This is a genomic window from Nitrospira sp. BLG_1, assembly GCF_047338595.1.
In the GTDB taxonomy this organism is placed as follows: Bacteria; Nitrospirota; Nitrospiria; order Nitrospirales; family Nitrospiraceae; genus Nitrospira_D.
The window spans coordinates 1-115343 of sequence record NZ_JBLFBO010000007.1 but is presented as its reverse complement, the minus strand read 5'-3'; the positions used below and the strand labels follow the sequence as shown (position 1 = coordinate 115343).

Below are 115343 nucleotides of genomic sequence, written 5' to 3'. Positions count from 1 at the left end.
TTGGAGAAATGAAAGGCTGCCGCGCGAGAGCGCGATACAACGAACTCGCTGGTGCGCTGCGCATGATAAACACACAAGCCCCCCTGCAAGCGGAGAAAACTGAGGTTCACCTGCAAAATGTGCTTTCCCACATGCGGCACAATGGTCGGTCTGTGGGCGAAATCCTGTGACACCCAGCAACCTAATTTGGAAAAGGAGAGCCGTAAAAGCTGGGTCTTCACTCTCGTGAAGCGAGGCAAGCCCCTGCTCGAGCGTATCAAACAAGAGCGAATCCGGATCGCCATCCGGAGTGATCGCGGCCACCACGTTGACCATCCGTGCCGCCGAATCTATCAGACTGAGAGATTCCCGCAACTTCTGGGAAGACCTGACAAGATCAACTTGCGAAACCCGCAAGAGTGAATCACCGGCCTTTTCAAAAAGGTTCAACCGGCACAGACTGAACGGCTCGAGTGCAGCACCAAAACGGCTTTTGGGTCGACGCGCACCACGAGCCACACCTCCGATCTTGCCCTTCTCCTTCGAGTAAAATGTGACGATTCGATCGGCATCTCCCCACTTACGACTCCGTAAAACGATCGCCGTCGCCTTTATGAGCGGCACATATCCCTTTCACCCCTGACACAACCATATCCTGACGACCTGCTGAATTGTGTCATCGGAGATACTCCAAGAATAGCGTGGCCAACGTCAAATAGATCGAAATCCCCGTGATATCATTCGCCGTCGTCACAAAGGGGCCGGCCGCGACGGCAGGATCTACCCCCATGCGCTTCAGGATAATCGGCATAATCGTCGCCATACTGGTCGAGACAAAAAAGGCGATGATCAGAGAAACGCCCACGACCATCCCCAGAAACCCTTGATGCAAGACCCACGCAACCAGCGTTAACGTCACTCCGCACGCCAGCCCCATGACTAGCCCGACCTTCGCCTCACGAAAAAACACCGGCCAGACATGGCTAAGCTCAACGGAACCGGTGGCCAATCCACGAATAATCAATGTTGATGATTGCAAGCCGACATTACCACCCATCGCCGCAATGACGGGAATAAAACTCACAATAGCCACAACTTCTTGAACGGTATAACGGAAATACCAAAGGATTGCGCCGGACAGCAGGCTCCCCACAAGGTTAGTAAATAGCCACGGCAATCGGAGCCTGGCTGACGCGATGCTCGATGACTTTGAAGTCGTATCTTCTTCAATGGCGCCGGCCATCTTCAACATATCCTCTGTCGCTTCTTCACGGATGACATCGACCACGTCATCAACCGTGATAATCCCGACAAGCTTCCCGTCTCGCTCCACGACCGGAATCGCCAACAAGTTATAATTGGCCACCTGCCTCGCCACCTCTTCCTGATCCATATCAATGCTGACGCTCATAGCCTCCCGCGTCATGATGTTCTTCAGCGGAGTGGTGGGAGGCACCGTGAGAAGCTGCCGAAGCGAAAGAACACCGACTAGTCGATCATCCTTGTCCGTCACATAGATATAAAACACCATTTCCGCGTCAGTTGCCTGTTGCAACCGGCGTATGGCTTCCTGGGCCGTGGCATCCTCAGGCAGGGAAAAGAATTCCGTGGTCATGATGGCGCCAGCTGTATCTTTGGGGTATCGGAGAATGTCGGCCACCTCGGTCGAATCCTCTGTCTTCATCAGGGCCAACACTTCCTTACTGCGTTCCTCCGGGAGAAACCCGAGAATATGGGCAACGTCGTCAGGACCAAGTTCCTTCAAGAGCCAGGCAATATCGGAATGAAGCAGATCCGCGAGTACCTGTTGGATGCTCTCCCCGTCCAGCTCGCTGAGCACCTGCCCGCGCTTCCCCCCGCGAACCAACTCGAAAATTTCCCGTTTCTCCTTCGGAGAGGAGAGATGCGTCACGGCTTTGGCAATATCCGCCGGGTGCATACGCCCCAACATTTTTGACAAGTTCGCGATCGCCCCCCGACGCAGCAACTTCTGAACCGATTGAATGACAATGTCCGACTTGGTCTGCCCCCGCTCGGTCTGATCACGAAGGACTTCGCGCAAAATATCACGATCCGCTGGACGAGAACGTTGTTCCGGAAAGCGTGGTTCCGTTGGTCGGTCGGTTGGCTGCATGATCGTTGTGCGGGATCTTGAGACTTGCCCGGTGGCGCCGACCGGAGCAGGTCAACGGCTCACGGGACGGCACAGAGCAGATACTTCGTCTTCGTTACATACGGTCTTATCGGGAAAGCCTATTTGAACTGCTTCGGCCTGGAGATACCAGCCGCCTTCGGTTATGCATGTGTCCGGGGAACCGTTACCATCAAGCGTCCACCAACGGTCAGTAGCCCAACTGCACAAGAGCCTGTTCATCCTCGCGCCAGTCTTTTCTGACCTTCACCCACAGCTCAAGAAACACTTTCATCCCAAAAACCTTCTCCATGTCCAATCGGGCTTGGGTCCCGATTGATTTCAACCGTTCCCCTTGCTTCCCGATCAGAATACCTTTCTGTGTCTCTCGTTCAACCATAATTGACGCCCGAATCTTCGCGAGCCTTCCCTCCTCAACAAACTCATCGATCTCTACCGCCGTCGCATATGGGACTTCATCCTCTGTCGCCTGAATGACCTTCTCTCGAATCATTTCGGCCGCCAACGTCCTCATCGTCTGATCTGTCACCACATCTTCGCCATACAGCCCTTCCCCTGACGGAAGGTATGGAACCGTCACCGCAAGCAATCGCTCTACATTGTCGTTGACCTGAGCGGACACCGGGACCACTTCCGTCCATGCAAACAACTGGGCATACTGATCAAGAACGGGAAGCATCTTATGCTTGTTGACCAGATCGATTTTCGTCATGACTAAGATCACCGGCCTCGGCTGCTTTGCCAGAGCTTCTTTCATATATTTGATGGCTGACAAATCTCCGGGACCTGGACGGCTCGTCGCCTCCATAAGCATATACAACACATCTGCGTCTTCCAGCGTTTCCACCGCCGCACGGACCATCCGCCGATTCAATAAATGGTCCGGCTTATGAAGTCCCGGTGTGTCGAGAAAGGCGATTTGCGCCCCTTCCGCATGCACAATACCCATCACTCGAGTCCTGGTCGTTTGCGGCTTGCTCGAGACAATCGAAATTTTCTCGCCGAGCAAGCGATTCAATAGAGTTGACTTGCCTACGTTGGACCGTCCGATAATGGCGACCGTTCCGAACTTCATGGCTTCGCGGAAGGCTCCTGTTGTTTCTCCGAACCCGGGATGAATTGGTACACCGTCTCACCTTTCCGCACATAGCCTAACTGCTCACGGGCTAATTGTTCGATCTTGGTTGGATCATGCTGGAGGCGCTGAATATCGTGCTGCAAGGTGACATTTTCATGACGTAATACCGACAACTCTTGCTCCAAGTTCTTGGCATAATCCCGCATGGCGAAATACCGTGAGAGCCCCATCTCTCCATAGAAGAGTGCGACTCCCAACCAAACAACCCCGATCACTCCGCCCACCTGAGCAATGGTGAACAGACGTCGCTGCCATTCCAGCCACTCCCGACCACGATTTTGCTTAATCACCATATGCATCAATTAATCCAGACCATGGCGAAAAAACAGGTTAGCTCCGCACGGGCACGGCTTCTCGGCCACGGTAAACTGCCGCGGCTCCCAACGCTTCTTCGATTCGAAGAAGCTGATTGTATTTTGCTACACGATCCGTGCGAGAAAGGGACCCGGTCTTGATCAGCCCGCTGTTCGTCGCAACAGCCACGTCCGCAATCGTCGTGTCCTCTGTTTCCCCGGAGCGGTGCGAAATGATGGCCGTATAGCCAGATCGCTTCGCGAGTTCAATGGCATCCAACGTCTCCGTCAAGGTTCCAATCTGATTGAGCTTAATCAGAATCGAATTTCCGATCCCCTCCTTAATGCCCTTCGAAAAGATCTCGACATTCGTCACAAAGATATCGTCACCGACGAGTTGGACTCGCTTCCCGAGCTTCTCGGTGAGCATTTTCCAACCCTTCCAGTCCAGTTCACTCAGCCCGTCTTCAATGGAGAGAATAGGATAGCGATCCAGAAGCTTGCCATAGTAGCTCACCATGTCTTCCGATGAACGCTCCGGATTCTTTTCTGCTTCGAGAACGTACCGTCCCTTTTCGTAGAGTTCACTGGCGGCACAGTCTAAAGCCAGAGCGATATCCCGCCCGACCTGATAGCCGGCCGTTTCGATCGCCTCAGAGATAAGACTCAGCGCTTCCTCGTTCGATTGCAGATCGGGAGCAAATCCTCCCTCATCTCCGACTGCCGTATTGAGCCCCTTCTTCTTCAAGAGGGCTTTCAGCGAATGAAAGACCTCTGTGGCCATGCGAAGCGCGTCGCTGAATCGGCTGGCCCCCACCGGCATGATCATGAACTCTTGAAGGTCCAGCCGATTGTCGGCATGGGCGCCCCCGTTGATGATGTTCATAAGCGGGACTGGAAGCACCCGCGCATTCGTCCCACCTAAATACCGGTAGAGAGGTTGCCCGGTTTCAATCGCCGACGCTTTCGCCACGGCTAAGGACACGCCTAAAATCGCATTTGCGCCCAGCTTGCCTTTTGTCTTCGTCCCATCCAACGCAATCATAGCTCGATCAATCCCGGCTTGATCGAACGCATCCTTCCCCAACAGTTCTGGGGCAATGACCTTACTAATGTTCGCAACCGCTTTGGAGACACCTTTCCCCATCCACCGCTTTTTGTCTCCATCTCTCAGCTCGATCGCCTCTTTTTCGCCCGTCGAAGCGCCGGAAGGAACGGCCGCACGCCCGACCGCTCCGCTTTCGAGCGTAACTTCTGCCTCAATCGTCGGATTGCCACGTGAATCGATAATCTGCCTGCCCCTGATTTCTCTAATGTCGCTCATACCGCTTGCCCTCTCTCCAGTTAGACAATCAGTTTCTTCTTCAATAACTCGTTCACCTTGCCGGGATTCGCCTTTCCCCCACTGACCTTCATCACCTGACCAACAAGGAATCCTAAGACCTGTTGTTTGCCTTCTCTAAACTGCGTCACCTGAGTTGGATTTTTACTAAGAACTTCGTCAATCATTTTCTCCAGTGCCCCTTCGTCTGAGACTTGGGTCAGCCCCTTCTCCTGCACAATCTGGTGGGGAGTCTTGTCACTACGATAGAGATCGGGAAAGATGTCACGAGCGACTTTTAAGCTGATCACCCCTTTATCCACCATCACCAACAGATCAACAAGCCGCTCAGGCGAAACAGGCGACGCAGTGATGTCGGTCCCGGAATTATTCAATTCCCGTGTCAACTCCCCCATCACCCAATTGCTCACCGTTTTGGGCTCATTGAACTGCTTCAGGCAGGTCTCAAAATAGTCCGCCATGCCTTTCGATGTCGTGATCACACCCGCATCGTACTCTGGAAGGCCATACTCGGTGATCAATCGACGGGCACGCACAGCCGGCAATTCCGGCAAGGACGATCGAAATCCTTCGATCCAGTCCTCGTTTAACTGTAGTGGTACCAAATCCGGATCAGGGAAGTATCGATAGTCATGGGCCTCTTCTTTCGAACGCATCACAGCCGTTTCACCCCGATCAATGTTCCAAAGCCTGGTCTCCTGATAAATCTTGCCGCCCTCATTCAAGACCTTGGTCTGCCGTTTGATCTCATACTCGACCGCGTCCTTGACATACTTAAAGGAATTGATGTTCTTGAGCTCGACTTTCGTCCCAAAGGCTTTCTGGCCCACTGGGCGCAGCGACAAATTCGGCTCACATCGAAAGCTCCCCTCCTCCATGTTCCCATCGCACACGTCGAGATACATGAGCACATCACGTAGCCCCTTCAAGTAGGCCACGACCTCATCGGCCGAACTCATATCCGGTTCCGTCACGATTTCCAAGAGCGGCGTGCCTGCACGATTCAAATCCACGCGACTTCCGGCCGTCCCAGTTCCGTGTACGTTCTTCCCAGCGTCCTCTTCCAGATGCGCCCGACGGATCCGGACTCGCTTCGCGGTGGTACCCACAGCGATCTCAATCCATCCATGCTGGCAGATTGGGTCCTCGTATTGGGAAATCTGGTACCCCTTGGGTAGGTCCGGATAAAAATAGTTCTTTCTCGCGAATCGATTGTTCGCCGTGATCATACAGTTCAACGCCAATCCGGCACGAACCGCCATTTCGATCGCCGTTCGATTGATCACAGGTAAACTTCCTGGCAGACCAAGACAGACCGGGCAAGTCTGGCTGTTGGCGGAGAGACCAAAGGTCGTGCCGCACCCGCAAAACATTTTGGAGTTGGTCCGCAGTTGTGCATGGACCTCCACCCCAATCACTGCCTCAAAAATCATCCGCGTTCCGCCCCCTCATCTTGGATGTGTCCTCGTTCACGCTTCATCGCCTCACGCCCGGCATCGAAGGCCTCCCGCAGAACCGACCGTTTCGACTCGACGAACTCCCTGCCTTGATCAACGGCTTCTTCAAATGCCTCACCGGCTCGCCCTGCGAGATCTCGCAAATCGGTTTCGGCACGACGAGCATACCCTCGCAGCCGGTCACGGGACTCACTGCCCGTTTGCGGCGCCAGTAACAACCCCATCACCGCACCCATAGCCGCACCGCTGAGAAACGCTAGCAACACCGCTGTCGAAGCTCCTCGTTCATCCGCCATTGTGTGCCCCTCCCTCATGCTTCATGCGTTCCCGCACCACGTGGGTCGCGGCCTTCACACCAGCAACCATACTCGCCACATTACTCAAGAGCGTTCCGCCTGACCCACACACGACATTGTGTACTTGCCGCACCGATTCACCGACCTCGCCCACAGCGTGCAATAAGACAGCCGCATGCTCGACACCCTCGCGTGCCTGGCTCGTCACTTCATTGAGGTTCTGGCTCACCGCACGTAATTCAACCACCAAGGCCGGCAGCTCCGTATTCATCTTGGCCAGCAGCCGTTCAGACTCAGCAACAGTCTTTCGAACTTGCATCAAGACAGGCACGAGATATCCAACCAGCACGGCAAACACGACCGCTACAATGAGTGCCGCGATCTCGACAATCGTCATGACTTCCTGCCTTCCTGACCGGTGATCTCGTCCATGCTCGGCTCTTTCCTCTCTCTTACGCCCTGGCCTGCCTCGACCTTACCGTATGGACGGTCTCTGTCCGTGCCATGCTGTGGATTGCTCATAGGCATGTGCAGCGCGAAGCATTAGGTCTTCTTCAAAGGCCCGCCCGATCAGTTGGAGCCCGATCGGAAGCCCTGCCTTGCTGAACCCACAGGGCAGCGCGATCGCCGGAAGCCCTGCCAGATTCACCGAGATCGTGAAAATATCCGACAGATACATCTGCAAGGGATCTTCACATTTCTCCCCTAGCTTGAAGGCCGGTGTGGGCGTCGCCGGGGTGACAATGAGGTCCACCTCTTTGAATGCGGCGTCGAAGTCCTGACAGACCAACGTGCGCACGGCCTGCGCCTTCCCATAGTAGGCATCATAGTACCCTGCGCTGAGAACATAGGTGCCGAGCATAATTCGACGTTTGACTTCCGGCCCGAACCCTTCCTGTCGCGTTTTCATATACAGTTCAAGCAGGTCTTTCGTTTCCTTGGCGCGGAACCCAAATTTCACGCCGTCGAAGCGGGCAAGATTTGAGCTGGCCTCTGCTGTCGCGATTACGTAATAGACCGCCACTGCAGCATCGGTCCGTGGTAGACGGACCTCCTTGACCTCCGCACCAAGCTGCCTCAGCTCCCCGAGCGCAGCTCGAACCGCCTGTTCCACCTCCGGATCAAGTCCCTCGGTGAAAAACTCCACCGGTACGCCAACCCTCACCTTTTTGAGATCACGCTTCTGTAACGCTTTCAAGTAGTCCGGCACAGGACGATCAACCGATGTGGAATCCATCGGATCGTGGCCGGCAATGGCTTGCAGAAGAAACGCTGCATCGAGCACATTACGTGTGATTGGTCCGATCTGATCAAGCGATGAGGCAAATGCTATGAGCCCGTACCGCGACACGCGTCCATAGGTAGGCTTCACTCCCACCACACCACAGAAAGCAGCCGGCTGCCTGATCGATCCCCCGGTGTCGGACCCAAGTGCCGCTGCACATTCCTCCGCGGCCACCGCCGCTGCCGATCCTCCACTCGATCCACCCGGCACACAGTGAAGATTCCAAGGATTTCTGCTGGGGCCAAATGCGGAGTTCTCTGTCGATGACCCCATCGCGAATTCATCCAGATTGGTCTTGCCCACCAAGATATACTCCTGCGAGCGCAGCCTTGAGACGACCGTGGCATCGTATGGCGGGACAAAATATCGCAACATCTGAGAACTGCAGGTCGTAGGCACACCATCCGTACAGATATTATCTTTGACCGCAAGCGGCATTCCGGTCAGCGCATGAGTCTTTCTCCACACTTTGAGTTTCTGATCCAAATCCTCCGCCTGCTGATAGGCCGAGTCTTTTGTCTGAGTGACAAAGGCCTTCACCTTCGGTTCCACCTGACTGATCCGGAGAAAATAGGCATGCACGATCTCTGTCGCAGTCACTTCCCCTGCCGTAAATTTCTTATGAAGTTCGAGGAGACCTAGCTTGTGGAGAGACATGACATTCCTATTATCGATACACGCGTGAACAACAAACCGATACCCGCCTCCGTCAGCGTCCGGTGGGCCGGCTAGCTCACTGCCACAATTCGATTCTTCTCATTCACGCGCACGATCTTGGGCGCGTGCTTCTTGATTTCTTCTTCACCATAATACTCATAACAAAAGATGATGATCTGGTCCCCGACTGCTGCTTTCCTGGCTGTAGGACCGTTCAAAATAATCTCTCCCTTTCCTCGAGCCCCATTGATGGCATAGGTCATGAATCGCTCGCCGTTATTCAGATTCGAGCAGACAATGGCTTCATAGGGGAGAATGCCGGCAGCCTCCATCAAGTCTTGATCAATCGTCAGACTTCCTTCGTACTCAAGGTGAGCTCCTGTCACAGTTGCGCGATGAATCTTTGAACGTAACATTTGTCGAAACATGTATTGCCTCGCCTTCCGTCGATTGTCATATCTCATCCAGAACAGATACGGATGAGACGGTCATTGACGGTTAACGCTCCTCTATGATTTTGGGGACTACAAACCCATCCGATTCACGTTCCGGTGCGTTGGCCAACGCTTTCTCCACCGGAAGAGAGGGGCGCACACTATCCGCCCGAAAGACATTGACTTGCCCCATCACCGTGGCGGTCGGCTCAATGCCTGTTGTGTCGTACTGATTGAGCTGATCAACGTGCGAAAGAATCTGGCTCAACTGCTTCGCAAAGGTCTCCTTTTCCGAAGCCGTCAGCGCCAATCGCGCCAATTGCGCTACTTTCTCGACATCCTGCTGTGTGATCTCCACTCTACTTTCCCTTTCCCTATGAGGCGTGAAGGTAGGGTCCCTTATTGCGCGCATTCAACGAGGGGCTTCTGAGGCCGCGCGTGGAGCGAGCAGAGGAACCTGCCTTCACACCTCATTCCACCGTCACACTTTTCGCGAGGTTCCTTGGCTGATCCACATCCGCCCCCCGCAATACCGCGATATGATAGGCCAGCAGTTGAAGCGGAATCGTGAAGAGCATCGGCGAGATGAGCGAATGAGTATCCGGTACTGTAAATACTGCATCCGCGATCTTACCGAGTTCTCGCTCTCCTTCAGCCACGAAGGCAATCACGGGGGCATGTCGCGCCTTGACCTCCATGAGATTACTGACCGTCTTGTCGTATAGTCGATCTCGAGGCGCCAACACCACAACCGGCATATCCTTATCGATCAACGCAATCGGCCCATGTTTCATCTCGCCGGCCGCATACCCTTCGGCATGGATATAGGAAATTTCTTTGAGCTTCAGTGCGCCCTCCAGCGCGATCGGATAGTTGATGCCGCGCCCCAAGAACAGAAAATTCCGTTTCTTGTAGTAGCGCTTGGCGATCGCAACGATTTCGGCTTCCCGCTGTAGAACACTCTCAACCAGGACCGGCAACCGCACGAGCCGATCAAGCCAGGCTTGACCATCTGCTACCTTCATCACATTACGAACTCGCGCGAAATGCAAGGCCAGGAGATAGAGCGCGGTCAGCTGCGCCGTGAACGCTTTCGTCGATGCCACACCGATCTCCGGCCCGCAATGGGTATACAAGACTCCATCTGACTCACGAGCCAACGTGCTCCCGACCACGTTCACAATGGAGACGACTCGCGCGCCCTTGGCCTTGGCCTCTCGTGCAGCGGCAAGCGTATCAGCCGTCTCACCGGATTGGGAGATCGTAATAAACAAATCCTTCTTACCGACAAGCGGGTCACGATAGCGAAACTCGCTGCCAATATCCACCTGAACCGGCGTCCGGACCATCTCCTCAAAAAGATATTTCCCGACCTGGCCGGCATGCCAGGACGTTCCACAAGCCACGATCCAGATCCGTTCCAAAGACGCGAATTCTTTCGGTGTCAGCCCGATGTCCGGGAGATCCGCTTCTCCCGTCTCATAGGAATACCGCCCTCGCATGGTATCCAGAATAGTCTGCGGCTGTTCATGAATCTCTTTCAGCATGAAGTGCGGGTAGCCACTCTTCTCCGCCGCGGATGCATCCCATGTGATCTTCGACGCCTTTCGTGAGACAGCCCGACCATCGGAATCGGTCAGTTGCACATCGTCCTGGGTAACGACGGCCACGTCCCCCTCTTCGAGATAGGTCACTTCCCGCGTATGCGCCATCATGGCCATGACATCGGAGGCGATATAGGATGCATGCGCTGTCCGACCGACGACCAGCGGACAGCCCGACCGCGCAGCAATCAAGGTTCCCGGCTCCCGCTCCGACATCACCGCCAGCGCGTAACTACCTTTCACATCTTTCGTCGCCAACCGCACAGCATCGGCTAGCTTATTTCTCTGTTGAAGATACTTATCAATCAAATGAGCGACGACCTCCGTGTCGGTCTCAGAAACAAACTTATAGCCTTCTTTCTCGAGCTGTTGTTTCAACTGCTGATAATTTTCGATGATCCCATTGTGCACCAACACGCAACCCTTCGATCGATGTGGGTGAGCATTCTGCTCTGAGGGCTTGCCATGCGTCGCCCACCGAGTATGGCCGATTCCGACCGTGCCATTAAGCCCATTCGCCTTGAGCGCATTCTGGAGATTCACCAGCTTACCCACACTCCGCTTGACGGCGATCTTCTCTCCCTGTAAGACAGCCACCCCTGATGAATCGTAGCCGCGATACTCTAACTTGGACAATCCTCCAATAAGAATCGGCACAGCTTCCTGGTTGCCGACATATCCAATAATTCCACACATGGCAATACCCCGCCTTATTGGTTGGCAGACAATACACGCGATGTTATCGTTCCGCGATCAGCCCCTTGATGACCGCCCAAGCTTTTTCTTCGACTTCGCCGAAGCCTTCTGTCTTTTTACGGTTGGGCCCTTCACCGCGGTCTTACCTGAAGCGACGCTGGGTGCAGCCCTTTCCACCAAAGCCCGTCGTTTAGCCACCCATCCAATCCGATTGACCTGAGGAACTCTGGAAATCGCTAACGAATCGCCAGGTACGTTCTGCGTCACGGTTGTCCCTGCAGCAATCACGGCTCTATCCCCGATCACGACCGGCGCAACAAGCTGGGTATCACTCCCTAGAAACACATTCTTCCCGATCACCGTGTGATGCTTCTTCAGGCCGTCATAGTTACAGGTAATCGTACCGGCGCCGATATTCACTCCCTCAGCAATCGTGGCATCCCCCAAATAACTGAGATGATTGGCCTTGGACCCCTCGCCCAACTCAGTCTTCTTCATTTCGACAAAATTTCCGACCTTCGCTCGCCGCCTCACCACGACACCGGGACGAAGATGGACGAACGGCCCCACATGCGCGTCGTCCTCGATACATGATTGGCCGAGCACACAGGAATCCAACACCTCAACATGATTACCAATCACGCAATCGGTGATCCGAACCCCAGAACGGATCGAGGTCTCCTCACCGATCACCGTGTTCCCCTCAAGGACGACATGAGGATACAGGACCGTATCTTTGCCGATCGTCACGCCTGCATCGATCCACACTGAGCCTGGGTCTCGCATCGTCACGCCCGCATCAAGCCAGCGTTCCCGAATCTGTTGCCGGACGACCAGTTCTGCTGCTGCCAGCTGCTGCCTGGTGTTGACTCCTAACCCTTCATCGGGATTCTGAAGCGTCACGGCAGCCACGCGCCGGCCTTGCGCAACCGCCATCCGCACGATATCGGTCAGGTAGTATTCACCCTGCGCATTGTCGGGCTCCAGCTTATCCAGCGCCTCAAAAAGAAACGCTCCGGACACCACGTAGGTGCCCACATTGATTTCCTTACTCGCCCGCTCGGCCGACGTGGCATCTCGATCTTCGACAATCTTCAGCACGTCCGATGACGAATGCGCATGCCCCTCATGGCTCGCGTCACGACGAATCACCCGCCCATAGCCGCCGGGATCATCCAGAATCGCCGTCAGAATGGTGACGGTCGCCCCCTCTCGTTGATGAGCAATCAAAAGTTCACGCACGGTGGATTCCTTCAGCAAGGGCGTATCGCCGTTCAGAATAAGATACTGTGCCGGACATACCTCATCATCATGAGAAAACACGGAACGGCTTTGCATGACCGCATGACCGGTCCCTAGCTGTTGAGCCTGTTCGACGATACACACCGCCTGCGCTCCCGGCGTGCCGGTAATCCCCGCTTCAATGACATGCCGAACCTTCTCCGCTTGATGCCCAACAACGACCGCAATACGGTGACCTGCCACGCGAAGCGCCACGTCGACCGCGTACTGCACCATCGGCTTCCCCGCGACCTGATGCAACACTTTGACATGGTTGGACTTCATTCGCTTGCCCAACCCGGCCGCCATCACGATCACTCCGAGGCCGGGAATAGGCGCGCCTGTTGCTCGTTGATCAACCATTGACGTCATACGCGGAATTCTCCTGATGATGAGCGTTTCTCAAACGAACCATGGGAGAGCCCGATTTATCCGATCGGCACACTAGCATCCGGCTGTTTAATCTGACTCCACTTCGCCTCGGCTAATGCTGAGGCCATAGCGCCGGTCGGCGTATACAGCCCCCCTGATACAATCAGCTTCATCGCCTCTTCGATACTGATCTCAACCGACGTGACCTCCCGCTCAGGGACGAGCAGAAAATAGCCCGACGTGGGATTGGGGGAAGTCGGCACATACACATGGATCAGCGTATCTTCTCCCAAAGTCGTCGTCTCACCTTTCGTCATGCCCGTCACGAAGGCAAAACAATAATGACCATTCTTGGGAAACTGGATCAAGACCACACGCCGATACGACCCTCGCTCCGAAAAGGAGAGGATATCCATCATGGATTTCAAGGTCGAATAAATTCCTCGGACCAGAGGCAACCGATTAAGCCAATCCTCCCAGTGACTGACGATCTGGCGTCCGATGAAGTTGGCGGCAAACAACCCAACCAAGAAAATCAGCAAGACCAACGTCACGATGCCAAGCCCGGGAATATAGTGATCAGGCACCAGCTCAGCCATCGCATCGCCCAAGATACCGTCCAGTGCCACGAACAGAGTTTTCAGAACGAGAATCGTGCCCCAAATAGGGGTGACCAACAGCAGTCCTGTCAGAAAATATCGCCGCAGAGCAGTCTTCAGCATGAGAAAATCAGCCCATCCTCAATGGGAGAACGATCCGTGATTCATCTTACAGAGTACCGAACAAACGTCGCAAGCGTTTTCTTGTTAATTTCAATGGGTTATGCTCACAAACGAGAAGGATCCCTGAATAGGTCCACCTTGCTATTCCCCGCAACCTGACATAGGATCCGCTCTTAAAAACGCGTGCGAAGAAAAGAGTCGATGAGTCCTGCCACACAAAAATCATCCGGTCTCTTCATCACGCTGGAAGGCGGCGAAGGAAGCGGAAAAACCACGCAGGCCCGCAGACTTTGTGACTGGCTGACAGCACAGGGCCGGCACGTCCTCCACACTCGAGAGCCAGGAGGGACACTTCTCGCCGAACAACTACGCAGCCTCCTCCTCGACCATTCCTCGGAAACCATTGCTCCAGAAACCGAGGTGTGGCTTATCCTTGCGGCCAGGCGCCAACATGTCGATCATGTGATCAAGCCGGCCCTCCAACAGGGAATGATCGTCGTATGCGACCGTTTCTCAGACTCGACAATGGCCTATCAAGGCTATGGACGGGGATTGGACCTCCGGATCTTGCGCACGATGAACAAGTGGGCAACCGGAAAACTTGTTCCACATTTGACGCTGCTCTTTGACGTGCCGGTTCGTATCGGACTGACGCGACGGCGAAGCCAACGCTCCTCCCAGAACCGTCTTGATCGAGAAGCAACCCAGTTTCACGAGAAGGTACGAGCTGGATTTCGGACCCTCGCCCGGCAAGAACCCCGGCGCATGGTTGTCTTTGACGCCTCTCTTCCTCTAGAGTCCGTCCAACAGAACGTGCTGGAAGTCATTACCCGTTGGCTCACAGCACACCGCATACAACAGCTGCGACAGCGATAGCCTATGCCGTTTACTGAGATTACAGGCCACGAGCAGTCCATTTCTCTCCTCCAGGCTAGTCTGGCCAATAAGAGACTCGCTCACGCCTATCTCTTCCACGGCGATGCCCACATTGGCAAGCGCATGACCGCCGTGAGGCTGGCGCAGGTCTTGAATTGTGACCGCCCAGTGCTCACTGAGTCCCCGGATAGTTGCGGCCAATGCCGCTCTTGCTTGCAGGTCGCGGCTCAGACGCATCCCGATTATTTTGTCATCGAGCCCGATGCGGAAGCGGCGACACCCCAAATCAAGATTGAGCAGATCCGAGAACTCGAACAGCAGTTTGTTTATCGGCCTCTTATCGGCGAGCAAAAGATCTGCCTGATTGATGATGCGGATCGAATGACCATCGGCGCAGCCAATGCCCTACTCAAGACATTGGAGGAGCCTCCGGGTCATAGTCTGTTTATCTTAGTCACCAGTCGGCTCCACGCACTCCCCATCACGATTCGGTCACGTTGCCAAGCCCTTCGCTTTACCTCCCCGGCTCGAACACAAGTGGAAGCCGCACTGATTCTCAAGCGAGAGCTTCCACCCGATGACGCTCGATTTCTGGCGCTGCTGACCGACAGCCGCATCGGAGAGGCACTCACCATGAACGTGGCAGAGGTTCGCGCACGTCAACAGGAGTGCCTGACATTGGTGAAACCCGAATCATTGACCTCCAGCACCACCATCCTATCGGCGTCTGAAACCTTGGCCAAATCAGACCGGGGAGCGGAGACCTTGAGCTGGCTGACGCGATGGATCCGTGACCTTGTGATTGTCCTCGTGGATGGAGATCGCGACCAGATCCTTCATCTCGATCAAGTGCCCCACTTGAAACGATTCGCCGGCCGAGCAGACATTGACCTTCTCCTGACCCTCTTGAACGACATTGAAAAACACGCGCAGCAAGCCACCCGACACTTGAACGTACAAATGGCGATCGAGACAACGTTTCTCCGCCTCCGTGAGGCACTCGGGATTGTCCCGGTCGGAGCCACGACCTAGCCAAACGCGCCGCCAACCTGATATCTTGCCTTGCGTATGTCGACAAGCGGCACATTCTACATCACCACCCCGATTTACTACGTCAATGATGTCCCGCATATCGGACACGCCTATACCACCGTTGCAGCTGACGTCCTGGCGCGCTACTGGCGACTGCGTGGACGCGAGGTCTTCTTTCTCACCGGTCTCGATGAACATGGCCAAAAAGTGCAACAGGCCGCTGCCAAAGCCGGCATTGACCCGCAAATGCACTGCGACAAATTGGCACCACAATTCGAGAACCTCTGGAGGAAGCTAAACATCTCCAACGATGCGTTTATCAGAACGACCGACGCTCAGCATAAGAACGTCGTCCAGCGATACCTTCAAGAGCTGTTCGATAAGCAACTGATTTATAAAGCCGACTACTCTGGCTGGTATTGCACGTTCGATGAGCGGTTCTGGACAGAAAAAGACGTGGCCGACAGCGTTTGTCCGGACTGCAAGCGCCCTGTCGAGAAGCTCAGCGAGCATAATTATTTTTTCAAAATGGGGCAATACCAGGACCAACTCATCGACCATATCAAGAAACACGATCGGTTCATTCGCCCGGAGTCACGGCGGAATGAAGTCCTGGGATTCTTGCAAACCCAGAAACTAAGCGACCTGTCGATCTCCAGACCAAAATCCAGACTTTCCTGGGGCATCGAACTCCCCTTCGATACGGACTATGTCACCTACGTCTGGTTCGACGCGCTGGTCAATTACGTTTCTGCATTGGAATATCTGCCTCGTGAGAAATCAGTTGGCCATGACTTTTGGCCGGCGAATGTCCATCTCGTTGGGAAAGACATTCTCACCACCCATGCCGTCTATTGGTCCACCATGCTGATGGCGCTGAATCTGCCATTGCCCGAAACCATCTTCGCCCATGGCTGGTGGACCGTCGACGGTGAAAAGATGTCCAAGAGTCGTGGCAATGTCGTCGATCCCAACAAGATGGCCGATGAGTTCGGTGTCGATGCGTTTCGCTATTTTTTATTAAGAGAAGTACCCTTCGGACAGGATGGAGATTTCTCGCAGGCCGCAATGGTCACCAGCATCAACGGCGACTTGGCCAACGGCATCGGCAATCTACTCAGCCGCACCCTTACAATGATCGAGCGTTTCACCGACAGAACAATTCCGGCAAGCGGACCGCCTGCGCTACCAGAGCTTGAAGAGAAGATTGCTCGAGCCGCCACACAATTGCCGGCGACATTGGAACATGGCTTCAACGCGCTGGCCTTCCGCGACAATTTGCAAGCGATCGGTGAACTCGTCAGCCTCTGCGACGAATACATCGACAAGGCCGCACCCTGGAAGCTGGCCAAGAATCCGGGAGACGCACCGAAGTTGAAGACGGTCCTCAATCACTCCGCCCAAGCCCTGCGCCTGCTGGCCGTCTCGCTCCATCCTTTTATGCCGCAAACGATGGAACAGCTGGCCCGGCAACTCGGCTACCGCGTCGACTTTTCCAAAACCCTTCCGGCCTCCGCCTATGAGTGGGACAGCCCCGTGGCCGATCTCCCGATTGCCAAGGGCACCCCGCTATTCCCGCGCATTGAAATCGCCGCATCAGATACCGTTGGCATAGACTTAAAAGAAAACGCCAAGATAGAGAAGAAAGAGTCATCGAAACAAGGAGCTAAACCAGTGAGCGACACACTAGCAACCCCGGAACCAACTCCTGCCGCAGCCACCCAGACCTCGACACCGACAGCCCAGGCAACTCCAGCAGCAGCGCCCGCACCGGTCTCACCGCTTCAGATAAGTATCGACGACTTCATGAAAGTTCAGCTTAAAGCGGCGAAGATCCTGTCCGCTGAGCGGGTGCCGAAATCAGAGAAGCTGATCAAGTTGCAAGTGTCTCTAGGCACCGAACAGCGTCAGATTGTGGCCGGCATCGGCAAGAAGTATGATCCGGACGCACTCGTTGGGAAAACGATCGTCATCGTGGCCAACTTGAAACCGGCTAAACTAATGGGTATTGAATCTCAAGGGATGGTACTGGCCGCGGGAGATACGGACGTGCGTGGGCTGCTCACCATCCAAGAAGAAGTGGATCCTGGCACGAAGGTGAAATGACAAGATTCCCCTTCGTCCCAGTGAGGCTCATCACCTTTCTCATCCTGTCTTTTTGCCTCTCCATTTCAGCCCATAGCCAAACCCCTCCCAACATTCCGCTCAATGGCCCTTACCCGACGACTGTGCTCGTCCGGGTGGTTGCACATGGAGCCATGGTGTTAGGTCGCGAAGTTGGTGGGGCTCGAGTCACGATCACCGATATAGCCACCGGCCAGATTCTGGCAACCGGCTTCCAACAGGGCGAAGCAGGCGATCAAAATCAAATCATGCGCACGCCCCACATGATGGAAGAACCGATCTATAGCACGCGTCCTTCCGCCGCATTCACTGCGACGTTACAACTTCAGAAACCAACGCCGGTGGAAATCTCAGCTGAAGGACCTTTGTCCTTCCCTGCTTCAATTCAGAAGACGAGTAAGACCCTTCTCCTGATTCCAGGACAGGATCTAACAGAGGACGGCATCGTATTGCACCTCTATGGATACTTAGTCCAGATCGAGCGGCCCAAGCCTCGTGAAGCCTTGATTGCGAAGGACGATGTGAAACTTCGCGCCTCAGTCAGAACGCTATCCGGTTCGCTGGTTCGTCCACATGGTGACTGGGACTCACGGAAGGTCCGCATTTATGGTGAAGTCTTGATCGGTGCTCTGGTCATCGAGCGACTACAGATGTTTTATGATGAAGGGAGTCGCACCTTCGAAGCACCGTTCTTTGTCCCGTCATTGAAGGAAGTCCCCGAGGGAATCATCTTGCGAGTCATTGCAACCGATCTTGCAACCGGCAACACCGGGATGGATCAAGTCAACTATCCGGTACTGAGCGAACGTCTTTCCTCCCAACCGATTCAGTAGCCAGACATTCCACACAATCCTCCGGCAAGCCTATCTATATTATTCATAAGGGCTCGTGTCTCATCAACCAGCTCAGAGTCCTGATCACCGTTGTAGGACCAATCTGCAGGATCGCATATTTCGTGAGGCATCGCACCTAAATCGTATATCGTTCCAGCTTAAGACGCTTCACCATTCGGCAGGTTCACGGCCCTGACTGTTATCGAATGGCAAACAACACGCGATGGATATTGGCACAGCGACGTGTCGGTAGTTGCAGTAGAAGCGTTCATGAAGAATGTGGGCGAGACTTGCCGCGGTAGGTCGCTCATGCGACACTGTCTCATATGACGGCACTCGCATCATACTCACATCTCCGGTCTCGACTCCAATTGGCCTTAGCCATCAATGCCGTGATCATTGCCGCGGAATTCATCGGTGGCTGGATACTGAATAGCATTGGCCTCATGAGCGATGCCGGCCACAACCTCGTCGACCAGGGATCCCTCTTTCTTGCTCTCTATGCGCATCTCCTCACGGCACGGCCCGCATCAGAGAGTCGAACCTTCGGCTATCACCGAGCCGGGATCATTGCCGCTTTCCTGAACAGTTTCATCCTCTTGTTGACCGCATGTGGTATTGCGCTCGTTGGCATCAAGCGGCTCCTGCAACCGATTCCAGTCGACGGTGGATGGGTGATGGTCATTGCGGCAATCAGTTTCGTCGCCAATCTGGCGATTGCCCTCTTGCTCCAACATGGAGCAAAAGACGATCTCAATATTCGCAGTGCGTTCTGGCACATGTTAGGAGATGCCTGGGTCTCACTCGGGGTGATTGTGAGTGGTGGCGCGATACTCCTGACAGGATTAACGGTCCTGGACCCTCTCGTGAGCCTACTGATCGTCGGAGTCATTCTCCGAGGAGCCTGGCCCATTTTTAAAGAATCGATGGAGGTCTTGCTGGAATCGACACCACCAGGCATCAGCACATCTCATGTGGCTGCAACCATAGAGGCGATCCCCGGCGTCAAGAACGTGCATGACCTACACATCTGGGCGGTCGAGCCTCGGCTGATCATGCTCACCAGTCACGTGATGATCGTACAGCATCACACGACACCGGAGTTGCTCCAGCTGATTCAACACCGCATCACCACAGAGTTCGGCATCAAACATATGACCATCCAACTCGAAACCGAGTGCTGCGATCCCGACGACATACACTGCGACCTCCGAAAGCTGGCAGAGCAACACCACGAGGCCCAGACCTTCGCGCACCATCACTGATCGCTTGCTTCTCTTTCTTAATCAAGCGACTACCCAATATAGATAGGCTTACGAATTATTTTACGATCCTCACTCCACCTGCTGCGAGACCTCTTATCGGCTCCCTAAATTGAAGCCTGACAAACACATGCGTGTTTCTGGTATCCTAGCCCCGCTTCTTCGCCACCGGGACTCACTTCCATAGGCTGAAGACAGCTTGAATCCACGAACCTTACGACCTGTGACTCTCTAAAGGGGGAAAGCAAATGTTTCCCAAATTGATCGGAAAATCTTTCATAGTTATACCCTTGGCGCTGTCCCTGGCGAGCTGCACCGCGCTGAATAATCCTACTGTTCATCCACCTGCACCGAAACTCCTACCCGCGATACCAAACCCACCTTCGCCAGCCCAAGAATCCAGTATCAGCGTTCCGGTCCATGTCGATCTGTCACCGTTTCTTGTTGCTGCCAACGATGACACCATAATCCCGAAGAAATTCGACCATTGGGGGAGCTTCATCAGACATCCCAAGGGCACTGACTACAAATACTATGCTGAGCGAGACGATTTTGCGCTGGCCCCTTCCAGCGCCCACCAAGGCAACAGCTCACAGTCGGGCCTGGCTCTGCGTGATTGGTGGAAAGGGATCGAACTGTCCAGCTCCCACATATTTATCGGCACCGCCCTTCGCTATAAAATTGGAGCTCCTTCGCTTCAGTGTGGCGATGGCAATGACTGGCCACGAAGAGCCACCGTGCACGGGAGTATCGCGACTGAGCTGACTCCGACGTATGGGTTGTCTGCATCGGTCGCCAGCGTAGCCGTGAGCCCCAGTGATCCCTGCCAAATACGAGTTGCGGATCTTGACGTGGCGCAGGAAGTCAGGCAGAGGCTGGCAGACCTCGTTCGAGGAGGACTCAACCGCACGGTCTCCCGTATCAATACACTGACGGTGAAGTCTCAGGTGGAAGATGCCTGGAATACATTGCGCAGCCCTATCAAGTTGGAGCCGGATGCCTGGCTCCAGTTCAATATCGACAAAGTCCGCCACAGTGGCTTTTCGGGAGCCGGCCCCGTGGTCGATGACACGATCCACATTACCGCAAAACCGGTCATCATCTTCGGCCAGGAACCACCAGCTGGAGGTGCAGCCCTTCCACCACTTGATACTCCGCCGACTTCTACCGGATTCCACGGCACCGCCGACACCCAACTCTATGGCTCACTGCCTACAAAACTTGCAAACAGGCTCACTCCAACGGGATTCCACGTCATCACCGACATCCCCTTGGACTATCCGTCACTCTCCAAGAGTCTTACGAACCGGCTCACAGGAAAACGAGTTTCCACGAAAGGGTATTTCATAGTCGTGACTAATGCCGCAGTCTTTGGCAACGGCGGCAACCAAGTGGTGGTACGTGTTGATTTTTCGGGAGACGCAGTCGGTCACGTGTATTTTGTCGGAAAACCAGAAATGAGCTCCCTCACACAGACGGTTTCTATCGGCGGCCTCCGCTATGACATCGAGACAGAAGCGATCTTACAGAAGACGGCCACCTGGCTCGACCTCTCGACGTTTCGAGATCTGATCGCCAGCGAATCCATTCTCGGAGTGACTGCGGCCACGGACCGTGTGCGAGGCCTACTGGCCACCACACTGAATCGAACACTCAGCCCATCCGTCTCGATGCATGGAACCGTAGAGTCGGTCCAAGGCATCGGAGTGTTTGCTGATGTCAATGCATTGCATATCCGCACAATGAGTGATGGAACGCTTGGTCTGGCCGTCACAGATAAGCCGTGATTCATCTCGATCGGGCTCAGCAATCCGCTTGTTCGAGCGGCTGGCTATGGGCTGTAGTCGATCGAGCACAGAAACACCAGCCAAAGGCGACCTGCACCAAGCGCGACCGATCCCACCGTGGTCGAATAGCCATCTTAAAGATCTACCCAAAGATAGTCCGCTAGTCGGCCTTCCTAACAAGATCCACAATCACGATATTGGCATTCGCTCCGATGATGGCACCGTTGCCTTCTAAGCAAGCCCCAAAGCCAACCAGAACGGAATGACATCTGCCTGACAAACCAATATGCATAGTCGGCAATCTCCAGGTGCGGTGATAGAGCGAGATCAAGAATCAATCAATTCATCGAATCCACATAGAGAATGTGGTCGACAACGGCAGGCAGGATGGCTGAGCCTCAGATGTCCTAGAGAATCGCATTTTCTCCTTCCTAATCAGAGTCGTCGTCAGTAGGATAGGTCTATGTCAAACGAGCCAACCGTTCAACGGGATGATGTCGATCGGCTCAGAGCTGGGACGCATTGGGATCCGCACTCGGTGCTTGGCCCCCACGTCATCTTGCTCAACGATCGCCCTCACCTTGCGTTCCGAGCTTGGCAGCCGGGCGTCAAGGAAGTTGCACTCCTCTCCAATTCCGTCTTATGGCGCATGACACGCATTTACGAAGAGGGTCTCTATGAGACGCTGCTTCCGGACACCACGTCCATCCCCGCATACCGACTTCGCATCACACACCTCGACGGTGCTGTCACGGAAATATCCGATCCCTATGCCATTTCTCCGCTGTTGACGGATTTCGACCTGCACCTGTTTGCCGAGGGTACATTGCTCAAAGCCTACGAACACTTCGGTGCCCATATCCGCACCGTCGCAGGCACCTGCGGTGTACACTTTGTGGTCTGGGCTCCAAATGCCGCCCGTGTCAGTGTCATCGGGGACTTCAATGACTGGAATGGGCTCCTCCACCCCATGGCAAACCGTGGAGCGACCGGAGTCTGGGAACTCTTTATTCCAGATCTCGAGGAAGGGACCCTGTACAAATACGAGATTCGATCTAGGGAGCACAGCGCTCTCCTGCTCAAAGCTGACCCCTATGCCTTCGCCAGCGAGCTTCGCCCACGGACAGCCTCAGTGGTGCGCGATGTGTCCACCTACAGGTGGCGGGATGAAATCTGGATGACAATGCGATCGACGAGAGATCCGCTTACGACTCCTCTTTCAATCTATGAAGTACATTTGGGATCGTGGATGCGGGTGCCGGAGGAAAACAATCGGTGGCTGACGTACCACGAACTAGCGGAGAAGCTCATTCCCTATGCCAAGGAGCTTGGTTACACCCACCTCGAGCTGCTCCCGATCACGGAACACCCCTTCGACGGATCATGGGGCTATCAATCAACCGGGTATTTTGCTGCCACCAGTCGATATGGCGAACCACAGGGATTTATGGCATTCGTGGATAGGGCTCACCAAGCCGGGCTTGGCGTCATCATTGACTGGGCGCCGGCGCACTTTCCGGATGACCCTCATGGATTGGCGCTTTTTGATGGGACACATCTCTATGACCACGCCGACCCACGCCTGGGGTACCACCCCGATTGGCATAGCCGGATCTTCAACTACGACCGTGTCGAGGTGCGGACGTTTCTCCTGAACAGTGCCCTCTTCTGGCTGGACAAGTATCACATCGACGGATTACGTGTCGACGCCGTGGCGTCCATGCTCTACCTCGACTATGGACGAAAAGATGGTGAATGGATTCCTAATGAGTTCGGCGGAAAAGAAAATCTTGGCGCGGTCTCACTGCTCAAAGAACTCAACGTCCTCGTCCATCGAGAATTTCCCGGAACCATCACCATTGCAGAAGAATCGACGTCGTGGCCAGGCGTCTCGCGTCCGACCTACACGGGAGGACTCGGGTTTACGTTCAAGTGGAACATGGGATGGATGCACGACATGTTAGCGTTCTTCCAGTACGACCCCGTCTATCGGCGGTTCCATCAGAATCAAATCACGTTTGGCTTGCTCTACGCCTTCAGTGAGAATTTTATCCTTGCCCTCTCTCATGACGAGGTGGTCTACGGCAAACGAACGTTGCTCGACAAGATGCCCGGCGATGTGTGGCAACGCTTTGCCAATCTCCGGCTGCTCTATGGATACATGTACAGCCATCCCGGGAAAAAGATGTTGTTCATGGGCAGCGAGTTCGGGCAGTGGCAGGAATGGAACCATGACACCAGTCTCGATTGGCATCTCTGCGAGCATGAGCCCCATCGCGGGTTACGACGTCTTACCCACGATCTGAATCACCTCTATCGCCAGGAATCTGCGTTACACGAGATCGACTTTGATTGGGATGGATTTCAGTGGATCGACTTCAGCGACTCCAACAACTCCGTCATCGCCTACCTTCGCAAGGCGAGAAAGATGGGTGAAGCGATCGTCTGTGTGTGCAACTTCACGCCCGTACCCCGGTATGGCTATCGCATCGGAGTCCCAGAGGCGGGATGGTATCGGGAACTACTCAACACTGACGGCATCGCCTACGGCGGCAGCAATCTCGGAAACGGTGGAGGGCTGCATGCTGAGCAAACTCCGAGCCATGGGTTCCCCTACTCCCTGACGATGACACTCCCGCCCCTTTCTGCTCTTTGGCTGAAGCGGCAAGGGTAGAAAACCGCCGTCAAAAGCCGAACCTCTTTGAGATCCAGAAACATCTGTACCTCCACGATCGCGGTTCCATTCAGATCTTCGACATCATCTCGCCCAAATGGTTCCTTGACGACAATCTTTGAGCGATACCTGCGGGGAATTCTTCAGTGGGAGCAGAAAGCCGCGGATCCCTGGAGGGATCCGCAATAAATACAGATAGAAGGTGGCGCCCCGAGGAGAGAGTGCCACCCTTAGTGAAAGTTTGGGGTGCTAATGATACCAGGACCGGAAGGGCCCCGAGTCTAAATGCACATACGTCGAATTTCTATATGAACCGACCCCGCCATACTTTAACTCGAGTGCAGCCTCGCGGAGCTTCTTCAGAGGAATACCGGGAATACTGAGATCGATGGCCTGCCCCTGCACATGCAAGCTGTTTCTGGCGGCTTGCTGCCCTGTTCGCACTAAAAGATCGTTGTATTCCGGAGACCGAAATCCTGAGATGATATGGATCTCTTGCTGAGTGCCCAGCTTTTTCTGTACCAGATTGACATGCTCCAGTACCCGCACATCAATCGCACCGATCTCCCCAGTCTTGTGGCAGCGGAGAAGATAATTCACATCATCAAGTGCCGCAAGATCATAGGTGCCGGAGTCGTCTCGATAGGTCACTTCCAAGCGCTCATCGGTCCAGATGTTTACCAATGTCAACCTGCCTTCGGGAAGCTCACGAGCTTGAACGGGCTGCGGACCAACTAACCGCCCACTTAGCAAGAGAGTCCCGACCAGAGAAACCTGAAGAAAGGCTCGACGGGTCCAAGCCCATGTAGACTGATCGGCTCTATTCACGGACGCACCTTCCTACCTAGATGTCCAAAAGTTGAACAACTGAAGACTCAAAGCAGCAGGCTTGTAACAAAAAATAAAAGCTCGGTCAACCAATTATTTCAGCGGACTGATGGCTGAAATCTCCGGAAAACTCGGCAGAGAATGGCTACGAGATCGAATGCCGATGCTCTAACGATATCTCAGTTCCCGGATCAGGAGAGGGAGACTACTGAACTGAATGGCCCTCTGTCACCTGATCCCATTCGCACCTATTGCCTAGTATCGTTTTATTTCTAGACAGTCTCACGCCCCCCAGGTAAGATCGATTCATCAATAAAAGCGAGCACCAATGGCCACTATCTTAGTCATCGATGATGAGCAATCAATCAGAGGGTTGCTCAAAGGCGTTCTGGAAAAAGCCGGGCACCGTGTGCTTGAAGCAGAGGATGGCCGCAAGGGACTCACCCTCTACCAGAAGGAACACGTCGACCTTGTCATTATGGACCTTCTGATGCCGGAGACGGACGGTCTTGAGGCCACGCTTCAGCTCACCCGTGAATACCTTGACGCCAAAGTGATTGCCATTACAGGAGCCCAGGGCGACCACAACTTCCTCAGTGTGGCAAAGCTTTTCGGGGCTCGCCAGGCATTTGAAAAGCCTTTCGATATCAACAAACTGCTTGATGCCGTGAAAGAGGAACTGGCCGCCTAATCCACCATAGACGCTCTCTCCCGTCGGTTAGGATCACTGATTTTCTTCATGATTCGATATCCTGCCAGTTCCGTTGTAAGCTGAACATATTCCTTCCATACCCGACGATCTTACCCACCGTGTATACTTGTGACTCTGAATAGCCGGTCTGATCCGTTAGAATCTGCGACGATGGCCTATGGATATTGAGCCCTCCTCTCCAAATACGTTCCGCACACGATCGACGCTGAAGACCAGGACCATTTGGATCTTACTCGTTATCTTGGCAATTGCGCCTCTCTTCCCATTGAGCAATTTTGTCGGGCACCCACACTGGGGTCAGATCCGCTGGATTCCCTTTCATGATTTCTCTCTATCCTGGAACAAGCTCCTAGACGTCATTGGCAATACGCTATGGTTCGTGGTTTTCGGATACCTTCTTTATTACCAACTGAATAGGAATACACGCTCTGGTTGGAGCTTTGCTATGACAATCGCCATCACGGGGGGCGTTTCACTCTCGGCTGAGCTCTTCCAAGTCTTCTGCCACCACCGCATCTCCTCTATCACGGATGTGATATGCAATGTACTCGGCGCTGGCCTAGGTGGGTATGCTGCTGAGAAGCACCCTGCGACAACTTCAATAGAACCCTGGCTAGCTAGATGGGTGACACCGATTTGCGGTCAACAACGCTTCAATACCACCACTAACACCACTAGCGTTTATAGACAGGAGCTCCCGCGAGAATAGACTCACCCACGTTCATCAGAATCATGCAGGCAGCGCTTTTCGCGCTAAGCCTCGCATCATCGCCGAATCCGCATACCCAACCTCACTGAGAGCGTCCATCAAGTGTACGCCCTTCGAGGAGACCAAGTCCTTTGCCTTCGCATAATTCATCGCACTAAACCGCGCCACGGCCGGTTGACCGTTTACAATCTGGCAGGCCAACACTTCACCATCCACCTCAAGCGTCCCACCCTGCTGAATCAGAGCTTGGGCCTGAGCTACGGGAATGCCATGCAGCTGAGCAAATTCTTGAATCCCCCCGGTCTCAACCAGTCGTCCATCCGGCATGATACAGAGCCGCTTAAAGTGCGGTGACCAGTCCTTTCGAAAATCGATATACTTGATATCCCCACCCTTGGCAACAGCGCGATCCAGCGTCCGGTAATCCAATCCCAAATTTTTCTGCTGAAGTTTCGCCTGTAGCTCACCCGGCAGCGCCTTCCAGAAGACCTCCCAGGCCGCCTCGACGAGTGAAATTGCGCGGGATCGAGTCACCTGCTCGGCTTCGGCAAACTGCACGAGATCCAAGGTCCACGTGTATTTGATCCCCTCCCTCGTTGGATCGATCCGGCAGGCGAATAATCCTCGCGTCAGGATGCCTCCGATATCCGGATAGACATACGTTCCACCGGTCGTCAGTAACATGATCATCGTTTCAAGTGGAACCTCAAAGCTCTCAGACAGGATCTTGGCATGGACCAAAAGATCCTCCTGCTCCGTCATGGCACAGACCGTCACGTTGCCCGGCGCATCAAACTCCGAATAGTCTTCCACGATGTTGTAGAGCACCGTTCGTTTTGGCTTCTCAACTTTCCTCTTGATCTTGAACATCGCCCGTACCTCTTATGTTTCACGTCTCACTTTTTACTTCATCACGCACGAGATGCCCGTACGGCGGCAACACCTGCAATCGTTGATCTTCCACGGGACCACCGACCGTGAAATGATACACCGACTGCATGGCTAAATTTTGGATCCCAATGATCTCATGAACTGGATCATCAAAGAAGCAGCCGATTCCCGTCGCCCGTACCCCGGCGGCTTCCGCTTCCAAATACATGACCTGGCCGAGCAAACCCGCCTCCCAAAATAGCCGTGGATACCACCAAGCACCGCACTCCCGCAAGGTCCCCTCAAACTCAGCCACCATGCCGAAGGAGAAGGCGCTGTCGCCTGCGATATCCTGATGGCAACTGACCTGCACAGCCAGTTTTCTGGCATCGCCTTCAAGCAACCCATAGAAAGGCAGATCTGCTGGACAACCTGGTGCGCGAGACCAGATCAGCTCGGGATTCATGGCTTGTTGAACAAATGATACTTTCCTGCTATCCCGCACAAGACAATACAGCCCAGAGGTGAGCCCATCCACACGATGGACAAATATCAACAGATGAATGACCGGATCATAGGGCCAGGCATCCCACGGCATGGGCCGTTTCAACTGCGAACATTCAGCCAACGGCATGACCCGCTGCATCATCTGAAAGAATGATGAAGCAGCTATCGACGTCTTGCCGTCAAACGACACGGCGCTGCGGCGCTGACGAATGATCTGACCGGCCGTCGGACCGGCGTCACTCGTCGTTCGTGAAGCGCGAAGTGCATCGGATAGGGACCAGAACTGCCCCTGAAGATCAATCGCTGGCGTAGTAGTCTGCTGCTTCCATGAAGCTTCGGCTGCCTCGTCGATGATGTCCCAATGCACGCCATGCTCTTGGCTCAATCGATTTGCCTTTCCATGCCATATCCCACCGACCACATCCTTCATAGTCGCCGCATCAAGAAACAGCGGCACCTCCACACCTTGACGTTTCACGTGTTGAGATGGCCAGATCACCGCCAGACAGTCCGGATGCTCCGGCTCAGCCTCTCCAAAATCTTCCTTACGATCTGTCCCGAGCAGCATCGCGACCGTATCCTGATCCACCCCATCCAGCAGCACCATATTCCAGCCGAGCGTCGCCGCTGCAATCCTTGCAGCACCGATCGCATGTCCGACATCATGATTGCAGTAGCGAAACGCCCGTTCACCATACTTCCAGGCTTCCCGCCAATGCACGGAGGTCAGCCCGAAGAGAAAGGCATTGTGAGGAAAGGCCGCCATGAGTCGAGCCAGAGGATCGGCTTGGAAATCAGCTCTCCGTTCCACTCCATGCTCTTTGGGTGCGTAGTGATACAGCCCCGCTGCCAGATCGAGCCCATGGATCTGCGGCAAAACCACATAACTTTCCGTTGGATGCAAATTGCCGGACGACGGATTACTCCGAAGCGCCCACTCCGATTCGCCGGCTTTCTTCCAGGCTGACAACGCAAGCGCGAATTCAAAGAAACGGGATAAGGTTTTCAGGCTCACAGGCTGACAGGGGATACCAATTCGTTCGTACATCGCGTCATACGTCGGCGATAACGGCTCTTCGTCAGGCTTGAGCAACGGAAGAGGAATGAGTTGAGCCCCATCGAACCGCCGAAATGGATCCGGTTGATTCGCCCAATCGAGGTACCCCAACGAGCGGGCATACCGATTGAAATGATGTTTAGTCTGAACGTGATAGCGAATGACTCGATCAATAGGATCGATTGGAGTAGACCCGCCAGCTGTATTGGGGTTCAGATTCTTGGTATGCATTGTAGCGTTTTGATCAGTCTACAGAGCCCCCTCCGCTAAAGCAAAAAATTATGTGGCGCACACTCATTGACCTCTATTCCTCCATCTCAGTATCCTGCAGCTGACTTATCACCCCCCCGTTGAGGAGGCACGAGATACGATGCGCTTTGATCCCGCCCTTGCCGCCCAGAAAGCTTTTCACGAAGCTGAAGCCGAACTCGGTGCCGATTGGGACACGGCTATTGAACTTGAAGGAACGTTTTCCTCCAATGCGGGAGCAACCGCGCGGGAAGCCTATGAAGGATTGCTCGCCCTTGCACAAAAGTACCCCAATGCCCATTCGTTCCAGGCCTTCTGCGTGTACATCACCTGGCAGCAGGTCACGGAAGAGACGATCGCACGTCACTTCGAGACTGGCATGAAGCTCTGTGAAGCGTACCTCGTATCCCGTGAAGCGCGAACAGACCGAGATGTCGAGCAGATCGAAGAACTATACGGTTCGTTCAGAGCTGGACTGGGTCTGGAGGAACAGGACGAGCTACAAATTGAATATAAACGAGACACACCGAAGGGGGGAGACTGATAAGAGCCAGTGTTGAGTTGTGAGTGCAGAGTTAGAACCCACTGAACTCGAAAAGCTGACTGCTGATAGCTGACCCCTCATGAGCGACAGTCACAAACATCGAGCTCGGATCTTTCTCCATCGCGGCGATCTCGCCCAGGCTCGTGCAGCCTGGGAAGCAGCGGTTGCTGACGACCGGGCGTCAAGCAACTCCCAGGCACTGTCTGCTTCGCTCGGAAACCTTGGTAATACCTGCGCGCTGATGAACGACCTGCTCCGCGCGGAACAGTGTTATCGGGAAGTGCTCCAGATTCAACGGACCGAGGGAAACCTCACCGCCGTCGCTCATACTTTAGTCAATCTCGGCAATCTCCACATCGCCTCAGACCATCCGGATCGTGCACGCCCCTACTACCTCGAAGCCCTGGATCTCATGCGTACGTTACAAGACAGCCGCGGCCTTGGGATTCTCTATACAAACCTTGCCCTCCAAGAAGCCCGCACCAGCCAATGGGCTCAAGCCATCGCGTCATTCAAGCAAGCGCTCGATCATCATCGAATAGTCGGCAACGAAGAAGGGCTCGCCGTGACGTATAGCCAACTCGGCAAATGTTATCTCGACCAAGGTGAGCTCCTCGGAGCTGAACGCTGCCTCAACAACGCCTCGGAACACTACATTAAGCTTGGCAACGAACCGGCTGAGGCTGCAGTTCTTCGCTATTTAGCAACCGTGTATGAGGCACGACGTGACCAAACGTCCGCCCGTCGCTGTCTCGATCGAGTCATAACCTTGGATCAACGCTATGCGCTACCGGAGTTACAGACTGATTTGAGCCACCTCGCCAGATTAAAGCAAGCCGAATAGGATCGCCTCAAGTCCCTCAATCCGTCGATTACTTCGAATCTCCTACGCTTCTGTGAGCTGCTGGACAGCACTCAATCCTCTGCTACCTTAGAACACGTCACATCCGAACGCCTGCTGATTAAGTTTTCCCTCATAGAAGCCGACAGGATAGTGACAAGGAGAAAACATGACTTGGGTTGCCCACATTGCCGCGACGATCATGATCTATCTGATCATGACAGCTCCCATTGCACAGGCCGATGACAGCTCACCCACGATCACGGTTGGCACCCAAGAAGTTGGGATAACGGCCGGCTATATGTTCTCGCACCGACTCACGGAACTACACACAACGAAGCAACATGGCCCAGCCCTGATGCCTTCGTGGATGATTACCTTGACGGACCCGATCGGGGATAGCTGGTACCGAGGACAGATCTCGCTCGGCGCAGAGATGGTCTACCTGGAGTTCCGAGAACCCATTGTGACACATGGCATCGGATTCACGCCAAGGATCAAATACACCTTCGTCGCCTTAGGTCGGCTTCGCCCTTATGCGGAATTCACCGGGGGGCCATTCTGGACGGACCTCGGCGGTCGGATTCGGGAACAGGCCAACGAATTTAACTTCGTCTTATCGGGCGGCGTGGGTGTGTCCTGGTTCATCACACCGCAACTCGCCTTCAACGCCGGCTACCGTTTTCATCACATTTCTAATGCCGGCACGGCATTTCCGAATCTTGGCCTGAACGCGAGTTTGCCTTTCGGTGGGTTTTCTTTTTATTTCTGAGGAGACGGTCATCATGACGAGACATACTACCCGCTGGTCGATCGTGAGTTTCGTCGGAATTCTGTTGTGCGTGAATACCGGCTGCACCAGATCAATCGAGTTGAAGCCTGCTTCCACACATTCGCAGTCGACCGACAGCCGCCTGCTTGCCAGTGATGAGCGCGTCCCTTTGGTCATGGACTCGTTTCATCTGTCACGAAACGGCGCACCACAAAACCCCTCGACTGAAACCGAACGGCGGATTCTCAATAGGGTTCAGGAAACTCGTCTCTTTTCGACCTTGATTCCACTCGGTGCACAATCGGATTCTCTTGGCGAAAAAATTGTGTCCGCACGTATCACGATCGACGAGACCATCGAGCCCCACTCATGGCTATCAGCATTCAAAGGCATCATCCTCGGCGGTTCCATGTTTCTTCTTTCACCCTTCGTCGACTTTGAGTACGACTATGCCGCTAAGGTCGGGCTCGAACTCGAACGCTGGGATGGGCAAGTCAAACGGTACGAAGGTGTCTCATCCGGCACGGTCCAGTACAAATTATTCGGCGCGACACCGGTCATGATCGATGAGCTGAAGGGACACGTGACGGAAGCGTGCCTGACAGAGCTGACGACCCAACTTGTCCGCGACACGACGCTCTATATGGCCAGCAGCGCCCCGACCTCTGCTTCCGGTGTTCGTACAGTGACCGTGAGGGCCAAAAGGCCGTCGACCACCTTCCCTACACGGTCAACTTCTGCAACGACAACGCCTTCCCTCCCATGAAGCATATCTGTACCGTTTCTCTTACCCACGTTCTCATGTAGCTGACCCTGCCACTCTAGTGCTATAGTACCCTCCGGTTTAAAGAGTAGGTACTATGGACATTAATGCGTTTCGTCAGATGGTCGCCAAGAATCCCAAAGGATTCCTCGGCCGCTATGGGCTCGGCAACAAGATCCTTCAAGAAAACGGAAGCCTCGAGGAAGCAGTGGAGCATCTGACGGTCGCCACACAGCTGGATCCGACCCATGTCGCTTCCCATCTGGCCTTAGGACGGACCTTGATCAGACTGGGAAGAAATAACGAGGCCAAGCCTGTGCTCACAGCCGGCATTGAGGCGGTCCTTTCCGGACGCTCAAACGGCGGAAGAGATCTGGTCCCTGAAATGCAAGAATTACTACGCACGCTCACATGACTCTGCCGCGACCACACAGGGAGGAAACCATCCGTGACTCTCGACGATGCCAGGAAACGAATCGACTCAGCTGTTGCACAATATGGCCAGCATGCCGCACCTGCCATTGACTTGGTCATGGCGGAGGTTCGCTCCGATCTCGGAGCCCGCGCCTTCAATGAATTGGTTGAAGAGTTTGACCTTGAGCTGATGTACAACATCGCCCCCATGGAATCGGACCACTCCAATAGTTGAGGACATCCGTCCTCACTGGACGTCTCTCATGACCTGCATACATCCTTTTCTATGCCGCTGATCTGGGCAGCCATCTCTGCGCACGGATTCGGTCACGCGGCCCAGGTGGTGCCGGTACTCAATGCCTTAGGTGGTCTGGTTCCGGACCTCCGAGTACTCCTACGCACGACTGTTCCTGCAACATTCTTTGTCGATCGGCTCAAGATTCCCTGGGAAATCAGTCCCGTCCAACAAGACGTCGGCTGCGTTCAAAATGGACCTATCGCAATCAATGTACCCGCAACGTGGGACGCGCATGATCGATTCCATCGAACCTGGAGTGATAGGCTTCAGACGGAAGTCGACGCCATGCGTACCGCCGACCCAAAGATCGTTCTAGCGGATACGCCGTACCTTGCCCTTGCTGCGGGAAAGGCTGCTGGGATTCCTTCGATCGCACTCGCGAGTCTTACGTGGGACCTGATCCTGTCTGAATACGAAGCTCCTCCCTCAATCGACAGCTTGGCAATTACCCAATCGATTCGACAGGCCTATGGTCACGCCGACGCTGCTCTCCTGATCACACCAGCCCCCCCCATAAAGAGCTTTTCTCAAGGTGTCTCTATCGGACCGATCGCCGAACCAGCCGCATCGGCTCGTGAGCAACTGACCACCACGCTCGCTCTAGCCCCTGACGAGCGAATCGTGCTTGTCGGATTCGGAGGAGTTCCCCTGAACTCGGTTCCTTTCGAAAAATTGGAAGCACTGACTGGCTATCGATTTCTCTTCGACGGAACGGTACCCTCAACAAGCACACGATTCATCTCAACGAGAACTCTTCCATTTTCATTCAGGACATTACTGGCCTCGGTTGATGTCATTATGACCAAACCAGGCTACGGAACTGTGGTCGAAGCCGTCGCCTTACAAGTCCCGACGGTGTACGTTCGTCGATACAACTTCGGAGACGAACAATCCCTCGTGGAGTACCTGCACCGCTACGGGAGAGGGCTTGAGCTGTCCATGGACGACTTCATGAAGGGGCACTGGGCGACAACACTGGAGAGCGCCATCAAGCTCCCCGCGACAACTCCACCTCCAGCACCCAATGGCGCACACGAAGCAGCAGCCATTCTAGTGCCATACTTCCAGCCCAATCGAAGTTGACGGTATGTTTGTCACCCTCACACGCTGACAGCTTCTTCAGAGGACTGCTCGTGTGAGACGTCGCCTTCTCACCCCAACACCGGCCATATCGGCTTTCGCCATGAACACGGTCGGATCGTGTAACAACCCCTCCGCACCGATAGATCCGAGATGGAATAGCCTCCATGGGAATCAACAACTATTCCATTTTCAAGCTTGCGAGAGTCGACATTCTTTTGCGCGTTTTCTTCTTGCCGAGGATTCAGAGTGCTATAGTTGTGACCGGCTGATAGATCGTCGCCCTGCTCCAGATCATTATTATTACTATGGACACTGCCGCTCAGCACGCCGCGTCAACGATTGACCCAAAAGTCGCCATTCAAGCCGGCAAGGGGGACAATCATGCCTTCACCCAACTCTATGATCAATCGAGCACCATCCTCTTCAGCTTGGCGTTGAGGATACTCGGCCGCCGAGAGGACGCTGCTGATATCCTGCAGGAAGTTTACGTCGATATCTGGAAACGAGTTGTTCGCTATGACGTCGGACGTGGCACACCAATTGCCTGGCTTATCACACTCACCCGCAGTCGAGCCATCGATCGACTACGAGCCTCCGACCCTCAACTGCGTCGTCAGACCTTGCCAACAGACGGCACCGAGTCTGCCGCCCTACCTGGCCAATTTGAGAGTCCAGCGGACCAAGCACTTCGGACTGTGATCAGCAAGACACTCGAAGATCTGCCGAAGGCGCACCGACAGGCAATCGAGCTGGCATACTACGAGGGTCTACTTCCAGCGGAGATTGCAACGCGACTCAATCAGCCGCTCGACGCGGTAATCACGCGCCTCAAGCTCGGCATGTCGCAACTGCATAAGTCCCTACACACCTACTGGGAGCAAGATCTTTCGGCATGACACACCAAGATCTCGAAGACACCGTTCCTTTCTATGCGATCGGCGCCCTCGAAAAGACCGAACGGCAAGCCTTGGAGGCCCATCTGCTTTCAGGATGTGTCCCTTGCCGTACCATCTTGAAGGAATATCAGTCGGTCGCGGTGGCGCTTCCCTTTGAACTCACGCTTGTTCCTCCCCCCCGGCATCTAAAGGCAAAGATCATGGGCGCCCGCACCATGCCTCAATCAGCAGAGGCGGCTCTCGATTCACCCGCTAAACCCAGCCTTGAGCCCGGTGAATGGATGAATCACCTGTTCCCACCATCTACAGCCTCCACACAGTCGTTTGGGTGGGTACTCAGTATGGTATTCCTCGTCGCCCTGGGTATCGCGGCGTTCTTGAGTTGGAATTCCTCTCCCCAAGAAGCAACTACTGCAAACAAAGTTTCTGAACTGCAGGCACAAGCGGACGAGGCACATGCCAAACTAGCCACTCTCCAGCAACAACTTAAGGAGCGGGAAGCGTCTCTTGCCCAGACGCAGGAAGAATTACAGCGGCGTCTTGCAGAACTGGTGGAGGTAAAAGATCAATTGATCCAGCGCGAAGCCGAGTTGGATGACCTGAAACGCCACCTCACGCCGCAACGTACAAGACCAACAGTCTTACCTTAAGAGTACCGGGCAACACTCCTTTACGAATTCTCCGCGATCCTGTCCCTCTCTCCAGCTCCTGTGCTAGCATGGAGAGTGACCGTGACAAGCTCTACAACATCTCCATCAATACAACCTGACAGTAGTGATTCCCATTTCATGGGGCTGGCGCTTCAACAGGCTCGACGTGCACCCCTCGTCGGGGAAGTCCCGATTGGCGCCGTGTTGGTGTCTGACAACCATGTGATCGCGGCTGCTCATAACTATCGAGAGATCTCGCAAGATCCAACGGCGCATGCCGAAATCCTGATCATCAGAAAAGCCGCAGAACACTTGAAGACGTGGCGCCTCACCGACACCACACTCTACGTCACGTTGGAACCCTGTCCGATGTGTGCCGGGGCGATTGTGCAAGCACGTATCGCAAAACTTGTGTTTGGCGCCTGGGATCCCAAGGCAGGAGCCTGTGGCTCAATCCTCGATATTCCCTCTGAGCGCCGCTTCAATCATCGAGTACAGGTAGCCGGAGGCCTACGTGCGGAGGAGAGCCGAGGACTCTTGCAGGAGTTTTTCCGAACCAAGCGAGAGACACTTTCCCAACAACGCAGGCTCTCACCGTCCGGCTCCCTAGAAAGGTCTGATTGATATCTCCTCGACTCGGCGATAGCTAGTGAGGATAGTCTGACATTCTGCAATGTATCAGCAGACACGCTGCCATACGCAGCCATGTCGGAGGTGCAAAAGATGAGGCCTTGGGTGCACAGAACGCAGGCAAAAGTTCTCAACTTGTGTGCCATGCCCTTAGTGTGCGTGTGTCTCGCAGGTTGCTCATCGAAAGGACCAGCAACAGAACGGACATCCTCTCAACTTCCTCCGTCAACGCAGATATCGAGCACGGCCGTCTACAGTGAAGACAACTACATGGAAACATGCCGTACGAACGACGTCCCACTTCCGCCTGACTGGAAACGATCTTCCTCGGAATGGGTGAGCCACGGCGATCTCAAGACCATACTACTTACGCCAAACAGTCTGGAACAGACTCCGGTTGACGCAACCTCGTTCGCGAGCGTCTGGTCCTATGCACCAACCCAGGGAAGGGGTGCCTGCATCGCACTCGGGAGGAATGGAGGATCATTTCAAATCATTTGCCAGAGTGCCACGACCGGACATGCCTGTTTTTGGGGGAACGACCCAAGCTCCGCAGAATCAAACTGGACACCTGCGACAACTGATATCCCCATCACCGCCCTTCGCGACCCCGTTCAAGGGTTTGCTCCAGGCACCGTCGGCTGTACCGCGTGTCATCGTGGCAATAATGCTTTTCTCTACGCCCCTGACGATCCTACATGGGCCACGGTATTGAGACCAGACCGGCCTCGCCCAACATTTACCACTCGAGTAGAGCAATCCACACAGCATGGGCAACTCACCTTCGGCTCAACAACCATCACGTACCCTCGTTTTATCCCGGTCGGAGGGAAATCCATGGTTCTAGACAATCCCATGACAACAACAACTGGGTGCTCAGGGTCCTGCCACGAGCTACACATCGAGATGTTAAAAAAGAATTACACTGTGGAGGGATATATCCGAGCTCCGCGGCCTATGGGTCCAAACTGCGCCGCAAACTCACCACCAGATGATCCAGCCATGAACTGCTATCACCGGTAGGAAGTGTTCATGTCAGTCTCTGAAATTGATCTTCGATCAAACGACGAGTACCATAGGTCCATGCAGCCTTCTAACACCCCTTCCCCCAGAAACTGGCGGCTGAGCGCCATCGTCGCACGCTCGGTCGGGATCGTTGCCATCGCACTGGGGTTCGTGATTGGAATGTATGGGCTCGATCATCCTGAATCACACTGGCTTCAGACCGCACTTGGATTGCTGGTAACCGGAATGATCGCCCAAGGCTATGCCCTCTACTGTTCGATCAAACGGATTCAACATCTGAAGTCCTGAGCCAAATTCTTCACACATGCTTTGCAAGTTAGCCAGGCCATGCTTTCGGCTAGTTGGTTCGGACATGGTATACCATCATTAGGGATCTTGTATTGCCGACCAATTTATGATCGGCTGGAATGAGACACCTTCTGCGATATCCTCACCCATCACAAATAACAACTAGGTGATGGGCTACGAGGACTGCAACAGTGAAAGGGAGGCAATTATGCAGCAACAGGCGTTTGCCGAATTCCCATTGAACAATATCGCAAGCCCACCACCCCGGGAACGATTTCTCACCGAGATGAATCGCGTGATACCGTGGGCGGACTTCGTCGCGGCGATTGAGCCCGTCTATCCCGAGGCCGAGGGCCCAGGCTATTCACTATTGACGACCGAGGTCGGTCGACTTCAACCATAATCTGGCGTAGGATTCTCCCCACCCTTTATTCCCTGCCGATCTTCCTGGTGGGTCGTACTAGAAACTGAAGCAACTGGCCATCTGTTGTCTTCGTCATCACGGAAACGGACCCAGACATGGGTTGACGGCGAATCTTCCACTCTCGGTACAAGACAACTCCGGCCACCATTGTTACGAGCCCACCGAGCAGCCACCAGGTCATCATGTGTCCTCCCAGATCGTCAGGCTCAACGCGCTCCTCGCATGTTCATAACTCATGTGGCTGTGGGGTATCCCACAACCACAAGCCTATATCTACGGCGCTGTTGCTTACAACCGGTCACAAGTTACGACCGACAACCTCCTCTTTTTCTATCATAGTCGCATCAAATTGCATAACATCTGATGCAGCGGAACTCTCATTTGGAATGTCGATTATCTCATTACTCTTGCTATTCGAAGACACATCCCTCGGGGAGCAGTACGCACATCACCTGGCCAGTCACATGGATTTCTCTCAACCCGCGTCAATACGGGACCACACATGATATCATTTCATTGAACGCTCGGACACTTCAAGATCTGACGGTTATTGAGAGCCACAGTATCCAGGCGATGTCTTTCAGTGTCAACCACTTCCTATGACAACCCCCTCCCCCGCGTACCGAGGTCGTTCACTCTACCCGATAACCATGTCATCGTATGTGGGGCATCATGTCGACTCCTAAGCCACGCGTCCTGATTCTGGGTGGGGGGTTCGGCGGGATGTATGCCGCGCTGGAATTCGAACGGGCACTTGAGCGAGGTGCAAACCTAGACGTCACCCTCGTCAACCATGACAACTTTTTTCTCTTCACCCCGATGCTCCACGAAGTTGCGGCAAGCGATCTCGATATCACCAACATCGTCAGCCCGATACGAAAATTGCTCCGTCGAGTATCGTTCTTTCATGGCGATATCGAAGCCATCGATCTCGAACATCACCGTGTGGGGGTGTCGCACGGCCATGAGAACCACTGTCATGCCTTGTCGTACGATCATCTTGTACTGGCGCTTGGGTCAACTACGAACTTCTTCAATATCCCCGGCTTAGCTGATCGGGCCTTTACCATGAAATCACTGAGTGATGCGATCGTGCTGCGCAACCATCTCATCGCAAATCTGGAGGAGGCCGACTTTGAGTGCGGCACATCACAACGCACGGGCCTCCTCAATTTCGTCGTGGCAGGCGGCGGCTTCGCTGGGGTAGAAACCATTGCGGCCATGAATGACTTCTTGCGGGAGGCGGTGCGCTTTTTCCCCCATCTTCGTGAAAACATGCTCCGGATCATGCTGGTGAGTTCCGGCCCTGTTATTTTGCCAGAACTAGGGGAGAAACTCGGCACCTACGCACAACGTAAACTCGCTGAGCAGCAGATAGAAATCCACTCGAACTGCAAGGTGACTGCAGTGAAGGATCAAGACGTCACACTGAGTGATGGGACTATGATTACCACGAATACCCTGGTGTGGACTGCCGGCATTAGCCCGCATGCCTTGTTGAACACTCTCCCCTGCGAGAAGACCAAAGGCCGCGTCCTGGTCAACGAGTACCTGGAGGTTCCAGGATGGCCTGGCGTCTGGGCCTTGGGCGACTGTGCGATGGTACCGGACCTGAAAACAGGTGCATTCCATCCTCCCACCGCACAACATGCACTACGCGAGGGACAGGTAGCCGCGCAGAATATCCTTGCAACGGTTCGACAGGGATGGAAGCGACCGTTTGTCTACTCCACGATAGGGCTGCTTGCCCCGATCGGGAAGCGAACCGGTGTTGCAAACATTCTCGGCGTCAATTTTTCCGGCTTCATTGCCTGGTGGCTGTGGCGAACGATCTACTTGCTGAAACTCCCTCGTTTTGAGAAGAAAGTGCTTGTAGCCTTGGATTGGACCCTGGACGTGCTCTTTTCGAAGGATCTAGTCCACTTCCGAACCACTCGCTCTCTTTCCTCGCCACCAGCAACAAAGCCGTAAAAGAAATCGACCGACAACAGGTGGATTCCGCACATCTTGCGTGGGAAGCCTAGCAGGGTGTTGACAAACCCTACGTCCTTCCTCAAACGGGTCGATCCTCACGGTGACTGACCGAATCTAGATCTCCCGCAGGCTGTTCAGAAAGGCCGCAGCGAGCGAAGGGGCGAATCGTACTCCGGCCCGTACGTTGAGCCTCTGAGCGACGTGAGAACGCCGCTGGCAGCCTTTGTCAACAGCCTGTAAGTAGAACGCTGGACGGGCATATCCCAGACAGAGATTATATCCTTCATTTTTCAGGTTCATCTCATTACAATGACTTACCTTCGATCACAAACGAGTATGACCTTAACTCCCGTCCCCTTCTATATCCTCTGCGGCTCGCTTGGGGCCGGTAAAACAACGCTCTTGATGCGATTGCTGGAGCATTGGAAAGACCAGGGCCAACGAGCAGGTGTCCTCATGAACGAGGCTGGCTCGGTCAGTATCGATGGCCCTCGGGCCGGGACGCTTGCCGAGCAGGTCATGAATCTGGCCGGCGGGTGCGTCTGCTGTGATACGAAGGAAGACCTCTCGTGGGGTGTCGCCCAGCTGGTCCGAGATTATGCGTCGGATGTGTTGATTCTAGAATGTTCAGGCCTGGCAGATCCAGCTGAGGTTATTGATGCGGTGACGGACGCCTATACCGCTCGGCTGGCCACACTTGAACGAGTCATCGCCCTTCTCCACCCAATCTCAACGGAAGAAAGTCATTCCAGCGCCTATGTGACCACGCAAGCGATCCGCTGTGCCGACGAACTCATCCTGAACAAGCGAGACCTCTATGTCCCCGGCCACTGGGAAGGATTCCGGGCTGGGATCCTTGAGCAAAACCCCTATGCTCGCCTGTGGGAGACATCACACGCGCGACTGAATATGGCAGATCTGCTATCTCCTCACCCTTCGACGAGACCCGCCACACCAACCAACGTGCACTTCAGCAAATCACATAAGGCTCATCAGCGAATGGCGTATCATCCCATCGCCACCACCGTCCCATTGCCCGGTCCGCTGAACCGCCGGCGATTCCTCACATGGATCAAGACGATCCCCAAGGAACTCGAACGGGCAAAAGGCTATTTCCGATTTGCGAAAGAGCCGGAGCTACAGGAATTTCAATATGCCCTGCCAGGACAGGCCACGATCTCCCCGCTCACCTTGTTGGATGAACCGAAACCAGCGTTGGTACTGATCGGGAGGGGATATGATGTGGACCGTCTACGAGATGCACTCTTAGCGACAGTAGAACACCAACCGGAGACCCTGTAAAGATCAGGACCGGACTCCCGCTTCCTTGACAGCATTGGCAACCGACTCGAACTTCTTCCTGAACCTGGGCCATTGTAACAAGAGCCAGGCCGCGCCTCCGCCCATTACCCCTCCCAGAACCCACCCGCCAAGCACATCCGTCACGTAATGGGCGCCAACATAGACGCGGGCAAATCCAATCAATGTAACAACCGGCCAGGTGATCCAACCAGACGCGGGATAGAGGACCTGTAAGAACGATGCAATGGCCGCAGTATTCGCGGCGTGATTCGATGGAAAACTGAACAACCCCCCACAGCCACTTGGCTCGATCTTCACCGCTTCGGTGAGGGCTCGACAGGGTCTCACCCGTTCAAAAACCCACTTCAGTTGCCCTCCGCAGAAATCAGCCAGCCCGACCGACGCTCCCAAAACCGGCCCTCCCAGGAACGCTTCTCGTCTGTTGATCCAGATCCAATAGGCGATCGCACAGGCACCCGGAAGATAGAGTGTGCTGCGGTTGCCTAGCTGCAGGAAGAAGTAATCGGCAACCGTTGAGTGGCCGGCGAGCCCGTTGATGGCGAGGAAGAGAGTCTCGTCCCAGGTCATAATAGGTCAACAGTCACAAGTCATTGGTCATTGAAAGAAACATTATCAGGACTTTGTTTACTCCTGTCCAATGACCGTTGACTAATGACCAGTGACTGCTCTACCTGGTTCGAAAATGAATGCGGACCGTCAGCTCGCCATCGATCGGATCATCGCCCTTCATTTGGGGATCGAATGTCCACCGTCCGAGGGCCTTGACCCCAGCCGTCGTGAGTTCACGATGCTTGCATGGCTCAAGCACAACGACAGTGACCTTCGCATGCTTGGAAACCAACAGGCGTGCCTTCATCCAATCATCGATCTCTTGCCCATTCAGTGAGGTGGGGATAGCAGGCCAGGGAGTGGACTTGGCCACAGGGCCTAACTGCTGATCTTTATTGAGAGACAATCCATGAACATGGACCTCAGGCAGCTCCAGCACATCTTCTTCGTGATCACTCTCATGCGTGGCCTCGTCACCAACCACAGCGTAAAGCATGGCCGGCCACGCCAAAACAACAGCAAAGAGCAGACTATAAATGGGTCGCATAAGTTCTCATTTTACGCTATCAAGAACCGGATGCTCAAACGGGCCATGCCTTCTCACCCGCCCACCCCCACGTGCCCGCTTCGCCGACTCAGCGAGACGAGCCAAGACGCGCGTGACTCCGAAAGCCCGCAGGCTCCCGCTTAAGACCTCAAAGACTCCTCACCAGATGCCCAACAGAGTCAGCCAGCAAGGCCCCAGGGATCCCGCCGACTGAGGCGTACCCTTGTGGTACATCGCAGGGAGACGGACGACTGAGAACAATGCTGGTGACCATGTTCGGCATCTGGTTAGAAGAACCACTGTCCGCGAAAGAAGAAGGAGCGCGGCATCCCGGCATGAGAGACACCGAGACCAATGCTGCCTTCGCCCTGGTTGATGAAGTACTTTTGATCCAATGCATTCACGATATCAAACCCGACGACAAACTTCTGGCCGTGCCACGGTAAGGGAATGACATGGCTGATCGAAAAGTTATAAATCGTGTAGGTCGGACTATGGCTCGAGTTGGTCTTGGCACCCTCTTCTGCCGTCCGCAATCCCGATGCAAAGAGGACCTGCCCGGTGAAGGTCGTCCTATCGAGCAATAGGTAACTCAGAATCCCTGATGCAGTCAGCGTCTGTTGATGATCGCAGTGGACGCCGCTGCGCGAGTTGATATCGGCAATTTCCTCAAAATGCACCAGATTATGCCCAGACTGCAAGCCATAGCCTTTGCACTGTCCCCAGGCGATGTTGGCACGGCCCGTCAGATTCTCCATGAGCCAGACCTTGAGTGCGGCATCGGCCCCCCTTGTCCATCCCCGTTCAAAGGCAATATAGTTCAGCAAAGGCGTCGTGCCTAACTGGTGGGCATCCGACATATAATTGGCGAGCTTATAATACCCCGTGAGTTGGAGGGTCGCCCAATCCGTCAGAGCATGGACGCTCCCGATTTGGAAGTAATGGGCCCGCTCAGCCCGGGGCTGATTATCGGTGGTGTCCTCAGGGTTCGCCTTGGTTCCCTCCAAATTCAAGCTAGCAAGTGCAAGTCTCTCGAGATTCGGGGGGGTAAAGAGCCGTCCATAGTACGCATGGAAGGCGTGGGCTGGGTTGTATCGGTACGTGACACCGACTCGCGGGCTGATCTGCCCTTCATCACGGAGATACTGCACCGTGTCCGCACGAAGCCCAATGTTGACTGTCCAATGTTCATTGGGTGTCCACTGATCTTGAATCCAGAATTCTTGCCGCCACCCGATGAGCCGGTTGTCGCCACCGGGGGTAATCACCCCTCCGGTCGGATTTCCAACGCCGTCATCCAGAAAGGTAAACAATCTGGTCTTGTTGATCGCTTGGGTCCGATCGACTTGGAACCCAGCCTTGATCAAGTGTTCCTTGCTGTGAACATACGTATAGTCCAAACGCACACCACCGGAATAGCCGGTACGGTCTTGGCTCCCGGCCGAGAAAGGTTCTTCGACCTCTGGCACATAGGCGAGGATATTCAACGGATCTGTTCGAAACGTGGCTCTGGTATGACGAAAATACCCGGCCAAACTGAAAAAGTTTCTGGTGTTGATGTCGCGCCGCCAGACAACATGCCCGTATTGGTTATTCTCTTTCTGATTTTCATCCACCCTTTCCGACGGCACCGGCGTAAACCCTCCGGGCAACAAGCCGAGAATCGTCGGGTTCGCCTCCAGCCCAGGGGACGTCGGGATCTGATATTTCGCGATAGAGTTCAAGAACAAGAAAGTAAAATTGTTATTATTATCCAGCTGATAATCGCCACGGAACATCGTCTGGTTCCGCTCGCTTTGCCCATGAAAGATCGAATGACCAACGGTCGGAGGCTCGATACCCCGATTCGTTGCCGTATGGCTGTTCAAAAAGTAATAGCGGAACTTCTCGCCGATCGTACCTCCATACTCGAAGGACGGATTGATTGTCTTGTTCGACCCGCCGAACATTTGAACGGACCCAAATCCAGGTTTCGTGCCGCTCTTCGTCGTAATGTCGATGAGCGCAGCTGACTTATTACCCACGTTGGCTTCCATTCCACCCAGCACAATGTCGGCCCGTTCCCACGCCCGTGGCGTAATCACATCGGAAAAGGTCGATGAGACTGTATCGGGAATGGGAACTCCGTCGATCCTAAGTTGAAGATTCGCATGGTCCTGCCGGATATGAACCTGTTTGAGCGACCCGTAGGCCGCACCCGGAATGGTCAGCAACACATCGTGCAAGTCATTGTTGTTCCCCCGCGGAAGAGTATCGACTTCCTTCCGGCTGAGCGAATAGGTCTCGCTGGATGCCTTCGTTTGAATAGGCGGCAAGGGTGATACCACCTCCAACGAGACTTCTTTAGTCTTTGAGAGGGTCAAGGTGACAGGTTTCAAGGATTCATCCCCCAACGCCAGTACCACATATTCACTCCGATAGGTCTCCTGTACAGCACTGACGGAATACGTGCCCTCCTCAGGGACAGTCACCTTGAACTCTCCGGCATCATTCGACACCCCAGACGAAATGATATCTCCTTCTTGATTCTTGACTTCGATGACCGCCTGCGGCACCCGCCGAAGGTCCTGATTTTGGACAACCCCTTTGATCGTCTTGGTCGACTCTCGATCCTCAGCGTAGCTGATGGAACACGTTCCACATATGATTGCGGCGACCGTCAATCGAATCGTCCCATTCAACACACGTCTCACGAACGAATACATCATATCCCTCCTCGCTCACAAACCCACTGATGATAAAACAGGAGAGGCAGAACAGCCGTACGCAGACCGCGTGGCCACTCAACCCATCCTGCCTGCTGGATATGCTCGCTCAGCTATACGTGTGGAGGAGCGCGGGAAGGACCAACGAGTGAGAGGACCGCTGAGAGGAGGATAGAATCGGACGGAGGCGCCTGCTGCCAAACAACATCACAGACAGCCAATCGCGGAACGTCCAGATCAACCGACCCGGCAATATGATGCTGTACCCACTGACAGATGTCGGTGTCCGAATGTTCATGGCCATCCGTATCGGCAGCGGCCAATTCATGGTGAACATCCTGAGCCACGGCAAAAGGTGCCAGCCCCAGGATGAGACAAATCATCCCCACCGCCACTCCAAAGCGGAGAAACGGGAAGAGATATCTAAACTTTCTCAAAAACATGGCCGTAGAATAGGCACCCATCAGTCAGAATTGCAAGAACCACCAAGACCGGGCGTCATGATGGCACCTAATCCACTCCCTCGTAACCGATATGGACTTTTCTGCTACGATTCGTTAGTATATTGCCCCCTCAAGGCAAGTTCCTATTGAGAACCGAGCCATAGACTGCATAGCAGACCATGAATAGACCGATCGACAATCAACACGTTATCGAGATTAAAGCGCTGCCCTCTCCCCGCGCCATCAAGACCAAACTCCCGATTACTGATCAGGCTGCGGCGCTCGTCGTGGAAACCAGAGAAGCGATTCGCCGCATTCTTCATGGGCAAGACCGCGACCGGCTTCTGGTCATCGTGGGCCCCTGCTCGATTCATGACCCCAATGCCGCATACGAATATGCCGCTAAGCTGAAACCTGTTGCTGATGCCCTGCGTGACCGACTCCTGATCGTGATGCGGACCTACTTTGAAAAGCCGAGAACCACGGTCGGATGGAAGGGCCTCATCAATGACCCACATCTCGACGGGACCTGCGATATCGCAACGGGAGTGGAGTTAGCGAGGGCCATTCTCCTCAAGATCAATCAATTGGGTCTCCCCTGCGGGACAGAGCTGCTGGATCCGATCAGTCCGCAGTACGTCGCCGATCTCATCAGCTGGGCGGCCATCGGAGCCCGTACGACCGAAAGCCAAACCCATCGAGAAATGGCCAGCGGAGTTTCTATGCCAGTTGGGTTTAAGAACGGCACCGAAGGCAGTCTCCATGTCGCCGTCAATGCCATGACATCCGCCCGCACGTCACATCATTTCGTTGGCATCAATGCCGATGGACAAACAGCCATCATCAGAACCATGGGCAACCCCGATCGCCATATCGTGCTCCGTGGCGGAGGTGGAAAAACCAACTACGAAGCAGAACACGTCGCCAAAGCCGAAGCGGCCGTCGCAGGAGAAGACATTGCCCGTCCCATCATGATCGATTGTTCGCACGACAACTCGAAGAAAGATCACACCCGCCAAGGATTCGTCGCCCAAGAGGTGTTGCGGCAGTTCCGCGAAGGCCGCCAGACCATCATGGGGCTCATGCTCGAAAGCAATTTGAACCCCGGCAAACAGGCCTGGAAGCAAGGCGTGGCCCTTCAGCACGGTGTCTCCATTACCGATGCCTGTCTGGGTTGGGGCGAAACTGAACAATTATTGAACGAGCTCGCCACAGCCATCACACCCAAGCCGGTCTTCTGAGCGCTCTTCTCCCTGATTCCCTCACACAGATATGTCGGTCACGCGATCACCTCGTGGTAGGATATACAAATGTTAATTGATACTCATACTCACTTAGACGACGCCCGCTACAACGACGATCGGGAGGCCATGATCGCCCGGGCGCGAGAGGCTGGTGTTGAGGCGTTCCTCACCATCGGTTGCGATTTGGCCACCAGCCATGCAGCTGTGCAACTCGCCGACCAATTTCCTTTCGTTTATGCCTCAATCGGTGTCCATCCGCACGAGGTCAAACACATCGGTGACGGGTTGTATGATGAGTTTCGCCAGCTCGCGAAAAATAAAAAGGTCGTCGCCTACGGGGAGATCGGATTGGACTATCATTACAACCACTCCTCGCCGAAAGAACAGCGCGAGCGGTTTCGTGAGCAGATTCAGCTCGCCCGCGAACTCAAACTCCCTGTGATTATCCACACGCGGGAAGCGCAGGAAGATACGATCGCGATTTTAAAAGAAGAAAAGGCGTCAGCAATCGGCGGGGTGTTTCACTGCTTCTCCGGAGATGCCTGGCTGGCGAAGGATGCGTTGGATCTTGGATTCTATCTATCCTTCTCGGGCATCCTTACATTCCCAAATGCTGTGATGCTGCGTGACATCGCCAAGAACACGCCTCTAGACCGGGTATTGATCGAAACTGATTGCCCATATCTCACCCCTGTGCCCTACCGGGGCAAACGCAACGAACCGGCGTACGTCTCGCAGGTCGCTCAACAGTTAGCCTCCATCCATGGGTTGCCATTGGACGACGTTGCCGGACAGACAAGCAAGAACGCAAAGCAGTTGTTTAAAATCGCTTGAGGTGTCGGTCACGCTGCCGTTGAGACTTGGGAAGTTTTCTCGGGTTCCCTTTTTTCTCTGGCCCGCGCCGCGCCGGATAGTCTTCGCCTGGATCCAGCTCTTTATGCGGCACACTCCCGCTTGGGAGCGATGATGCCCGGAGTTTGGACGCAAACTCCAGAGCGCCCATGACAAAGGCTCCATGGGCCCTGGCCGCATTCACGATTTCATGGTCCGAGCTGACCACGGCACAGTCAGATCCATAGGCTCGAGCCAGTCGTTGAATGACCTGATCGGCGCGCTCTCCTCGCTTGGAATAGATCACTTGCACTCCGGAACGGTGCTCCCGCTGCTCCGATGGCTGCCCCTGCTGCCACCCATCAAACACGACGGTAATGTGATGGTTTTTGCGATGTCGGTAACTCGCCAAGTCACGCAGCAATTGCTCGCGAGCGGCTTCAAGCTGTCCGGAAAGCGCTCTCCCCCCAGACAGAAGGTTATACCCATCAATAATCAGGTACGTCGGCATGCCTCACGCTACCACAGCCTTCAACCAACCGTCACTGTGGATCTCGTCGATCCAACTCGTGTAGTTCTTGACAAGGCGACGGACATCTGAGAATAGTTTCCCATCATCTACCACTGAGAAGGGGCCACAAGGGTCCATGCAAGAACGAGCGCCCTGGCTGTTTTCACTCAAGCCCCTCACGCTCCTGGTGATCAGTACTCTCTTCTGTCTCTCTTCCCCTCATGAGATGGGTCCTGTAGCCTGGGCAGGGTCATCCGACAAACCCCGGACCCTGTCGATACAGGGATCGAAACAGAGCCACGTCAGGGGGACCCCCGCTTCCCTCGCTCCCGTGACCATCCGTAATGTCCGCGCGACGACCAGTCCTGAGAAGATCAGGCTCGTTCTAGATCTTGATCGTCATGCCACCGTGATCGAACAGCGGGCAGTCGATGCGAGCCAGGTGGTCATTGCCCTTCCTGATGCCTGGCTCAGCCAAGCCGCACAGAGCAGGACCCTGGACGGAACGATCCCTTCGCCCTTCATGGTCACCCAAATCACGCCTCAGGCGGTGGCCGTCTCCCTGCCAAGAACCTCATTCCAATCGTATAGGCAGTTCCTTTTATCCGATCCTCCACGCTTGGTCATTGATGTCACCCTTCCCCTGCCCCTGGAACAAGGCCTGAGCCCTGCCAGTGTCCCTCCAGAGGCTCCCAAACGTATGATCTCGACAGCTGTTCAGTCTTTTTCCACACGAACAAAGGGTTACACCACCATTGTGATCGATCCAGGCCATGGGGGGAAAGATCCGGGTGCACGGGGGGCTCGAAAAACCGAGGAGAAAGATATTACGCTCAAGGTCGGGCTCCAGCTCCGCAAACTCCTGAGCAAGCAACCCGGGGTGCGGGTGTTGATGACCCGAGACCATGATGTCTTTGTAGAATTGGAGGAACGGGCTCGATTCGCAAATAGCCACGAAGCTGACCTGTTTGTCTCCATCCATGTCAATTCCCATCCCTCCCGCACCGTCAAAGGCATAGAAATCTATCACTTTGGAGAGGCCAAGGATCAACGCGCGCTCGAGGTGGCGGCACGGGAAAACGGAACTCCCATCAGCAACACCGGCGTCGGGTGGGAATACCTGGTGGCCGATCTCCTCACGACGAAGAAGATTGAAGAATCACTTGAGCTCGCGTGGAATGCCAAAGCCGCCATGGTGGCTCAGATGAACGGCCACTATGACATTGACGATCATGGCGTCAAGACCGCCCCCTTCTATGTTTTGAGATTCACGAGCATGCCCAGTATTCTCGCCGAAATTGCCTATATTTCGAATCCTTCAGAAGAAGAGCTGCTCCATAAACCGGTGTTCGTCCAGGATGTGGCCCAATCGCTCTACCAGGGTATCGTCGCCTTCCTCTCTGCAGGCAAGTCTGATATACGCTAAGGTCATCCCGATCAAACGTTTTCTTCACTCCTGGTCAGAACATGTCCACCATAAAGCTCACGCTCGAATATGACGGCACCGCCTATGCCGGCTGGCAACGTCAGCCCGACCAGCCGACCATTCAGTCGGCCATTGAAACTGCCATTTTCGGTGTCACCCAGATCACTGTGCCGGTCATCGGTGCCGGACGGACGGATTCTGGCGTCCATGCCTTGGGCCAGGTTGCCAGCTTCCGCATCAATCGCGATATGACTCCACGCGAATGGACGAGAGCCTTGAATGCGCACCTTCCAGAAAACATCGTGGTCAGATCGGTTGAGCTCATGCCGGACTCATTCCATGCAAGGCATTCGGCCAAAGGTAAGTTGTATGAATACCGCATTCTCAATCGACCCGAGCGGGCAGCCGTTGAGCGAAACTATTGCTGGCATGTTCATCGAACGCTTAACGACACAGCGATAAGTACCGCCGGAATCACCTTGATCGGGTCACATGACTTTTCCTCTTTCCAGACCCAGCCCACGGACAACGATGATCCCATCTGCCATCTCCAGCGATTCACGCTGCTCCGTGAAGGCGATCAGCTAAGGATTGCATTTTATGCCGACCGATTCCTCAAGCAGATGATCCGCTCGATTGTCGGCACTCTTCTGGAAGTCGGCCTAGGCAAGCGATCACCCGACAGTCTGACAACCATCCTGAAAGCCCGTGACCGTTCTGCTGCAGGGAAAACAGCTCCACCGCGGGGACTGTTTCTCGTGCGAGTGGATTATGATTGAGACAGTTTTGACACAGACCGTACAAATCTGTGGACAGAGGACGAAGAAGCCATCCGAGGAAAAGAACGATTACACCTTACCGTAAAATCATCTTCGGCAGAGAGACGCTCCAAGAAATTTTGGGTTAGGGTCATCTCAAATCTGCACCTCCGGCAGAGTATTACACTCCTCGCCTACACTTTTGGATTACCTACCCAGCAGTATGCAGGAAATCCATAAAAGCGTTCTTGTTCTGGATAGGAGTTGTTTCTGGACGCCCCAAATCTTTCCGCGCCCCACACCGAACCTGGATCTCCAAGAGGCTTGGACCTGGAAATTCTTTGATCTCCTGAAGGCACGACCTCAACTCAGATTCTGTCCGAGCTCTGGCCACTCGTGCGTACCCAGCCGCGCGCACGATACCCAAGACATCGATGCCCAGCGCAACAGTCGGTTGCCCCCCCACCGAATCATGGGCCCCATTGTTCAACACAATATGCTTATAATTGCTCGGCTTCAGTGTTCCTACCAGCGCCACCCCTCCCATATGCATCAGGAGCGCGCCATCTCCATCGAGGCAGTACACAGAGCGTTCTGGTTTTTGGAGTGCAATACCAAGTGCAATTTGAGAGGCGTGCCCCATCCCCCCCACCGTCAGGAAATCCCGTTGATGGCCAACACCCCTCTTGGTCCGGTACTCATACACTTCCCGAGACGGCATGCCAGTAGTTGACACAAGCACGTCTCGCTCTTCCAGAACATCAATCACAAATTGAATTGCCTCTTCGCGAGACAGTGGAAAGTCCGTCTGTTGGAGCGCAGGTGCCGCATACGCAGCAAAGGCACCTTTCTTGATCACCAACGCGAAGGGGCCGCCAGTCTTTCGGACCTGTGCCACCGCATCCTTCACGATAGGCTCTGCGTGATCGACATCAGTGCCCAGCACGGAATAGGGAATCTCCATGGCCTCAAGCATAGGAACCATCACTCGTCCTTGCTTCTTATGTTGAGGTTCATCGTGCACCCCTGGCTCACCGCGCCACCCAATAACAAGGAGCATCGGAACGGAATAGACATCCTCATCAACCAGTGATAGAAGCGGATTGACGACGTTGCCCAACCCCGAGTTTTGCAAGTAGACGAGCGGGATTTTCCGTGTCGCGAGGTGATATCCAATCGCCAGAGCCACGGCTCCACCTTCATTAGCAGCGATGATATGCTCTCCCGGCCGACTCGTATGAGCCATGCAGGAACAGAGTTCCTTGAGGAGGGAATCCGGCACTCCCGTGAAAAGCTCAACGCCATTCTCCTTCAGGCAATCAACAAATTCTTGTGGACTCAGCATGCACGATTCTCCATGTCGAACGATCGTTCAGAAATGTTATCGCAAGGCAAATTTAAGTGAGCAATGGTGACGTCTGAACCGGAAAACACTGCGGGCGGAGCAACGCATGCATGGCCGATCAGAAGTTCCCTGCCTGAATCACATCATCGAGACTATTGATATCGAGCCAATGCCCCACGGTATACAACACGCGAATTGGTTCTTGCCGATTCAGTAGTTCCTGTAGGAGGTGAGGGATCCCGGCTTTTCGATTGGCAGGGTCGGCCATCATCGTCGTGAGGATCGTCTGAAGCTTGGCACTTCCAGTTGGAGACACCTTCAGAAACCCCATCCAGACCCCATGGGTGTGTCCTCTTGACACCATATTCCCTAACTGCTTGAGATAGATTTTCGTATTAAAGGCCTTCTTCGAGTTCGGCAGCGAGCATTCGGCAAAGCCCCCCAAACGATCGTAACTGCCCTGGCTCTGCCAGTCGCTGTCGACGAAGACCACAAAGTCCTCATTTTCCTGGCACAAGGCCTGCGGAATATACTTATTAAACAGCACGTCGCCATACGAAATGATCAGATCCCTCGTCAGGCCTTTGCGTGCGACTAACGCTTTATGCAGAGAATCCAACTCGCCAGTCTCGGCAAAGTCATTGTTATCGAGATAGGTGAGATTGGGCAACGTCACCGCCTCCTTCTTATAGCCACGGACAACCGTAATATCCTTGATCCCCACCGCGTTGTACGCATCCACAATATGAGCAAGGATCGGCGTCCCTTGAATCTTCACCATCGTCTTCGGCTGATGCTCGGTCAGCTCACGAAGTTCCTCGCCACGAGAAGCCGCCAATACGATGGCGGAGGTATCTTCGGCACCTCGGGGGAGATACCGATCTTCTGCATCTTGCAGTTCTGCGGCATTTTGCAACCTGAAGATTTCTGAGACCGAGGCAACCTTGTCTTCGATGGAGAGCAGGTGTTGCTGCTCCTTCAACGTCCGCGCAGTTTTCTGCATAGCAGCCACGGCAGAACGCAACAGGTGATTGGCCCAAATGACGATCGCAAAGCCATGCTGCCGAAACACCTCAGTCGGGGTCGCATAATACTTCGTCGGCACAATCACGACGGGGCACCGATTTCCCCACTCCTGCTTGAATGAAAGAATCTCATCCGGCACCGACAGCGCGCTATGAATGAGAATGCCATCTGCGCCCGCTTGGCGATAGGCCTCGGCCCGGCGCAGCGCTTCCGCCAATCCCCACCCGCAGATAAAGGCTTCCACTCGGGCGATAATGCTAAAGTCCGGATCGGTCTGTGCGTCCTTACCCGCCTTGATCTTGCCGCAGAACTCTTGCATGTCCGCCATTGGCTGGGCATCCCCTTTGATAAAACTGTTTGTCTTGGGGAACAACTTGTCCTCGATACATACGGCAGCAATACGCCGTTGCTCCAGCTTGCGGACCAGCCGCTGCATGTTATTGAAATTGCCGTATCCCGTATCACCATCGAGCAGGATCGGAATCGTGGTCGCATCGGACATGAACTCCAAATTGTCCAACACCTGGGTCCAACTGGCCTCATTGTTATCCCGAACTCCAAATTGCGCCGAGATGGAAAGACCACTAGCCCAGATACCCTTGAAGCCTGCTTCTTGAACGATCTTTGCGCTGAGGCCGTTATGCGCTTCACAGATGAATTCCAGCTGGTCCGACAAGAGGAGTTTCCGGAACTGATGCGCTGGCGTGACACTTGGGGTTGAACTCATAGCCGACCTTTCCTCTTCCCGTCGAAGCAATCCAAAGCCAGAATGGGCTGATGGAACCGTAGTATATCTCTTGGGCGCACAGCATATCCTTTTCCCAAGAAGAAATCACCCGTCACCCCTTCTCCACAATACCAATTCACCTCGTCATCACGAGGGACCAGGCTCCGTCTACTGTTCGTGAGCCACCAACTCGAAGTTTCACGCCTCACGCGACAGCGTTCTAGCCTATGACACGTACGTATTTATCTGTTATGATGCAACCCAGTCGGTCACTTCACCTCTTATTAAAGGAGCCTCAACATGCAGCGAGTTCTACGCGCCATCACATTGACGTTTTTCGCGCTCAGCCTCGGCGTCACACCATTCGCAGTGGCCGCACCTGAGCAACAGAATAAGATGAAAGCCTGCAATGAACAGGCAAATGCAAAAGGATTTGGTGAAGGGAAAGGCGATGAGCGTAAAGCGTTTATGAAGGAATGCCTTTCCGCCAAATCGGGGAAAGGTGGAGGCGGCAAGGACACTCAGCAGAATAAAATGAAGGCGTGTAATAAAGAGGCGGGTGAAAAGCAGCTGAAGGGTGATGAGCGGAAGAAGTTTATGAGTGACTGTCTGTCTGCATGACCGTGTTACTCCGGCGCGGCATGATGCCGCGCCGAACTGACTTCGTCAGCAGGCTGATGGGCAATGCGAACGACTAATGACGGTTCGGCTCGTCGCGATTTTCGAGTTTCTTCCGAAGCTCAATCAGTTCCTGTTCAAGCGCTAGGAAGCGGTCACTGATGGGATCAGGCAAATCGACTTGATCCATCGTGGCATCAGGCAGGCGCTCACCCTGGGATTTGATGACGCGGCCAGGAACACCGATCACCGTGGAATTGGCCGCGACATTCTTCAATACGACAGAATTAGCCCCGATCTTCACATTGTCGCCAATCGTAATCCCACCGAGAATTTTTGCCCCGGCGCCTACCACCACGTGATTCCCGAGCGTCGGATGCCGCTTACCACGCTCTTTCCCGGTTCCTCCTAACGTCACGCCCTGAAAAAGGGTCACGTAGTCGCCAATCTCAGCAGTCTCTCCGATCACCACCCCCATGCCATGGTCGATGAAAAACCCCGTCCCGATCTTGGCTGACGGATGGATCTCCACACCGGTGAGCCAACGGGCCAGCTGAGAAATCGCTCGCGGGAAGAAGGGCACTCCCATCGACTTCAGCCGATGAGAAATACGATACGCAAGCAACGCATGAAAACCTGCGTACGTGAGAATGACCTCCAGTTTGCTGGTCGCAGCCGGATCTCGATCGAAAACGGCTTGGAGGTCTTGCTTGATGTGCGCCAACATCAGCGATATACCCTAGGCGTTAAACTGGCTCAATCAAACAGACGGCGTGGGCGATCATCCCTTCTTCATGTCCCACGGCGTCCAACCCTTCTCCACTCTTAACCTTGACATTCACTAATTCAGGAGTAATACCGGCCGTTGCTGCGATGGTCTTCTGCATGGCCGAGAGGTACGGACCAAGCCTGGGCGCTTGAGCCACAATCACAGTATCAATATTACCTACTCGATAGCCTTTCACATTCAGCTTCGACATGACATCTTCCAATAACTTGAGGCTCGAGATGCCTTTGTACTTGGGATCTGAACTGGGGTAATGCCGCCCCAGATCTCCCTCTCCCATTGCTCCCAATAAGGCGTCACAGACAGCATGAACCAGTACATCGGAGTCAGAGTGGCCAAGTAATCCCTTACTGTGCGGGATCTCGACTCCGCCAAGAATCAGTTTACGCCCAGGCCCCAATGGATGGACATCATACCCATACCCGATACGCATACTTTTCCTTTTCCCAGTGGTCACAGCTCACTCATCAACAGTTAAAAAGTTCGAAAGGGAGACGTTGTAAAGTTGGAATTCATACAAATGCATTCCCAAAGCACTTTCCACCTGTTAACTTTCACGCATTTGTGTTTGCTTTCCTCGACGCCAAAATCGCCTCGCCAATCACCATGTCTTCAGGCCTTGTCACCTTGATATTCTCCCCGCTCCCTTCCACCACCACGACCGAATGCCCAGCCCACTCGAATAAAAATGCGTCATCGGTTGCATGCACTCCTTCCGCATGAGCTTTGCGATGGACGTTCAACAATGGCTCCCGTCGAAACGCCTGTGGTGTTTGAGCCAGCCAAAGCGGTTGCCGATCAACGGTTCGTTCGATCCGATGGTCCGTTCCAACCTGCTTGACGGTATCACGCATCGGCAGCGCGATGATCGCCCCACCCTCTCGGCCTGCAGCCTCAACCACATCAGCCACCATCTGCTCCGTCAGAAACGGACGTACCGCATCGTGCACGACAACAATCTGTGCCTCCTCCGGCACATGTTCCAGGGCATGCCGAACTGAATCCTGGCGTTCGCTTCCTCCTGCCACTACCCGTCTGATTTTTGAAAATCCAAATCGGACAGCGAGATCATTGAGGCAATAATCGAGATCAGCCTGCGGCACAGCCAAGATGATCTGGTCGATGACGGGAGAGCGCTGAAGAACTCGAAGCGAGTGCACGACCAACGGCTCACCGCCCAACGCCAAAAACTGCTTGGGAACGGCGCCACCCATGCGAAGACCTCGTCCTGCGGCAGGGACGACGGCCACAGTACAAGTATTCACAAAACGAGGCTCAACGGATGATTCTCTTCATTGCGGACAACTCGATGATCACTATCGGCGACCTGTTAGAAAATTCACAAGGTGGAAAGTCCAGATAGGAACTGTTTAACCTTCTAACCTTTCCACTTTCCAACTGCCTCATGGACGAAGCGTCAGATAAATCGTCCGTCCCTGCCGTTTGAGCAAAAGCAACACCGCCTGATCCTTCGGCAGCTTGTTGGCAATCCGCTCAAATACTTTTACCGAGGTGACTGCTTGGCGATTGACCTCGAGCACGATATCACCTTCACGAACCCCCATCTCCTCAGCAGTACTACCGACCTTGACCCGTACGATCACGACACCGCGCTCGCCGGACTTCAATCCATAGCGACTTGTCAACTCTTCGTTCAGGTCACGCACATCAAGACTGGACAAGATCCCGATCGGCGTCGCTGAGTCCCCCCCGTCTTCCTCACCGCTTTGCGTCATCGACTTGGGTTGCTCGACAATGGTGAGATCGATGGTCTTGGCCTTCTTGTCCCTGATAATCTTGACGACCACCTTTTTCCCAACCGGCGTCTGTGCCACGGCATTACGCAGATGCGTCGGAGAATCCATCGGTTTCCCGTCATACTCAACGATCACATCGGCTCGCTCGAAGCCGGCCTTCTTGGCCGGGCTATCATCCATGACATCGCTGACGAGCACACCCTTTGTTTCAGTGATGCCAAACTGTGACGCCAATTCCGGCGTCAATTCCTGAATCGAAACTCCCAGCCACCCACGCACGACTTTTCCAGTCTGGACCAGTTGCCCCATAATCGATTGCGCCATATTGCTCGGCACGGCAAATCCGATCCCCATATTGCCACCGCTCTGACTGAATATCGCGGTGTTGATCCCTACCAGTTCACCCCGGACATTAACCAAGGCTCCCCCGGAATTGCCTGGATTAATGGCAGCATCGGTTTGGATAAAATCTTCATACTCAGCAATACCGGCTGCTCGCCCGAGTGCACTGACTATCCCCAGGGTGACAGTCTGCGTCAGTCCGAACGGATTACCGACAGCCAGGACAAACTCTCCCACTTCCAACTTATCCGAATCGGCCCATGGCACGCTCGGAAGCCCCGTAGCTTCGATCTTCACGACCGCCACATCCGTCTTGGGGTCGGTGCCGATCAACTTCGCTTTGAACTCACGCTTGTCCGACAAGGTCACGCGGATCTCATCCGCCTTGCCGACGACATGATTATTAGTAATGATCAACCCACTCGATTCCACAATCACGCCCGACCCCAATCCTCGTTCTTTCTTTTCCTTGGGATGTTCGAACTTTCGAAAAAACTCGTCACCAAAAAACTTTCGAAACAGCGGATCGTCGAACGGGGTCGCGCCTGAACCTTCCCCACGGCCGCTCTTGGTCGCATAGATATTCACCACCGCCGGCTTCACCGACCTCGCAATATCGACGAATGTTTGGTTGCCCCCGCCCAGGATGGGCTGCGGAGCCGTCGAGACTGGTCTGACGACAGGAGGAGGCGACGGTGGTGCAACAGACGATGCATCTGGCACAGCATGGCCATTCGACAACCACCCAAGGTCCGAGGCCACGACAAATCCGATGATTATTCCAGCCGTCAGCAAAGCCGCTGTGACAACCCAGTTTTTCTTCCCTTGTGGGGGCTTCGGACTCGACTCGAATTGATTCATAGTATGCATTCGCTTTTATCCATGACCGTAGGAGCGCTCACTGAATCGCGCCGCTGTAAATCCCCATGATCGTCTGGAGAAACTTGGTGGCCTCCGCCTTCGGTCTCTGGAAGGAATTCCGTCCGATAATGCTGCCAAACCCTCCCCCATCCCGAATCCCACGAGCTTCCTCAAACACATTCTTATCTTCGCTCTTCGCTCCACCGGAGAAGATGACGATCCGCCGTCCGTCGAATGAACTCTGGACCACATGTTTGACTCGTTCTGCCAACGTCTTAATCGAAATCTGCGTGGACTCGTACACTTTCTTTGCGGCAGCCTGTTCCAAGTGCGCGGTCGGCAACTTCACCTTAATAATGTGTGCGCCCAATTGTGCCGCGATCTGTGCCGCATAGGCCACGACATCCATCGCGGTCTCACCTTCCTTACTCAGAGCAGATCCTCGAGGATAGGACCACACCACGACTGCCAGCCCACAGGCCTTTGCCTCCTCAGCAATGGCCTGTAGCTGTTCATACATCGCGTTGCAATGGGCGGACCCAGGATAAATCGTGAACCCGACAGCCGAACACCCTAATCGCAAGGCATCGTTCACACTACCTGTGACTGACGGCAACGGATCCTTGTCATCATGCAAGACATCATGATTATTGAGCTTGAGAATGAGAGGAATCTGCCCCGCAAACTCACTGGCTCCTGCTTCTAAAAACCCGAGCGGTGCCGCATAAGCATTGCAGCCGGCATCAATGGCGAGTTGAAAGTGATAGTGTGGGTTGTACCCGGATGGATTCGGCGCAAAACTCCGAGCCGGACCATGCTCGAATCCCTGATCAACCGGGAGAATGACCAACTTGCCGGTCCCAGCCAATTTCCCGGAACGCAGCATGCGGGCAATATTCGTCTTCGTCCCGGCATTGTCGCTACCATACCAACTGAGAATCTCTTGCACCCGATCTCCCATAATTCCCTCCAGACTACTCCCACATGTCAACACGATGCGTGGCTATGCTGTCCCTTGAATGTACGCCTCAGCCTGCTCGACATCGAGAGGACTCCCGATAATCAACGGTACACGCTGATGTAACTTCCTGGCTTCCACATCTAGAATTTTCGTCGTGCCCGTTGAGGCCTTTCCTCCAGCTTGCTCAATCACAAACGCCAACGGGTTTGCTTCATACAGCAGCCGCAGCTTTCCTTCCGGCTTGTCGACTTCCCCTGGATAGAGATAGATACCTCCTCCAAGCAACAATCGATGCACATCAGCCACCAGGCAGCCGGAATACCTCGCACTATAGGGGCGCCCCGTCGCCTTATCAGTGACCTTAAGCGAATCGAAGTACTTCCTTATTCCATCAGACCACTTATTATAATTCCCTTCATTGGCGGCATAGACCTTGCCTTTTTCAGGAATCCTCATCCGCTCGTGCGATAACAAATACTCTCCGATGTCAGGATCAAGCGTGAACCCATAGACGCCTTGCCCGACGGTGTACACCAACATCGTGCTCGATCCATACAGGAGATACCCGGCCGCGACTTGTTCGGTCCCTCGGCGGATCAAATCCGCTTCTGTCGGCAATCGATCCGTTCGCCCATACTTGAGCACGGAAAAAATGGCCCCGAGCGGCATGTTATTGTCCGTATTGGATGAGCCGTCCAGCGGATCGAAGAGCAGCATGTACTTGCCATTTGGCCAATTATTCGGCAGCAAGATCGGCTTTTCCATTTCTTCCGAAGCCAGGGCACAAACATGCTCGCTGGCTTGAAAAACTCTGACAAAGTCATCGTTCGCGATGGCATCCAGCTTCTTAACGGTCTCTCCCTGGACATTGGTCTCCCCGGTCGTCCCGAGAATATTGATCAACCCTGCACGCCGAAGATCGTGGGAGATGAGCTTGCCGACCAGGCCAATTTGGGTCAACAAACTGGAAAACTCTCCAGTTGCACCCGGATAGGACGCCTGACTCCGAATGATAAACTGGCTTAATGTGGTGGGAAATTGTCTCATGCTGCGGCTCAGTATAACGGGTTTATCCTGCGTGGACAACAACCTCCTGTTCAAAACCCCGGCTTCACACTACTGACTCCCGACCAACCATCAACGAGGTCAGCGACAATGGCACCAAGTACGACTTTCGCTTTCATGCGGACTGGGGTCTTTCGCTCATCATTGGTGACCCAGACATGAATATCCCCTTTATTCATGAAAAGACCATGGAACGGCATGATCACCCGCACTCGGACCGTCTCCGCTTTCCCCCAGCCTCCTTCCAAAGTCTCGATTCCTTCGACTCGGACTTCCACTGGGCGGTTTTTCTTATCATGATACACATTCATCTTGAGTGAGGCTCCCGGCTTGGGTGGCAAGACCGCGCGGGTGTAGTACAGGCAGGATATGATGTCGTGGGTCCCGGCTGGAATGGATACGGACTCGGTCATCCCTCCTCTCACGGCAGTGACCGTCCCTTCCTTCTGGTGGAACGTGTATTCGATATCCTCTTTCTTTTTTCCTTCGCGCCGCCGAAAGGTCAGATGTTCCGGCGTGAGCGTCTCTAGATCCAATTCCGACTCCACTCGATTATCAACCGGAAAGAACTTCGTGATGATCGGTGTAGACTGCGCCGTCCCGATCAGCCTGGCGAGGGAAGCGGTCCCTCCTCTCTCCTCCGTAGGAGCCACTTCCATCACGGCGATGGCAGCAGTCAGGTTGAGCCAGGACACTTCGTAGGTCAGCCGTTCTCCGACCGTGAAGGGACGGGTTATTTCGCCCACTCCTTCAGCGGTGTTTGTTCCAAGGGGAACCAGGAGGGTCAACGCAACAGTCCCTATGGCGGCAGGACGACCGATGCTGGCACGGAGGCGAGCAAGACCAATCCACGTGGCGACGGATGCTAGCACGCGAGCGCTCGTTTGGCCTCCCTCAGCTCTTCCTCAATCAGCGCTCGAATCGCATTGAGTTGGTCGGAAGAGGTCGCTTCAAATCTCAGCACTAAAGCCGGTTGAGTATTGGACGCCCTGATAAGGCCCCATCCATCATCGAATATGGCACGGACTCCGTCGATCGTGATCAGATTTCTCAGTGCCAGCTTCTTCGGGCCAAGGCCCTGTTCGGTCTTCAGATATTCCGTGAACCTCTTGCGAACCCGCTCGACTACCTCAAACTTGGCGGTATCTGGAAGATCCACTCGTATCTCAGGCGTGACGACAGACTGGGGCAAATCCGACACTAACGCCGACAGCGGCTGCTGAGCTTTTGCCAAGATTTCCACGAGCCGACAGGACGCATACACAGCATCGTCATACCCGAAATACCGATCTGCAAAAAACATGTGCCCGGACATTTCCCCGGCCAACACTGCCGCCTCTTCTTTCATTTTTGTTTTGATCAAGGAATGTCCGGTCTTCCACATCACAGCACGTCCACCACGCTTGGCAACGTCATCGTAGAGGCATTGGGACGCTTTAACCTCCGAGATGATCGTACTCCCCGGCTTCTCGGCCAGAATATCTCGAGCGTACACCACCAGGAGACGATCTCCCCAGAGCACCTGCCCCTGCTCATCCACTGCCCCGATTCGGTCTGCATCTCCATCATAGCCGATTCCGACATCAGCTCGATGCTCCTTCACTGCTTGCATCAAGTCAGACAGGTTCTCCAACACCGTAGGATCCGGATGATGGTTGGGGAAACGCCCGTCCAAGTCGCAATACAATCCCGTGACCTTGCACCCCAGCAATTCAAGCGCTTGTTTGGCAACAAGGGATGCAGCGCCGTTCCCGCAATCAATCACGACATGCAACTGTTTAGCCTTGACATGAGGAAAGCTTTTCTTGATGTACGCCAAATAGTCAGGGATGATCGGATACTCGGAGAGTCGCCCATGCCCTGACGCGAAGACGCCCGCTTCCATCACACGCCGCAATTCTTGAATGTCATCTCCATGAATCGCCGTTTTCCCGAGACAGATCTTAAACCCATTGTACTCCGCCGCATTGTGACTGCCAGTGATCATGATGCCACCGCCGACCGGAAGGGTAAATAACGAGAAATACACCAACGGAGAGGAGCAGATCCCGATATCGATCACGTCCATCCCGCCGGCTAACAGCCCCCTGAGCAGCGCCTGATGTAACGCGGGAGAACTGAGACGGCCATCACGACCTACGCTGACCGTCTTGACTCCGTGTTTGTTTGCATAGGTGGCGTAGGCAAGCCCCACTCGCTCAGCCAACTCCTCCGTCAGCTCGGTGCCGACGATACCTCGAAGATCATACTCACGAAATAGACCCATAGGTTCGTTATTCGTAAAGCGTTATTCGTGAAACGCGGGAAGAAATCTCCGTCTTGGTCATCCCGATCGACGCTTCACGCTTCACGCTTCACGCTCCTTCCGTAATCATCCTTGAAGCGAACGATATCATCTTCTCCAAGGTACGGGCCGTTTTGCACCTCGATGATATGCACGGTCTCACGCCCTGGATTTTCCAGGCGATGCCGTGTCTTCACCGGGATGGCCGTACTCTGCCCAACGCGCAAGTCAAAAATTTCTTCTCCCCTGGTCACTCGTGCGGTACCGGCAATCACCACCCAATGTTCACTCCGTTGATGATGCATTTGAAGTGAGAGGCGCCCGCCTGGGTTGACGGTCACCCGTTTCACTTTGAATCCCGGCCCCTCTTCCAACACGGTGTAGGAGCCCCATGGCCGCTGAACGGTCAAGTGTTCCAAATGCTCCGGCGCTTTTTGTTGCTTCAGGATGTCGACGACCTTTTTTACATCCTGCGCCCTTGATTTCGGACAGACCAAGGTCGCGTCCGGTGTATCGACTACGACCATATCCTGCAATCCAATCGTCGCCACAACCCGCCTGTCGGCATAGACAATCGAACGGCGACTCTCTATGTCGACCACTCGCCCCGTCGTCACATTCCCGGCCTTATCGCTCGAGGCCACTTCATCCAAACTTCCCCAACTCCCGACATCCGACCATTTGAACGCCACCGGAATCACAGCCGCCTTCGGCGAACGTTCCATCACACCATTGTCGATGGAGACTGGTTTGATGGCTCGATAGAGGTCTTCAATGGCCGACTTCGGTGCCTGATTCACCTGAAGTTCTTGGATTCGAACCATCGCTCTGGCTATGGCAGGCTGGTGACGACGAATCTCTTCCAAAATCGTCGCGGCCCGCCAGATGAACATTCCGCTGTTCCAATAGTAGTTGCCGGATTTGAGATACTGCATCGCCTTGGCAAGGTTAGGCTTTTCCACAAATTTGTGAACCGAGAAGCCCCGCAACCTCCCACGTTTCCCCAGCACAACCTTGTTGTTGGGCTTGATGTAGCCATAACCAGTTTCCGGGCGAATCGGCTTAATTCCGAAGGTCACCAAGGAACCCGCTGCTGCCAATTGACAGGCCAGTTGAACCGCTGCTTCGAAATCTCGCTGACCGGTGACCACGTGATCGGCAGGGACAACCAGCATCATCGCCTCAGGATCGCGCCGCTGCGCTTCCAGCGCAGCCAAGGCAATGGCGGGAGCCGTATTCCGGCCTTCCGGTTCCAGCACAAACCCATCAGCAAGATCCTCTTTCCAATCGGCCAGTTGCACACGAATGAGATCGGCCTGTGCCGCGTTGGTCGAAATCAAGACTTTGGCTGCCGGAGCACAGCCAAGCACACGCTGCATGGTTTGTTGGATCAAGGTATGCTCACCGCCGATCCGCAACAGCTGCTTCGGAAACAGATGTCGGCTCAAGGGCCAAAACCGGGTCCCGCTGCCTCCGGCCATAATGACCGGATAGAGATGGTTGGACAGCTTGAGGTTTGAGGTTTGAGGCTTAAGAGAAGTCATCCAGCATAATCTCCTACCCTATGAACGGTTTCCTGAACTTGAAACGTGGGACTTGAAACTTGCAACCTGCCCCTGCGCCAACAGAATCATTTCCACAAGCTCTCTAACCGCACCCTCGCCCCCCTTCAACCGACAGATATAGTCAACGACCTTTCGGACTTGAGGCAGACCGTCTGCGGGGGTCGCAGAAAAACCCACCGCCTTCAACGCTTCAAGGTCGTTGACATCATCTCCAACGTACGCGATGTGCCTGAGCGAGATCCCATACCGCTCAGCCATGTCTCGAATAACCGACAACTTGTCCATCACGCCTTGGTGAAGCTCTGGAATGGCGAGTTTTTCCGCCCGCCTCGCCACGAGCCGAGTTCGTTCCTGCGTCACGATGGCCGTGATGAGTCCGGCTCTCTGCAGCAGCTTGATCCCCATCCCATCTCGGGTGTTAAACTTTTTCCATTCGTCACCCGATTCGGAATAGTACATACCGGCATCGGTGAGGACCCCGTCCACATCGGTGGCAAAAAGACGAATCCCTCTGAGGACGGCGGGAGACGGCCGCCGACTTGAAGACTTGCCTGTTGTAGGTTTACTCGCCAAGTCTAAGAGGCCTGCTTAGGTGGACTTCTACTGAACCTATCATACCCGACAGGCAGAGCATTGCAAAACAAAAACACGGCCCACCGATCCTGCGTGACACAAGCCTCGTTCGGAGGCTTGGGCCTCACACTTGCGAACAACTCCGACCCGGACCTCAGCTGGAATAATCACGTCGGCATGTCTCCCTGTGAAAGATGAAAAGGCCTGGGTGAGAAACCTAGGTCTCGTGCGGCATCGCCATGATCAAATACCAAGTCACGGTTCATGCGTTCGGCCATTTCCGTCGTCCAATTGCGATATCGCGGCAGCCGACGAAGTGCCGCCACCGCCAGACGAAAGAGCCATCGGGGAATGGTTACGGCCTGCGGGCGTTTACCAATCGCGGCAAAGATTCGGCAGACCATCTCCCTGTAGGACAACGTTTCGCCGCCTGAGAGATTATACGCCCGGTTCCCAGCCGCAGGCACCGTAAGGGCTGACACGCATGCCATGGCAACATCCTCCGCATGCACCGGCTGACGCAAGCCGTCAGCCCGGCCCAATAAGGGGAACCCTCCCCATCGACGGACAAAGCGAAGAATCTCCGTGACATTCTTGTCCCGGCCGTATCCGTAGATCAACGTCGGGCGCAAAATCACCCACTCAACTCCCTGAGTCTCTGCCCACGTACGCAGAGCCTGCTCACCGGCATGCAGTCCACACACAAGCGCCTGTTCATCCGGATCTGGTGAGTCCTTTTTTGCAAAAAGACTCGTCGACGACAGGACCACGACCCGACGAGCATCACTGGCCTCCATCATCGAGAAATACTGAGACAGTACCCAAATCGGGGCGACACATACCCACTCCGTGATGTGAGGGACTTGGGGGGAGACGGCTACAGAAGGCAGGAGCTGCAACCACGTCACCGTTGATTCAGCGTTGCCCGCATGTGCAGACCTGGAGAAGGCAACGATCTGGCGGCCACTTTCCCTCAGCCGCCGAATCACGCATTCGCCGACAAAGCTGCTCGCGCCAAGAACACCGGTCGTCGACGACTCATCCACGCCGAAACCCGAGATACCGCAGTGTGAGCAATGCGGAGTGGTATGATGCGATGCAACCAAATCGCAACCAGATGCCGAACGCCACCAGCCACATCAATGGGCCTGGGTACTGATGCTGAAAAAACTTGTGATAAAACCGCATCATCCCACGGTGCTTATGCCATTCCACGAATATAGGACGAGAACGGCTGCATACCCCTCGATCATGTATGACTCTCGCATCGGGCACAAACATAATTTTCCACCCTTTGCGCCGCAACGCCATACACAAATCAAGATCTTCACAGTGCAGAAAATAACCTGCATCCCAGGCTCCGACATCTCGCATCGCTTCACGACGAACTAGCATACAGGCACCTGATATTGCCTCAACCTCAATAGGGTGCATCGGCAACGGTTGCTTATGCAGATGAAAATCAAGAAACAAGCGTGGCCATCGAGCTCCAAGGCGCGATAAACCACATGCCCGCACAAGAGACCGCCAAGGCGTTGGGACAGCCCGTCGCCCGCCGGCTTGTTCAGTGCCATCGGGGTTGACGAGGAGTCCACCAACCATGCCTACATCAGCGTAACCCGCAAGTGCCTCGAGCAAACGCTTAACGGTCTCCGGCGCCAACACACAGTCGGGGTTGAGAAAAAACAGATATCTTCCAGAGGACATCTCCAATCCTTGGTTACAGGCAGCCGCGAATCCACGATTCGCCCGATTACGCACAACCTGCAACTTCTGGTCACATTCAAATATCGCCTCAAGCTTTTCCATGCTTCCATCGGTTGAGGCGTTGTCGACAACGACCACTTCATTGACCTGATGCAGCACAGACGCAACACAAGATTGAAGGTAACGACCGGAATTGTAGTTCACGATAATGAGTGATACGGCATCGGACATAGAAGACCGCTCAACGGGAACGGAAACGTACGGAGCTGCGTCAGAACTGCGGTCCAGAATTGCCTTCATCAGCATACACACCCTCCATCGAAATACCTTAAGTCCTTCCCAAGTCTCACATTTAGGCGAAACCTAGGAGCACACCTTCGAAAGGCCTTGACGGAACAATACTTACTCAAGAACCGGAAGAGGTATCGCCGAAGAACTGCTAGACCGACGGTATTGGCAAAGCAACTAGACGGTCACCGGGACAACGCGATCACACTGGAACGATCTAATTGTCCATCGACCGTAACAACCCCACTCACAACTGCATGTCGGACGATATCCATGGCGCATTCGAATATTTCGGTGACATTACCGGCGTCCCGCACGCTGCAGCTGCCCACACAAGAGATACATCTGGACTTTGTTGTACCCATCCCGTTTCCCTGCTCACGCCAATGACCGCTTCGCATGTACAATGGATATTTGCGGATTCCGCAATCGATCACGCACCACAATCCAACGAAACTTGATGAGCCTGTACCAAAACATGGGCAGGATATCAAAAGGCCGCAGAAGCAAGAATGCGAGCGCGGTCCGAAGTTTCGAAATCATCATGAATCGCCAGAGCCCACCAAGCCATGCGTATACCCCCCGTTCCCAGGCCCCGCCGATATTCGGCCAGGCACCGCCATCCAGGGCGCGGACCGCGGAGAAACGGATCCGACGACATGTCCGCTCGATGAAGCGGGGAGTAAACAAAGCGGGAGACAATGTTGGCCCCTTGTCCATCACACCCAGCAACAGCGACTCCAAGTGCACATGATCGGTCAAAGTTCGCCACAAGTATCCCCCATCATGTCTTCGCATCACACCGAAGGGAGCCGGACAGAAGATGGCGCCTTTGAGGCTCGAGATGGTCAACGCAGCAAACAGATCCGCAAGACCTCGGTACTCCTGGTCGAACCCCCCGATATGCTGGAGCGTCGCGCGATGGAATAACAGGGTCGTCCCGGTGAACCAATTTCCCAGCCTATTGGCAAAACGTACGCATTCCTGTGGCGTAAGCGCCGTCTCCCGCGTAGCCACGACAGCAGACGGGAACACCTGCTCGTAGTTACCCTCTGCATCCGCCGACCAAACCATAGCCGACCACAAGCCCGTCGGCCCTAATCTGGCGATCGCAGCTTTTGCATGTGCCAATATCTCTCCATCAAGATGGTCGTTCGACGCAAGAAAGAGGACGTAGTCACAGCTCACATACTGAAGGCCAACGTTGAGGGCACCCATTGTTCCCACACGTTCCGGATTCACGACAATCTGCGCTCCAGGCACACCATCCAGGTACCGAGCCGCCAATGCCACACTCTCATCGGTCGAACCATCGTCAACAAGTATGATCTGATCAGGTCGCAGGGCGAGACCAAGCACCGAGGCAAGGCATGTCGGAAGGTATGGCGCATCGTTATAATTCGGGATAACGATGGCCACCGTCGGCTCGCTGTGCTCCGTGACTACGGCAACCAACTTGGCAGCTCCTACGTGATAGACAGCACGCCGCTCCATTGGCCGGTGACCGCGGCATACGCGTGAAGAGAGGTAGTGTCCCGCTTCGAACGCCTGGAATCCGTGCTAAAGAAAGTTATGATGAAGGGGCCTGGCCCCCGTTCCAGGTTGAATGCGTTGAAGACCCTTGGCGTGGTTATCCAATGCGACACTGACATAGTGCTGAATGGGCAGGGTCCCCATCATCGTTTGCGCATCGAACGCCGGCGATGCCAGATAATCCATGGCGCGCCAGTAACGTGTCGATTTCCAGATATCTGTAAACCGCTCTTCGGTAAAGTTCCCGATGTGCAGCTTGGAGTAGCGCGCGTTAAAAAACATGCCGGACGGCGCCACCAGACCGCTGCCGCTGATCTGCAGCAGGAACTGCGGGCCATAGAAACGCTGATAGCTGGGTTTGTCGCCGTCCTTGATCTTCGTCCACTTGACGATCACCTTCGTCTGCTCATTGCTCATGGCCTCGGCTTGTTTCAGTAGATCATGCAAACTCTCGTACCGGCTGTAGTCGATCCCGAGCGTGCCCTGTTCATCATCCGAGCAATGTTTGATGACGGCATAATCCGCCCCAAGATCAAGCCCGAGCTGGGCGAACGGAATGATTTCGTCCTTCAAATGCGGCATCAGGACCATCTGGATCCCGAGCGTGACCGGCAACTTCTTCCGCCGTTTTAAGTCGATGGCATAGCGGATATGTCCAATAGCACGATCAAATACCTGCGTGTGCTCCGGTCCCTTGTACATAATGCTCGCATAACTCTCCGGACGACCTGCCGCCACAGTGAACCGCACCCACGTCAAGGAGGGCAGAACCTGCTCGATTTTCTCAGGTCCCCACTCCCACGCGTTCGTTGCATTGCCGACGTCGATACCGAGACTCGCCGCGTGCTGGATGAACGGTACGTACGCTTTCGACAACGTGCTTTCGCCGTCAGACACGAGCGAGACGCTTCGGATCCCGATTTCAGCGAAATCATCAAGAAGATTCAGCGCATGTTGGGTGCTGATGCTGCTGCGCACCTGGGATTCCTGCATCATCGCGTAACAGAATGAACACATTGAGCCACAGGCACGAGTCAGCGACATGTCGACACTGACGGGAGCGATCCGTTCACCAACCTCCCAGGCTTCAACGCGATCGTAGTGATACGACAGTTTGTGCGAGTCAAGAATCAGTGCTCCCGCTTTGGTCTGAACAGCGGCCGTCATGCTTTCACCTCGATGCCACGGAGATTGCGCAGTGAATTCCTATCCCCCAACGCTTCAACCCATACGGTCAACCCGCTATCGACCGCCGATTTGAGGTAGGCTTCAAGATCCAACAGCACCGTTCCACGAGCACCGGCCGAAAGAGGCGCATTGAGTCTCACGATGACCTGCCCATCATCCTTGGCCGCCACAATCACCAGCAACCTCCGAAACTGTTCCTCACCGGCAGCTATTGCGCTTTCCAGCCGGGACAGACGCTCCGCTTCAGTGCGTATCACCCAGTCTGGAGTGGGAAGAAACGTCTCGGCACTGGCATACTGTACATAACCTCCCATGGGCTCTCCTCTTGATTTGCCGGGCATGGTCAAAACGGACCAGAGAACTCACGATTGGGAACATCGTGCGGGCCCTTGCGAACAAACGCAGCGGACATCCGCTGGTAGCCACCCGTCTCTCTCGATTTTCCCATCAGGTCGAGCGCCGCATCGGCGATTGTCTTAGGGCCCGGGTAATAATCCTCCGCCATAAAATGAGACGTCGGAGTCGGAAAATCCGGAGAGGCGATCCGTACCGGTGGTGCCGTCAGCGATGCGAACGACTGTTCGACAACCTGGCTGATCAGTTCACCGGCAATGCTCCCGGTCCGAAATGCCGTATCCGCAACAATGAGCCGGCCCGTTTTTCTCACTGACGTAAGCACGCTTTCCACGTCGAGAGGGCGCACGGTTCGCATATCGATGACCTCCAGTCCAACGCCCATCTCCGTCAACATCGACTTCGCCGCAATCAACGCCTCAAAGGCCATATATGAGAATGCTGCCACCGTCACATCGGACCCTTCATGCAGAATCCTGGCTGTGCCGATCGGAACACGGTAATAGTGGTCTGGCACACTGTCCGCAACATGATGCAGCCATCGGTGTTCGATGAACAGAACCGGATTGTCGTCTTCGATCGCCGCAATCATCATGCCTTTCGCGTCATAAGCCGTGGTCGGCATGACAACCTTAATCCCCGGTACCATCGCAAACATGGCTTGCAGACTCTGGGAATGCTGAGGCCCTTGCCCCCATCCCCGTCCCACAATCATCCGCACCACCATGGGAACCGACGCTTTTCCATCAAACATGTAGTGCCATTTGGCGGCATTGTTGACGAGCTGATCCATGGCCAGCAAGGCAAAATCGATACGTTGATGAATCATGACCGGCCGCATACCTGATAATGCCGCACCGATACAGGCTCCGGTAAGCCCGTTTTCCGACAGCGGCATATCGAACACCCGACGCGCTCCATACTTTTGACGCAACCCGGCCGTCGTGTTGAAAATCGCTTTCGGATCAGGAACCCCCTCGCCGATCACGATGACGCGCGAATCCTTCTCCATCGCCTGATCCAGGCTTTCGCGTATGGCTTCAGCGAACGTCAGTTGACGCTCCGCGACATCACGCATACACCTTCTCCCAGGCATCCTTGATCGTCGGTTTGCTGCTCGCCAGAGCAAAGTCGAATGCAGCAGATACCTCCTCCCGAATCTGAGTCTCGATCCCAGCGCAACCCAGCTCATCGAGAATGCCCGTCTGCAGGAGGATCGTCTTGTACCGATCAATCGGGCAATTGTTCATGCCGGTTTGAATTTCCTGTACGGAGCGGTACTTGAGATGGTCATCGAAATCCGGGCCGCAATGTTCTCGCCAGCGGTAGGCATCAAATTCCAGGAACTGCGGTCCGTTCCCGCTGCGGGCACTGTCAACTGCAGCGCTCACCAGTGAGACGACCGTCTCTACATCATTGCCATCCGCCACAGCAACAGGCATACCATGGGCCTCGGCAATCCGATAGATGGGCCGATTGGGCTGGCGTTCGTTTCGGCGGGTGTACACGGAAAAGTCGTTGTTCTCGCAGACAAAAATGATCGGCAGCCGATGCAATGCCGCGAAATTGAGGGATTCGTGCACCACCCCTTCTTCGAAACACCCATCGCCCAAAAAACTCACCGAGACATCGTGAGTGTCCTGGAGCGAGGCGGCCCACGCGGAACCAACCGCTAACGGGACCGTTCCACCGACAATCGGCGTGGCCCCCATAAATCCAACCGCGAGGTCAATGAGGTGCATGGATCCACCTCGGCCGCCGCAGCACCCAGTCGCCCGGCCATACAGCTCGGCCACCATCGCATTAAGATCACCGCCTTTGGCCAGATAGTGCCCATGTGCGCGATGATTGCTGAACACCTTATCCTCTTTGCGCAGGGCTGTACACACACCAACAGCAATGGCTTCTTGCCCGATACACAAGTGCATCGGGCACCGCATCATCTGTTCGGCATAACGCGTCGCCAGCGCTTCCTCGACCCGCCTGATACGGAGCATGGCACTGAACAAGCTCCTCCTGGTCTGGTCATGCATCGGCAACCGTCTCCTCAATTATTTGAGCAAGGTCGATACGTATTTTTTTAACGCGACAGGATCAATCGGCTCACGATTACACACGATTTGCACATCCATCGCCGCCGCCACGCTTCCCACAAAGGCGGCGACTTCGCTAGGGAACCCTCTGCCGAGGCAGAGAGACGTTAAGGAAAGAAGTGCATCCCCCGCACCGATACGGTCAATCACTCGGGAAGAGAGGGCCGGCACTTTGTGAAACGCGTTTTCCTTGGCGTCAAACATCATCATTCCTTTGGTCCCACGCGTGATCGCCAAATGACCTGCACCGATATTCGCGGCGATGGATTCAGCGACCTTCTCCAATGGATCATGCCTGTTGTGCGCCGCCAACCGCAGCTCCGGCTCGTTCAGCGACGCAAAACTTGCGGACGGATACCGATTGATGACGTGATAACCCCGATTTCCACTATTGATCTGCGTATTGACCGCAAGAAACCGCGACTTGGCACACAGCAATCGAACCATGTCGTTGGAAATAAACCCATTGCCGAAATCGGCAACTACAACGACATCAAATTTTGCAAGATGGTCCGTCAACCACTGGTGAATGTACGCTCCGGAATCCTCCAACATCGGCTCGTCATGGAAAAAGTACACCTCGAAGAGCTTTGAGAGATCACTGTCGACAAACCGTCTTTTGGTGACCGTCGGCGCATTCTTGAAATACGAAAAAATCGGTGTAATGTTCTGATGCAACTTCTCTCGTATGAACTCCTCATGACTCTGGGTGTCACCCAACCCCGCAACCAAGGTCACCGATTTGGCAAATCGAGCAATATGGTTAGCAACCGCCATCGAGCCACCTGCAAATTGCTCCTCGGTATCATACTGCACGGCTAGTACGTTGCCCTTCCCAGTCTGTCCCAATGGGGACACATAATGATACTGATCGATGATGGCGTCGCCGACGACCAATACATTGAGCGTATCAAGGACTTCGACCATGCGGTGGATTTCACGATCAGGCCACTTCACACGAAACCGATCAAGATAGTCCTTGGTATCGGGACTGAACACCCCGAAATGTTCGTTCAGCAGACTGCTGGAGCTAAATGTGATCTCATCGGTGTAAAAGATTTCACCGCCATGCGCGTGTACGGCCTCCTGCTCACGAATGATGTTTCCCGTCACATCATTGCCATGAGAGCGATACTCGCTTCCTTTGGCGTAGACGCTCGGCTGGATTTGATGCAGGGCATCGACAGCAGTCACGGCATGGTTGATCGCCACGAAATCAACGCACTCTAACGCCGCGAGATTTTCGGCCCGTAGCAGTTCGTTAAAGATCGGACGACCAGGACCTTTGTTGACGTATGCATCCGCAGTCACCGTCACAAGGAGGATATCGCCTTCTTTTTTCGCGCGTTGCAGATAGCGAATATGGCCGGTATGCATGAGGTCGAAGGTGCCATGACAGAGAACGACGCGTTTACCCTGCTCCCTGAATTCGTGGGATTGGCCGGCGAGTTCATCTAGGCTGAGGATCTTTCTGCTCGACATACTGTATCAACCCACCAAACCTGCCCCGAACCTGTCGGAGAGATTGTGCAACAAGAACTGATGACCGACTTCCACCAATCCATAATCCGTCGAATTGATCCAGAGATTCAGATCACCGAGAAAGCGGAGCGGATTGTCCTGCGCAAACCCACTGAATGTCACAACGTAACCTCCCGCAATGGTCGCCTCCGTCACGGCATTCCTGATATTCATGGACTTCCCCGAACTACTGATGGCAATCACCACATCACCCGCTTTGACCAGTTGCTTGACCATTCGCCCGAGTGCGTTCTCGTACCCGAAATCATTCGACATGCAGGTCATCAGAGAACTCTCGTGCAACGTTGTCGCTCTCAACTTGGCAACGTTGAAGAAGTCGGTGACGGCATGGCTCGCCACGGCGGCGCTTCCTCCATTGCCGATCACATAGAGATGCCCCCCATCATTACGGAGTTGATTCAATCGGCGCCAAAGATCCTCCATTCCCGCTTCAAGAAACAGAGCCGACCCATCCCTCTGGGTTACTTCACAACGAGTGATGAGATCGGAAAATTCAACCACCCGAGCAGCAAGAGCAATCTCTTGGATCACTATTCTTCTCCTTAGACGCCCAAGTGCTGAAACCACGCTTGGGTCGCCTGGCTGATACTTGAAGGATCCCATACTGGCGCATCCTTCCAGTCGTTGATATTCCTCAGCATCATTTCCACTCCGGCTTCAAACGTAACCTTCGCCTTCCAGCTCAGAAGGGTTTCAATTTTTTCGACGGATGCAAACGTGCAATCAGGTTCACCCGGACGCTTGGGGATATGCACGACCGATCCTCCCAAGAGTTCGACCAAACGATTGACGCTGTAGTGATTGCCGCTGCCCACGTTCATCGCGACACCCGTGACCGAGGACTCAGCCGCGGCAAGAAACGCGCCGGCAACGTCCGTCACGTAGGTGAAGTCACGGGTTTGCTTGCCATCGCCGACGACGGTATAGGGCTGCCCGTTTAGCTTCTGTGCTAGAAATACACCGAAGACGGCCCCGTAGGCCCCGCTTGTTCGAGAACGTGTTCCGTAGACATTGAAGAGCCGCAATGAAAGCGCGGGGAGTTTATAGACCTGAGCCCAATGCAGTACCAGCTCCTCGCCCAAATACTTCGTCAATGCATAAGGATATTGCGGTTTGATCGGAGATGATTCGGGCGTCGGATAGGTGTCCGGGATACCGTAGCTTGATGAGGAGGCTGCGTAGACGAACCGCCTTGCACCGCACATCCGCGCACACTCAAGCACATTGAACGTGCCGGTGACGTTCGTGCTGTAATACTGTGCCGGCATTTCGATTGAGGGGACGATATCCGCAAGCCCCGCAAGGTGAAAAACCCAGTCCACTTCTCGAAAAGCCGGTTGCAAAGACGGGAGATCGCGAATGTCCGCCTGAACGAAGGTACACCCTGGATTGCTGGTCGCAGCTTTCAGATTGCTCATCCGACCGGATGTGAGGTTGTCCACAACGATGACGTCATGCCCCTTATGAAGCAAGAGCTCCGTTAAGTGACTTCCGATGAATCCTGCCCCTCCGGTAACCACACACTTCATACGACGTTATCCCTCATGTATGACTGGCGCAGTCGCATCAACTCAAATAAAATTAACGTGCTCGATTTTCTCTTCGCGCAGCGTGAATAAATATCGATTCACCTCATCCATCCGGCAATTCTTGCGACAGTCTTTAATATTCAATTCATGCCGCACATAATGAAAATTGGCTTTCCGTTCAGGGCCTTCCCAAATCGACTGAAACGTCCGCTCATTAATGTTTCCATACGCAAAACGCTCGTCCAGCAGATACGCGCTACAGCCATACACCGCGCCATCGGCCATGATATAGGCCCAAAAGAACGGAGTGGCATTGCATTTGGTATAGCGCTCGCTCTCATCTTGAGCGTATTTCTTCATCGTGTTTTCACGAAACACCACATGGAAGGTTTCGGTATTGAGAACCCGAAGCGTATCGGCCAGCTCCAGATAATTGTTGTAGTTGATATCCTCGTACATGTGCGTCTCACTGAACAGGTGTTGAGAATATGGTTTGACAACAAGATAATCAAGACCGATTTCATCCCGGCAAATTTTCGCAAGCAGTTCCATCTCATGCGCATTCTCTGGCAGTAACACAGCTTGCGCTCCCAACGCACACCGCAATCCGGCCCGTCTCTTGGCGGCAACCGCATTCTTAAGATTGGCAATCACCCGATCAAAGTCTCGCTCTTTCGTGCAATGAATCTTGGCATAATTCGCTGCCGTCCCCGCATTCACCGAAGTCTTGATCCACGAAGTCAGCGGAAGCGACCGCTCGATGAACGCCTCATTCAGAGCCGTGGCGTTGGTCGTAAATGAGATATCGATACCGGCACCGCTGGTGGCACTGACGATCTCATTGATGTTTCTATGCAGGAGCGGCTCGCCTTCTCCGGCAAACATGATGCTCTTGATGCCCAAACGCCCCATTTCCGCAACACGCTCCGAGAACATCCCGACATCAAGCATTCGGCTTTTGTAACCGATGTAATCAACGGCACAGAACGTACATCGGTGATTGCAGGCACCCACCGGAGATACCTCGACGTAAATCGGGTAAACGGCTTTTGCTTTTTCCCAATCATCGTCTGCGTCCAAAAACTGCGCGACCCGTTGCGGATGATAGATGAGTTTATGGCTATCAATTCCAAATTTATCCATTTAGTTACCTTTTTCTTGAACGCGTAGCGTACGAGATATGGATATGCGAATAATTCCGTTACGGAATTCCCTGCCTATGGCTACCTCTCATCTGTACGGCATTTTCGTAAAGATGTCCAACCGCATTACAGGATCACGGGAACAGACACGAGTGAATCAAGTCCGACTCCCTCAAAATAGAAGGACAGGCTAGCCATGTAAGCACCGCGCCTACACCACAAGTCTAAACCACTGACAGCCCACGCCGGTGAGCGTACACGGCATTCTGACATGCCGAGCGTACTTCGTGAGGAGGAGTCCGGTTATGTGTCGTCCAAGAATACAATTTTGAGGGTACGCCCGACGTCTTTGGGCAGCACAGGAGGCTTGATATCCGCATTCCTCAGACCTCCGCATTACCCAGTACGTGCTATTGCAGCAGTCTATATCACGTGAATGTTCAGCTTGGCACGGTCATCGTATAGCGTGTCCCGGCGCGCAACAGATCATTCTCACGCTCTGGATCTAGAGCATCAGCCCCACGAGGCCCTCGCAGTTCCAACCAGGCGAGAACCTCTTGGGTTGTAACAGCCAGCGGCCTAAAGCATAGACCGGTGGCAACTGCACGTGTATTGTCTATCGAATAGAGGTGCGCCATGGATGGGGATAGATCACTCCATTCCGCAAGATCCAACCAGCGTTTGCCGGCTGAACTCGTGCGCAGGAATTCTGCATCCACCCAAATTGGCCGGGCATCGCTCCCAGCGGAAGACGTCAATTGCTGCACCAATTGACCGGCTGATATGGGCTGTTCGGGCCCCACAACATTGAAAATCCCTGCGTGCTCTTCTTCAAGCATACGGACGATCCACTCCGCTGCATCGCGAACATCTATGATCTGCCACACCTGATCAGGAGAGCCGGGGACCAGCATCGCCCCACCCGCAGCTGCCCGCCTCACCCAATATGTGAACCGATGCGCCTGATCATAGGGGCCCACCAGACAACCGGGACGCACGATCAGCGCACGATCGCCGTAAATCTTTTGGACGGCCTCTTCACAGGCGGCTTTGAGAGGGCCATACGTTTCCGGCGTCAATGGCGGATCAGATTGCTTGGCTTGAAAGCTAGCTGAAGCACTCGGATAATCCTCACCAACACCACTGACACGTAGGTCAGCATACTGGTTGACACTCGAAATGAAGGCGTAGAGGGGAGTATGCGGATGCAATGCTTCTGCTGTTGCTACTGCTTGTCGAGGAAAATAGCCGCAGGTATCAACAACGGCATCCCATGATCTACCCCGCAGAGGCAATAGATTGAGATTTCGGTCGCCGCGCAATTTCTCAACTTCTGGAAACAACTGCGTATTGCTCAGGCCACGGTTATAATGAGTAACTTCATGCCCTCGCGATAAAAACGCCTCCGTAAGGTGCCTACCCAAAAAAACCGTGCCGCCCAGAATCAGTATTTTCATATGATACGTCTGTGCTTCAGCTTCCGAATACTCCACGAAGCATGGTCAGTACAATCACCTTACTAAGCACCTCGCCCGCAACACATCAATGGAGAAGTCCACTTCAGATTCTTGAATCGTGGGAACCACAGCAGAAGAATACCCACACCAGTAACGCGGAATCAAAGAATCATGCCCTGCAGTTGAAGAGCTACCCCAAAGACCTCATATCACGATGAGGCTCTTAAGAAAAGACTCCCGACTCCGCTTCAGTGTTACCTGACATCCACCCACATCTCACACACCTGCGAGATCCTCCGCGAGACGTAGAGACCTCGGCAGTATGCAGATAACAGCAGGGCGGTCATCATAATGGGATCATACAGCAGAAATCCGCAGTCCTTGGTTTAGGTATTCAGAGTTGCCGACAGGTCCAGCGAGGTTGGGCCAGTTCCCGCACGAAGTGCGCCACATAACCCGTAGCTACCAACCTCATGCATCGACGTGGGAAGCAACACCGATTGATCAACGTCCCAAGATTTGAATTTTTCGCCATGTGGCAGAGCAACCTCATCGTACGTTGCCTGTCCAGCCAAAAGTGCCATATTGCTTGGACAGGCTCCTAGGAAACCTGACCGATGGAAATCAGCTCGCTTTCTACGTTCAGCTCCGCCTCGTGGTGATTTCGGCGCTGCGGAGGCAGATCATCCGACCATGAAACAAAGTACGTGCTACGTTGTTGCTCGGAAACTTGAGGGCTATCGATAAAGGCAATGCCTGCCGTAGCCGTGCGGTTGCCTGGCTGAAGCATGAGCGCTTGTTGATAGTGCATTCTTGCCGCGCCATGCGCGCCAATTTCACACAGCGCCTCGGCAAACGCGTTATGTCGTTCGGCGTTGAACGGGTCAAGACACAGCGCCGATCCGACGCTTTTGAGCAGAGATTCCGCCGACACGATCTGGCGGGCCATATCCTGCATTCCCAATCGCAACGGCATGCGAGCCAACACCAGGCTGAGCCCTTTGTTACTGATCTCACGATACTTGCCTTGCCTGACTTTCTCGACCAGTTTCCCTACAAGGTGTCGGTAGGTACGCCGCCTTGGGCTGTGCACGGCATGCTCGGTTTGTCGGTAGACTTTGTTTTCTACGTCCGACCGAGCACCGCATTCCCGACAGGTCAGGCGAATGCTATGACCGGTATCGGACGGAATGACCACGCCAAGATAATCGTTCTGGTGGTTGCAATTGGGGCACTCCCAAACGATGTCATACGCAGTGCTGCGGCCAGGTATCTGCTCCGCCGACGGCTGGAACGACTTGAGGGGGGCAATATTGAGCAGGGTGTTCGCGAAGACCCAGACCTGAAACCTGATCATCTCCATGTTCTTGTCGTTCATACGGGAGATGTTGAAATCGGGAGGGACATCTTGAACGTATCTGGCACGGTCTTCATCTGCGATCAACCCGTCCCGCAGCGCCGCCAAGTAGTCTGGACTTCCAGGAAACACCATCAGCGGCGTCAAATTCACCTGGTAACGCCTGTTCGCTGACCACCAGTGCATGGATTCGTTGGCAGTCTCCAGCGTTTCTGCCGAGTCGCCGAATAACAGGTTGCCTTGAATGCCGATCCTGTGTTTGCTGGTCAGGTTCAGCGAACTATCGATACGGTGTGTCTTGCTTTTCTTCAGCATGTTTTGAAGCACGGGCTGGCTCATGCTCTCAATGCCGTAACTAATGTAAGCACAGCCGGAATCCCGCATCGCCCGCACCGTCTCCTCGGTCGCGCTGTTCACATGCAGCTGCACCATCCACTGCAGGTTGTAGGGTTTGATCCGCTCACAAAGTTCCAACAGCCGCTGCCTCTTCAGAGAAAATAATTCGTCGATCAATCCGACCATGTTGATCTGATAGCGGGCAACGAGCGTGTCGAGTTCGGCAAAGAAGTCATCCAGCGGCCGTTCTCGGTAAGTCTTACCGGTGGGGTGGAAACAGAACGTGCATTTGAACGGGCAAGAGCGGCTGGTGATCATGTCGATCGCTCGCGGCCGACTCGACGGGTGAGAATGGAAGAAATAATTATCGAGGGCGCGCTGTCCGGAGACGTTATGCTCGCACTCAAGGACATCGTAGTCGGGCCAGGCAAGCGAGGCGAGATCCTCAATCTGCGGACGCTCCGGCGTTTGGACCGTCTCTCCGTTCTTGTCGCGAAACACGATACCCTGGACGGTATGAAGATCACCCGATTGGCTCAGGCAGTCGAGCAGTTCGACGATCGTGACTTCGCCTTCCCCGACGACACCAACATCGATGTCGACAACATCGAGGATGACACCTGGTTCGCCGCTGATCACTCCACCACCGGCGATATTGATGATCGTCGGCTTCGCGTGGCGCGCCGCGTTAAAAATCGACTGCATCAGCGGCAAAAACGGCGAAAGCCCGCCGGTAGCACAGACGTCCGGATTAACGGCCGCGATCTTGGCCGCAACCAGGGATTCCACCGATCCATGGTGATGGTTGAGGTTTAGCCCTGTCACCGTATGGCCTGCACGTTTCATTGCTGCAGCGATATACCCGAGCCCCAGGGGAAATTGATAAAACTCTCCCCAATTCGGACTGTAGCGCGGTACGACTAATAGTATGTGCATCTGTGCCCCCTCTGGCTATTCAGGCCTACTCAACTTCTTGAGAACTGATGTCTGTCCCCTCCGAGCTGTCTGCCCTTAAATTACCAGGACCCGTCGATCAGATGGAGTCAAATCATTCATCGCTTCCCGCGTACCTTTCGTAAGAAAGTTGGCTAGGAACCACCCCATACGCAGCCGCACGATCTGTCCAGTTCTCATCATCGAGTAAATACATAGCTATAAATCGTACTTACGCTCATTAGCCAATTTTCACCAAAGGAATTGTCTTCGGGTCATTTGCCTGGCTCACCTCATCAGATCCACATTTCTGAACCGCTCGTCTCAAAGGAGGGGGGTCGTCGCACCACGACCGGAAATATACGGAAGTAGACCCGTCAAAAGCGTGCCGGTCCTGTATCGATTCACGAAGCTCTATTGCTGGCGTATAGCCAGGATGCAGCGTAAGGGCTTGCTCCAAGTGCAGCAACGCTCCACCGTTGCAACCAATGCGCTGTAACGCACGCGCGTAATTAAAGTGCAAATCAGGCCTGAATGGATCAAACGTCACGGCCGCCCCGTAAGATCGAACCATATGCTCCTCAGGTCCATGAGTCTCATAAAAACGCGCGAGGAAGAGTCTCGCCTCAACACAGTTTTCGTGTTGACCAAGCACCTGATTGGCCAGATTATGCGCCTCAGCGAACAAACCGATATCGTAATAAAATTGGGCTTGCTGAAGAGTTGCAAGGGCCTCTCCTGGTATCGTTTTGGAGAATACACTTTCTCTGTACGGGCTATTGCAAATGTCAAACCGCTCCCTACATGAACGGCAGGTCATTCTAATACTATTCTTGCAATCTTGAGGGATAATGAAATTCTTATAGTGGTTTAGGTGACCGCAGGTAGCACACTCCCATTCACAGTCGTAAACAGGACCCCGGATGGATGTCGAGGCTTGTTCAAACCTGACAACCTTTGCCACACGTAACAAACTCTCAAAATAAACATAGACCATGAACCGAACCATATCCATATCAAAATTATTCATCGAGGATATGTTCAAATTGGTAGGAATATCCTTGATGTAATCGACTCGATCCTTTTGGTCAATTAATCCATCTCTTAACGCCGCCATATAATCAGGACTTCCGGGGAAAACAATTAGTGGCGTAAGATTAATTTGATACCGACGATTATGAGCCCACCAATCCATGGATTCATTCGCCGTCTCAATGGTTTCAGCAGAGTCGCCAAATAACAAGTTCCCCTGAATGCCTATCTTGTAATGATTTGTTAAGCGCAAGGCTTCTTCGACACGAGCTTTCTTCGACTTCTTTTGCATCGAGTCAAGAACGGACTGCGACATGCTCTCAATACCGTAACTGATATAGACACACCCGGAATCAGCCATGGCCCTGAGAGTTTCATCGGACGCGCTGTTCACGTGGAGTTGGACCATCCACGCGATGTTATAGGGCTTGATCCTCTTACAGAACTCAAGAAGGCGACTTCTACTGAGTGAGAATAGCTCATCAACGATCCCAATCATATTTATGGAAAACCGTTCTTTCACAGACTCCAGCTCCCTAAAAAAATCATCTAGAGGTCGCTCCCTATAAGTCTTCCCTGTAGGATGAAAGCAGAACGTACACTTAAAGGGGCATGATCGACTCGAGATCATATCGAGGGACCGAGGATTATCATCAGGGGCAACGTGAAAAAAATATGAATCTAGGACTCGCTGATTCTCGATACTCTTCTGCAGATCCAGGATCTCATAGTTCGGCCACCGTATATTTTCAAGGTCTTCCCGTTGAGGACGTTCACCATTCCTGCGAATCCTACCCCTACTTGTTCTAACCACAACTCCTTTAATCTCACTCAAGTCTTCGCCTGCTCTCAGCTTGTTAAGAATCTCGACAATCGTTTCTTCACCTTCATTGATGACCCCGATGTCAGCGTCTATTGCCTTCAGAATTACATCGGGTTCCCCGCTGACAACTCCCCCTCCCAAGATCGTGAATATGCTTGGATTCGACTCCTTGGCGGACTGAATGATCTCATTAATCTGGTCGATGAAGACTGAGAGGCCTCCGGTTGCCAATACGTCAGGATGCAAGTCTTTGACCTTTGTTCTGACGAGATCAGAAACAGATCCCTCACAATGGTTTAGATTCAGTCCATAAACCTTGTACCCCGCACTCTGCGCTGCCGCCGCAATATAGGCAAGACCCAACGGGACTTGATAAAAATCACCAAAATTCCCGTAGCGTGGCACGACCATGAGCACAGTTTTTAGTTCAGACATAGATCCCCCAAAAGTTCACTTGCTCGGTGCTTCCACGAATGTTTCTGGAACACGTACTTTTGAGCCTCAATCCCTATTCTAAGTCGTTGTGCCCTATCGTCCAGATAGGCTCTAGCTACATCTTTTAATTGATCTAGCCCACTATACCCTACGTAGTGTACACCCTCCTCAAATTCCGACTCAAGACTCCCGGGAACCTTCTCGCGGGACCTGTGATGGAGCAAGAAGCCGCCCGCTGCCATAACGGCCAAGTTTCGGGAGTGCAAACCAAGTCCATGGGTATTGTTACCGAGATTCACTCTGCTATTCGCATACACATCGGCCAGCGACTCTTCCGAATGCAGGATACCTTTATAGTACTTTGAACTAAAACCATGGCGGTCCATGCAATTACCATAAACATGAATGCTGTCTGATACTTTAGCCACAGTCTCGATTAACAATCTCCTCTCGTAAATCCTAGGATAGGTCTGACTCATCCAATTCAATAACCCTGAAAAATAAACGTCAAACTTGTTGGGGGAAGCAGATCCATAGCCATACAGTTTCTCTAGACTCTCGTCGCCAACGACAGCCTGTACGTACCTTTTGGGGGCGAATCTGATCATTAACCATAAAATGTCATCCGCCATTCTCGCATTTTTAAAAAATGGCGGAACCTCCGCCCGAAGTGCCTTTTCAATTTCGTGAATATCCAGAGATCCCTCCAAGGGTTTATAGACTTGTTCTGTGATGGTCTTCATCCTTTTAATTACCTCTTGGTTGTAATTAAGGCCAAAACAATTTCTCTTCTTGGCCGCCAAGAGAAGCTTTTGGAATAGGACAAACAACACGGAACGTGAAAGTCTTGACGAGCAAAACCTAGACGGCTGACTCGGAAAGTCCAATGGCAACCCACCGCACAATGAAAAATCACACACTTCGGACGATTTACTCGCGCGATTCGTTTCATTGACGCCTGTATAAAACGGCTTGGCCATATACTTTTGCGTCTCAAGTCGAAGACCAAGCTGCTTCGGGGTTCCTAGGGTGTAAAGGATATCGTCGTCATGCAGGTTAACCTTACCCGAAGTATCTAAGAATACATCCTGATACCAGGATACGTACCTAGCATGATGCCTAGTCTTGTAATCCTTCGGCCGAGATTTATTTACAGCCAAGACGACATCAATTTTGGCCTCATCGATCAATGGCACATACGCGTGCTCAGAACTGCGAGCAACAATGCACTCATGACCAAAACCTTTGAGTTCCTCACCCAGCGAGCGCAACATCCTTATGTCATAGGGGTTATCAACGCTCGGAACCAGCAGGAACTTCATTGCTTTCATGATAGCTAACCTCGCTTACCTATGAGGGAGGAAGGGGAAAGAGAAATCCTGGTCGGCACATCAACGGCGTCCAACTTCGACTAAAACCAACTGCACAACACTCACCAGTGCAGAAGGTCCTTTACTACCCCCAAAGTTTCCTATGAGTCTCAGAGCCGCAGATGTCCCTTCAATACCAAGTTGTGGTTTGCAGGTCAAGAGTTCCTTGCATCACTCTTTGATCGAGCAGTACATTCGCAATCCTATCTAGCATGATGTTCGACCGAGCCATCCCATTACATGAGCCGCCAGGCCTTAGCTTGGGCGAACTCGATCCTGAAAAACCTTGTAGCGACCTGCATGGACTCCGCAATCGGAATTCAAGACCTGGTGAGACGCAACGGCCTCATCAGCGGTTCCTAGGCACCGCAGGGAGATTCCCCTACATGCGCGGGTAGCACTCGAGGGGTCGTCGCATCCTATCCACCAACCATCTCGACCGTACGGTTGTGATACACGCCAAGCACATCTTCCACATTACCGTGAGCGGTCACGCGTCCATGTTCGAGCAACAACGCCTTATTGCAAAATCGTTTTATGACTGAATCGGAATGAGATGCAAGGACTATAATCTTGCTTCTGTTCATGAACTCACTCAGCCGTTTCTCCGCTTTTTCCATGAATGCGGCGTCACCCGCACCGATCATTTCATCCATGAGCAATATATCGGAATCGATCGCCGTAATGGTGGCAAACGCAAGTCGCGTCGTCATACCGGAAGAATAGATACGGACAGGAAGGTTGAGATAGTCGCCAAGCTCTGTGAAAGCGGCAATTTCATCAAGCTTCTGAGACACCTCCCTGCGCTTCATGCCGAGCAGCAGTCCACGGATCATAATATTCTCCAAGCCCGTCGCCTCCGGTTCCATACCGAGAGAAATATTGAGTGTCGACACGACCCGCCCCTGTATCCGAAAAAACCCGGCGGTCGGCTGATAGATACCGGCCAAGACCTTCAGCAAAGTGGATTTCCCGGCACCGTTATGGCCGACAAGTCCGAGACGGTCTCCTTCACCCAGAGACATGCTGATGTCCTGAAGCGCTTTCACCACAGAAACCGTCTTGCTTGAAGCAATAAGCCCTCCTGTGGCTGCACCTAAAAGGCGAGTCTTCAGTGAAAGATTCGCCGTCCCAACCAATGGATAATCCAGATACAGATTGCGGATCTCGATCGAACTTACTTGAGACATCTCACACCCAAAAGGCGATGCGGCCACTCTTGGCCCGATAGAGCAATGCTGCGAGGATTGCACTCACAAGAAGAGTCACCGTAGCCCCCACCCAAGAAGCCAATTGCGGGAAATGGCCTAACAATGGAGATCTCACCAAATCGACGAAATGGGCAAGCGGGTTCAGGGCAACCACCCAACTACCCTCGGGTAGCAAACGGGGGAACCAGAATATCGGCGTAATAAAAAATCCCACCTGGAGAAGATTTTGCGTAATCTGCGAAAGATCCCTGAATCGCACCCCAATGACACTGAGCGTTATTCCAATCGACGCAAGATTGAGTAGTACCAGGAAAAACCCAGGCAAGACCAGCAACCCCAACCACCCAGGCCAAATACTGAAATAGATGTACACGCCGAGTACGATAAGAAGATTGTGACCTAAAATAATGATCCCTCGCGCGATCGCACGCAGGTGAATGATGAGCAGGTTGATCCGCATCTCCTTGATATACACGGCATTGTCACTGAAAAGATTGGGCATTTCACCAAGGCAGCCGGCGATAAAACTCCAGGCTACAAACCCTACCGAGAGAAACGGTAGCAGCTCTGAAATATCCGCTTTAAACAGTTGACTATACACACACCCAAGCGTGACGCAGAAAATTGCCATACTCAGGGTGATCCAAAACGGCCCGATCTTCGAACGGCGATATTTCGTTTTAATATCCTGCCAGGCCAGAAACGACCACTGATCATATGCGAGTAGCGCAGTAGTCAAATCATTCCGCGGATCATCTTGCCGAGCAGCTGAGAGACGCATTATCGATTCACACCCCTCCCTCTCATACCCGGCTCGCACAACCCTGTTTTGAGCCATCGACACCAGACCTACCATTAATGAGACTTAGCAAATATTGTCCGTACCTATTCTTACACAAAGGTTGCGCCAGCGTTTCCAATTGAACGGCGTCGATCCACCGCTGCCTGTACGCAATTTCCTCTGGGCACGCCACCTTTAAGCCTTGGCGATTTTCCAGGGTGGCAATAAATTGACTCGCCTCCAGCAACGACTCATGCGTGCCGGTGTCCAACCAGGCATAGCCTCGGCCCATGACTTCAACGTTTAGTTGACTTTGCTGTAGGTACAAGCGATTAAGATCGGTAATTTCTAACTCGCCACGGTCCGACGGGTTCAGGCTCTTGGCCAAATCCACCACCTGCTGATCGTAAAAATAGAGCCCAGTGACGGCATAGTTGGATTTCGGCTGCTTAGGCTTTTCTTCCAACGATCTCACTTTTCCATTTGAGTCGAAATCGACGACCCCATAACGTTCAGGATCTTGCACATGGTAGGCGAAGACGCTGGCGCCTTCCGTGCGGTTCATTGCATGATCGAGCAAACGATGAAAATCATGGCCATAAAAAATGTTATCGCCTAAGACTAGAGCAGAGTGGTGATCTCCGATGAAGGAAGCTCCAATGATAAACGCTTGCGCAAGACCATCAGGCGAAGCCTGTATCGCATAGTTCAGATTCAAGCCCCACTGCTTTCCTGTACCGAGTAATTGCTCAAACCTCGGCGTGTCTTGTGGTGTAGAAATTATAAGGATCTCCTGAATTCCCGCCAGCATGAGGGTACTGAGCGGATAATAGATCATCGGCTTATCGAACACCGGAAGTAACTGCTTGCTGATGGCCAGTGTGGCTGGATAGAGACGGCTCCCGGAGCCGCCGGCAAGGATGATGCCTTTTCTGGGGAGTGGGGAGTCGGGAGTGGAGAGTGGGGTCATGCGGAGCTCCATTTTTTATGCAAACCGGTCAATAGTTTTACCGCACGATCGGCAAGATTGAATGTTGGATGATCGGGAGTTGTAAGCCCCAACATGACCGCAAGTTGCATCTGAGTTTCTCGTTGCGCGAGTGAGCCGCGTGACATACCGATAAAATGAAGGTACTCCTTTGTCCCATTCCGCCCTGCACCCTCCGTGAGATTACTTGGGATAGAGACGGCTGCACGTCTCATTTGCTGAGAGAGGCCATACCGTTCCTCCACTGGAAAAGTCGCTGTCATCTGATACACGGCTTTAGCCAACGCCATCGAGAACTTCCAAGCATCGAGCCGCTCATGCGGCTTCCCCTTCTTCATTCTCTACGTCCCACTCGCCACTTCCTACTTTCCATTCAGAAGAATCTGTTGCAGCACATGCCGTACCCCATTCTCCCAACCAGGCAACTCGAAACCGAAGACCCTACACAACTTGCCGGTATCCAACCGCGAATTAGCTGGGCGCGCAGCGGCGGTGGGATATTCTGATGAGCGAATCCCTCGAATGGCCTCCGGCACGAGTTTGAGTGGTTTTCCAGCAGTCAGAGCTTCCGAAACGACAAACCTCGCATACTCACACCACGTTGTGTCGCCGCCTGCAACCAGATGGTACAAGCCGTAAGAGAAACGATCCACACCCTCTCTCTGCCTTTGCCGGACCAATTGAGCCGTCACGTCTGCCAGCAAGGCTGCCGACGTTGGCGCGCCATACTGATCAGCCACCACATTCAACTGTTCTCGCTCAAGAGCCAATCGCAGAATCGTTTTCGCAAAATTGTTTCCATGGGCTCCGACTACCCAGCTCGTCCGAAAAATCAGGTATCGGGCTCCGCTTTCCTGCAGGGCGATCTCGCCGTCCCTTTTGGTCCGTCCATAGACACCGAGTGGGTTCGTGAGATCGTCTTCCGTATAAACGCCAGACTTGCTGCCATCGAACACATAATCAGTGGAGTAATGTATGACCCACGCGCCCAACTTCTCCGCTTCCGTTCCTAGCACTCCTGGGGCAACGGCATTGATGGCATAAGCTAATCCCGGCTCTGATTCTGCCTTGTCCACCGCCGTATAGGCTGCCGGATTGACGATTAGGTCCGGCCTGACTGACCGTACCAGAGTAGAAACTGCAGTGGCATCGGCCAGATCACATTCAGCGTAATCGACGGCGTGGACCTCCCCCAAGGAGGCCAAGGCACGTTGAAGCTCGAACCCAACCTGACCGTGCTTGCCTGTTAACAGAATTCTCATCGAGGTCAGGGGCTGTAGTGCTCGTCGAGCCAGTGACGATAGGCACCGCTGGTGACATTTACAACCCAACTCTGGTTCTCAAGGTACCAGGCGACCGTTTTACGGAGGCCCGTTTCAAAGGTCTCCCGAGGCTTCCAGCCCAGCTCACGCTCAAGTTTCGTGGCGTCTATGGCATAACGACGATCATGTCCAGGTCGGTCCTTCACAAAGGTGATCTGTGACGCATAGGACCGGCCATCATTTCGTGGGCGTAGTTCATCCAGATTGGCGCAGAGAGTCTGCACGACATCCAGGTTGGCCATTTCGCTCCGACCGCCGATATTATAGGTTTCACCCACAAGGCCGCTTTGAAGCACGAGACCGATGGCTCGGCAGTGATCGTTCACGTACAACCAGTCCCGCACTTGCAATCCATCCCCATAGATCGGAAGTGGTTTCCCAGCTAATGCATTCAAGATGCAGAGCGGGATCAGTTTTTCCGGAAATTGGTAGGGACCATAATTATTCGAACAATTGGTGGTCAGAACCGGCAGGCCATAGGTATGGTGATAGGCGCGGACGAGATGATCGCTGGCCGCTTTGCTGGCCGAATAGGGGCTGTTGGGCTCGTAGCGATTCCTTTCACTGAAAGCCGGCGCATCTTGGGTCAATGAGCCGTACACCTCATCGGTAGAGACATGCAAAAACCGGAAACGCTGTTTGGCTTCGCCTTCCAATGCACCCCAATACGCGCGCACCGATTCAAGCAAGTGAAAGGTGCCGACGATATTGGTCTGGATAAATTCACCGGGCCCATGAATGGAGCGATCAACATGACTTTCAGCGGCGAAATTAATGACGGCTCGCGGACGATGCTCCATCAACAGTTTGTCAACGAGCCCAGCATCGCCGATATCACCCCGCACAAAGATGTGCCGCACGTCGCTTCCAAGACTGACAAGGCTCTCGAGATTCCCCGCATAGGTCAACTTGTCGAGGTTGACCACCGGCTCATCATGCCGCGTCAACCAGTCGAGCACAAAATTTGCCCCAATAAACCCTGCCCCACCAGTGACCAGAAGGCTCATCTGACCAGTGATACCCTTATGAACCGTAGCGGATCAAGCCACAAGTCGTGAGCATAGGCTCGACAGAGTCTCATCATGAGACACGTTGAGGGATGACAGGTTGAAAGCTCGGCACCAGTCGTTTGAGATCCTGCAATAGCTCCTCTTCATCACAATGGGGGAGATTCGCCTGCAACATCTCCAGCCATTGATCCAGCTCACCGACGGAAACCGGAGCCCCACTCGCTCGATTGATCTTCGCATGGGCCGTGGGTTCGACTTGCTCCTGTTCCTCAAAGAGTTCTTCGTACATCTTTTCCCCAGGCCGCAGGCCGGTGTAGACAATGTCAATGTCCTTCCCCGGAACCAGGCCAGCCAAGACGATCATATTCCTGGCCAAATCAGCCACCTTGATCTGTTCTCCCATATCGAGAACAAAGACTTCCCCTCCACGCCCCATTGCACTGGCCTGGAGCACCAGCTGCACTGCCTCTGGAATTGTCATGAAAAACCGTTTAATCTCCGGGTGGGTGACGGTTACAGGCCCCCCTTTGCGGATCTGTTCAGTGAACAGAGGGACGACGCTCCCGTTGCTGCCCAGCACATTCCCGAACCGCACCACCATAAACTTTGTGAGACCGGGACCATTGAACTCCTGCATCATATGCTCGGCGATTCTTTTGGTCACACCCATGACGCTTGATGGATTGACCGCCTTGTCCGTGGAAATCATGACAAATCGGCTGACACCTGCCTTCACAGCGGCCTCGGCGACCACGCGAGTGCCTAAGATATTGTTTCGAATCGCTTCCTTCGGATTCAGTTCCATCAGCGGAACATGTTTGTGCGCAGCGGCATGAAACACAATGTCGGGGACGGTGTGGCGGAACACTTCCGCAACGCGGTCTGGGACGGTCACATCTCCAATGACCGGGACAATCTTTACTGTCGGGAAAACTGCGTGTAACTCTAACAGCAGTGAATGCAGCGTATTCTCGTAGCGTTCGAACAAGACCACGGCCTGGGGCTTGTACTGGGCAATCTGCCGGCAGAGCTCCGATCCGATCGACCCGCCTGCCCCAGTTACAAGGAAAGTTTTCCCACTGACATGGGGGGAGAGCTCGTGAAAATCCGTCTTGATCGGCTCGCGTTGGAGCAAATCATCGACGCTCATTGGTCGCACCTGTTGTAGAGAGACCGGATCACCGAGCAATTGTTTGACATCGGGTAGCGTCTTGATCGGCACCGAACAGCCTTCTGACGCTGCGAGTATCTTTTGTTTTACCGTTGTGGAGCCAGAAGGAATGGCCACGATAATCTCGCCGACCTTCAACCGTTCGGCGGCCTTCTTGATATCAGCTATGACTCCCACCACAGGAATCCCATGAATAGTCATCTTGCGTTTGATCGGATCATCATCGACAAAACCAACCGGGCAACAGTGATAATTCGCATCGTACAGCATATCCCTGACTAATAACTCCCCCGCATGTCCTGCGCCGACGATCAAGACACGTCGCGCACTCGGGTCGAATATCTGAATCCACTCCCGGAACCCCCGCACCGCCAATCGAATCCCTGCTAAATACAACGCCGTCAACAGACCCGTCAGAATGATCACGGATCGAGGATACTGCGCCACACCGCCAAGTTTATGGACTACCGCATAAAACACCGCCGAGCTACTCAGTGCGGCCAGCAGAATTCTCCACAGATCCCGAAGATCGACATATCTCCAGAGTCCTCGCTGAATCCCAAACAACCATAAGCCGACACCATAGATGAGCAGCACGGCAGGCACGAAATCCCACATGATCCTCCGATACCCGCGAGGAATCGCTCCATCGAACCGCAGCGCAAATGCCGTCAGGTTCGCCGCACAAATCAACAGCAGTTCCACCCCAATGACGAGACTCGGGCGGTACTGGAGTACCCGGTCTCCAAATCTTCTCGTGAGGGAATGGAAAAGTTTCGCGGCTGACTGTTTCATGAGCTGATTGGCACTGCGACGTTGATCCCTCGTTCTTGGAGCATGGTGTCAGCGGCCTGAATAACCCGATGCACAGACAATCGTTGGAGGCAATCGCTGAGGCTGTTTATGTGACGATCACATCCTTCCGCAAGGCACGGTACGCACTCCCCCTCGCCCTGGAGCAACAACACATTCCCCTGCCGCTGCGATCCTTGTTTACGCCAGGGGCTCTGTGCATCTGAGGGAAAGTCCTTCGGCCAAGGTCCCCACTTCACAGGGTTGGAAGGGCCAAACAGCACAACGGATGGCACGCCGATAGCAGCAACCATATGACTGACGGCCGTATCCGTCCCGACATATAGTGCAGCCCGACTTAAGAGATAACCAAGAGCCGGCAGCGTCACCCGACCGATCAAATTGACCGTCTTGGGGAGCCCTTGGATAATCTGATCACAATACGACTGCTCAGCCGATTCAACTCCGGTCACAGCAACGATCAGGCCACGATCGACTAACCACCGTCCAAGCGCCACCCATCCATCAACGGTCCATGTCTTATAGGCAAACTTCGGCGACACATGCAACACCGCATAGGGCTGAGCACTCCGGATATCAGGAAACAGGGCATGAACAGATCGTGCATCCTCGTCCGTCCAACTCACCACGGGAGTACCAAGTGGTGCGATATCCAACGGCGTAAGCAGCCTGAGATTCATGGCAACCGTATGAGTATGGAGATTATCAAACGGGATCCAGTGATTCAGCAACCTCCGCTTCCACCAGGATTTCTTATCGGGCAATAGCGTCCCTACGCAATACCGTCCTGCAACCCAGGCATGAAAGGTCGGACGGTCTCCTGCAAGCACCGACAGAGCGACGTCGTAACGTCGCCACAGCGAACGCAGTAAGGCGAGATGCGACCATATCGCCGGACGTTCGGCAATCGTCCACACTCGTCGGATATCCCTATTACCAGAGAGCACACCCTCAGTCCCTTCGAATACCAGCATGTCGACCATCACATGCGGCAAAGCAGCCCTGAGCGAACGAATGACCGGCGTGGCTAACAGAACGTCCCCGATTCGACGCGTACAAACGACCAACACACTCTGAAGATCCCGATTCATGTTGTCGCCCGCCGCAGCGTCACAGATTGATCATCAAGGACCGTGGCCTGATATTGCTCGAGCCCAACGGCGGCTCGCACCGTCGAGGAACGCAGGAGATCATCCAGGCGTTTCTGATTGTCTTGTAACCTTCTGCGATCTTGCTCAGGATGCCACAAATGAAATACCGTGGCGGCGAAGCGCGCACTCTTATGCTTCACTCCGGCATGGAGCAGTCGGATGACCAAATCGGAATCCTCAAGCCCCCATCCTTCATACGATTCGTCCAGTCCATTTACCCGGATGAGGTCCGTACGCCATGCAGAAAAGTTGCACGTCTTGATGCCTTCCCAACGATCAGACGTCCATTTTCGAAACGGACCATCCGGCAATTCCATCAATGGAAGTACACGATTGACGTCTCGCTTTGACCAGGACAGGAGCCAATCGAGTCCGCGCCAGGTATGAATCAATTCCTGTTGGTGCAGCACACGGTGCGTGAGTCCAACTGAGAGCAACACACGATTGGCCCCGAGAAAATACCCCGGTTCGGCAAGTTGTCTATGGGCACGCACGAAATGACGGGAAGGAACACAATCTCCGTCCGTGAACACAATATAGTCGGCCAGGGTCGATGCCACGGCACGATTGCGAATGGCAGCGGCTCGAAACCCACGGTCCTCATGCCAGACATGCGTCACTCGGAACGGCGCGCGCCGTGCAAATTGCTGTACGACATCCGTCGTGTCCTTCTTCGATCCATCATCGGCAACCACAAGCTCAAAATCGTGATCGCTTTGGCGACAATACCCTTCCAGCACCACTGCCAGGGCATCCGGCCGATTGTATGTCGTGACGATCAACGCAGTGTTCATTTGGAGGTCGCGTCATCGGGACGTCGAAGCGGTCCTTGTTTAGGATACGGCCACAGCTCCTGTTGCTCGAACCGTTTCGCATACCGATAGAACGTGCCCTCAAAATTTCCGAACGCGATGACAAATCCCGGCCAGCCATCGAGGAACCCCCGCTTCGCCAGATAGTGCTTGAGGAACGACCATACGCCGTGCCCCAGGGCCGCTCCCATCGACACTCGACGATCGGCGAGCTTGAGCACACCCAGCGAGGAATAGCGATTGGCCTTTTTCACAACCTCTTCAAAGTCTCTGAACGGAACCTGCCAAATTGCCTGCTCCAAGCGGCCAACGGGCTTGCTTGTCAGCAATTCATATCCCTCGTGAACAGGCGACTCCGCATACTTCATCGCCCCTTTCCGAAATAATTGCGGTTGGCGAAAATTCGGGTACCAGCCGGAATGTTTGATCCAGCGCCCCATGAAGTAATTCCGCCTGGGCACAAAATAGGCGTCGTGCGCGGGAGTTCCAGACAAAATCGCTAGAATTTCGTCCCTGACCTCTGGCGTACATTGCTCGTCTGTATCGATGCTGAGCACCCAGTCGTGGGTGCACGCCTGGACCGCGCGATTCCGCAGATGGCCGAACCCTTCGAATGGAATCTGAACTACTCTCGCTCCCAACTCTCGCGCAATCCGGTCAGTCCCATCTGTGCTGTTGGAATCGGCCACCACGATCTCGTCCGCCCATAGGACACTGTTCACCGCATCGGCAATTTTCCCGGCCTCGTTGTAGGCGATTATATAGGCGGAAATTTTCAGCATACTCGCTCCCAAACCGTAAGCTTCCCCCATCCAGCAGGCACTATCGATAGAGAACGTTCAACTCCAAATTTGATCCAAAAGATGGCTGGAGTCCAAGGCTGAACGCGGTTGGCCCTGTCAAGAAACCGTTCCCGACAGATGGGCTTATATCTGAATGTGCTACAGGTCTGTTGAAGTGTGAGTGCGCCATCCTCATCCGCGATGGGTTGCCTATAGCACAGCATGAGCGGTGAATAAATCGTACTTTTCTATACGGTAACAGCCTTCATTTCCAAGAAAATCGACCATGTTCTCTTCCTCCATGCATCGACATGCCAAATTGGCGAGTCTCTTGAGCACACCACGACTGTATTTGGCGAAGCTTTTTGATTTTCTTCAATTTTCGCTCCAGCCAGCCTTGTTGCAACAATCGGTAATTGCGGCGGTTGCCCAGACCATCTTTTTCCGACAGTCCTCTTTCCTGCTTCAGAGCTGATTGAGTAATAGAGCCGTAATGATGCAGCCAAGATCTACCGGTCATCCCGATAGGAATTCTAGCCTTATCCACTTCATGAAAAAACATGGTATCCTCATAGCCCAGCAATTTTGGTATCGGTTGAAAATAACCGATCTCCAGCCAAACAGACTCATGGACAGCAAGACACACAGCATGCCGACCGCCTATTCGGAGAGCATCTTTCATTTTCACCATAGCATCTTCTGCGAATGCATCAAAATCGTAGTCCAGCGGCCCCTCAATCAATGCCGGCGAAATGATTTTCAAACCATTTGCTTCGGCAACATCGATCAGGTTTTCGACCCACCCACGAGATACAAGCACATCGTTGTTCATGATAATTGTCCATTCGGATTGAAGCGCCAACGCGCCCTGGTTCCATGCAACACCACAACCCAAGTTGGACTTATTAAATATCCGCCCGCCCAATGGCAGGGTATTCAAATAGTTTTTCGTGTCGTCGCTTGACCCATTATCGACAACCACCAAGCGACTCACATCAAGTCCGTGCTTAACCATGCTGTCAATACATTGCCGAGTGTAATTTACCTGATTGTAGCAAGCAAACGTGATCGAATATTTAAGTGGATTCATTTTTCTCACTACCCTGGCCTACAGCATGATGAACAAGCAACGAACTTATGAAACACGTAAACATGAGGGCATGAAAGGAGGCCGTGAATTTCAAATTAAACACCTCGGTGGTCATACCACTAATGAATGTGCACGCTAGATAACCGAGTGCAAGTACGGCAATTTTTTGAGCTTGCTGAGAGCCTCCGTACAAACTGCGGATAAAAAACAGTGCCGGAATTACAAAGAGCGCACTACTCGACAGCAAGCCCCAAACCCCTGAACGAACCATATTGGTTGCAATTTCATTATGAAAGCCGGAGTGCAGAGCAAATTCTTGAGTTTGTTGAAGCGCGTAACGGTTCAAGTCAGGGCTGTTGATAAACGCCGCAAATCCATGATCGCCAAAGCCAGACCATGGATTCTGAGAGAATAAAAAAACCGCCATGCGCAAAAAAGACAATCGATCTCCCACCGATGTCTGCGGGTTCAGCGTATCCCAGTGGTAGGAGATTATTTCTTGCACGGCCACGTCCAACCGCTGCTGCAAGGTGGCGGACAAATAGTAACTGCCACTCGCCAGCAATAGTATGCCTATGAACACTGGAGCTCGATAACGAGTCAGTCTCAAATGTGACCACATGTATAGAACCAGAGGAAGCGCCAGCCACCCGGTGCGACTGCCTGATACAATTGACAAATACACGCCCACAATAAAGCCTGTGGTCTTATAAACTCTCACTCCCCAGTCATCGCGCCCATACAAATCAATTGATAATAAACAACACAGCCCCAAGGTCATATTCAAACTGCCGAATGTCAGCGGATCGACAAAATAAGTTGTCTCGCGAAAATGAACCGGATCGTTCAGATGCCCCCAAGGGCTCTCAGGATTTAAGGTGACAACAATACACGTAATTAATATGGATCCTGGAATTACGCAAACCATCGACCTGAACACATCGAAGCGTTTTTGAAACAAAACCAACAATATCGGCATAGACAATAAAAATCGTGCCGGACTGTCATAATCGCGACCAACATAATCCTGCCGCCAAGATTGCCCTAAGAAAATTGCAATAACGGGCAAAGTAAATAGGATAACAAAACACCATAACCAGTTATGGTGTTTGGGGAATGTCGGCGAGTCACCCTTAGCGATCACGCTCAACATGATAAAAATTGCCGCCGCGCTGCTGGCAAACAGAATCCCGCTTATCCAGCCTTTGATCGTCAATACAAACAATGGCGATACAGCCAGCAACGTTTGCAGCCCATAGGAGAGGTTGGCCATATCCAAGACTTGCCTCACTACCCTCTTTTCCATTGAATGAAGCTCCCCTCAGCGAGCTAGGGATAAATCACAAGTTGAAATAGAGCGCTTCAAGTAAGAGCCGATTAGGCTTTGACGGGTATCCTGGAAGAGTCTTCGGTGGGAACAGCTTCTACCTTTTTCTTACCCTCTTTCCCTGTTTGTTCCAGAATGGGGGATGTGCGCGTTCTCCTCCGCTCCAGCATAGAGACGAGCATTGCGAGTAGGACAAACATTCCCCCCCACGCACCAAGAATGATGAGTCGCACATTGTCCGTCGAGTGGTGGTATGAAACAGCTAGCCCCCCGCACAGAATCATAACTCCATACTCTGCGAGCACGGTCCGGCGATGGCTCCATCCGCTCAGAACTACCCGCTGGTAATAATGCTCCCGGTGCGCTTCCCAGATCCTTTTCCCACGTAGAACCCGTTTGACCAATGTCATGGTCGCATCCACAATGAATGGGGAGAAAATCATGATCGGGACCCATATCTCGAACAATCTGTCTCGAACCCCAAGAATCATCAATGTGCCTGCCAAAAACCCAACCGTGATACTTCCCGCATCACCCATAAAGATACGCGCGGGCGGAAAGTTATGCATGAGAAACCCCAGCGCACCCATCGCAACAAATGTGGAGATGATCAGCATGACTGGGAACTGTGCCTCCCATCCCAAATAGGCAAGAAACCCGAAGCCCCAAAACGTCATTCCACCGGCGAAGCCGTCCATACCGTCCATAAAGTTGTAAAGGTTGGCCATCCAAACCAGCAGCAAGGCGCTCACGGGGACTGCCGCCAGGCCGAGGTGAATTGTAGGCCCTCCGGGAATGGGGATAGCGGACACGGTTAACCCGACACCGGCGATAACGATACAGGCGGCGGCAACCTGCACGCTCAAACGGAGACTGGCGGGAAGCCCAATACAGTCGTCGATGAATGACACTACGAAGACGAGTAACATGGATAGGACGATCCACAAGCTCCCTGACGCCACTCCTTTCGGCAACACGGCCTTTGAAGGTTGGGTAATTGCCAATAGACTCGCAACCAGAATAAGTCCGATCACGACACTGCCGATCACCGCTAACCCTCCAGTCTGGGGAGTCGGCATGGCGTGTAAGGTCCGTTCGTTGGGATGGGCAAGAATAGACAGGAAAGATTTCGGTGAACAGAGCCGCTTCGTGATCCACCATGCGACCACAAACGCAACCAGAGCTGGGAAAGCCATCAGCATGATTGCCTCATGGTACTCCGTGTTTGTGTCCTTGTCAGCATGTGAGTGTACTGAGTGCGGATGATTCCCAAAATCACGAGTGCGGTATCAACAGGGCGCGACTGAACTGAGTCACAGGGGGCAATGCCCCATCCCAACCGCTCTCCTGTGTCATACGACCACTACCCGATTGGCTATAGTGGCACGGAACCAGTCGGCGGTCTCCGCAAGACCTTGATCGACGGAAAACGGAGGGTGCCAGTCCAACTCTTGCCTGATTTTCGATGGGTTGACTTGGAGAGACTCAACCAGACGCTCAACCACCATCTGCTTTCCAACAACTTGCCCCAAACTACGGAGTATCGGGATAGGCAATGGCCAAAGATGTGTCCGTAACCCCAATGCCGCGCCGAGTCGCCGAATCAAGTCTGGAGTAGACACATCCTCGCCGTCACTAACCAAATAGGTTCGACCTGCCGCTCTATCGTCCCGGACGGATCGGATGAGAGCATCAACCAGATTCCCCTGGTAGATAAGACTGCGTCGGTTTTCTACTAGAGCAAATGGCAGCGGAATTCCCTTTTGGACGATCTTTAGCAGTTGCAAAAAATTGCCTCCCACACCGGGACCGTACACCAGCGGCGACCGAATCACGACGATCTCAAGACTCTTCTGGGATGAGATCATTGCTAGAGCCCGCTCTGCTTCCCACTTTGAAACACCATACGGCTCCTGCGGACTTGCGAAATCCTCTTCCGTAAACGGCGCGCTGCTCTTCTCGCCATTCACCTTGATCGAGCTCATGTACACGAATCGACGGACTCCCTGTGCGACCGCGGCCCGTGCAAGCCGTTCGGTCCAGTCTGTGTTGACTCGATAGAATTCGTGACGTCGATCGGACTCGTGGCCAGCCATAACGTGGACCCGCGCCGCCAAGTGGATGACCACCTGCACCCCCTTGAGCACTTGTTGCAATTCGGCCACCGTCGATTGATCGTGTAAGACCACCCAGTTGAGACCACCGGGATGAGAATGTTCTTGCGGTGGTATTTTGCTTGGATTTCGTATCGTCCCTCGCACCTCGTACCCGGCCCCAAGAAGATTCAGACTTAACGCTCTACCAATGAACCCCGTTGCCCCGGTAACGAGTATCTGTTGTCCCATCTTAACTCAGACATGCCAGGTCAGCCTGGTCGAATTGAGGCACTTCGGTATGAGGAGAACCTTGCCTATCTGCCCACCGGCTGCGCAGATCGACCACATCACCAAGACTGCAGATTCGGCTCTTCACTTCACCAGAAACTCCAATAGCTTGGCGGGGTATTTGGAAGAAATCTTCAAGATGTTCGTGTGGATCCCGTTCTCTCGACAGGCGCGTAAGACTTCTCGATTGAGCAAGAGCGTACTGCGCCAACCGCCGGTGCTGATGCCACCAACCCGCATCCGCACCAGCGTTTCCGGAAGACTGCGGTAGACCAACCTCTTCTCGTGAAAGATTCGTGCGCAATACTCAAAATCGCCGGCGATGCGGTAGTCTGTGCGAAACAGCCCGAATCGCTCATAGACATGTCGTCTGAGAAAAAGCGCCGGATGAGCCGGCATCCACCCCCATGCAATCCGGTCAGGTGTAAACCGTGCGGATCGATATCGGCGAACGGTACGCGTGGGATGCTCCGGCCGGAAAAACTCCACATCCCCCAACAGAGCATCCAGCCCTTCAGCTTCCATGACCGTCATCACGCGGGACAGCACCGCTGGCTCAGCATAGACATCATCAGCATTCAGAAAGCCGATCACATCGCCGGATGCGAGCATCAGCCCCTTATTCATCGCGTCATACACCCCCAGATCCGGCTCAGACACCAGTCTCGAAATCCGCCCAGACGATTGCCGCACGATCTCCACGGTCTTATCCTGTGAAGCGCCGTCGATAACAATGTGCTCAAGATCGGAATACGTCTGTGTCGCTACTGAGCGGATCGTACTCGCGACGGTCGACGCGGCATTGTAGGCCACTGTGACAATGGTGATCTTCATGACACGACCTTCAACATGGGACGGTGACCGCCTTGTCCTGCCCGATCCAATACATTCAAATACAGCGCCCTATAACGTTCAGAGACGTCCCTGAGATCGAACTCTGCTTCGACCTTTTCACGTGCCCGCTTCGACAACGCGCACCAGCGCTCTTTGTTTTCCAAGACCCACTGCATGCCGTGAGCCAGATCAAGCGACTCAAACGATCTCGCCAGATAGCCGTTCCCTCTATGCTCGATCAGATCCGGCATCCCCCCGATATTGAACGCCACACAGGGCGTGCCGCACGCAAGCGCCTCCATCACCGTATTGGACAAGTTCTCTTGGAGTGACGGTACCACCACAACATCAACAGCTGAGGCCAACAGAGCCAAGGTCACGTCATCGTTCAAAATACCCATATAATGGACCGGCAAACCGAAATCCGGCGGAGAGATCGGTCGTGACGCGCCAACAATCACAACCTCACAGTCGTCGCGATGTTCTTGAGCCATGCGAAATGACCGCAGGGCTTCCTGGAGCGCGTGAAACCCTTTGCGTTTGTCGGTGGTGACATTGAGCGTGCCGAACAAGATCAGTCGCTTCCCAGTCGGAAGTCCGAGCAGTTCCCTTGCCCTCTGTTTATCAAACGCCCGAAATCGCATGATGTCTAGCCCGTTGGGAATAACCTCGATGCGCTTGTCGGAAAACAGTGCACTCTTTCGTGCGCACTCGGCAAGCCATCGGCTGGGGGTCACGACGGTCAGCGAAACCTCAGCCCATTTCCGCCGTTTCTGTTGCCACACCAATCGTGACAAGTCCGTCTCCCGAGAAGAGCCAAGCGCTGGACACTTCCCGCATGTTCCGACATACCGCCCACAGCCATTGTCATAGTGGCACCCGCCTGTAAACGCCCACATATCATGCAGCGTCCACACGACAGGCGCTCCGAAATCGGTGAGAGCCGACGGATTTAGAAACCCCCCTGCCACCCAGTGCAGATGGACAATGTCAGGCTTCATCCGTCGCACACGCTTCACATAATTCCCAGGAAGAAGCCCCGGGTAGTAAATGCCGTTCCCACGCTTGGAATAGAAATACGTCGGTAAAATATCGAATTGCGGTCTCACGACCCCTAACAAAGTCTCGAAACGGTTGCGCGGACCCTCTACGTAGGGATCATCGCTGCTCTTTGACTGCACAAGCATCTGGGACTCGATGCCGGCCGCTCGAAGGCCACAGTGAAGCCGATACGCCGCTCGCGCCGCTCCGCCACGAATATCATAGGTGTTCATCAGCAACGGTCTCATGAATCGAACGTATCGACTCCCAATCTGAAACCGTTCATAAGAAGGCTCAACCCGCCTGACGCAATATCACCCATTAAGCGCTCTCCATATCGGTCTCAACACTGTCTTGATTGGTTCGACGATGGGATGCACAACACGAGACCACCGTTTCGAGAGTTGCTCCTGCCGACGCGCTTTTTCCCAGTTTGGCTCAGCATTGGTTTTCTGGAAAATCTGCGCATGCCTGACACCAGGTATGGTGCCAACATATCTGCAGCCGAGCGAAGGAACGATATGGCGGAATGCATACCGTAGATGGAACGTCTGAGGCAGATGGCATTTAATATCCGGATAAAAGCAATTCGCTGTCACGACATATCCTCGCACATGGACATGATCAAGCAAGTGTCCGAAGACGTCCAACGGATCGATGATGTGCTCCAATACGTCTTGCGCGATAATGCAGTCCGCACGACCTGACAGTGCAGCCACAAAGGTCAGATTCGTAAAATTTCTGGAGACTGCGAGGGCAAGTTTTCTCGGAAATGGCTCAACAACCCTCACTTGCGAATTTGGACAGAGGGCAGCAATCTTTCTGGCAAGGGAACCATACCCGCCTCCATAGTCATAAATCACCTCAAAGGCATGCCCAGCTAGCCAATTGGCAATCCGGTCACGATGACGCTTCGAATCCGGGTCACATTCCGTGAAAAGACCGTTCAGCAACCATACCGGTGATTTATAGAACTTTGAAACCGCCTCCTGGTCAGTCTGTGCATAACCGGCGCCGGCACTCTCCCATGCGCGATCCATCAACTCCCAGAGTTTCGACAGATCAAGGTCTCTGCCTTGAAGTTGTGAGAAATACGCCAACTCATCACAAGCCAACTCTTGTTCGGGTACATCTATCTGCAGAATACGCATGGTGTTTCGGCACCGTATGGGGATCTCATCTTCTCACGAGACCTGTCGGCGACCATCGCAGCCCGGAAGCCAAACGCCTCCTCACCCATCGAAACATCGCACCCAGCTGACCACCCGTCTGCCTGAACAGGGCCTTCTTCACCAGAGCATAGTCATGGTCTATGATCTGTGGCACGGTCGGAAACGACACCGGCTCCTCCGAGATCGGCTGCCGCGACAACGTCCATCGCAACACACGCGACCCGTGTGTACCGCTGTCAAAACCGATATTTCTCACAAAAGATCGTGGGGGGAAGAGCGCCATCCCGCCTCTCAAGAACACACTCAGATACCAACGGATAGCCCACGAATCGATCTTCCCGTCCAACTGCATCTGTAACATCGTCGCATAGTCGAAATGGTCATCCAGATTAAACCGTTTCCTCAACGCACCATCATCACGAATCTTTTCCCAGCTTTGCGCCGTTGGATCGAACTGCTTCCAGGCCCTTTCCCAAGTCCCCCATCCCCAGGATGTCACGAACGGCACAAACAGCGCCTCTGTCCGCCCGGCGAATTCAGACACATGGGCAATATGGCCGGAGATCTGCATGACACGGGCATCGTGCTCATAGCATGTCAGCGCATCGTTCATGTAGGACAAAAACCTTGAGGACGTCACCAAATCATCTTCCACCACGATGACACGGCCATACTTCTCACACAGACCAGTGACCCCATCGATAATGGAACTGGCTAAACCATAGTTTGTCGGTCGCTCGATGATCGTGACAGACTGAAACCCGGTGATGGTTCTGATAAAAGACCGGACCTCCTCAACCGGCTGCCGTGACGCTTCGTGTCTGGGCGCATCGGAAAAGATGTGAAGCGGAGTTCCATCGGCAAATCTATTAGCCGCCAATGCTGCGACGGTCTGCCTGGTGAGATCAGGACGGTTGTAAACGAACAACGCAACAGGTGCGCGGGACACTACTGATCCTTCTGCGGTAACGAGATCGCTTTGAACCAAAAGAGAATATAAGGCTTCAGCCACGCCAGAAACCACAAAGGTCCCTTATGCCGATACGTAAATACTCCCCATGCCTTGATCGGGAACCCCTTCGGCCCGAGCAATTGCTTCCATTGTGTCAAGAGTGGTGCCTGGTTGCCCGCATGAACTCCTAGTTGATCATTGGCTGTGCAGGTCCCGTAGTAACCTGGCGCAATGGAGACCCGGCATCCGCTCTTGATGGCCCGCAAGCCATAGTCGAGATCCCCCATACTGTGCACAAAAGCAGCATCGAGATTTCCGATTCGCTGGACGACAGATTGAGGAATCAACACGATGTTGCCGTTCATCGTATCGCACGCGAGCGGCCTCTCCATATCCGGAGGTACTTTCTCCCATGAGATCAAGCCCGTCGGCTTTCGATACCGACTCCATCCACCGTACGTAAAGCGACCTGTCTTCGGATCGCGGGTGCTGCCGACGACGATGGTCGCATCGCATGCATCCCGAGAAACTACCCGGTAGACATCCAGCAGACGCATCAATGCGCCCTGATCAAGCAGGGTATCGTCATTAAGCCAGAAATAGAAATCATAGTTCCTGTTGATCGCCTCTTGAAATGCCCATCGCACACCGCCGCACCAAAACAAGTTCCCATCTCCGGCGAGGATGGTGGCTTGAGGAAAGAGATCGTGAACCGCTTGCGCCGTTCCGTCACTCGACCCATCGTCCACAACAATCAGATCCAGGGATACTCCGGGAACAGCCTGAGCTTTCAAGGAACGGATACTTTGCGTGGTCGAGACGACCCTGTTATGGCAGGCCATGAGGGCTGCGATACGCACGACGGAAACACCTTGTCCGTCGCGGACGATATCATCGGCCATCACGCTTATCGTTTCCTGAACTGCAAGACTAAACAGTCTTTTTCGCGGAACGGGAATTCGATCATCCGCAACAGAACCATCAATAGGTAGCGCAGAGGGGTGACATCCAACCAATTCCGGTGCCAATCCAATCGATGTTCCCCCGGATAGAGAGCCGCTTTTAGATTCAACCGAAACCACGATTCCGGTGTACGGCTCCATGCCTGAACCAGATCAAACCCGTGCTGATCGGCCAACTTTTCCACTACCCCGCGTGTGTAATGAAAGAGATGAAACGGCGCAAACCAGCCGCTGACCCAATTGTCCTTGAAGATGTTCCGCCACATGCTCGCTGCGTTGGGTACAGCGAGATACAGCATCCCACCATCTTTCAGGACTCTCCCAAGCTCACGAAGAAACCCGTGAGGATCACGAAGATGCTCAAATACTTGCATAAGGTAAACAACATCGAACTCATTCGCTGGAAACGGAACATGCGAAAAATCTTCCACCTTCCGCACATCATAGCCATGATTCCGGCATGCATCGACCGCATACGGAGCAATCTCTGCCCCTGATATCGCCACCCCACGATGATGGAAATCCCTCAGATAGCCGGCATGGCCACACCCATAATCGAGGACTCGCGCTCCTGTAGGGATTTCCACAAAATCACGTGGGTCCACATCGCCACTGAGCCAGTGGTACAGCTTCCTGAGATTCGGAGCGCGTGACCCCGTTCCCTGCGACAGATTGACCGTGTTATCCTGTGAATACATGTGGTAATACGAGGCCAACTCGTCGTCCGTCGGCAGTGGCACCATAGAAAAAATTGTGCATTTTTGACACTCGGCAACTCGCCACACTCCAGGCAACCCCTTCCTTCTATCGCTCAGAAGAAGCCCTCCGGTACAGTCCAATGCCTTTTCATAACAGACTGGGCAGACGCCCTTGGAAAGAGGCATCTCCCTGTAAGCCTCCTGCCTTGCCTTGGTTTCAGAAACGATCACGCTTTGAATTGGCCCTCCTCACGTAAGGAAAAGCACGACGTTAAACGCCTATTTTCGTGAGGACAATCAGGGCATGATCAGGAAATCGTGATGGCAATCCATTATATTTCTTCCGCATCACCATCCGCTTAAAATGACTCAGCACCATCCTGTAGAAAGGATAGTTATACGCAGCCGCCGCATAGGTTGGAACCCAATGTTCAAGTTTGAAGTTAGATAGGCTCTCAAAAAACAATCTGGACGGAAAAACAATATGCTCAGGATACTGGACATACCACCAATGAGCACCGGCGGCCCTTGCACTCACAGACTGAATATCGCCCGTCAGTACAATCAACTTGCCCCCCTTAACCAGCTTGCCATGGCAATTACTCAGAAAGGTCGGAATGTCATGGAGATGCTCGATCAAATCAAATGCCGTGATGATTTCAAACTGACCCGACACCTCGTCAAAGGCTTGATAGGGTGTATGCCCTTTGCCGCGTATGACCTCGCGACTGTCATCGGAATATTCCAATCCCGACGTTACACACCCGAATTTTCCAGCAAAGTCCAGTAGCTCACCCGTATTGCAACCGACATCCAAGACACGTCCTTTGTCACTAAATACCAGGGACATTGCATGCACAACCTCCGACGTTTTCAGCTGTTCAAATGGAACTCTTGACCAACGATCGCCGGCTCGAGACATCGAATACAAGGTTGTGGTCGTCGCCTCTGGAATAATATTTTGAACGAATCCGGAAGAACATTGATCGCAAACCCATATCTCAGGCCGGTGACTCAACCTGATCTTCCGGGAAGAGAAACTCACTGTTCCGCTATAGTCCGCACGATCTAACTTGCGGACACTGCTTGAATGACAGAGTGGACAGCCATTTCGCCTATAGCTATTATCCACAAGCGTGACATTCATCGTTCACAATCACGCGATAACCGGGGTTGTATTACGCTCCTCCGCCATATATTGCTAAGTCCTCTGCGCTATCTACTTCGCCCCACTCTGCAGTGTACGGCAATGCACGGACTTTGACTCCATACTCTGTGATCAGCCGTTGCAACATTCCCGTCATGTCGAGCTTGTCAGACAGTGCCGGCACCAGTCCTGCGAGCAACGATTCGACCTGTCGCCACGATACTGGGGTAAACCGCAATAGCCCCATATATTGACCTTGGACATCCTCGATCTGCTTTGGCTTCTGCCCTATTTCAAGCAAATCGCTATTGTCATCTATCCGGAATGTTTCCGCATCTGATAAGGGATCTGCAAACCGGTCCTCCCATAACGCGCGCCAATTGGGGTCATAGGTTATCGCCAGTTGGGAATTCGTATCCATCAACATCCGTACGGCACTAGCATCATAAAAAATGTCCGAGTAGCTCACCACGCAGGGTGCGTTCCTCAACCATTTAGACGCACAGGCGAGGGAACTAACCATGTTGGTCTCAGCCCAGCGTGGATTGTCGAACGGCGTGAGGCCAAACTCTTCGAGCATTTCTTTACGATACCCCCGCACAATGCCAATCTCAGTAATTCCAGCTCCCTGCAGTGCCGAAGTTTGCCATTGCAGTAGGGTTTTGCCACGTAACTCCACCATACATTTGGGTCGTTCATCCGTTAAGCATTTCATGCGGCTGCCCCGACCGGCAGCGAGAATAATGGCTCTCATCACAATTCGGTCTCAAGCGAGAGGGCGCAGGTCACCTGAGCAGCAGAGAGTGCCTTGTTCGGCCTATGGTCGACACGCTCTCCCCCCTCTCGTGTCCACGCCATACCGCATGGCTGAGCAAATCCGGCTATTTCCAGTTCCCACTTAACCATGAATCAGTGCCCGAAACCTGTTCATATCCAAGGATGAGAAGGTGCTTTCACGCTCAGGATGCCACATCCAACCTTCCCATGGCAGGGCCTCGTGACGCACAGCCTCAATCGTCCCATCTTCAGCGCGTGCCATCACCACAAACCCCGGCGGGCAATCGGCCAAAGAGACATTATGGAAGCTATTTACCTCGTCCGGCCACTCACCTGAACTTGCTGCTATTTGCAAGTGGTGACGGGTACGCACATGACCACTCACCGCCATGAGGCTACCATTCGCCCACACCGCCATCATCTGCATCCCCCGACAGATTCCTAACACAGGCAACCCGTGGTCCTTGGCATAGGCCAGCAAACGATGCTCGGTGCTGTCACGCTCAGGAACTTCACCGATATCATTCCCGCCTGAAAGCAACACCGCATCTGGATTTATGGCAAATAACCAGTCTTGTAGCCCCATCCTTTTATCATCGCGGTTAGCCTTTACGGGCACAAAAGTATTGGGCACTGGTACCGGTATGCAGCCAATAGCACTCAGCCACTGACACAAGCGCTGATCCACTGCATCGCGCCGCTCAGACCGGTCTACCCATACGTCAACCCGCTGGCTCACGGCCACTTTCACCACCGTGCTCACGCCAGCACCTCCACCCGGCGCCCGGCGCAATCCACGTGCAGGCGAGTGGCCTGCGACCAGCGCCGATACAGCATCTCTCCTGCACCGATGACTGCGGGTAAGCCCATTTCCCCGGCACGAATTGCCATATGTGAATTCGCTCCACCCCAAGCCGTAATCAGTCCTGCTATGGGACAGGCAAATAACCAGTCGAACCCAGGATCGGCATTGGGAATACAGACAATGGCTCCGACCAGTTTCTCGCGTGAACTACATCCCGCGATCGGAGCCGTGACCTGCTTTTGAGTTATGAAATTGGGCGACGCTTCCGGCAATTCAAATGCCCACACATCTTCCGGTCTCGCAATTACAGGAGGCAGGGAAAGTGCAAGCGTCTCGCTGTAGCGAGCCGCTCCTTCCTCAATGGAGCGAGCAAGCAGGCTCTTTGGATCAGCTGCCGCCACATGCAGTTCCCTGAATGCAGCGATGTCGCAGTAAGCAAGACTCTCTGTCGAAAATCCCCATTCCGCTCCGTAACTGGACACCAAGGCGAGAACATCGGATAGGTTGCGTGTGAAATGAAACTTTGCCAATTCTCTCAATTCAATTCCAGCTTGCAGGAAATTGAACAATTCAACAGGGTCCGGCTGCAGATCATGCGCTTCCAACAGTTGTACAATCTCGCGCATCTGCGGCAATGTCATTGAGAACGGTTTGGTAGTCTCTTCCAAAGGAGGGCGTTGATCCCAGTCAAAATATAGCTCCGGCGCCTCATCGTAGCGAGGCGACAAAATGTCATAGGTCCCAGGCCGTAAATGTCCATAGCGCGCCAGAAAGGTGGCTTTGTCTAGGATTGCCCGATCTCTGGCCAATTGGCTACTCACGGTAGACACACTTCCCATAAACGAATCATAGTCGGATTGTGTAAGGACCCCGACCGTGATCAACGATTTGAGCATTTGTATGGCAACAAAGCCTGCCCGTGCTAACCCGGCAAATGGCAAGGTCCCGTAACGCTTGGCGTCTTCTAGCAACCAATAGATACGCTCCAGTGGGTCCGAGCTAGAAACCAGTAGTTGCTCGCGGCGTTGTTTGAGAATATCCAATTTGGCGGCATCGGATCGCCACAGGCCATCTTGCGGATGTACGATGCGGTTCGTAAGGGTTCGAAGGCTATCGGCAATCGATCTTTGTTCCCCAGCTGAGAATCTCGCTTCTGTTAGGCACTCAAGACGTGCCGGCAGATCCAATGTGTAGCATGAAAATACAATCTCGAACTCCACCTTGTCATGCAGAGTGGGCTCGGCTAACAATCTGTCAATGTAATAATCCACCAGACGTCCGGCCAATTTCTCATCCAAATCTGCCGGAATGAATGAATTGAACGACAACCTCACATCGATGTAGGGCAACCCGAAGAAGTGCGGCATCAGCGGGAAACTACGCAGGTTCCGGTAACCGTAGTTATTCCTTTGATATGCCCAAATGGCATCTGTCACGAGCTCACGGTACAGTGACAATGCAAGCGGTTTGGGGCGCACCCCGATAATTTCGGCAGGGTTCCAATCCGGCATCACGCCGTAGACTGTGCGCCGTCCCATCAGAAAAGGATGCGAACGCATTCCACGTGCTACTTTGTCCGCAATCAATGTAAGCCTCTGCGCCTGCGCTTCAGGCGACTGACCGGCTGTCGGCATGACCAATGGACGGACCTGCAAGAGCCATAGCGTGTCCGTATCATCTTCATGGGTGACAGCAAACTCGCTATCCAGCGGTACCCCACCAAACAGTGTCAGTAATTCATCCAACAACGCCACCGTACCAACCAATTCAGGCGGAGGCGGAAACGGTGACAAAGCGGCACCCTGCCATGTTCTTCCGCCACACCCCCCTGTCACCCTGGCAGTATCTGATCCTTCACTCCAGTTCACCACTCGATAGGATGCGCACGTATTAGGATCATGGGAAAACGCCACCCCAGATCGGACAACGTGTTGCAACATGGGCTGTATCAGCACTTCATTGGCATCGACCACTGCCCCATACGAGGCAATCACCTGCTCAATCGCGCGCTCCAGCCCTTCCGCTGGTACATCCCGCAAGGTCAGATAAGCCCCGGCATTAGATGTGCTTACACCATCCTCCAGTTGGCAACTAGAGCGTACAATCAATGGAGCAGCCCCCAGAGAGGCAGAGACCTGTGCGAGACAGCTTCTGCGATCCCGCCGCCAGTCGGCCACGGTGAACAGCACGAGTCGTGCAATACGGGCAGATTTCATCCTGTGTTGTAGCTGCGCCAACGTGCCAGCTTTGGTGGTGAATCTCAGGATTCTGGATGCCATGTGCTTGCCTTACACTAATTGCGCAACCCAAATGTTGGTGAAGTACGGAATGCGGATGGTATCTTGACCCAGCCCTTTGAGATAATCCTCAATAGTCTGCACAACTGTTGGGAAATTGAGGCCAGCCTGGCGTGCCAAGGTTGCATGGGATCGCCATGCCTCCACACACTCTTCGATGGACTGTTCATGTACCACGCTGGCATCCACATGCACCACTGGGCCAAACAAACCGCTGTCCTCAATCACCGTTGTCTGATTTTCCCGGCGCGTACCATAGCCATAGCCCGGCACCAGCGCTTTGATAATGGATTCGATACGGTCCTGTATCGGGTCATCCAATTGACGATGGTTCCACATGCAAGCGAACCAGCCATTCGGCCTGAGAATACGGGCAGTTTCCTTAAGAGCCACCTGACGGTCGCATACATTGAATGAACTACCAAAGGTGACCATATTAAACGACTGGCTTGTTTGGCCGGTCTGTTCACCCGTGCCCTCAAACCAGCGCACATTCGGTAACGAAGCCGTGCGCTTGATCCCGTTGGCACGCATCGCATTATTGGGTTCCACTGCCGTGACATCAAATCCTCGAGCTGCAAGCATCAACGTCAAATGAGCCACTCCAGCCCCGATGTCACAAACTGCACCCGACTTGAGACCGGCAATAGACAGCATGGCGTTTATAGCCGGGCTCGAATAATCTGGACGCTTGAGATAGGCATTCGCCAAAGTAGTGTAATCCCATTCAGTTTTCATCGAAAGTTTTCCTTCTTGAGATGTTTCATCAAATCTTCCGCCACTGCATCAACCGATTTCGATGGGTCAAATTCAAGAACCCAATCTGCCGATTCCGGTTCATCGATGGGCAAATCCAGTCCAGCCACATTTGAAAGTTCACCGACATCGAAACGCCGGTATATATCTTTGGAGTCACGGCGGCGAAGTTCTTCCACTGGCACTTTTAGGTATACCTCAAAATAACCAGGCAGATTTGCCCGATTCCAAGCATGGATTTCGCGAAACAGGGAGATGGTGGCAATCACCACCGTCACCCCCTGTCCAGCAAGGATTCGGCACAAATGTGCATACTGAAAAGCCAGTGCCAACCGCCCTTCGCGACCGTGGTTCTGGGTATTGGCCGCCGTCGCACCAAACACATTACGCAACTCATCACCATCCAAGAATACAACCGATTCCCCACCCACACGAAGCCGCGCAACAATCTCACGCGCCAGCGTTGTTTTTCCCGCTCCTGAAAGTCCCGTGATCCAATATACTGCCGCGTGTTTCACGCGTTATGCCAACCATTAAAATTCTTAAAAAGGTTCCTATACCGCCACACAAAGCCCCTCACACTTGAGGGAAGGCGGATATCGTGTTTTTCCATGGCACGAATGACTCTCCACCACGGCTTGACGGTAATCCGCCTGACCAGTCCCTGGATCTTCCGAATGCCACCACCGTCTTTAGCCTCAAGCATCAGCTCTTCTAACCCCTGTAATAGCGCAAAGGTTTCATATGCGGAATAGCCGGATCTTTTCAGCATATCCTCATCCAGCGACAAAACAAATTGTAGAACTTGAGTCCTATTGCCCCCAATATCCTTATCATCACTTTCGACGTGCCAGAAGTTTGATGCAACCGGAAGGTGCTTATAAAAGCCAAGCACACTCGCATGCGGCATGTAACTTTTCTTGAAGGCTTTCACCTGTTGCTCATAGCCAAAACATGCAAGCAATCTGCCAGTGCCTTCAGCAATTCTCGCGATATTGGCCGCCTCATCTGAAGATTGCCACGAACCGACTTGACTGGCCCGATTAATCAACTCCGTGTCTTCAGGATGCTGCTCTCGATATTTCTTTTCGGCAATCGCAGCCTGCTCAAATGTAGAGTTTTCAAGCGCATCCATAATTTCCCGTTCTTCCGCTTGAATCCCCACGAAATGCAAGATGTCCCTGATCGTACGGTTGGCGTCCCGCTTGTAATCTTCGAAACGAAAAAACCTGAAATTCGACTGTTGCAGCCAGACTTCGTTAAACAGACACCATGTATCGATCTTATTGCGTAACGTGTATGGATCCGGAAAATCCAAAAACTCGCCGAAAGCCATTTCTGGCGATTCGCGACGATACCGAGACAACAGGGCGTCACGCGGGTCACGCACGAAATATATGATCCGATGCGCCTGATGCCTAGCGGTCGGCCAATGATGTGTCCACTCAATTTCGATATCCTTACGGAAATCAAATACTTGCCGTGAGCTAAGAATCGGAAGCCATTTTTTTAGTCGGGTTTCGGCTGGGTTAAGCGTATAGCCTTCTGGCATGGAAGGTTCCCACATTTCACCCATAGTCTCTCGGTATGTCTTTATGCCAAGTTCAAGAAAGCAATTGATTAGCCAGGTGGCTCCTGACGGCTCACGCGGGGAAATGAGGTACAGTTTTTCCGGCTTCATCTATACGCGCGTACTTTTCATCAAGAACTATGACTGGGCCAACCTGTGGAAACTCTTATGATACGAATCGACAACGGTTCCAACATGAGGCAGCACAGAAATATTGCGGCGATCATGCTCTCCACAATCAGAACACCTGTGATATCAGTAATGAAATACCCAACGAGCACAGCAAACACGGAAGCTGCCAGCAAAAATGTAGCCCGTGCCGCCACTCTTTGAATTTCCTGTTTGAATCCCACAATAACACCGATCATTCGCACATACCGATGATATTCAGCCCACGCATTGTAGGCTGTAGTTAGCGACAATCCGATCCCTGCACCCCATAGGCCCAAAAAGGGGATCAAGGTCATTGATGCGATACAGTTCAGCACCGCCAGATTCAGGTGCATCCGAAAGATAAAGCCTAGATCACGAATTCCAATCAGAGCGCTGTACAAAGGGCCAGCAAAAACGATACCGATACTGGACGGAATGAGAGTAAAGTAGAAGACTGGTAGATATTCCATTTCACCTCCCAGCCAATAACGTGAAACCAGTACCATTAATGCGCAGCCAATACCGTGCATCAAGATGGCGGGGACTAGTCCGTAATGCAGCACCTTGAGATAGTCACTGCCCCCCTCAATACTCAACTTACTCGACAATTGCAGAAACGTACGGCACGCCCCTCCAAAAAGTCCTCGAATGCCCATAACAAGCTTCATGGCGACTTCATAGGTTGAGACGCTTGTCGGCCCAACAAATCGGTTCAGCAAGAATTTATTGAACGGGTCGAAGAATATGTTGACCAGATTCGCCCCCTGCAACGCAACGCCCTGACTCAATAAACCAGAAAATAATCTGATTGTTTCGGCTGATGGTTTGAATGATCTCAGATGTTTCATTCTCAAGCGCAACCACGTAGCCAGCAATAAGTCGATTACTCCACCTACCAGCATAAACTTTCCAATATCAACGATGGTCAGCTTATGGAGAGAGTAAGAGCCAAACACAATCAAAGTAAAAACTGCCGGCGGGCCGAAGATTTGTGCCTTGGCGGCAAGGTCGAACCGCCCTAAACTCTCAATGACAGCCACATGGCCTGCCCCCAGTATCTGACAAATCGCGATGAGTACGACGAACACGAGCAACTGTGAAAGTTGACTTTCAATTAGAATATCGCCTCCCCAGTAAACAAAGGTATGTAGGAAAGGCTGTCCGAGGAAAAACGCGGCGGAACCAAGAATGGCCACACCTACTAACGTCACCGTCCACACAGCAGAAAATAGGATGTCTAAACCATGCACAGAATTTGGCTGGCGCTGTAACTCAGCAGCATGCGTAACAGCAATGGTATGTATGCTGTTAAGTAAGGCCACATAAAAAGCCGTGATTGACAGCATGACGGTCAAGTAACCATATGAAACCGCTCCGGCTAGATTTATCGCCAAAAGGAGATTGCCCAATCCGAACAAGAGGCGAACCGCGGCCGAAACTCCTCCCCATGAGGCATTCCTAAATAAATTTGGCATGGAGCAAAGCCCGCGTGCTAAAGGCATTCATGAACAAGGATGGCCAGTATTCCGGTTGAGTTACCGGTGAAATTACTGTCTAGCAGACTCTGGGAAACCTGGGTTGGATGAGACAGCGGTACTCCCAATCCACTCACCTGAGCCAACAAAGCTCTTCCCAGATGAGGTGGCCTCCCACCGTAGGGCCCGCTGGGAGTGAGTGACTTCATGAGTTTTCCGCACCCCCCTCAATATAATGCTCCGTACCGATGTTCACATCGCCGCCACATCATTCACATCGATCTCTACCGCTGCCGCTTGTTGAATCAGATGTACTCCGATAACCAACCGATGTCGCTTCTCTTTCCGTAGCAGAATTCCGTGAATGCCCTGCAAGGGTCCACGAACAACTTCCACTCTCATGCCTTCATGAAGATACGGATGAGGATCATAAGGAAGAACACTGGTCACAAGACGCCGAAGTGCGTCGATCTCAAGCTCTGGAATCGGTTCAGGCCGACTTCCACTTCCGACAATTTCAACGACGCCGATTGTCTTCTGTACCGGCGTCTTTTCGTGCTGACCGAACCGCACAAAACAGTAGCCTGAAAATAACGGAATCTCGATTTCTTTCCTTCGATCCTTCCACTGGCTCAGCCGTTTGACCGTCGGAAGCAGCGGCTCGATTCCCTGTTTATCCAACTGGTCTCGCACCAATTTCTCGTGACGAGACTTCGTTCGAAGGGCATACCAGTTGAGATTGTCTGCCTGGTCCATGTGGTTGATCTCGTCTGTCTGGTCTATCTCGTCGGTTTCGTCTGTCCAAATAGACAAGATAGAGGCCGCCTCGACCAGAGAAACGGTTTTTGATACAGCTTCGCCCTCTCACTTACAGTGAATAAAAAACCGGTGTCTTGCGCGCTTACACCGACAACGTCAGCGCGATAATTTTGCTGTCCGGAACCTGCTGATGCTCCAGTTTGGTGCGGACCCCAGCCTGCTGATCGAAGTTTGCCAGCAGCACCGCATCAAACTGCCATTCCCGCAATACGTCCGACGACCAGACGGGATACGACAGAAACGATTCCTGCCGTCCATCATCCACAAATCCCACCAATGTCATCTGCATCTCGCGGAGGGACAGATAAGCCATCTCCGCAAGTTCACTGGTTCCATAAATGACGACTCGGTTCATTCCATTCCGAGCCATATGAGATAGGGCTTCCCGAAGTCTCGCGCGCATATCGCGATAATGAGACAGTGCGTACTCCATGTGAAGGAAAGTCAGCCTTGACTTCTCAGCAGCCCCTTCTGGCGTCAACACGTAGCGAACACGGTGGGAAGGGATCGTGGTAATGGCGATATGCCCGTTTCGGACCAATCGCTTCAGGTACAAATTTGCAAGCCCCAAGGCCACCCCGAGCTTTGCCGCAAGGGACCGCTGCGTCACCCCGCCGTCTCGCTCCACCTCGGTCAGCAAGAGCAAATCTCGTTGGCCTTGAAGATTCATAGAGTTATGAGCTCTTGGACGGTACGTTCAGGATATGAACATATACGTGCGGTAGAGTCAAGGCCAATAGCGACAACCCATCATATATCCCGCTGACGATTGGCTTTAGACGTGGTGTATGACGAGAGCCGAAGGGGTATCAAGCACCTGTCTAATGGCGGCTGCCACGTTGTCGACCGTGAAATGGTCAAGACAATCCCAATATGAACAAGCGTCACCGATACATTTGTCACAGGTAGGAACATCTGGACGAAGCACGACTCCCGTTCCTAGTGGCTTCCATCTCACCGGCAAATTGTTTCGACGAGGATCAAACAGGCTGACCGTGGGGATTCCCAGCGCTGCCGCCATGTGGGCCGGCCCTGTGGCTCCCGAAACGACCACATGAGCATTGGCGATCACGGCCATGAGCTGGCGGAGCGACAGTTGCCCCATGCAATTCTTGATCTCGGTTGGGATCTTCACAGTAGACAGAGCACTGGATTCAAATTCTTTTTTTTCTGACTCGCTGCCGGTCAACATCACCCCATAACCGGCTTGTGCCAACTCAAAAGCCAAATCCCGGTAAGACTCCGGTCGCCATCGGCGTGCCGAAAAGCCTCCCGGATGAACGACGACTCGTGGACCGGGCAGATTCGCCCACGACGATCTCCCGACAGTTCGCTCGTGCTCAGTGACGAACAGAGTCGGAGGTTGAACCTTTCGGGGACTCAACCCCAGCCCTCTCAACATGTCGACGTTATACTCTGATTCATGTTTTGAAAACTCACTGCGATGTTCATAGATCCGTCGATTCGACAAGGGACTATACCAGCGATAGCCCGTCGCGATTCGAATCGGCACCCGTACCAGCCAGGCTGCCCACATCAGGCGGCGAAACGGTTTGAGAAACACCGCCACCTCAACTCCCTGTGAAAAGGCACGACGCAATTCTGCCAACGGATCTGTCAGCCGAATGGTGCGGACAGCATCCACATCAGGATGGTGCTCAAGCAGCGGCGCCACGGTGGGACTGGTTAAAAACTCGACTCTGACCCCTGGCATGAGTTCCCGTAGTTGCGTTGCCACAGGGAGCGAGAGAAGCACATCGCCGATACCATCGGGACGAACGATCAAGACATTCATTGACATGGGGCGTGAGCCGTCAACTTTGGCCGAATAATATCACCCACGGG

Annotated in this window: 110 protein-coding genes (1 of these 110 running past the window's edge); 28 read left to right on the top strand and 82 right to left on the bottom strand. The window is 53.7% G+C overall.

Annotated elements, in window-relative coordinates:
* The 14 genes from recO to ACMTNU_RS09160 form a co-directional block, all read right to left on the bottom strand.
* Positions 1–603 carry the 5' portion of a DNA repair protein RecO gene (recO, locus tag ACMTNU_RS09225; protein WP_413934948.1) on the bottom strand. It extends 156 nt beyond the left edge of the window, so only the first 603 of its 759 coding nucleotides appear in the window; the start codon lies at positions 601–603; its stop codon lies off the left edge, out of view.
* A 52-nt stretch (positions 604–655) separates the two neighbouring features.
* On the bottom strand, positions 656–2113 hold the full coding sequence (gene mgtE, locus ACMTNU_RS09220) for a magnesium transporter (RefSeq protein WP_413934947.1): 1458 nt from the start codon (positions 2111–2113) through the stop codon (positions 656–658).
* A 208-nt stretch (positions 2114–2321) separates the two neighbouring features.
* Positions 2322–3206, bottom strand: coding sequence for a GTPase Era (era, locus tag ACMTNU_RS09215; protein WP_413934946.1), 885 nt, complete (start codon positions 3204–3206; stop codon positions 2322–2324).
* Entirely contained in the window at positions 3203–3568 is a 366-nt protein-coding gene (locus ACMTNU_RS09210; RefSeq protein WP_413934945.1) for an FtsB family cell division protein, read from the bottom strand. Before ACMTNU_RS09210 ends, era begins: the two co-directional genes overlap by 4 nt.
* Before the next feature lie 31 nt (positions 3569–3599).
* Entirely contained in the window at positions 3600–4886 is a 1287-nt protein-coding gene (gene eno / locus ACMTNU_RS09205) for a phosphopyruvate hydratase (protein ID WP_413934944.1), read from the bottom strand.
* Between the two features lie 20 nt (positions 4887–4906).
* Positions 4907–6337: an Asp-tRNA(Asn)/Glu-tRNA(Gln) amidotransferase subunit GatB gene (gene gatB / locus ACMTNU_RS09200; protein ID WP_413934943.1), complete on the bottom strand. Its 1431-nt coding sequence runs from the start codon at positions 6335–6337 to the stop codon at positions 4907–4909.
* The gene (locus ACMTNU_RS09195; protein WP_413934942.1) at positions 6334–6657 is read right to left on the bottom strand and encodes a YtxH domain-containing protein; all 324 of its coding nucleotides are present in this window, start codon (positions 6655–6657) and stop codon (positions 6334–6336) included. The genes gatB and ACMTNU_RS09195 overlap by 4 nt, the downstream gene beginning before the upstream one ends.
* Positions 6647–7054 carry a DUF948 domain-containing protein gene (locus ACMTNU_RS09190; RefSeq protein WP_413934941.1) on the bottom strand — a complete coding sequence of 136 codons (408 nt, stop codon included), beginning with the start codon at positions 7052–7054 and terminating at the stop codon, positions 6647–6649. The genes ACMTNU_RS09195 and ACMTNU_RS09190 overlap by 11 nt, the downstream gene beginning before the upstream one ends.
* Before the next feature lie 78 nt (positions 7055–7132).
* Positions 7133–8599: an Asp-tRNA(Asn)/Glu-tRNA(Gln) amidotransferase subunit GatA gene (gene gatA / locus ACMTNU_RS09185; RefSeq protein WP_413934940.1), complete on the bottom strand. Its 1467-nt coding sequence runs from the start codon at positions 8597–8599 to the stop codon at positions 7133–7135.
* Positions 8600–8670: 71 nt separating this feature from the next.
* Entirely contained in the window at positions 8671–9027 is a 357-nt protein-coding gene (gene panD / locus ACMTNU_RS09180; RefSeq protein WP_413934939.1) for an aspartate 1-decarboxylase, read from the bottom strand.
* 70 nt (positions 9028–9097) lie between these two features.
* Positions 9098–9391 carry an Asp-tRNA(Asn)/Glu-tRNA(Gln) amidotransferase subunit GatC gene (gene gatC, locus ACMTNU_RS09175; RefSeq protein ID WP_413934938.1) on the bottom strand — a complete coding sequence of 98 codons (294 nt, stop codon included), beginning with the start codon at positions 9389–9391 and terminating at the stop codon, positions 9098–9100.
* A 112-nt stretch (positions 9392–9503) separates the two neighbouring features.
* Entirely contained in the window at positions 9504–11333 is a 1830-nt protein-coding gene (gene glmS, locus ACMTNU_RS09170) for a glutamine--fructose-6-phosphate transaminase (isomerizing) (RefSeq protein ID WP_413934937.1), read from the bottom strand.
* A gap of 57 nt (positions 11334–11390) precedes the next feature.
* The gene (gene glmU / locus ACMTNU_RS09165; RefSeq protein ID WP_413934936.1) at positions 11391–12986 is read right to left on the bottom strand and encodes a bifunctional UDP-N-acetylglucosamine diphosphorylase/glucosamine-1-phosphate N-acetyltransferase GlmU; all 1596 of its coding nucleotides are present in this window, start codon (positions 12984–12986) and stop codon (positions 11391–11393) included.
* 56 nt (positions 12987–13042) lie between these two features.
* Entirely contained in the window at positions 13043–13708 is a 666-nt protein-coding gene (locus tag ACMTNU_RS09160; RefSeq protein WP_413934935.1) for a DUF502 domain-containing protein, read from the bottom strand.
* Between the two features lie 201 nt (positions 13709–13909).
* Here ACMTNU_RS09160 and tmk point away from each other — a divergent pair, with 201 nt between their 5' ends.
* From tmk to glgB, 7 genes are all read left to right on the top strand, one after another.
* Positions 13910–14584 (top strand): dTMP kinase, encoded by a 675-nt coding sequence (gene tmk / locus ACMTNU_RS09155; RefSeq protein ID WP_413934934.1) that lies wholly within the window; start codon positions 13910–13912, stop codon positions 14582–14584.
* A gap of 3 nt (positions 14585–14587) precedes the next feature.
* Positions 14588–15616 (top strand): DNA polymerase III subunit delta', encoded by a 1029-nt coding sequence (gene holB, locus ACMTNU_RS09150; RefSeq protein WP_413934933.1) that lies wholly within the window; start codon positions 14588–14590, stop codon positions 15614–15616.
* A gap of 36 nt (positions 15617–15652) precedes the next feature.
* Positions 15653–17722 (top strand): methionine--tRNA ligase, encoded by a 2070-nt coding sequence (gene metG / locus ACMTNU_RS09145; protein WP_413934985.1) that lies wholly within the window; start codon positions 15653–15655, stop codon positions 17720–17722.
* Positions 17719–18573 (top strand): hypothetical protein, encoded by an 855-nt coding sequence (locus ACMTNU_RS09140; protein ID WP_413934932.1) that lies wholly within the window; start codon positions 17719–17721, stop codon positions 18571–18573. Before metG ends, ACMTNU_RS09140 begins: the two co-directional genes overlap by 4 nt.
* A 326-nt stretch (positions 18574–18899) precedes the next feature.
* On the top strand, positions 18900–19838 hold the full coding sequence (locus tag ACMTNU_RS09135; RefSeq protein WP_413934931.1) for a cation diffusion facilitator family transporter: 939 nt from the start codon (positions 18900–18902) through the stop codon (positions 19836–19838).
* A 245-nt stretch (positions 19839–20083) separates the two neighbouring features.
* Positions 20084–21622, top strand: coding sequence for a DUF4403 family protein (locus tag ACMTNU_RS09130; RefSeq protein WP_413934930.1), 1539 nt, complete (start codon positions 20084–20086; stop codon positions 21620–21622).
* Between the two features lie 463 nt (positions 21623–22085).
* Positions 22086–24296: a 1,4-alpha-glucan branching protein GlgB gene (glgB, locus tag ACMTNU_RS09125; protein WP_413934929.1), complete on the top strand. Its 2211-nt coding sequence runs from the start codon at positions 22086–22088 to the stop codon at positions 24294–24296.
* 249 nt (positions 24297–24545) lie between these two features.
* Here glgB and ACMTNU_RS09120 read toward each other — a convergent pair whose 3' ends face one another.
* A complete protein-coding gene (locus ACMTNU_RS09120) occupies positions 24546–25124 on the bottom strand; it encodes a YcbK family protein (protein WP_413934928.1) in 579 nt (192 codons plus the stop codon).
* A 328-nt stretch (positions 25125–25452) separates the two neighbouring features.
* Here ACMTNU_RS09120 and ACMTNU_RS09115 point away from each other — a divergent pair, with 328 nt between their 5' ends.
* Entirely contained in the window at positions 25453–25815 is a 363-nt protein-coding gene (locus tag ACMTNU_RS09115; protein WP_090747197.1) for a response regulator, read from the top strand.
* A gap of 178 nt (positions 25816–25993) precedes the next feature.
* Positions 25994–26545 (top strand): VanZ family protein, encoded by a 552-nt coding sequence (locus tag ACMTNU_RS09110; protein WP_413934927.1) that lies wholly within the window; start codon positions 25994–25996, stop codon positions 26543–26545.
* Between the two features lie 21 nt (positions 26546–26566).
* Here ACMTNU_RS09110 and ACMTNU_RS09105 read toward each other — a convergent pair whose 3' ends face one another.
* Entirely contained in the window at positions 26567–27415 is an 849-nt protein-coding gene (locus ACMTNU_RS09105) for a hypothetical protein (protein ID WP_413934926.1), read from the bottom strand.
* A 19-nt stretch (positions 27416–27434) separates the two neighbouring features.
* Positions 27435–29210 carry a SagB/ThcOx family dehydrogenase gene (locus tag ACMTNU_RS09100; RefSeq protein WP_413934925.1) on the bottom strand — a complete coding sequence of 592 codons (1776 nt, stop codon included), beginning with the start codon at positions 29208–29210 and terminating at the stop codon, positions 27435–27437.
* Between the two features lie 139 nt (positions 29211–29349).
* Between ACMTNU_RS09100 and ACMTNU_RS09095 the strand changes: the two genes are divergently transcribed.
* The 12 genes from ACMTNU_RS09095 (at position 29350) to ACMTNU_RS09040 (ending at position 37836) form a co-directional block, all read left to right on the top strand.
* Positions 29350–29772, top strand: a complete 423-nt coding sequence (locus tag ACMTNU_RS09095; protein WP_413934924.1) for a hypothetical protein — start codon at positions 29350–29352, stop codon at positions 29770–29772.
* Between the two features lie 79 nt (positions 29773–29851).
* The gene (locus tag ACMTNU_RS09090; protein ID WP_413934923.1) at positions 29852–30616 is read left to right on the top strand and encodes a tetratricopeptide repeat protein; all 765 of its coding nucleotides are present in this window, start codon (positions 29852–29854) and stop codon (positions 30614–30616) included.
* 166 nt (positions 30617–30782) lie between these two features.
* Entirely contained in the window at positions 30783–31385 is a 603-nt protein-coding gene (locus ACMTNU_RS09085; protein WP_413934922.1) for an acyloxyacyl hydrolase, read from the top strand.
* Between the two features lie 13 nt (positions 31386–31398).
* Positions 31399–32151 (top strand): hypothetical protein, encoded by a 753-nt coding sequence (locus tag ACMTNU_RS09080; protein WP_413934921.1) that lies wholly within the window; start codon positions 31399–31401, stop codon positions 32149–32151.
* A 94-nt stretch (positions 32152–32245) separates the two neighbouring features.
* A complete protein-coding gene (locus ACMTNU_RS09075) occupies positions 32246–32563 on the top strand; it encodes a tetratricopeptide repeat protein (RefSeq protein ID WP_413934920.1) in 318 nt (105 codons plus the stop codon).
* 33 nt (positions 32564–32596) lie between these two features.
* The gene (locus ACMTNU_RS09070) at positions 32597–32797 is read left to right on the top strand and encodes a hypothetical protein (protein ID WP_413934919.1); all 201 of its coding nucleotides are present in this window, start codon (positions 32597–32599) and stop codon (positions 32795–32797) included.
* 51 nt (positions 32798–32848) lie between these two features.
* Positions 32849–33943, top strand: coding sequence for a hypothetical protein (locus tag ACMTNU_RS09065; RefSeq protein ID WP_413934918.1), 1095 nt, complete (start codon positions 32849–32851; stop codon positions 33941–33943).
* A gap of 305 nt (positions 33944–34248) precedes the next feature.
* On the top strand, positions 34249–34839 hold the full coding sequence (locus ACMTNU_RS09060) for a sigma-70 family RNA polymerase sigma factor (RefSeq protein ID WP_413934917.1): 591 nt from the start codon (positions 34249–34251) through the stop codon (positions 34837–34839).
* Positions 34836–35489: a hypothetical protein gene (locus ACMTNU_RS09055; RefSeq protein WP_413934916.1), complete on the top strand. Its 654-nt coding sequence runs from the start codon at positions 34836–34838 to the stop codon at positions 35487–35489. The genes ACMTNU_RS09060 and ACMTNU_RS09055 overlap by 4 nt, the downstream gene beginning before the upstream one ends.
* A gap of 81 nt (positions 35490–35570) precedes the next feature.
* Positions 35571–36113 carry a tRNA adenosine(34) deaminase TadA gene (tadA, locus tag ACMTNU_RS09050; protein ID WP_413934915.1) on the top strand — a complete coding sequence of 181 codons (543 nt, stop codon included), beginning with the start codon at positions 35571–35573 and terminating at the stop codon, positions 36111–36113.
* 1038 nt (positions 36114–37151) lie between these two features.
* Positions 37152–37433, top strand: a complete 282-nt coding sequence (locus ACMTNU_RS09045; protein ID WP_413934914.1) for a hypothetical protein — start codon at positions 37152–37154, stop codon at positions 37431–37433.
* A gap of 208 nt (positions 37434–37641) precedes the next feature.
* Positions 37642–37836 (top strand): hypothetical protein, encoded by a 195-nt coding sequence (locus ACMTNU_RS09040; RefSeq protein ID WP_413934913.1) that lies wholly within the window; start codon positions 37642–37644, stop codon positions 37834–37836.
* Positions 37837–37861: 25 nt separating this feature from the next.
* On the opposite strand, the gene ACMTNU_RS09035 is transcribed toward ACMTNU_RS09040, so the two are convergent.
* Positions 37862–38041: a hypothetical protein gene (locus tag ACMTNU_RS09035; protein WP_413934912.1), complete on the bottom strand. Its 180-nt coding sequence runs from the start codon at positions 38039–38041 to the stop codon at positions 37862–37864.
* A gap of 488 nt (positions 38042–38529) precedes the next feature.
* Between ACMTNU_RS09035 and ACMTNU_RS09030 the strand changes: the two genes are divergently transcribed.
* Positions 38530–39828 (top strand): NAD(P)/FAD-dependent oxidoreductase, encoded by a 1299-nt coding sequence (locus ACMTNU_RS09030; RefSeq protein WP_413934911.1) that lies wholly within the window; start codon positions 38530–38532, stop codon positions 39826–39828.
* 339 nt (positions 39829–40167) lie between these two features.
* Entirely contained in the window at positions 40168–41133 is a 966-nt protein-coding gene (locus ACMTNU_RS09025; protein WP_413934910.1) for a CobW family GTP-binding protein, read from the top strand.
* 3 nt (positions 41134–41136) lie between these two features.
* Here the strand turns inward: ACMTNU_RS09025 and ACMTNU_RS09020 are convergent, their stop codons facing one another.
* The 4 genes from ACMTNU_RS09020 to ACMTNU_RS09005 all read right to left on the bottom strand — a co-directional run bounded on the left by ACMTNU_RS09020 (position 41137) and on the right by ACMTNU_RS09005 (position 45419).
* On the bottom strand, positions 41137–41721 hold the full coding sequence (locus ACMTNU_RS09020; protein WP_413934909.1) for a phosphatase PAP2 family protein: 585 nt from the start codon (positions 41719–41721) through the stop codon (positions 41137–41139).
* A 100-nt stretch (positions 41722–41821) separates the two neighbouring features.
* A complete protein-coding gene (locus tag ACMTNU_RS09015; RefSeq protein ID WP_413934908.1) occupies positions 41822–42250 on the bottom strand; it encodes an energy transducer TonB in 429 nt (142 codons plus the stop codon).
* A 287-nt stretch (positions 42251–42537) separates the two neighbouring features.
* Positions 42538–44958 carry a TonB-dependent receptor gene (locus ACMTNU_RS09010; protein ID WP_413934907.1) on the bottom strand — a complete coding sequence of 807 codons (2421 nt, stop codon included), beginning with the start codon at positions 44956–44958 and terminating at the stop codon, positions 42538–42540.
* A gap of 110 nt (positions 44959–45068) precedes the next feature.
* Positions 45069–45419, bottom strand: a complete 351-nt coding sequence (locus ACMTNU_RS09005; RefSeq protein ID WP_413934906.1) for a hypothetical protein — start codon at positions 45417–45419, stop codon at positions 45069–45071.
* A 158-nt stretch (positions 45420–45577) separates the two neighbouring features.
* On the opposite strand from ACMTNU_RS09005, the gene ACMTNU_RS09000 reads away from it, so the two are divergent.
* Positions 45578–46639 carry a 3-deoxy-7-phosphoheptulonate synthase gene (locus tag ACMTNU_RS09000; RefSeq protein WP_413934905.1) on the top strand — a complete coding sequence of 354 codons (1062 nt, stop codon included), beginning with the start codon at positions 45578–45580 and terminating at the stop codon, positions 46637–46639.
* Positions 46640–46708: 69 nt separating this feature from the next.
* The gene (locus ACMTNU_RS08995; protein ID WP_413934904.1) at positions 46709–47476 is read left to right on the top strand and encodes a TatD family hydrolase; all 768 of its coding nucleotides are present in this window, start codon (positions 46709–46711) and stop codon (positions 47474–47476) included.
* Here ACMTNU_RS08995 and ACMTNU_RS08990 read toward each other — a convergent pair.
* The gene (locus ACMTNU_RS08990) at positions 47463–47984 is read right to left on the bottom strand and encodes an NYN domain-containing protein (RefSeq protein ID WP_413934903.1); all 522 of its coding nucleotides are present in this window, start codon (positions 47982–47984) and stop codon (positions 47463–47465) included. The two genes, ACMTNU_RS08995 and ACMTNU_RS08990, sit on opposite strands and share 14 nt — an antisense overlap.
* Positions 47985–48120: 136 nt before the next feature.
* On the opposite strand from ACMTNU_RS08990, the gene ACMTNU_RS08985 reads away from it, so the two are divergent.
* Together ACMTNU_RS08985 and truA are read left to right on the top strand one after the other, a co-directional pair.
* Entirely contained in the window at positions 48121–49410 is a 1290-nt protein-coding gene (locus tag ACMTNU_RS08985; RefSeq protein WP_413934902.1) for an N-acetylmuramoyl-L-alanine amidase family protein, read from the top strand.
* Between the two features lie 41 nt (positions 49411–49451).
* Positions 49452–50189 (top strand): tRNA pseudouridine(38-40) synthase TruA, encoded by a 738-nt coding sequence (truA, locus tag ACMTNU_RS08980; protein WP_413934901.1) that lies wholly within the window; start codon positions 49452–49454, stop codon positions 50187–50189.
* Positions 50190–50379: 190 nt separating this feature from the next.
* Here truA and aepY read toward each other — a convergent pair whose 3' ends face one another.
* Positions 50380–51513 (bottom strand): phosphonopyruvate decarboxylase, encoded by a 1134-nt coding sequence (aepY, locus tag ACMTNU_RS08975; RefSeq protein WP_413934900.1) that lies wholly within the window; start codon positions 51511–51513, stop codon positions 50380–50382.
* A gap of 118 nt (positions 51514–51631) precedes the next feature.
* The gene (gene aepX / locus ACMTNU_RS08970) at positions 51632–53266 is read right to left on the bottom strand and encodes a phosphoenolpyruvate mutase (protein WP_413934899.1); all 1635 of its coding nucleotides are present in this window, start codon (positions 53264–53266) and stop codon (positions 51632–51634) included.
* Positions 53267–53566: 300 nt separating this feature from the next.
* On the opposite strand from aepX, the gene ACMTNU_RS08965 reads away from it, so the two are divergent.
* Positions 53567–53887: a PsiF family protein gene (locus ACMTNU_RS08965; RefSeq protein ID WP_413934898.1), complete on the top strand. Its 321-nt coding sequence runs from the start codon at positions 53567–53569 to the stop codon at positions 53885–53887.
* Between the two features lie 73 nt (positions 53888–53960).
* Here ACMTNU_RS08965 and cysE read toward each other — a convergent pair whose 3' ends face one another.
* The 57 genes from cysE to ACMTNU_RS08680 form a co-directional block, all read right to left on the bottom strand.
* The gene (cysE, locus tag ACMTNU_RS08960; RefSeq protein WP_413934897.1) at positions 53961–54611 is read right to left on the bottom strand and encodes a serine O-acetyltransferase; all 651 of its coding nucleotides are present in this window, start codon (positions 54609–54611) and stop codon (positions 53961–53963) included.
* A gap of 19 nt (positions 54612–54630) precedes the next feature.
* Complete coding sequence (gene ispF / locus ACMTNU_RS08955) at positions 54631–55104, bottom strand: 2-C-methyl-D-erythritol 2,4-cyclodiphosphate synthase (protein WP_413934896.1); 474 nt, start codon at positions 55102–55104, stop codon at positions 54631–54633.
* Between the two features lie 121 nt (positions 55105–55225).
* Positions 55226–55936 (bottom strand): 2-C-methyl-D-erythritol 4-phosphate cytidylyltransferase, encoded by a 711-nt coding sequence (ispD, locus tag ACMTNU_RS08950; protein WP_413934895.1) that lies wholly within the window; start codon positions 55934–55936, stop codon positions 55226–55228.
* 138 nt (positions 55937–56074) lie between these two features.
* Positions 56075–57640 carry a DegQ family serine endoprotease gene (locus ACMTNU_RS08945; protein ID WP_413934894.1) on the bottom strand — a complete coding sequence of 522 codons (1566 nt, stop codon included), beginning with the start codon at positions 57638–57640 and terminating at the stop codon, positions 56075–56077.
* 28 nt (positions 57641–57668) lie between these two features.
* Positions 57669–58592, bottom strand: a complete 924-nt coding sequence (locus tag ACMTNU_RS08940) for a class I fructose-bisphosphate aldolase (protein WP_413934893.1) — start codon at positions 58590–58592, stop codon at positions 57669–57671.
* Between the two features lie 42 nt (positions 58593–58634).
* Positions 58635–59639 (bottom strand): class 1 fructose-bisphosphatase, encoded by a 1005-nt coding sequence (gene fbp, locus ACMTNU_RS08935; RefSeq protein ID WP_413934892.1) that lies wholly within the window; start codon positions 59637–59639, stop codon positions 58635–58637.
* 50 nt (positions 59640–59689) lie between these two features.
* The gene (locus ACMTNU_RS08930) at positions 59690–60529 is read right to left on the bottom strand and encodes a DUF3108 domain-containing protein (protein WP_413934891.1); all 840 of its coding nucleotides are present in this window, start codon (positions 60527–60529) and stop codon (positions 59690–59692) included.
* Positions 60523–61923, bottom strand: a complete 1401-nt coding sequence (locus ACMTNU_RS08925; protein WP_413934890.1) for a phosphomannomutase/phosphoglucomutase — start codon at positions 61921–61923, stop codon at positions 60523–60525. The genes ACMTNU_RS08930 and ACMTNU_RS08925 overlap by 7 nt, the downstream gene beginning before the upstream one ends.
* Positions 61924–61997: 74 nt before the next feature.
* Positions 61998–63485: a mannose-1-phosphate guanylyltransferase/mannose-6-phosphate isomerase gene (locus ACMTNU_RS08920; RefSeq protein WP_413934889.1), complete on the bottom strand. Its 1488-nt coding sequence runs from the start codon at positions 63483–63485 to the stop codon at positions 61998–62000.
* Between the two features lie 18 nt (positions 63486–63503).
* On the bottom strand, positions 63504–64079 hold the full coding sequence (locus tag ACMTNU_RS08915; protein ID WP_413934888.1) for a KdsC family phosphatase: 576 nt from the start codon (positions 64077–64079) through the stop codon (positions 63504–63506).
* Positions 64080–64246: 167 nt separating this feature from the next.
* Complete coding sequence (locus ACMTNU_RS08910; protein ID WP_413934887.1) at positions 64247–65125, bottom strand: NAD-dependent epimerase/dehydratase family protein; 879 nt, start codon at positions 65123–65125, stop codon at positions 64247–64249.
* Entirely contained in the window at positions 65118–66017 is a 900-nt protein-coding gene (locus tag ACMTNU_RS08905) for a glycosyltransferase family 2 protein (RefSeq protein WP_413934984.1), read from the bottom strand. The genes ACMTNU_RS08910 and ACMTNU_RS08905 overlap by 8 nt, the downstream gene beginning before the upstream one ends.
* A 435-nt stretch (positions 66018–66452) precedes the next feature.
* Positions 66453–67529, bottom strand: coding sequence for a glycosyltransferase family 2 protein (locus ACMTNU_RS08900; RefSeq protein ID WP_413934886.1), 1077 nt, complete (start codon positions 67527–67529; stop codon positions 66453–66455).
* Positions 67530–67634: 105 nt separating this feature from the next.
* On the bottom strand, positions 67635–68774 hold the full coding sequence (locus tag ACMTNU_RS08895) for a radical SAM protein (RefSeq protein ID WP_413934885.1): 1140 nt from the start codon (positions 68772–68774) through the stop codon (positions 67635–67637).
* The gene (locus ACMTNU_RS08890) at positions 68771–69109 is read right to left on the bottom strand and encodes a hypothetical protein (RefSeq protein WP_413934884.1); all 339 of its coding nucleotides are present in this window, start codon (positions 69107–69109) and stop codon (positions 68771–68773) included. Before ACMTNU_RS08890 ends, ACMTNU_RS08895 begins: the two co-directional genes overlap by 4 nt.
* Before the next feature lie 29 nt (positions 69110–69138).
* Positions 69139–70227, bottom strand: a complete 1089-nt coding sequence (locus ACMTNU_RS08885; RefSeq protein WP_413934883.1) for an alpha-ketoacid dehydrogenase subunit beta — start codon at positions 70225–70227, stop codon at positions 69139–69141.
* Positions 70220–71182: a thiamine pyrophosphate-dependent dehydrogenase E1 component subunit alpha gene (locus ACMTNU_RS08880; protein WP_413934882.1), complete on the bottom strand. Its 963-nt coding sequence runs from the start codon at positions 71180–71182 to the stop codon at positions 70220–70222. Before ACMTNU_RS08880 ends, ACMTNU_RS08885 begins: the two co-directional genes overlap by 8 nt.
* 18 nt (positions 71183–71200) lie before the next feature.
* A complete protein-coding gene (locus ACMTNU_RS08875; protein ID WP_413934881.1) occupies positions 71201–72724 on the bottom strand; it encodes a PfkB family carbohydrate kinase in 1524 nt (507 codons plus the stop codon).
* A 6-nt stretch (positions 72725–72730) separates the two neighbouring features.
* Positions 72731–73315, bottom strand: a complete 585-nt coding sequence (locus ACMTNU_RS08870) for an SIS domain-containing protein (RefSeq protein WP_413934880.1) — start codon at positions 73313–73315, stop codon at positions 72731–72733.
* Between the two features lie 11 nt (positions 73316–73326).
* Entirely contained in the window at positions 73327–74313 is a 987-nt protein-coding gene (locus ACMTNU_RS08865; protein WP_413934879.1) for an SDR family oxidoreductase, read from the bottom strand.
* A gap of 42 nt (positions 74314–74355) precedes the next feature.
* Positions 74356–75456 (bottom strand): radical SAM protein, encoded by a 1101-nt coding sequence (locus tag ACMTNU_RS08860; RefSeq protein ID WP_413934878.1) that lies wholly within the window; start codon positions 75454–75456, stop codon positions 74356–74358.
* 439 nt (positions 75457–75895) lie between these two features.
* Positions 75896–76912 carry an NAD-dependent epimerase/dehydratase family protein gene (locus tag ACMTNU_RS08855; protein WP_413934877.1) on the bottom strand — a complete coding sequence of 339 codons (1017 nt, stop codon included), beginning with the start codon at positions 76910–76912 and terminating at the stop codon, positions 75896–75898.
* A 386-nt stretch (positions 76913–77298) separates the two neighbouring features.
* A complete protein-coding gene (locus ACMTNU_RS08850; protein ID WP_413934876.1) occupies positions 77299–77496 on the bottom strand; it encodes a hypothetical protein in 198 nt (65 codons plus the stop codon).
* 17 nt (positions 77497–77513) lie between these two features.
* The gene (locus ACMTNU_RS08845; protein ID WP_413934875.1) at positions 77514–79541 is read right to left on the bottom strand and encodes a cobalamin-dependent protein; all 2028 of its coding nucleotides are present in this window, start codon (positions 79539–79541) and stop codon (positions 77514–77516) included.
* 238 nt (positions 79542–79779) lie between these two features.
* Entirely contained in the window at positions 79780–81828 is a 2049-nt protein-coding gene (locus tag ACMTNU_RS08840; protein ID WP_413934874.1) for a radical SAM protein, read from the bottom strand.
* Positions 81816–83159 (bottom strand): glycosyltransferase, encoded by a 1344-nt coding sequence (locus tag ACMTNU_RS08835; protein WP_413934873.1) that lies wholly within the window; start codon positions 83157–83159, stop codon positions 81816–81818. The genes ACMTNU_RS08840 and ACMTNU_RS08835 overlap by 13 nt, the downstream gene beginning before the upstream one ends.
* 458 nt (positions 83160–83617) lie before the next feature.
* The gene (locus ACMTNU_RS08830; protein WP_413934872.1) at positions 83618–84388 is read right to left on the bottom strand and encodes an ABC transporter ATP-binding protein; all 771 of its coding nucleotides are present in this window, start codon (positions 84386–84388) and stop codon (positions 83618–83620) included.
* Between the two features lies 1 nt (position 84389).
* Positions 84390–85190 (bottom strand): ABC transporter permease, encoded by an 801-nt coding sequence (locus tag ACMTNU_RS08825; protein ID WP_413934871.1) that lies wholly within the window; start codon positions 85188–85190, stop codon positions 84390–84392.
* A 22-nt stretch (positions 85191–85212) separates the two neighbouring features.
* Entirely contained in the window at positions 85213–86160 is a 948-nt protein-coding gene (rfbA, locus tag ACMTNU_RS08820) for a glucose-1-phosphate thymidylyltransferase RfbA (protein WP_413934870.1), read from the bottom strand.
* Complete coding sequence (locus ACMTNU_RS08815; RefSeq protein WP_413934869.1) at positions 86157–86516, bottom strand: four helix bundle protein; 360 nt, start codon at positions 86514–86516, stop codon at positions 86157–86159. Before ACMTNU_RS08815 ends, rfbA begins: the two co-directional genes overlap by 4 nt.
* A 24-nt stretch (positions 86517–86540) precedes the next feature.
* A complete protein-coding gene (gene rfbD / locus ACMTNU_RS08810; RefSeq protein WP_413934868.1) occupies positions 86541–87440 on the bottom strand; it encodes a dTDP-4-dehydrorhamnose reductase in 900 nt (299 codons plus the stop codon).
* A gap of 5 nt (positions 87441–87445) precedes the next feature.
* Positions 87446–88507, bottom strand: coding sequence for a dTDP-glucose 4,6-dehydratase (rfbB, locus tag ACMTNU_RS08805; RefSeq protein ID WP_413934867.1), 1062 nt, complete (start codon positions 88505–88507; stop codon positions 87446–87448).
* Positions 88508–88580: 73 nt separating this feature from the next.
* Entirely contained in the window at positions 88581–90476 is a 1896-nt protein-coding gene (locus tag ACMTNU_RS08800) for a polysaccharide biosynthesis protein (protein WP_413934866.1), read from the bottom strand.
* Positions 90473–91585: a glycosyltransferase family 9 protein gene (locus ACMTNU_RS08795; protein ID WP_413934865.1), complete on the bottom strand. Its 1113-nt coding sequence runs from the start codon at positions 91583–91585 to the stop codon at positions 90473–90475. The genes ACMTNU_RS08800 and ACMTNU_RS08795 overlap by 4 nt, the downstream gene beginning before the upstream one ends.
* Positions 91582–92439, bottom strand: coding sequence for a glycosyltransferase family 2 protein (locus tag ACMTNU_RS08790; RefSeq protein WP_413934864.1), 858 nt, complete (start codon positions 92437–92439; stop codon positions 91582–91584). Before ACMTNU_RS08790 ends, ACMTNU_RS08795 begins: the two co-directional genes overlap by 4 nt.
* Positions 92436–93239 (bottom strand): glycosyltransferase family 2 protein, encoded by an 804-nt coding sequence (locus tag ACMTNU_RS08785; RefSeq protein ID WP_413934863.1) that lies wholly within the window; start codon positions 93237–93239, stop codon positions 92436–92438. Before ACMTNU_RS08785 ends, ACMTNU_RS08790 begins: the two co-directional genes overlap by 4 nt.
* Positions 93240–93504: 265 nt before the next feature.
* A complete protein-coding gene (locus tag ACMTNU_RS08780; protein ID WP_413934862.1) occupies positions 93505–94329 on the bottom strand; it encodes a glycosyltransferase family 2 protein in 825 nt (274 codons plus the stop codon).
* Positions 94316–95635, bottom strand: a complete 1320-nt coding sequence (locus ACMTNU_RS08775; RefSeq protein ID WP_413934861.1) for an O-antigen ligase family protein — start codon at positions 95633–95635, stop codon at positions 94316–94318. Before ACMTNU_RS08775 ends, ACMTNU_RS08780 begins: the two co-directional genes overlap by 14 nt.
* A gap of 71 nt (positions 95636–95706) precedes the next feature.
* The gene (locus ACMTNU_RS08770; RefSeq protein WP_413934860.1) at positions 95707–96858 is read right to left on the bottom strand and encodes a glycosyltransferase family 4 protein; all 1152 of its coding nucleotides are present in this window, start codon (positions 96856–96858) and stop codon (positions 95707–95709) included.
* A 150-nt stretch (positions 96859–97008) separates the two neighbouring features.
* The gene (locus ACMTNU_RS08765) at positions 97009–98001 is read right to left on the bottom strand and encodes an NAD-dependent epimerase/dehydratase family protein (protein ID WP_413934859.1); all 993 of its coding nucleotides are present in this window, start codon (positions 97999–98001) and stop codon (positions 97009–97011) included.
* A 123-nt stretch (positions 98002–98124) separates the two neighbouring features.
* A complete protein-coding gene (locus ACMTNU_RS08760) occupies positions 98125–98874 on the bottom strand; it encodes a glycosyltransferase family 2 protein (protein WP_413934858.1) in 750 nt (249 codons plus the stop codon).
* Positions 98871–100148 carry a glycosyltransferase family 4 protein gene (locus ACMTNU_RS08755; protein WP_413934857.1) on the bottom strand — a complete coding sequence of 426 codons (1278 nt, stop codon included), beginning with the start codon at positions 100146–100148 and terminating at the stop codon, positions 98871–98873. Before ACMTNU_RS08755 ends, ACMTNU_RS08760 begins: the two co-directional genes overlap by 4 nt.
* A gap of 81 nt (positions 100149–100229) precedes the next feature.
* Positions 100230–101066, bottom strand: coding sequence for a class I SAM-dependent methyltransferase (locus ACMTNU_RS08750; RefSeq protein ID WP_413934856.1), 837 nt, complete (start codon positions 101064–101066; stop codon positions 100230–100232).
* Between the two features lie 25 nt (positions 101067–101091).
* Positions 101092–102036, bottom strand: a complete 945-nt coding sequence (locus ACMTNU_RS08745; RefSeq protein ID WP_413934855.1) for a glycosyltransferase family 2 protein — start codon at positions 102034–102036, stop codon at positions 101092–101094.
* Positions 102036–102941, bottom strand: coding sequence for a glycosyltransferase family 2 protein (locus ACMTNU_RS08740; RefSeq protein WP_413934854.1), 906 nt, complete (start codon positions 102939–102941; stop codon positions 102036–102038). Before ACMTNU_RS08740 ends, ACMTNU_RS08745 begins: the two co-directional genes overlap by 1 nt.
* Positions 102942–102946: 5 nt before the next feature.
* Entirely contained in the window at positions 102947–103885 is a 939-nt protein-coding gene (locus ACMTNU_RS08735; protein ID WP_413934853.1) for a methyltransferase domain-containing protein, read from the bottom strand.
* 85 nt (positions 103886–103970) lie between these two features.
* Positions 103971–104621: a class I SAM-dependent methyltransferase gene (locus ACMTNU_RS08730; protein WP_413934983.1), complete on the bottom strand. Its 651-nt coding sequence runs from the start codon at positions 104619–104621 to the stop codon at positions 103971–103973.
* A gap of 256 nt (positions 104622–104877) precedes the next feature.
* Positions 104878–105600 carry a phosphocholine cytidylyltransferase family protein gene (locus ACMTNU_RS08725; RefSeq protein WP_413934852.1) on the bottom strand — a complete coding sequence of 241 codons (723 nt, stop codon included), beginning with the start codon at positions 105598–105600 and terminating at the stop codon, positions 104878–104880.
* Positions 105601–105744: 144 nt separating this feature from the next.
* Positions 105745–106386: a gamma-glutamyl-gamma-aminobutyrate hydrolase family protein gene (locus tag ACMTNU_RS08720; RefSeq protein WP_413934851.1), complete on the bottom strand. Its 642-nt coding sequence runs from the start codon at positions 106384–106386 to the stop codon at positions 105745–105747.
* A complete protein-coding gene (locus tag ACMTNU_RS08715) occupies positions 106383–108707 on the bottom strand; it encodes a PEP-utilizing enzyme (RefSeq protein WP_413934850.1) in 2325 nt (774 codons plus the stop codon). Before ACMTNU_RS08715 ends, ACMTNU_RS08720 begins: the two co-directional genes overlap by 4 nt.
* A gap of 9 nt (positions 108708–108716) precedes the next feature.
* On the bottom strand, positions 108717–109463 hold the full coding sequence (locus ACMTNU_RS08710; protein ID WP_413934849.1) for a class I SAM-dependent methyltransferase: 747 nt from the start codon (positions 109461–109463) through the stop codon (positions 108717–108719).
* Positions 109460–109999 (bottom strand): adenylyl-sulfate kinase, encoded by a 540-nt coding sequence (locus ACMTNU_RS08705; RefSeq protein ID WP_413934848.1) that lies wholly within the window; start codon positions 109997–109999, stop codon positions 109460–109462. Before ACMTNU_RS08705 ends, ACMTNU_RS08710 begins: the two co-directional genes overlap by 4 nt.
* Complete coding sequence (locus ACMTNU_RS08700) at positions 109996–111162, bottom strand: sulfotransferase domain-containing protein (protein ID WP_413934847.1); 1167 nt, start codon at positions 111160–111162, stop codon at positions 109996–109998. Before ACMTNU_RS08700 ends, ACMTNU_RS08705 begins: the two co-directional genes overlap by 4 nt.
* Positions 111163–111182: 20 nt before the next feature.
* Complete coding sequence (locus tag ACMTNU_RS08695; RefSeq protein WP_413934846.1) at positions 111183–112679, bottom strand: lipopolysaccharide biosynthesis protein; 1497 nt, start codon at positions 112677–112679, stop codon at positions 111183–111185.
* A 252-nt stretch (positions 112680–112931) separates the two neighbouring features.
* Positions 112932–113492, bottom strand: coding sequence for a UpxY family transcription antiterminator (locus ACMTNU_RS08690; protein WP_413934845.1), 561 nt, complete (start codon positions 113490–113492; stop codon positions 112932–112934).
* 88 nt (positions 113493–113580) lie between these two features.
* On the bottom strand, positions 113581–114168 hold the full coding sequence (locus ACMTNU_RS08685) for a winged helix-turn-helix transcriptional regulator (protein ID WP_413934844.1): 588 nt from the start codon (positions 114166–114168) through the stop codon (positions 113581–113583).
* 105 nt (positions 114169–114273) lie between these two features.
* Positions 114274–115299, bottom strand: a complete 1026-nt coding sequence (locus ACMTNU_RS08680; protein WP_413934843.1) for a glycosyltransferase family 9 protein — start codon at positions 115297–115299, stop codon at positions 114274–114276.
* Positions 115300–115343 lie beyond the last annotated feature (44 nt).

Bases quoted from the DNA above. Each gene is read 5' to 3' on its own strand.
- ACMTNU_RS08825 (WP_413934871.1), bottom strand. From the start codon at position 85,190: ATGCGTCTCTCAGCTGCTCGGCAAGATGATCCGCGGAATGATTTGACT.
- ACMTNU_RS08835 (WP_413934873.1), bottom strand. From the start codon at position 83,159: ATGAAAGCAATGAAGTTCCTGCTGGTTCCGAGCGTTGATAACCCCTAT.
- ACMTNU_RS09020 (WP_413934909.1), bottom strand. From the start codon at position 41,721: ATGACCTGGGACGAGACTCTCTTCCTCGCCATCAACGGGCTCGCCGGC.
- ACMTNU_RS09135 (WP_413934931.1), top strand. From the start codon at position 18,900: ATGACGGCACTCGCATCATACTCACATCTCCGGTCTCGACTCCAATTG.
- ACMTNU_RS08740 (WP_413934854.1), bottom strand. From the start codon at position 102,941: ATGGCCGATGATATCGTCCGCGACGGACAAGGTGTTTCCGTCGTGCGT.
- ACMTNU_RS09005 (WP_413934906.1), bottom strand. From the start codon at position 45,419: ATGGGTGCCTATTCTACGGCCATGTTTTTGAGAAAGTTTAGATATCTC.
- ACMTNU_RS08775 (WP_413934861.1), bottom strand. From the start codon at position 95,635: ATGGAAAAGAGGGTAGTGAGGCAAGTCTTGGATATGGCCAACCTCTCC.
- ACMTNU_RS09115 (WP_090747197.1), top strand. From the start codon at position 25,453: ATGGCCACTATCTTAGTCATCGATGATGAGCAATCAATCAGAGGGTTG.
- gatB (WP_413934943.1), bottom strand. From the start codon at position 6,337: ATGATTTTTGAGGCAGTGATTGGGGTGGAGGTCCATGCACAACTGCGG.
- ACMTNU_RS08990 (WP_413934903.1), bottom strand. From the start codon at position 47,984: ATGCCGACGTACCTGATTATTGATGGGTATAACCTTCTGTCTGGGGGG.
- ACMTNU_RS08790 (WP_413934864.1), bottom strand. From the start codon at position 92,439: ATGAACACTGCGTTGATCGTCACGACATACAATCGGCCGGATGCCCTG.
- ACMTNU_RS08940 (WP_413934893.1), bottom strand. From the start codon at position 58,592: ATGGGAGATCGGGTGCAAGAGATTCTCAGTTGGTATGGTAGCGACAAT.
- ACMTNU_RS08755 (WP_413934857.1), bottom strand. From the start codon at position 100,148: ATGAACACCTATGATATTCGTGGCGGAGCGGCGCGAGCGGCGTATCGG.
- ACMTNU_RS08890 (WP_413934884.1), bottom strand. From the start codon at position 69,109: ATGGGAGGTTATGTACAGTATGCCAGTGCCGAGACGTTTCTTCCCACT.
- ACMTNU_RS09040 (WP_413934913.1), top strand. From the start codon at position 37,642: ATGCAGCAACAGGCGTTTGCCGAATTCCCATTGAACAATATCGCAAGC.
- ACMTNU_RS08685 (WP_413934844.1), bottom strand. From the start codon at position 114,168: ATGAATCTTCAAGGCCAACGAGATTTGCTCTTGCTGACCGAGGTGGAG.
- ACMTNU_RS08725 (WP_413934852.1), bottom strand. From the start codon at position 105,600: ATGAGAGCCATTATTCTCGCTGCCGGTCGGGGCAGCCGCATGAAATGC.
- ACMTNU_RS08905 (WP_413934984.1), bottom strand. From the start codon at position 66,017: ATGTCCGATGCCGTATCACTCATTATCGTGAACTACAATTCCGGTCGT.
- eno (WP_413934944.1), bottom strand. From the start codon at position 4,886: ATGAGCGACATTAGAGAAATCAGGGGCAGGCAGATTATCGATTCACGT.
- aepX (WP_413934899.1), bottom strand. From the start codon at position 53,266: ATGAGTTCAACCCCAAGTGTCACGCCAGCGCATCAGTTCCGGAAACTC.
- ACMTNU_RS08965 (WP_413934898.1), top strand. From the start codon at position 53,567: ATGCAGCGAGTTCTACGCGCCATCACATTGACGTTTTTCGCGCTCAGC.
- ACMTNU_RS08780 (WP_413934862.1), bottom strand. From the start codon at position 94,329: ATGAATCCACTTAAATATTCGATCACGTTTGCTTGCTACAATCAGGTA.
- ACMTNU_RS08695 (WP_413934846.1), bottom strand. From the start codon at position 112,679: ATGCCAAATTTATTTAGGAATGCCTCATGGGGAGGAGTTTCGGCCGCG.
- ACMTNU_RS09045 (WP_413934914.1), top strand. From the start codon at position 37,152: ATGTCAGTCTCTGAAATTGATCTTCGATCAAACGACGAGTACCATAGG.
- ACMTNU_RS09110 (WP_413934927.1), top strand. From the start codon at position 25,994: ATGGATATTGAGCCCTCCTCTCCAAATACGTTCCGCACACGATCGACG.
- panD (WP_413934939.1), bottom strand. From the start codon at position 9,027: ATGTTTCGACAAATGTTACGTTCAAAGATTCATCGCGCAACTGTGACA.
- ACMTNU_RS09000 (WP_413934905.1), top strand. From the start codon at position 45,578: ATGAATAGACCGATCGACAATCAACACGTTATCGAGATTAAAGCGCTG.
- ACMTNU_RS08855 (WP_413934877.1), bottom strand. From the start codon at position 76,912: ATGAAAATACTGATTCTGGGCGGCACGGTTTTTTTGGGTAGGCACCTT.
- ACMTNU_RS09160 (WP_413934935.1), bottom strand. From the start codon at position 13,708: ATGCTGAAGACTGCTCTGCGGCGATATTTTCTGACAGGACTGCTGTTG.
- ACMTNU_RS08865 (WP_413934879.1), bottom strand. From the start codon at position 74,313: ATGAAGTGTGTGGTTACCGGAGGGGCAGGATTCATCGGAAGTCACTTA.
- gatA (WP_413934940.1), bottom strand. From the start codon at position 8,599: ATGTCTCTCCACAAGCTAGGTCTCCTCGAACTTCATAAGAAATTTACG.
- ACMTNU_RS09030 (WP_413934911.1), top strand. From the start codon at position 38,530: ATGTCGACTCCTAAGCCACGCGTCCTGATTCTGGGTGGGGGGTTCGGC.
- ACMTNU_RS08850 (WP_413934876.1), bottom strand. From the start codon at position 77,496: ATGGCACTTTTGGCTGGACAGGCAACGTACGATGAGGTTGCTCTGCCA.
- ACMTNU_RS08875 (WP_413934881.1), bottom strand. From the start codon at position 72,724: ATGTCGAGCAGAAAGATCCTCAGCCTAGATGAACTCGCCGGCCAATCC.
- ACMTNU_RS09140 (WP_413934932.1), top strand. From the start codon at position 17,719: ATGACAAGATTCCCCTTCGTCCCAGTGAGGCTCATCACCTTTCTCATC.
- ACMTNU_RS09210 (WP_413934945.1), bottom strand. From the start codon at position 3,568: ATGCATATGGTGATTAAGCAAAATCGTGGTCGGGAGTGGCTGGAATGG.
- ACMTNU_RS08830 (WP_413934872.1), bottom strand. From the start codon at position 84,388: ATGTCTCAAGTAAGTTCGATCGAGATCCGCAATCTGTATCTGGATTAT.
- ACMTNU_RS08715 (WP_413934850.1), bottom strand. From the start codon at position 108,707: ATGGCATCCAGAATCCTGAGATTCACCACCAAAGCTGGCACGTTGGCG.
- ACMTNU_RS09025 (WP_413934910.1), top strand. From the start codon at position 40,168: ATGACCTTAACTCCCGTCCCCTTCTATATCCTCTGCGGCTCGCTTGGG.
- ACMTNU_RS08700 (WP_413934847.1), bottom strand. From the start codon at position 111,162: ATGAAGCCGGAAAAACTGTACCTCATTTCCCCGCGTGAGCCGTCAGGA.
- ACMTNU_RS08995 (WP_413934904.1), top strand. From the start codon at position 46,709: ATGTTAATTGATACTCATACTCACTTAGACGACGCCCGCTACAACGAC.
- ACMTNU_RS08895 (WP_413934885.1), bottom strand. From the start codon at position 68,774: ATGACGGCCGCTGTTCAGACCAAAGCGGGAGCACTGATTCTTGACTCG.
- ACMTNU_RS09075 (WP_413934920.1), top strand. From the start codon at position 32,246: ATGGACATTAATGCGTTTCGTCAGATGGTCGCCAAGAATCCCAAAGGA.
- ACMTNU_RS08730 (WP_413934983.1), bottom strand. From the start codon at position 104,621: ATGTCTCGAGCCGGCGATCGTTGGTCAAGAGTTCCATTTGAACAGCTG.
- ACMTNU_RS08840 (WP_413934874.1), bottom strand. From the start codon at position 81,828: ATGTCTGAACTAAAAACTGTGCTCATGGTCGTGCCACGCTACGGGAAT.
- tmk (WP_413934934.1), top strand. From the start codon at position 13,910: ATGAGTCCTGCCACACAAAAATCATCCGGTCTCTTCATCACGCTGGAA.
- ACMTNU_RS09010 (WP_413934907.1), bottom strand. From the start codon at position 44,958: ATGATGTATTCGTTCGTGAGACGTGTGTTGAATGGGACGATTCGATTG.
- ACMTNU_RS09015 (WP_413934908.1), bottom strand. From the start codon at position 42,250: ATGCGACCCATTTATAGTCTGCTCTTTGCTGTTGTTTTGGCGTGGCCG.
- ACMTNU_RS09055 (WP_413934916.1), top strand. From the start codon at position 34,836: ATGACACACCAAGATCTCGAAGACACCGTTCCTTTCTATGCGATCGGC.
- ACMTNU_RS08800 (WP_413934866.1), bottom strand. From the start codon at position 90,476: ATGAAACAGTCAGCCGCGAAACTTTTCCATTCCCTCACGAGAAGATTT.
- ACMTNU_RS08925 (WP_413934890.1), bottom strand. From the start codon at position 61,923: ATGGGTCTATTTCGTGAGTATGATCTTCGAGGTATCGTCGGCACCGAG.
- ACMTNU_RS08845 (WP_413934875.1), bottom strand. From the start codon at position 79,541: ATGCACATACTATTAGTCGTACCGCGCTACAGTCCGAATTGGGGAGAG.
- ACMTNU_RS08885 (WP_413934883.1), bottom strand. From the start codon at position 70,227: ATGCGTGATGTCGCGGAGCGTCAACTGACGTTCGCTGAAGCCATACGC.
- ACMTNU_RS08785 (WP_413934863.1), bottom strand. From the start codon at position 93,239: ATGCTGAAAATTTCCGCCTATATAATCGCCTACAACGAGGCCGGGAAA.
- rfbB (WP_413934867.1), bottom strand. From the start codon at position 88,507: ATGAGCCTTCTGGTCACTGGTGGGGCAGGGTTTATTGGGGCAAATTTT.
- ACMTNU_RS09035 (WP_413934912.1), bottom strand. From the start codon at position 38,041: ATGATGACCTGGTGGCTGCTCGGTGGGCTCGTAACAATGGTGGCCGGA.
- glmU (WP_413934936.1), bottom strand. From the start codon at position 12,986: ATGACGTCAATGGTTGATCAACGAGCAACAGGCGCGCCTATTCCCGGC.
- ACMTNU_RS09130 (WP_413934930.1), top strand. From the start codon at position 20,084: ATGTTTCCCAAATTGATCGGAAAATCTTTCATAGTTATACCCTTGGCG.
- fbp (WP_413934892.1), bottom strand. From the start codon at position 59,639: ATGAGACAATTTCCCACCACATTAAGCCAGTTTATCATTCGGAGTCAG.
- ACMTNU_RS08795 (WP_413934865.1), bottom strand. From the start codon at position 91,585: ATGAATCGGGATCTTCAGAGTGTGTTGGTCGTTTGTACGCGTCGAATC.
- aepY (WP_413934900.1), bottom strand. From the start codon at position 51,513: ATGCTGAGTCCACAAGAATTTGTTGATTGCCTGAAGGAGAATGGCGTT.
- holB (WP_413934933.1), top strand. From the start codon at position 14,588: ATGCCGTTTACTGAGATTACAGGCCACGAGCAGTCCATTTCTCTCCTC.
- truA (WP_413934901.1), top strand. From the start codon at position 49,452: ATGTCCACCATAAAGCTCACGCTCGAATATGACGGCACCGCCTATGCC.
- ACMTNU_RS09080 (WP_413934921.1), top strand. From the start codon at position 31,399: ATGACGAGACATACTACCCGCTGGTCGATCGTGAGTTTCGTCGGAATT.
- ACMTNU_RS09100 (WP_413934925.1), bottom strand. From the start codon at position 29,210: ATGCATACCAAGAATCTGAACCCCAATACAGCTGGCGGGTCTACTCCA.
- ACMTNU_RS08945 (WP_413934894.1), bottom strand. From the start codon at position 57,640: ATGCATACTATGAATCAATTCGAGTCGAGTCCGAAGCCCCCACAAGGG.
- rfbA (WP_413934870.1), bottom strand. From the start codon at position 86,160: ATGACCCCACTCTCCACTCCCGACTCCCCACTCCCCAGAAAAGGCATC.
- ACMTNU_RS08765 (WP_413934859.1), bottom strand. From the start codon at position 98,001: ATGGGACAACAGATACTCGTTACCGGGGCAACGGGGTTCATTGGTAGA.
- cysE (WP_413934897.1), bottom strand. From the start codon at position 54,611: ATGTTGGCGCACATCAAGCAAGACCTCCAAGCCGTTTTCGATCGAGAT.
- ACMTNU_RS08860 (WP_413934878.1), bottom strand. From the start codon at position 75,456: ATGGATAAATTTGGAATTGATAGCCATAAACTCATCTATCATCCGCAA.
- glmS (WP_413934937.1), bottom strand. From the start codon at position 11,333: ATGTGTGGAATTATTGGATATGTCGGCAACCAGGAAGCTGTGCCGATT.
- ACMTNU_RS08710 (WP_413934849.1), bottom strand. From the start codon at position 109,463: ATGAAAACTGAATGGGATTACACTACTTTGGCGAATGCCTATCTCAAG.
- rfbD (WP_413934868.1), bottom strand. From the start codon at position 87,440: ATGAGAATTCTGTTAACAGGCAAGCACGGTCAGGTTGGGTTCGAGCTT.
- ACMTNU_RS08985 (WP_413934902.1), top strand. From the start codon at position 48,121: ATGCAAGAACGAGCGCCCTGGCTGTTTTCACTCAAGCCCCTCACGCTC.
- ACMTNU_RS08920 (WP_413934889.1), bottom strand. From the start codon at position 63,485: ATGACTTCTCTTAAGCCTCAAACCTCAAACCTCAAGCTGTCCAACCAT.
- ACMTNU_RS09060 (WP_413934917.1), top strand. From the start codon at position 34,249: ATGGACACTGCCGCTCAGCACGCCGCGTCAACGATTGACCCAAAAGTC.
- ACMTNU_RS09090 (WP_413934923.1), top strand. From the start codon at position 29,852: ATGAGCGACAGTCACAAACATCGAGCTCGGATCTTTCTCCATCGCGGC.
- ACMTNU_RS08770 (WP_413934860.1), bottom strand. From the start codon at position 96,858: ATGCTGATGGCTTTCCCAGCTCTGGTTGCGTTTGTGGTCGCATGGTGG.
- glgB (WP_413934929.1), top strand. From the start codon at position 22,086: ATGTCAAACGAGCCAACCGTTCAACGGGATGATGTCGATCGGCTCAGA.
- ACMTNU_RS09065 (WP_413934918.1), top strand. From the start codon at position 32,849: ATGCCGCTGATCTGGGCAGCCATCTCTGCGCACGGATTCGGTCACGCG.
- mgtE (WP_413934947.1), bottom strand. From the start codon at position 2,113: ATGCAGCCAACCGACCGACCAACGGAACCACGCTTTCCGGAACAACGT.
- ACMTNU_RS09095 (WP_413934924.1), top strand. From the start codon at position 29,350: ATGCGCTTTGATCCCGCCCTTGCCGCCCAGAAAGCTTTTCACGAAGCT.
- metG (WP_413934985.1), top strand. From the start codon at position 15,653: ATGTCGACAAGCGGCACATTCTACATCACCACCCCGATTTACTACGTC.
- ispF (WP_413934896.1), bottom strand. From the start codon at position 55,104: ATGCGTATCGGGTATGGGTATGATGTCCATCCATTGGGGCCTGGGCGT.
- ACMTNU_RS09085 (WP_413934922.1), top strand. From the start codon at position 30,783: ATGACTTGGGTTGCCCACATTGCCGCGACGATCATGATCTATCTGATC.
- ACMTNU_RS08680 (WP_413934843.1), bottom strand. From the start codon at position 115,299: ATGTCAATGAATGTCTTGATCGTTCGTCCCGATGGTATCGGCGATGTG.
- ACMTNU_RS09195 (WP_413934942.1), bottom strand. From the start codon at position 6,657: ATGGCGGATGAACGAGGAGCTTCGACAGCGGTGTTGCTAGCGTTTCTC.
- ACMTNU_RS08815 (WP_413934869.1), bottom strand. From the start codon at position 86,516: ATGAAGAAGGGGAAGCCGCATGAGCGGCTCGATGCTTGGAAGTTCTCG.
- ACMTNU_RS08760 (WP_413934858.1), bottom strand. From the start codon at position 98,874: ATGAAGATCACCATTGTCACAGTGGCCTACAATGCCGCGTCGACCGTC.
- ACMTNU_RS08735 (WP_413934853.1), bottom strand. From the start codon at position 103,885: ATGCCTCTTTCCAAGGGCGTCTGCCCAGTCTGTTATGAAAAGGCATTG.
- ACMTNU_RS09190 (WP_413934941.1), bottom strand. From the start codon at position 7,054: ATGACGATTGTCGAGATCGCGGCACTCATTGTAGCGGTCGTGTTTGCC.
- era (WP_413934946.1), bottom strand. From the start codon at position 3,206: ATGAAGTTCGGAACGGTCGCCATTATCGGACGGTCCAACGTAGGCAAG.
- ACMTNU_RS09105 (WP_413934926.1), bottom strand. From the start codon at position 27,415: ATGTTCAAGATCAAGAGGAAAGTTGAGAAGCCAAAACGAACGGTGCTC.
- ACMTNU_RS08750 (WP_413934856.1), bottom strand. From the start codon at position 101,066: ATGCGTATTCTGCAGATAGATGTACCCGAACAAGAGTTGGCTTGTGAT.
- ACMTNU_RS08880 (WP_413934882.1), bottom strand. From the start codon at position 71,182: ATGCATGACCAGACCAGGAGGAGCTTGTTCAGTGCCATGCTCCGTATC.